Source organism: Nonomuraea sp. NPDC050202, assembly GCF_040656115.1.
Lineage (GTDB): Bacteria > Actinomycetota > Actinomycetes > Streptosporangiales > Streptosporangiaceae > Nonomuraea.
Genome location: NZ_JBFALF010000048.1, coordinates 1 through 81,087, shown reverse-complemented (window position 1 = coordinate 81,087; position 81,087 = coordinate 1). Strand labels below are relative to the sequence as shown.

At 69.4% G+C, this 81,087-nt stretch carries 88 protein-coding genes, 1 tRNA gene and 1 pseudogene; 58 read left to right on the top strand and 32 right to left on the bottom strand.

Features of this window, described 5'->3' with window-relative positions:
- Window positions 1-459 precede the first annotated feature (459 nt).
- A complete protein-coding gene (locus AB0I79_RS56220; RefSeq protein WP_357893025.1) occupies window positions 460-786 on the top strand; it encodes a hypothetical protein in 327 nt (108 codons plus the stop codon).
- 148 nt (window positions 787-934) lie between these two features.
- Here the strand turns inward: AB0I79_RS56220 and AB0I79_RS56215 are convergent, their stop codons facing one another.
- The gene (locus tag AB0I79_RS56215) at window positions 935-1,663 is read right to left on the bottom strand and encodes an SDR family oxidoreductase (protein ID WP_357893024.1); all 729 of its coding nucleotides are present in this window, start codon (window positions 1,661-1,663) and stop codon (window positions 935-937) included.
- Between the two features lie 82 nt (window positions 1,664-1,745).
- Here AB0I79_RS56215 and AB0I79_RS56210 point away from each other — a divergent pair, with 82 nt between their 5' ends.
- A complete protein-coding gene (locus AB0I79_RS56210) occupies window positions 1,746-2,027 on the top strand; it encodes a hypothetical protein (protein ID WP_357893022.1) in 282 nt (93 codons plus the stop codon).
- 8 nt (window positions 2,028-2,035) lie between these two features.
- Here the strand turns inward: AB0I79_RS56210 and AB0I79_RS56205 are convergent, their stop codons facing one another.
- On the bottom strand, window positions 2,036-2,503 hold the full coding sequence (locus AB0I79_RS56205; RefSeq protein WP_357893020.1) for a MarR family transcriptional regulator: 468 nt from the start codon (window positions 2,501-2,503) through the stop codon (window positions 2,036-2,038).
- 62 nt (window positions 2,504-2,565) lie between these two features.
- Between AB0I79_RS56205 and AB0I79_RS56200 the strand changes: the two genes are divergently transcribed.
- A complete protein-coding gene (locus AB0I79_RS56200) occupies window positions 2,566-2,952 on the top strand; it encodes a tautomerase family protein (protein WP_357893018.1) in 387 nt (128 codons plus the stop codon).
- 23 nt (window positions 2,953-2,975) lie between these two features.
- On the opposite strand, the gene AB0I79_RS56195 is transcribed toward AB0I79_RS56200, so the two are convergent.
- The gene (locus tag AB0I79_RS56195) at window positions 2,976-3,188 is read right to left on the bottom strand and encodes a hypothetical protein (RefSeq protein ID WP_357893017.1); all 213 of its coding nucleotides are present in this window, start codon (window positions 3,186-3,188) and stop codon (window positions 2,976-2,978) included.
- Window positions 3,189-3,226: 38 nt separating this feature from the next.
- Between AB0I79_RS56195 and AB0I79_RS56190 the strand changes: the two genes are divergently transcribed.
- From AB0I79_RS56190 to AB0I79_RS56175, 4 genes are all read left to right on the top strand, one after another.
- Window positions 3,227-3,676, top strand: coding sequence for a hypothetical protein (locus tag AB0I79_RS56190; RefSeq protein ID WP_357893016.1), 450 nt, complete (start codon window positions 3,227-3,229; stop codon window positions 3,674-3,676).
- Between the two features lie 193 nt (window positions 3,677-3,869).
- Window positions 3,870-4,310: a hypothetical protein gene (locus AB0I79_RS56185; RefSeq protein ID WP_357893015.1), complete on the top strand. Its 441-nt coding sequence runs from the start codon at window positions 3,870-3,872 to the stop codon at window positions 4,308-4,310.
- A gap of 173 nt (window positions 4,311-4,483) precedes the next feature.
- Window positions 4,484-4,882, top strand: coding sequence for a hypothetical protein (locus AB0I79_RS56180; RefSeq protein ID WP_357893014.1), 399 nt, complete (start codon window positions 4,484-4,486; stop codon window positions 4,880-4,882).
- Window positions 4,883-5,033: 151 nt separating this feature from the next.
- Window positions 5,034-7,757, top strand: coding sequence for an ABC transporter substrate-binding protein (locus tag AB0I79_RS56175; protein ID WP_357893012.1), 2,724 nt, complete (start codon window positions 5,034-5,036; stop codon window positions 7,755-7,757).
- A gap of 15 nt (window positions 7,758-7,772) precedes the next feature.
- On the opposite strand, the gene AB0I79_RS56170 is transcribed toward AB0I79_RS56175, so the two are convergent.
- The 3 genes from AB0I79_RS56170 to AB0I79_RS56160 form a co-directional block, all read right to left on the bottom strand.
- On the bottom strand, window positions 7,773-8,240 hold the full coding sequence (locus AB0I79_RS56170) for an NAD(P)H-dependent oxidoreductase (RefSeq protein ID WP_357893010.1): 468 nt from the start codon (window positions 8,238-8,240) through the stop codon (window positions 7,773-7,775).
- A gap of 77 nt (window positions 8,241-8,317) precedes the next feature.
- Window positions 8,318-9,130 (bottom strand): isocitrate lyase/phosphoenolpyruvate mutase family protein, encoded by an 813-nt coding sequence (locus AB0I79_RS56165; protein WP_357893008.1) that lies wholly within the window; start codon window positions 9,128-9,130, stop codon window positions 8,318-8,320.
- Between the two features lie 254 nt (window positions 9,131-9,384).
- Window positions 9,385-10,299, bottom strand: coding sequence for an SDR family oxidoreductase (locus tag AB0I79_RS56160; protein WP_357893006.1), 915 nt, complete (start codon window positions 10,297-10,299; stop codon window positions 9,385-9,387).
- A 104-nt stretch (window positions 10,300-10,403) separates the two neighbouring features.
- On the opposite strand from AB0I79_RS56160, the gene AB0I79_RS56155 reads away from it, so the two are divergent.
- Both AB0I79_RS56155 and AB0I79_RS56150 read left to right on the top strand, forming a co-directional pair.
- On the top strand, window positions 10,404-11,618 hold the full coding sequence (locus tag AB0I79_RS56155) for a cytochrome P450 (RefSeq protein ID WP_357893004.1): 1,215 nt from the start codon (window positions 10,404-10,406) through the stop codon (window positions 11,616-11,618).
- Between the two features lie 168 nt (window positions 11,619-11,786).
- On the top strand, window positions 11,787-12,764 hold the full coding sequence (locus tag AB0I79_RS56150; RefSeq protein WP_357893002.1) for a DUF418 domain-containing protein: 978 nt from the start codon (window positions 11,787-11,789) through the stop codon (window positions 12,762-12,764).
- Here AB0I79_RS56150 and AB0I79_RS56145 read toward each other — a convergent pair.
- Together AB0I79_RS56145 and AB0I79_RS56140 are read right to left on the bottom strand one after the other, a co-directional pair.
- Window positions 12,725-13,003 (bottom strand): hypothetical protein, encoded by a 279-nt coding sequence (locus AB0I79_RS56145; RefSeq protein ID WP_357893000.1) that lies wholly within the window; start codon window positions 13,001-13,003, stop codon window positions 12,725-12,727. The two genes, AB0I79_RS56150 and AB0I79_RS56145, sit on opposite strands and share 40 nt — an antisense overlap.
- A gap of 63 nt (window positions 13,004-13,066) precedes the next feature.
- Entirely contained in the window at window positions 13,067-13,825 is a 759-nt protein-coding gene (locus tag AB0I79_RS56140; protein ID WP_357892998.1) for a class I SAM-dependent methyltransferase, read from the bottom strand.
- 71 nt (window positions 13,826-13,896) lie between these two features.
- Here AB0I79_RS56140 and AB0I79_RS56135 point away from each other — a divergent pair, with 71 nt between their 5' ends.
- Window positions 13,897-14,466, top strand: a complete 570-nt coding sequence (locus tag AB0I79_RS56135) for a CGNR zinc finger domain-containing protein (RefSeq protein ID WP_357892996.1) — start codon at window positions 13,897-13,899, stop codon at window positions 14,464-14,466.
- Between the two features lie 106 nt (window positions 14,467-14,572).
- Here AB0I79_RS56135 and AB0I79_RS56130 read toward each other — a convergent pair whose 3' ends face one another.
- From AB0I79_RS56130 to AB0I79_RS56120, 3 genes and pseudogenes are all read right to left on the bottom strand, one after another.
- The gene (locus tag AB0I79_RS56130) at window positions 14,573-15,520 is read right to left on the bottom strand and encodes a D-2-hydroxyacid dehydrogenase family protein (protein WP_357892994.1); all 948 of its coding nucleotides are present in this window, start codon (window positions 15,518-15,520) and stop codon (window positions 14,573-14,575) included.
- Window positions 15,521-15,977: 457 nt separating this feature from the next.
- Window positions 15,978-16,142 (bottom strand): annotated as a pseudogene (locus tag AB0I79_RS56125) (ClpX C4-type zinc finger protein); the annotation flags it as partial.
- Window positions 16,143-16,160: 18 nt separating this feature from the next.
- Entirely contained in the window at window positions 16,161-16,520 is a 360-nt protein-coding gene (locus tag AB0I79_RS56120) for a hypothetical protein (RefSeq protein WP_357892992.1), read from the bottom strand.
- A 291-nt stretch (window positions 16,521-16,811) separates the two neighbouring features.
- On the opposite strand from AB0I79_RS56120, the gene AB0I79_RS56115 reads away from it, so the two are divergent.
- The 10 genes from AB0I79_RS56115 to AB0I79_RS56070 all read left to right on the top strand — a co-directional run bounded on the left by AB0I79_RS56115 (window position 16,812) and on the right by AB0I79_RS56070 (window position 26,365).
- On the top strand, window positions 16,812-18,653 hold the full coding sequence (locus AB0I79_RS56115; RefSeq protein ID WP_357892990.1) for a glycosyltransferase family 2 protein: 1,842 nt from the start codon (window positions 16,812-16,814) through the stop codon (window positions 18,651-18,653).
- 87 nt (window positions 18,654-18,740) lie between these two features.
- Window positions 18,741-19,742, top strand: coding sequence for an energy-coupling factor ABC transporter permease (locus AB0I79_RS56110; RefSeq protein ID WP_357892988.1), 1,002 nt, complete (start codon window positions 18,741-18,743; stop codon window positions 19,740-19,742).
- Between the two features lie 3 nt (window positions 19,743-19,745).
- Complete coding sequence (gene cbiQ / locus AB0I79_RS56105; RefSeq protein ID WP_357892986.1) at window positions 19,746-20,501, top strand: cobalt ECF transporter T component CbiQ; 756 nt, start codon at window positions 19,746-19,748, stop codon at window positions 20,499-20,501.
- Complete coding sequence (locus tag AB0I79_RS56100; protein WP_357892984.1) at window positions 20,498-21,232, top strand: ABC transporter ATP-binding protein; 735 nt, start codon at window positions 20,498-20,500, stop codon at window positions 21,230-21,232. Before cbiQ ends, AB0I79_RS56100 begins: the two co-directional genes overlap by 4 nt.
- Before the next feature lie 185 nt (window positions 21,233-21,417).
- The gene (locus tag AB0I79_RS56095; RefSeq protein ID WP_080043295.1) at window positions 21,418-21,756 is read left to right on the top strand and encodes an STAS domain-containing protein; all 339 of its coding nucleotides are present in this window, start codon (window positions 21,418-21,420) and stop codon (window positions 21,754-21,756) included.
- A 47-nt stretch (window positions 21,757-21,803) separates the two neighbouring features.
- The gene (locus tag AB0I79_RS56090) at window positions 21,804-22,577 is read left to right on the top strand and encodes an SDR family NAD(P)-dependent oxidoreductase (RefSeq protein WP_357892982.1); all 774 of its coding nucleotides are present in this window, start codon (window positions 21,804-21,806) and stop codon (window positions 22,575-22,577) included.
- A 10-nt stretch (window positions 22,578-22,587) separates the two neighbouring features.
- On the top strand, window positions 22,588-23,352 hold the full coding sequence (locus AB0I79_RS56085) for a crotonase/enoyl-CoA hydratase family protein (RefSeq protein ID WP_357892980.1): 765 nt from the start codon (window positions 22,588-22,590) through the stop codon (window positions 23,350-23,352).
- Between the two features lie 108 nt (window positions 23,353-23,460).
- Window positions 23,461-24,102, top strand: a complete 642-nt coding sequence (locus AB0I79_RS56080; RefSeq protein WP_357892978.1) for a rhomboid family intramembrane serine protease — start codon at window positions 23,461-23,463, stop codon at window positions 24,100-24,102.
- Between the two features lie 93 nt (window positions 24,103-24,195).
- Entirely contained in the window at window positions 24,196-24,792 is a 597-nt protein-coding gene (locus AB0I79_RS56075; RefSeq protein ID WP_357892976.1) for a hypothetical protein, read from the top strand.
- The gene (locus tag AB0I79_RS56070; RefSeq protein WP_357892974.1) at window positions 24,785-26,365 is read left to right on the top strand and encodes an SRPBCC family protein; all 1,581 of its coding nucleotides are present in this window, start codon (window positions 24,785-24,787) and stop codon (window positions 26,363-26,365) included. The genes AB0I79_RS56075 and AB0I79_RS56070 overlap by 8 nt, the downstream gene beginning before the upstream one ends.
- Here the strand turns inward: AB0I79_RS56070 and AB0I79_RS56065 are convergent.
- The 4 genes from AB0I79_RS56065 to AB0I79_RS56050 form a co-directional block, all read right to left on the bottom strand.
- Window positions 26,362-26,946 carry a TIGR00645 family protein gene (locus AB0I79_RS56065; protein ID WP_357892972.1) on the bottom strand — a complete coding sequence of 195 codons (585 nt, stop codon included), beginning with the start codon at window positions 26,944-26,946 and terminating at the stop codon, window positions 26,362-26,364. The genes AB0I79_RS56070 and AB0I79_RS56065 overlap by 4 nt on opposite strands.
- Window positions 26,947-27,150: 204 nt before the next feature.
- On the bottom strand, window positions 27,151-28,260 hold the full coding sequence (serC, locus tag AB0I79_RS56060; protein WP_357892970.1) for a phosphoserine transaminase: 1,110 nt from the start codon (window positions 28,258-28,260) through the stop codon (window positions 27,151-27,153).
- A gap of 68 nt (window positions 28,261-28,328) precedes the next feature.
- Window positions 28,329-28,493, bottom strand: a complete 165-nt coding sequence (locus tag AB0I79_RS56055) for a hypothetical protein (protein ID WP_357892968.1) — start codon at window positions 28,491-28,493, stop codon at window positions 28,329-28,331.
- 204 nt (window positions 28,494-28,697) lie between these two features.
- Window positions 28,698-29,804 carry a citrate synthase 2 gene (locus AB0I79_RS56050; RefSeq protein ID WP_185110363.1) on the bottom strand — a complete coding sequence of 369 codons (1,107 nt, stop codon included), beginning with the start codon at window positions 29,802-29,804 and terminating at the stop codon, window positions 28,698-28,700.
- 182 nt (window positions 29,805-29,986) lie between these two features.
- On the opposite strand from AB0I79_RS56050, the gene pdxH reads away from it, so the two are divergent.
- Entirely contained in the window at window positions 29,987-30,640 is a 654-nt protein-coding gene (gene pdxH / locus AB0I79_RS56045; protein ID WP_357892966.1) for a pyridoxamine 5'-phosphate oxidase, read from the top strand.
- Window positions 30,641-30,650: 10 nt separating this feature from the next.
- Entirely contained in the window at window positions 30,651-31,952 is a 1,302-nt protein-coding gene (locus AB0I79_RS56040; RefSeq protein WP_357892964.1) for an MFS transporter, read from the top strand.
- 3 nt (window positions 31,953-31,955) lie between these two features.
- On the opposite strand, the gene AB0I79_RS56035 is transcribed toward AB0I79_RS56040, so the two are convergent.
- Window positions 31,956-32,573 (bottom strand): UdgX family uracil-DNA binding protein, encoded by a 618-nt coding sequence (locus tag AB0I79_RS56035; RefSeq protein ID WP_357892962.1) that lies wholly within the window; start codon window positions 32,571-32,573, stop codon window positions 31,956-31,958.
- A 100-nt stretch (window positions 32,574-32,673) separates the two neighbouring features.
- Between AB0I79_RS56035 and AB0I79_RS56030 the strand changes: the two genes are divergently transcribed.
- The 4 genes from AB0I79_RS56030 to AB0I79_RS56015 all read left to right on the top strand — a co-directional run bounded on the left by AB0I79_RS56030 (window position 32,674) and on the right by AB0I79_RS56015 (window position 38,298).
- Complete coding sequence (locus AB0I79_RS56030) at window positions 32,674-33,378, top strand: metal-dependent transcriptional regulator (protein WP_357892961.1); 705 nt, start codon at window positions 32,674-32,676, stop codon at window positions 33,376-33,378.
- A 123-nt stretch (window positions 33,379-33,501) separates the two neighbouring features.
- Window positions 33,502-35,724 carry a SpoIIE family protein phosphatase gene (locus AB0I79_RS56025; protein WP_357892959.1) on the top strand — a complete coding sequence of 741 codons (2,223 nt, stop codon included), beginning with the start codon at window positions 33,502-33,504 and terminating at the stop codon, window positions 35,722-35,724.
- Window positions 35,721-36,500 carry an alpha/beta fold hydrolase gene (locus tag AB0I79_RS56020; protein ID WP_357892957.1) on the top strand — a complete coding sequence of 260 codons (780 nt, stop codon included), beginning with the start codon at window positions 35,721-35,723 and terminating at the stop codon, window positions 36,498-36,500. The genes AB0I79_RS56025 and AB0I79_RS56020 overlap by 4 nt, the downstream gene beginning before the upstream one ends.
- Before the next feature lie 91 nt (window positions 36,501-36,591).
- Entirely contained in the window at window positions 36,592-38,298 is a 1,707-nt protein-coding gene (locus tag AB0I79_RS56015; protein WP_357892955.1) for a protein kinase, read from the top strand.
- A gap of 100 nt (window positions 38,299-38,398) precedes the next feature.
- On the opposite strand, the gene AB0I79_RS56010 is transcribed toward AB0I79_RS56015, so the two are convergent.
- Window positions 38,399-39,277, bottom strand: a complete 879-nt coding sequence (locus AB0I79_RS56010) for an NAD(P)-binding domain-containing protein (protein ID WP_357892953.1) — start codon at window positions 39,275-39,277, stop codon at window positions 38,399-38,401.
- Between the two features lie 49 nt (window positions 39,278-39,326).
- Here AB0I79_RS56010 and AB0I79_RS56005 point away from each other — a divergent pair, with 49 nt between their 5' ends.
- Window positions 39,327-39,734, top strand: coding sequence for a MerR family transcriptional regulator (locus tag AB0I79_RS56005; protein ID WP_357892951.1), 408 nt, complete (start codon window positions 39,327-39,329; stop codon window positions 39,732-39,734).
- A 29-nt stretch (window positions 39,735-39,763) separates the two neighbouring features.
- On the opposite strand, the gene AB0I79_RS56000 is transcribed toward AB0I79_RS56005, so the two are convergent.
- From AB0I79_RS56000 to AB0I79_RS55980, 5 genes are all read right to left on the bottom strand, one after another.
- A complete protein-coding gene (locus AB0I79_RS56000) occupies window positions 39,764-40,306 on the bottom strand; it encodes a GNAT family protein (RefSeq protein ID WP_357892949.1) in 543 nt (180 codons plus the stop codon).
- 155 nt (window positions 40,307-40,461) lie between these two features.
- Window positions 40,462-40,929: an NUDIX domain-containing protein gene (locus AB0I79_RS55995; RefSeq protein WP_357892947.1), complete on the bottom strand. Its 468-nt coding sequence runs from the start codon at window positions 40,927-40,929 to the stop codon at window positions 40,462-40,464.
- A 10-nt stretch (window positions 40,930-40,939) separates the two neighbouring features.
- On the bottom strand, window positions 40,940-41,695 hold the full coding sequence (locus AB0I79_RS55990) for a helix-turn-helix transcriptional regulator (RefSeq protein ID WP_357892945.1): 756 nt from the start codon (window positions 41,693-41,695) through the stop codon (window positions 40,940-40,942).
- Between the two features lie 806 nt (window positions 41,696-42,501).
- On the bottom strand, window positions 42,502-42,663 hold the full coding sequence (locus tag AB0I79_RS55985; RefSeq protein ID WP_357892943.1) for a hypothetical protein: 162 nt from the start codon (window positions 42,661-42,663) through the stop codon (window positions 42,502-42,504).
- A 55-nt stretch (window positions 42,664-42,718) separates the two neighbouring features.
- Window positions 42,719-43,864 (bottom strand): acyl-CoA dehydrogenase family protein, encoded by a 1,146-nt coding sequence (locus tag AB0I79_RS55980; protein WP_357892941.1) that lies wholly within the window; start codon window positions 43,862-43,864, stop codon window positions 42,719-42,721.
- Between the two features lie 239 nt (window positions 43,865-44,103).
- Here AB0I79_RS55980 and AB0I79_RS55975 point away from each other — a divergent pair, with 239 nt between their 5' ends.
- The 6 genes from AB0I79_RS55975 to AB0I79_RS55950 all read left to right on the top strand — a co-directional run bounded on the left by AB0I79_RS55975 (window position 44,104) and on the right by AB0I79_RS55950 (window position 50,364).
- The gene (locus AB0I79_RS55975; protein ID WP_357892939.1) at window positions 44,104-45,417 is read left to right on the top strand and encodes a hypothetical protein; all 1,314 of its coding nucleotides are present in this window, start codon (window positions 44,104-44,106) and stop codon (window positions 45,415-45,417) included.
- Window positions 45,417-46,214: a class F sortase gene (locus AB0I79_RS55970; protein ID WP_357892937.1), complete on the top strand. Its 798-nt coding sequence runs from the start codon at window positions 45,417-45,419 to the stop codon at window positions 46,212-46,214. The genes AB0I79_RS55975 and AB0I79_RS55970 overlap by 1 nt, the downstream gene beginning before the upstream one ends.
- A gap of 191 nt (window positions 46,215-46,405) precedes the next feature.
- Window positions 46,406-47,650, top strand: coding sequence for a hypothetical protein (locus tag AB0I79_RS55965; protein WP_357892935.1), 1,245 nt, complete (start codon window positions 46,406-46,408; stop codon window positions 47,648-47,650).
- Window positions 47,651-47,656: 6 nt separating this feature from the next.
- Window positions 47,657-48,421 (top strand): class F sortase, encoded by a 765-nt coding sequence (locus tag AB0I79_RS55960; protein ID WP_357892933.1) that lies wholly within the window; start codon window positions 47,657-47,659, stop codon window positions 48,419-48,421.
- 23 nt (window positions 48,422-48,444) lie between these two features.
- A complete protein-coding gene (locus AB0I79_RS55955) occupies window positions 48,445-49,161 on the top strand; it encodes a hypothetical protein (RefSeq protein ID WP_357892931.1) in 717 nt (238 codons plus the stop codon).
- 57 nt (window positions 49,162-49,218) lie between these two features.
- Complete coding sequence (locus tag AB0I79_RS55950; RefSeq protein WP_357892929.1) at window positions 49,219-50,364, top strand: acetyl-CoA C-acetyltransferase; 1,146 nt, start codon at window positions 49,219-49,221, stop codon at window positions 50,362-50,364.
- A gap of 428 nt (window positions 50,365-50,792) precedes the next feature.
- On the opposite strand, the gene AB0I79_RS55945 is transcribed toward AB0I79_RS55950, so the two are convergent.
- Both AB0I79_RS55945 and AB0I79_RS55940 read right to left on the bottom strand, forming a co-directional pair.
- Window positions 50,793-51,197, bottom strand: a complete 405-nt coding sequence (locus AB0I79_RS55945) for a hypothetical protein (RefSeq protein ID WP_357892928.1) — start codon at window positions 51,195-51,197, stop codon at window positions 50,793-50,795.
- An 85-nt stretch (window positions 51,198-51,282) separates the two neighbouring features.
- A complete protein-coding gene (locus tag AB0I79_RS55940) occupies window positions 51,283-51,498 on the bottom strand; it encodes a DUF397 domain-containing protein (RefSeq protein WP_357892926.1) in 216 nt (71 codons plus the stop codon).
- Window positions 51,499-51,636: 138 nt separating this feature from the next.
- On the opposite strand from AB0I79_RS55940, the gene AB0I79_RS55935 reads away from it, so the two are divergent.
- Complete coding sequence (locus AB0I79_RS55935; protein ID WP_357892924.1) at window positions 51,637-52,179, top strand: UTRA domain-containing protein; 543 nt, start codon at window positions 51,637-51,639, stop codon at window positions 52,177-52,179.
- A gap of 2 nt (window positions 52,180-52,181) precedes the next feature.
- Window positions 52,182-52,904: a GntR family transcriptional regulator gene (locus tag AB0I79_RS55930; RefSeq protein WP_357892922.1), complete on the top strand. Its 723-nt coding sequence runs from the start codon at window positions 52,182-52,184 to the stop codon at window positions 52,902-52,904.
- A 55-nt stretch (window positions 52,905-52,959) separates the two neighbouring features.
- Here AB0I79_RS55930 and AB0I79_RS55925 read toward each other — a convergent pair whose 3' ends face one another.
- Window positions 52,960-53,313 carry a MerR family transcriptional regulator gene (locus AB0I79_RS55925; protein ID WP_357892920.1) on the bottom strand — a complete coding sequence of 118 codons (354 nt, stop codon included), beginning with the start codon at window positions 53,311-53,313 and terminating at the stop codon, window positions 52,960-52,962.
- Between the two features lie 53 nt (window positions 53,314-53,366).
- Between AB0I79_RS55925 and AB0I79_RS55920 the strand changes: the two genes are divergently transcribed.
- Window positions 53,367-54,530, top strand: coding sequence for an MFS transporter (locus AB0I79_RS55920; RefSeq protein ID WP_357892918.1), 1,164 nt, complete (start codon window positions 53,367-53,369; stop codon window positions 54,528-54,530).
- 67 nt (window positions 54,531-54,597) lie between these two features.
- On the opposite strand, the gene AB0I79_RS55915 is transcribed toward AB0I79_RS55920, so the two are convergent.
- The 4 genes from AB0I79_RS55915 to AB0I79_RS55900 all read right to left on the bottom strand — a co-directional run bounded on the left by AB0I79_RS55915 (window position 54,598) and on the right by AB0I79_RS55900 (window position 57,686).
- Window positions 54,598-55,158: a hypothetical protein gene (locus AB0I79_RS55915; protein WP_357892916.1), complete on the bottom strand. Its 561-nt coding sequence runs from the start codon at window positions 55,156-55,158 to the stop codon at window positions 54,598-54,600.
- Window positions 55,155-55,706 (bottom strand): RNA polymerase sigma factor, encoded by a 552-nt coding sequence (locus AB0I79_RS55910; RefSeq protein WP_357892914.1) that lies wholly within the window; start codon window positions 55,704-55,706, stop codon window positions 55,155-55,157. The genes AB0I79_RS55915 and AB0I79_RS55910 overlap by 4 nt, the downstream gene beginning before the upstream one ends.
- Window positions 55,707-55,762: 56 nt before the next feature.
- Complete coding sequence (locus AB0I79_RS55905; RefSeq protein WP_357892913.1) at window positions 55,763-57,154, bottom strand: serine hydrolase domain-containing protein; 1,392 nt, start codon at window positions 57,152-57,154, stop codon at window positions 55,763-55,765.
- A 70-nt stretch (window positions 57,155-57,224) separates the two neighbouring features.
- Entirely contained in the window at window positions 57,225-57,686 is a 462-nt protein-coding gene (locus tag AB0I79_RS55900; protein ID WP_357892911.1) for an Lrp/AsnC family transcriptional regulator, read from the bottom strand.
- 81 nt (window positions 57,687-57,767) lie between these two features.
- Here AB0I79_RS55900 and AB0I79_RS55895 point away from each other — a divergent pair, with 81 nt between their 5' ends.
- The 5 genes from AB0I79_RS55895 (at window position 57,768) to AB0I79_RS55875 (ending at window position 64,282) form a co-directional block, all read left to right on the top strand.
- Complete coding sequence (locus AB0I79_RS55895; protein ID WP_357892909.1) at window positions 57,768-58,991, top strand: amino acid permease; 1,224 nt, start codon at window positions 57,768-57,770, stop codon at window positions 58,989-58,991.
- Between the two features lie 68 nt (window positions 58,992-59,059).
- A complete protein-coding gene (locus tag AB0I79_RS55890) occupies window positions 59,060-60,931 on the top strand; it encodes an acyl-CoA dehydrogenase family protein (protein WP_357892907.1) in 1,872 nt (623 codons plus the stop codon).
- A 204-nt stretch (window positions 60,932-61,135) separates the two neighbouring features.
- Window positions 61,136-62,407 carry an extracellular solute-binding protein gene (locus AB0I79_RS55885; RefSeq protein ID WP_357892905.1) on the top strand — a complete coding sequence of 424 codons (1,272 nt, stop codon included), beginning with the start codon at window positions 61,136-61,138 and terminating at the stop codon, window positions 62,405-62,407.
- 61 nt (window positions 62,408-62,468) lie between these two features.
- Window positions 62,469-63,389 carry a sugar ABC transporter permease gene (locus AB0I79_RS55880; RefSeq protein ID WP_357892903.1) on the top strand — a complete coding sequence of 307 codons (921 nt, stop codon included), beginning with the start codon at window positions 62,469-62,471 and terminating at the stop codon, window positions 63,387-63,389.
- Complete coding sequence (locus AB0I79_RS55875) at window positions 63,389-64,282, top strand: carbohydrate ABC transporter permease (protein WP_357892901.1); 894 nt, start codon at window positions 63,389-63,391, stop codon at window positions 64,280-64,282. Before AB0I79_RS55880 ends, AB0I79_RS55875 begins: the two co-directional genes overlap by 1 nt.
- Before the next feature lie 129 nt (window positions 64,283-64,411).
- Here the strand turns inward: AB0I79_RS55875 and AB0I79_RS55870 are convergent, their stop codons facing one another.
- Window positions 64,412-65,152 carry a methyltransferase domain-containing protein gene (locus tag AB0I79_RS55870; protein WP_357892899.1) on the bottom strand — a complete coding sequence of 247 codons (741 nt, stop codon included), beginning with the start codon at window positions 65,150-65,152 and terminating at the stop codon, window positions 64,412-64,414.
- A gap of 124 nt (window positions 65,153-65,276) precedes the next feature.
- Here AB0I79_RS55870 and AB0I79_RS55865 point away from each other — a divergent pair, with 124 nt between their 5' ends.
- Together AB0I79_RS55865 and AB0I79_RS55860 are read left to right on the top strand one after the other, a co-directional pair.
- On the top strand, window positions 65,277-65,816 hold the full coding sequence (locus AB0I79_RS55865; RefSeq protein ID WP_357892897.1) for an RNA polymerase sigma factor: 540 nt from the start codon (window positions 65,277-65,279) through the stop codon (window positions 65,814-65,816).
- Window positions 65,803-66,888, top strand: a complete 1,086-nt coding sequence (locus AB0I79_RS55860; RefSeq protein WP_357892895.1) for a hypothetical protein — start codon at window positions 65,803-65,805, stop codon at window positions 66,886-66,888. The genes AB0I79_RS55865 and AB0I79_RS55860 overlap by 14 nt, the downstream gene beginning before the upstream one ends.
- Here the strand turns inward: AB0I79_RS55860 and AB0I79_RS55855 are convergent.
- Entirely contained in the window at window positions 66,877-67,905 is a 1,029-nt protein-coding gene (locus AB0I79_RS55855) for an adenosine deaminase (RefSeq protein WP_357892893.1), read from the bottom strand. The two genes, AB0I79_RS55860 and AB0I79_RS55855, sit on opposite strands and share 12 nt — an antisense overlap.
- Before the next feature lie 144 nt (window positions 67,906-68,049).
- On the opposite strand from AB0I79_RS55855, the gene AB0I79_RS55850 reads away from it, so the two are divergent.
- Together AB0I79_RS55850 and AB0I79_RS55845 are read left to right on the top strand one after the other, a co-directional pair.
- Entirely contained in the window at window positions 68,050-68,709 is a 660-nt protein-coding gene (locus tag AB0I79_RS55850; RefSeq protein ID WP_357892891.1) for a hypothetical protein, read from the top strand.
- 40 nt (window positions 68,710-68,749) lie between these two features.
- A complete protein-coding gene (locus tag AB0I79_RS55845) occupies window positions 68,750-69,280 on the top strand; it encodes a hypothetical protein (RefSeq protein ID WP_357892889.1) in 531 nt (176 codons plus the stop codon).
- A gap of 30 nt (window positions 69,281-69,310) precedes the next feature.
- Here the strand turns inward: AB0I79_RS55845 and AB0I79_RS55840 are convergent, their stop codons facing one another.
- The gene (locus AB0I79_RS55840) at window positions 69,311-70,519 is read right to left on the bottom strand and encodes a pyridoxal phosphate-dependent aminotransferase (protein WP_357892887.1); all 1,209 of its coding nucleotides are present in this window, start codon (window positions 70,517-70,519) and stop codon (window positions 69,311-69,313) included.
- A 157-nt stretch (window positions 70,520-70,676) separates the two neighbouring features.
- Here AB0I79_RS55840 and AB0I79_RS55835 point away from each other — a divergent pair.
- From AB0I79_RS55835 to AB0I79_RS55775, 13 genes are all read left to right on the top strand, one after another.
- A tRNA-Trp gene (locus AB0I79_RS55835) sits at window positions 70,677-70,749 on the top strand.
- 77 nt (window positions 70,750-70,826) lie between these two features.
- The gene (gene secE / locus AB0I79_RS55830; protein WP_253752860.1) at window positions 70,827-71,072 is read left to right on the top strand and encodes a preprotein translocase subunit SecE; all 246 of its coding nucleotides are present in this window, start codon (window positions 70,827-70,829) and stop codon (window positions 71,070-71,072) included.
- A 68-nt stretch (window positions 71,073-71,140) separates the two neighbouring features.
- The gene (nusG, locus tag AB0I79_RS55825) at window positions 71,141-71,917 is read left to right on the top strand and encodes a transcription termination/antitermination protein NusG (protein ID WP_357892885.1); all 777 of its coding nucleotides are present in this window, start codon (window positions 71,141-71,143) and stop codon (window positions 71,915-71,917) included.
- A gap of 120 nt (window positions 71,918-72,037) precedes the next feature.
- Window positions 72,038-72,469 carry a 50S ribosomal protein L11 gene (rplK, locus tag AB0I79_RS55820; RefSeq protein ID WP_148442008.1) on the top strand — a complete coding sequence of 144 codons (432 nt, stop codon included), beginning with the start codon at window positions 72,038-72,040 and terminating at the stop codon, window positions 72,467-72,469.
- A 66-nt stretch (window positions 72,470-72,535) separates the two neighbouring features.
- A complete protein-coding gene (rplA, locus tag AB0I79_RS55815) occupies window positions 72,536-73,255 on the top strand; it encodes a 50S ribosomal protein L1 (RefSeq protein ID WP_357892883.1) in 720 nt (239 codons plus the stop codon).
- Between the two features lie 403 nt (window positions 73,256-73,658).
- Window positions 73,659-74,480, top strand: coding sequence for a DUF1396 domain-containing protein (locus AB0I79_RS55810; protein ID WP_357892881.1), 822 nt, complete (start codon window positions 73,659-73,661; stop codon window positions 74,478-74,480).
- 237 nt (window positions 74,481-74,717) lie between these two features.
- On the top strand, window positions 74,718-75,242 hold the full coding sequence (rplJ, locus tag AB0I79_RS55805; protein ID WP_357892879.1) for a 50S ribosomal protein L10: 525 nt from the start codon (window positions 74,718-74,720) through the stop codon (window positions 75,240-75,242).
- Between the two features lie 70 nt (window positions 75,243-75,312).
- Window positions 75,313-75,705, top strand: a complete 393-nt coding sequence (gene rplL, locus AB0I79_RS55800) for a 50S ribosomal protein L7/L12 (protein WP_357892877.1) — start codon at window positions 75,313-75,315, stop codon at window positions 75,703-75,705.
- Between the two features lie 368 nt (window positions 75,706-76,073).
- Window positions 76,074-76,283, top strand: a complete 210-nt coding sequence (locus AB0I79_RS55795; protein WP_357892876.1) for a hypothetical protein — start codon at window positions 76,074-76,076, stop codon at window positions 76,281-76,283.
- A 105-nt stretch (window positions 76,284-76,388) separates the two neighbouring features.
- The gene (locus tag AB0I79_RS55790) at window positions 76,389-77,390 is read left to right on the top strand and encodes an ABC transporter ATP-binding protein (RefSeq protein ID WP_357892874.1); all 1,002 of its coding nucleotides are present in this window, start codon (window positions 76,389-76,391) and stop codon (window positions 77,388-77,390) included.
- Between the two features lie 304 nt (window positions 77,391-77,694).
- Window positions 77,695-78,195, top strand: coding sequence for a hypothetical protein (locus AB0I79_RS55785; protein ID WP_357892872.1), 501 nt, complete (start codon window positions 77,695-77,697; stop codon window positions 78,193-78,195).
- Window positions 78,192-78,689 carry a hypothetical protein gene (locus AB0I79_RS55780; RefSeq protein WP_357892870.1) on the top strand — a complete coding sequence of 166 codons (498 nt, stop codon included), beginning with the start codon at window positions 78,192-78,194 and terminating at the stop codon, window positions 78,687-78,689. The genes AB0I79_RS55785 and AB0I79_RS55780 overlap by 4 nt, the downstream gene beginning before the upstream one ends.
- 446 nt (window positions 78,690-79,135) lie before the next feature.
- A partial coding sequence (locus tag AB0I79_RS55775) for a DNA-directed RNA polymerase subunit beta (RefSeq protein ID WP_357892868.1) occupies window positions 79,136-81,087 on the top strand: 1,952 nt, incomplete at its 3' end.

The following is an 81,087-nucleotide window of genomic DNA, read 5'->3' as shown; positions in this document are numbered from 1 at the left end:
AGCTCAGAACCCGCTCCCGCAGACACTTACCGCTTAACCTGCAGAAACAGGATCACGCGAAGATCGATTCATACACCACGTCCGTGGACGTGACCCCTCGGCGCGAGTAAGCGAGCTTGAGCAACGTCTGCACTCGTTGGATCTCCTGCTCGTCGTTCGGCACATCGAGGTGGCATCAGGTCTGCGATAGCTCGAAGCGACGAGAGGCCGAACCCCGCGGTTGAGGCGGTGGCGTTCGGCCGGCGAATCGTCAGACGACGCCGACGTTCCCACGTGCTGCTGGTGAGGCCGAGCCGAGGCGCGATATCGATTTCGCCTGTTTCCTCGGCCCGTCTTCCGAACTGGAAGTGGGACTTTCACCGCACCTGGCTCCCCAGTGATCCCGTTGCGGGGGTGGTTCGTCATGCCGTGAGCGGCCAGGGGGAGGAGATCGCGCCTTCCCGACAGCGGTAGCGGGCCGTGCCGCCCCTGGTCGTGGTGTTGGTCGGCTCATTGGTCTACGTCGGTGCGCCGGTCAGGATGCGTTTCGAGTTGTCACGCGGCAGTCTCGACCACTTTGCGCAGACGGTGTCAGAGGGGACAGCGCCGGGGAAGCGGAATTGGATCGGCCTGTATCCCGTCGAGCACCTTGAAAAAGCCCGCCGGGCCTTCGGCTTCATGATCGAGGACACGGGCTTCTTCGGAAGTTACGGCTTCGCCTGGAGTGCCAATGGCGAGCCGGACATCGACGCGCCAGGCTACTACCGCCACTTCGACGGCCAATGGTACATCTGGATCGACGATTGATGGACGACGTTCGATTCCCCTCGTCGGCTCTGCAACCCGAAGGCCCCTGAACAGGCGTTACGCCGTCAGGGGCCTTCTGGTTTCGATCTTCAGCCTGTTTCCCAGGTGGGCCGCCGTTGCCACGCGCCGGCTTCGAGACGCCGAGCGCTCAGACCTGTTCGAAGTGGAACGATTTGATGAAGCAGTCACGGGGCTGAGCGACTGCGAAGAGGATGCACTCCACGAGCGACTGTGAGGTGAGGGCGTCCTTGGCTTCCCGCGGCGTGGACTTCCACTCCTCAGAGAGGGGATCGGTGTTGTCGAAGTCGGGCGGGTAGAGCGATATCACGCGGACTCCCTGGGGCCGCAGGCGCTTGGAGAGAATCTCGGTGAAACCGGCTTGAGCGCTCTTGGCCGCATAGAAGGCGTCGTGCGCGTCCGAGCGGTGATGGCCGGCCGTTCCGCAGGCGGAGACCATCGTCACCACATCCGGCTTGTTCGAGTTGAGCAGGAGCGGCAGGAAGCTCTTCACGGTCAGGACTGTGCCCGTTGCGCCGGATGCGATGGTGTCGACGACATCGGCGTCGGAGGCTGACTGGAGGTCCGGCCCTTCGAGGTAACGCGAGCCGTTGTTGATCAGGATGTCGACGCGGTCGGTGTGCTGGGTGACGGCGGATGCGAAGTCGCGGATCGAGGCGGGATCCGTCAGGTCGCAGGCATGGGCGTGGACCTGCCGATGGCCTCGGGCGCGGATCTCGTCGCGGACACGCTCAGCGGCGGCGAGGCTGCGTGCGGACAGGAAGACCTCTGCGCCGAGGTCTGCGAGCCGGATGGCCAGGGTTCGCCCGAAGTCGCGGCCGGCAGCCGTGATGACAACGCGATGGTCGTCGAATCGCATGGTTCGCTCCTTGTTCGTGGACCGGTTGAAGCGCGTCGGCAGACTTCGGCGGCGTAGTCGGCCCCGTCGCCTGGGAGAGTCTTTGCCAGGCAATGTCGGTGTGGATGCCCAGGGTATGGGCGAGCGCATGGCAGGCGTGGACGCGCGGTGGGTGCTCGGTGATGTGGACGCCGAGGTGGTGACCGTGGCGTGCGGCTTCTTCTCGCCTGACCTGGTCCGTAATGCGTGGGACACGGCACGGGGCACGGTTCCGCTCAGAAACATCGTCGAGGCGGACGTGGAGGAGTGCACGCGCTGGGCGCGCACCACATACCGAGATCTCCCGCAGCTTGACCAGCTAGCCCCGTTTTCCGCACATGCGTGATCTTCAGTTCAGCCGTGCATCCGCTTGCCCAAGGCGGTCTCGTAGGCACGCATCGTCCGCACGATCGTGGCGCGTTCGGCCGGCGTGAGGTCGGCCAGGACCTCCGTCCACGCCAGCGCGCTGCCCGCCAGCCACTCGCGGATCGGCTCGACATACTGCGGTGCGATCGCGACGACCCGCCGTCGCCGGTCGGCATCGTCCTCTTCCCGCGTCAGGACACCGCGGCGAGACAGGTCACCCACCATGAGGCTGACGGTCGTCGGAGCGATCTCCAGCCGCTCCGCCAGCTGGCTCACCGTGAGAGAACCGTCGTACTGCAGGTAGGCCAGCAGTGACAGGTGGCGGGGCGCGAGATCGAGCGTCCGCAGCGCCTCCGGGACGGGTAGCCGCTTGGCTCGCCCGACGATCCTGGGCATCAGCAGCAGCATGGACCGCACCGCCTGGTCGGTGGTCATGCCGTCCGCGTTGTTGACCATCTGGCACCTCGCCAATTATCTTTGATATCAAAGCTAATTTGATAGTAAACAGGAGGTCTACCATGCCACATCTGACGGTCCGAGTCCTGGAGCCACAGCTCCAGGGCAACGAATCGGCCCTCATCGCCGCGCTGACCGACGCGGTGGTCGACGTATACGGCGAGTGGGCGCGCGACGTCGCGGTCATCCACCTCGACGGCGTGCCCACCGGACGGTGGGGCCTGCGGGGCAAGCCGGCCGAGGAGGCTCCACCCGCGATCATGTTCGGCATCCGCGAGGCGGCTTTCACCCGTCCCGACAGCCGCGAGCTCGTTGCCAAGCTCGTGCGAACCGTCACCGACGCCGTCGCCGACGTCCTCGGAGCGCACTTGCGCGACACCATCACGGTCGAGCTCGTCGCCACCCCAGCCGGCCGCACTGCGATCGGAGGTGTGATCGTCGACAGCTGACCGTTTCCCGTACATGAGTGATCTCAGCGGAGATCTCGTGGATCGATCAGGCACGAGATGAGCAGGGCCAGGCAGATCGCGGTGATCAGAGCGTTGATGCGGCGGTTGCTCTTCAGATACAGGTTGGTGACGGCCAGCGGCCCTTTGAAGGCTTGGTAGCGGCGTTCGCAGCCGGCGGCTTCGGAAACCGGGGTGCAGGCGGAAGGGCCTGGTGATGAGCCGGAACGCAGGTGCACCTGTGGAAGGCCGGCTGCCTTTCAGGGAGGATGACCGCATGGATCCCGCGGAGATCGTCGTCGGCCGGGGAAGGGACTCCGACCATGTACTCATCCAGGTTCGCAGCCGTATGCATCCTGGCTCTACCGATTTCTGGGATGGAAATTGGCTGACCTCTCCCATCCATGTGAAGGTTGGCGGGTTCACGGCCAGAATCAACGCGGGGCTTCGGATCGATGAGCTCCACGACTTCCGAGTGGCTTTGGAAGGCGTCTACGCGGGGACCAAGGGCAGCGCCACCTTGTCCTCCATGGAGGACTGGATCGAGCTGACCATCGAATGCCGTCCCACAGGCTCTCTGTCGATCTCCGGGGCTTTGGCTGATGAGCCTGGGATGGGGAACACCCTTCACTTCGTGATGGAAGGCTTGGACCAGACAGACATCCCGCCGCTCGTGGACGCTCTTGTTGCTGTTGAGGAGCGATTTCCCGTTCTGGGCTGCCAATGACAGCCTCGTGGGAGCTGCCTTTGTCACGGAGATCCGCGAGTACGGCAGGATCGCAGGGCCGCGAATGGATGGACGTCGAGGGCAGCTGGCGGGGCGGTCCCGTCCGGCTACCTCGCCGCACCATCGAAGGGGCAGAACTGATGTGAAGAATGCGCTCTGTCGCCCCATCGGCCCTGTCCATCAGAATGGGGCTGTGACGAACACCGTCAAGGCACACCGGATGCCGGGCACCCTCAAGGCGGTTCAGTTCATCATCACGCTGGAAGTGGCTTTCGGCCTGGTAGCCCTGGCGATCACGCTGGCAGGCTTCTTTTCCACCTTCGACGCGGGCATCCTGCCCGCGCTGGTCTACGTCGCGGGCACGGTCGCACTTCTCGGGTGGCTGCTGGGCCGCTGGCAGAGCCGCCAAAAGTACATACGCTGGGCGATCATCAGCGTGCATCTGCTGCAGATCGGCGTCACCATTCTCGATCTGGTTCTCTACTCCACCGTCACCTGGGATGCGGTGCTGAGCTCTCGCCTGCTCACGTTGGTCGTCATCGTCCCGCTCCTTCTGCCCTCGGCTGGGCGCTGGTTCAGCGAGTCCAGGCGGGTGACGTCTGCGGGTTCAGCCGACGCTCTCACCGAGGCATGAACAGCGACCGGGCCGGGGTCGCGACGATCGTTCGCTTCCGTACTCGCCGTTGATGGGTGGGGCGGTCACCGCCGCGAACCGATCGTCGGCGGCGACGAAGACCGCCACCACGTCTCCGCCCCTCCCGGGGCGAACAGGAGGTCAGGGGGCCGGTGGAGTGGCATACTCGCCGGATGCCATCCCGAGTCTCTCGCGAGAATGCGATCCACCTCAACGGTCCCGTGCCGGCGCTGGCCCTCGTCTCGGCCGCGTCCGTCGAGCAGCTTCCCGTGTTCGAGCTCCGGTCGGGCGAGCCGTCGGTGTGCGTTGGCTGGCGGCTTCTCACGGGTCTTGCCGTCTCAGTTGTGGACGGGCCGGGTGATGCCGGGTTCCTCGTCGACGGGCTCGTCTCTCCGGATGAGGTTGAAGAGCGTTTTGCCTGGTTGAGGGCGGTGGATCGGGCCGGCGGTGCCGTTGTGGTGGCTGTGGGCTCGCATGAGCAGGCGCATGACTGGGGCACGGTGGCCGGGAGGGGAGGGGCGCGTGGGGGATTCGTGCCTTTGGCGGAGCACGCCGAGGCGGCGGAGCAGTAGAGGGGCGGTTGAGGGGGTCTGACGTGGGACGGCGTCTCCTCGCGCGGTTCTTGACAGCATCTTGACTCGGACGTGGGAACCGCCGGACGCGGGTGCAGATCTTGAGAAAGGATGAGTCGCCCCAAGAGCACCTCGGAAAGTGAGGTTTCGGGTGAGCGACCTGCGCAGCGTTGTGGAGCAGCTGATTCGCCGGCCTGCGTTCTGGCGTGCCGATCCGCCGCTTCCCCTCGTGTGCGTCACGGGCGGCTCGTACGCGTCCGTCGCCGTCGAAGCGTTGGCTGGAGCGTTCCAGAACGGGGTGCCGTTCGCCCGCGCGGAGGATGCGGGCAACGGCGAGGGCGCGGAGGACGACCCGCATCGGGAGCTGCTGAAGCTGGTCGAGGCGCTGGCCGCGGAGATGGGCAAGCCGGTGAACGGGTCGCTGCTGCCGCCGCCGCGCTTTCCGCTGGCCCAGTTCGTGATCTGGGCGCGGGAGCAGTGCCACGGCCGGCCGGAGGGGTTCGAAGGGGACTGGCCGCCGCGCTTCCGGACGAATGCCGGATACGGGGAGTTCAAGCACCAGTTCAGGCGCTGGCAGCGCAGCAAGTACGGCAGCGAGCACCGCACCAGGACCTCGGCCGACTTCGCGGCGCGGGCGGCGGTGGCGTGGGTGCCCGTCGGCACGCTGGCGATCTGGCTGGCCGGTACGAAGACCGAGCTCATCCCGTGGGACAACCTCGTGGCCCTCGTGCCCTGGGCGGTAGGCCTCGCGGTGATGCTGATCGGCACCGTGTTCCAGGGCCTGATGTCGATCACCGGCTCGCTCTTCTACCGCTCCTTCCGCAGGCAGCCGTACCTCACCCGGAGGCGTTTCGAACGGTTGCCGCACTACGCGTTGCGCGTGGCGAACGCAGAGGCCGCCGAGGTCGAGCGGCTGCTGGTGCACGCGCTGTTGCGGGATCTGCGCGAGGCCTACAAGAAGCGCCTCCTGCCCTGGCCGAACTGGGGACGCGAATGTTACGGACTGCTCGTCCTGAAGATCACCGACCCTCGCGGCGTGCGCGCCAGGTTCCTGCGGCTCATGGAGGAGACCACCGGGGAGACGGGGTTGCTGCCTCCCCTGGTCGTGGTGGCGAGCGTGCCCGAGGTCGCTCCCCGGCCTCCGCGTGCTCCGATGAGCCTCGGCCGGGTCTCCGAGGCGGTGAGGCAGTGGCGGACCGAGGCCGGGCGGCGGGTGCCTGATCTCCGCCTGCGCATCGAGGTCCCGGGACCGCCGGAGCTCACCGCGTTCCAGCCCCGGCGTCCTCGGCGCTCGCGCGCCGTGGGCTACTGGTCGGTGGTCATGGCGGTCCTGCTGGTGCTTCCCGGGTGGGGCGGTTTCGCGTGGTGGGACGGCTGCGGTGGCCGGGACTGGGCGCAGATGAAGGGAGGGGAGTGCGTCGGCGTCCTCAACTGGGAGCGGCTCAACTACGGGCGGCTCTTCAACCGCGACGTCCGGGCATGGCTCACAAAGATCGACAAGAAGAACGAGCAGGCCGAGAAGTCGGGGAACTACGTCGACGTGGTGCTGTTCGGCGAGTACTCGCCGTGGAACGTCGATCCGGACGACCCTCGCATCGTGAGCGGGCTGTCGGAGCTGGCGGCGGCCGAGTACGTGCAGAGCAACATCCACAGCTCGCCGCGGCTGCGCATCCTGGTCGCCAACGGAGGCGACGACTTCAGCCGGGCACGCGAGGCGGCGGAACAGATCGCCGCCATGGCCGAGGACAATCGCAAGCTCATGGGGGTGGTCGGCCTCCCGCGCAGTCTTCGCGGCATCAGCGAGGCGATCCAGGTGCTGCACAAGGCCAAGATCCCGATGGTGTCGAGCACCGCGACCGCGGACGGGATGGGGACGATCGCCTCGTCCGGCAACCCCTCCCAGTACTACTTCCACGTGGGGCCGACCAGTCATCGCGAGGCCCGGCTGGGCGTGAGCTTCGCCAAGTGGCTGTTCAGGGACGGCAAGCGGGTCGCCACGTCCGACAACGGTAAGAAGATCGATGCCGTCATCGTCAAGGACAGAACGAGCAAGGATCACTACACCGGCAACCTGGCCGACGGCTTCAAGGCCGCGCTGGACGAGGAGCACACGGTCTTCCGCGTCGTGGACGAACTGCCGTACTCCGCGCACGGCGGGCTGCCTCCGGCCGCCGCCGGGGCCTGCGGCCGGAGACCCGACGTGATCTTCTACGCCGGCCGGGCGGTGGACTTCGTCGATTTCCTCACAGCCGTCGAGGGCAGGAGATGCGGCCGGGTGAAGGTGATCGCGGCCGACGACGTGGCCAGGGTGATGCCGAACCACGGCGCGGCGATAGCCGCGATGAAGCAGGTCGAGGTCTACTATCTGGGGCTGGCAGGCCGCTGGTTGTGGGAGTTCGGCAGGGGGTCCGGCAAGCAGCCGCCTCGTACGAACTTCGCGAATCACCTGCTGGGCGGCCGGCTCACCGACATGTCGGATGACAATCTCATCCTGACCTACGATGCGATCAGCCTGGTGTACCAGGCGATCAGCGACGCCTTCGAGCCGGAGACGGCCGAGGAGGTACGCGAGGACGAGTTGCCCAGCCGGGGTGAGATCAAGCAGCGGCTGGAGGGCACCAGCCTCCGCGGCGCGTGGGAGGGGACGAGCGGGCTGATCGACTTCCGTGGTGCGCGTCACGAGCCGCACGACAAGGTGATCGCCGTCATGAGACCAGGTCGCCAAGGCATCCCGGTGCTCTACTGCGGGATTCTCGACGACGACCACGCCCCCGAGAAGCAGGCCGAGGTGTGCGGGAGCGTGCCCAAGTCCGCCTCGCCGTACACGGACGAGGACGATCCAGACAGGGACGACGGCGCGGTCAGCCGGGGCTGATCGGCGCCGCGACGGTCAGTCAGGGCTGATCGTCGCGGCGATCGTGGCGCCGAGTTCCCAGCAGGCCGCCAGGTCGTCCTTGCCCGGCGTGCCCGTCACTGTCACCGGCGGGTGGGCGCGCTGCCAGCCGAGGCCGGTGGTGATCGACTCCACCGCGCGGACCGCGCCGGTCGTGTCGCTGTTGCCGTGCACGTACAGCGCGTACGGCAGGCGCCGGGTCTCCTCGAGGCAGGGGTAGTAGATGGTGTCGAAGAAGTGCTTGAGCGCTCCGCTCATGTAGCCGATGTTGACCGGCGTGCCGAGGATGACGCCGTCGGCCTCGAACACGTCGACGGCGGTGGCGCGCAGCGCGGCACGGGCGATCACCTCGACGCCTTCGACCTCGTCCGTGGTGGCGCCCTGCCGTACCGACTCGAAGAGCTCCTGCAGCGTCGGGGAGGCGGTGTGATGCACGATCAGCAGGCGGCGGACGGGTCCTGACACGGTGCGATCCTCTCATGGACGGACGCGCCGGCGCCTCCGCTTGCTGCGGTGGTGCGTGTGGCAGGGGGCGGCGGTGATCAGGGTCGGTTCCGCGCCACCAGCAGCCCGTTGAGCTCGCCGTAGTCGAAGGTGCCGTCCAGGGAGTCCAGGGTGCCCTTGCCGAGGAGTTCGAGGGTGACCTGCCGGGCCGTGGTGTAGGCGGCCTGGGCGACGGCCGAGCCGAGGCTGATCCTGCGGACGCCGGCCCCGGTGAGGGCGGCCACGTCGGGGCCGCCGGCCATGGCCATGGCGTTGACCGGGATGGGAGAGGCGTCGCAGAGGGTGCGTAGCGCGGCCAGGTCGAGCAGGCCGGGGACGAAGATGCTGTCGGCGCCGGCCTCCGCGTAGGCGAGCGTGCGGGCGATGGCCTGGTCCAGGTCGCCGAGGCCGAACAGGATGACGTCGGTTCGGGCGTTGAGGACCAATCCGGGCAGGCCCGCCTGGGTGGCGGCGGTGCGCGCCTGCCGGATGCGGGCCGACTGCTCCTCGATCGTGTAAAGCGGGCCGCCGGCGGCCTGGGAGTCCTCCAGGTTGACGCCGACCGCGCCGGCGGCGACCACGCCGGTGATGGTGGCCGTCAGGTCGTCGTAGCCGCCCTCGATGTCGGCGGTGACCGGGACGTCGACCGCGGCCGCGATGCGGGCGACGGCGTCGATCGCGTCGGCGCGGCTGAGCGCCTGGCCGTCCGGACGCCCCAGGCTCCAGGACAGGCCGGCGCTGGTGGTGGCGATCGCGGGGGCTCCGGCTGCGGCGATCACCGCGGCGCTGGCGGCGTCCCAGGCGTTGGGCAGGAGCAGCACCGAATCGGTCTGCAGCGAGCGGAGCAGGTCGGCCTTGGCGGTGGCGGTCATGGAAAGGGGTCTCCTCGGTGGGGTGGGCGTCGCCTTTCTACCAGATATAGTGCCGGGTCGGTCGCGATCTACAGCGGAATTCGGACATCACCATTCCCGCCGCCACGAAGCCCGCGCAAGTCCGTCCAGCGGTACGTGGAGCTTGTGCGGCGGGAAAGGCGCCAGGATTCCCCCTCCGGAAGTGGTGGCCGGCCGCTTTCGCGGGTCTGGGTGAGGTCAGCGGCGGCCGGCCGCTTTCGCGGGTCTGGGTGAGGTCAGCGGTAGCCGGTCGCGTCCGCGGGCCTGCCCGGGTCCTGGACCTCCACCAGGTAACGCCAGCAGTCGGGCTGTGAGCCGTCCACGTCCGTGAAGCCGTACTCGCGAGCGAGCTGTCCGCTGGACAGCGACTGCCCGCTCCAGCGCATCACGTCCGCGTCCGTGGCCAGGGCGGCGACCGCGCGGCCGACGTAACGGGGCGTCTCGGAGATCACGAAGTGCGGCTCGCGGGTGGTGGCGTCGCGCCAGTTCGCCTCGGTCACCCCGAAGTGCTCCAGCATCAGCTCGGATCTGAGCCAGCCGGGCGTCAGCGTCACGGCCGTGCACCCGTACTGCCGCAGCTCGCGCGCCTGGGCGAAGCCGAGCCTGATCACGGCGCTCTTGGCGTGGTCGTAGAAGAACGAGACGCGGTAGTTGTCGTCGTTGTACTCCTTGGTCCCGTCGGTCATCTCCACCACGAGGCCGCCCGGGCGCTTGATCAGCAGGGGCAGCGCGTAGTGGCTGGTGATGATGTGCGTGTCGATGGCGAGCCGGAGCAGGCGCAGCCCGGCGTCGAGGTCGTGCTCCCACAGCGGCGTCTCCCACTGGGCCAGCAGTTCCCCGCCCCAGATGTCGTTGACGAGCACGTCCAATCGGCCGTGGTCGCGCGCGATGCGGTCCACCAGGGCCTTGACCTGGTCCCGTTCCAGATGGTCGACCTGGACGGGGATGCCTTCGCCGCCCGCCTCGTCCACCAGCGCGGCCGTCTCCTCGATGGTCTCGGGACGGTTGTACTCGGATCTGCTCTCGCCGCTGGTGCGGCCGGTCACGTACACGGTGGCCCCGGCGGCGCCGAGTTCGACGGCGATGCCGCGGCCGGCGCCCCGCGTGCCCCCGGCCACCAGGGCGACCTTGCCCTTCAAGTCGTTGCTCATGCCGAAGACGCTAGAGCGAAAAGCCGACAGCATGTGTCATGTTTTCCTGGAGCCGCCTTGACCGGCCCATGGCCCTTGCGTACGTTCCGGAGGAGGAGGCGGCCATGACTGAGCAGCCCAGCAGCAAGGGGGCCTGGCCCGATCTGCCCCCGGGCCCGTACGGCACCCCCTCGCCCGACCTGGCCCGACGGCTCGCCGAGGCGCCGATGGAGCCGGCCACGATGCCGAGCGGCGACCGCATCTCCATGATCGTCCGGTACGCGGACGTACGCGGCCTGCTGGCCTCCCCCGCAGGCAGCCGGAACCTGCGCGAGCCCGGCCTGCCCAGGATGGTCAGCGGCAGGGCGCTGGACGACGACCCTGCGGCGCTGAACAACCAGGACCCGCCGGAGCACACCCGCTACCGCCGCATCATGCACGGCGCGTTCACCCCTAGACAGGCCGAGCGCTGGCGGCCGCGCGTCGCCGCCATCGCCGGCGAGTTGCTCGACGCGGCAGGCGAGGAGTTCGACCTGGCGGCGGACTTCGCGCTGCTGCTGCCCGCGCGGGTGATCTGTGAGCTGCTCGGCGTGCCGATGGACCGCTTCGACCAGGTACGCGGGTGGACCGACATGTTCCTGTCCACCTCGGACACGAGCGCCGAGGCCAGGGCCGAGGGGTACGCCGCGTTCATGGCCTACGCCGCCGAGCTGATCGCCCAGCATCGGGCCGAGCCGGGCGACGACCTGATCGACCTGCTCATCGCGGCGCGGGACGAGGGCGACAGGCTCAGCGAGGCCGAGCTGACCAACATGGTCTCCACGTTGATCCTGGCCGGGTACGAGACCACGGCCATGATGATCATCCGGGGAACCTTTCGGCTGCTGTGCCATCCCGACCAGTACGCCGAGCTCGTGGCGCACCCGGAGCTGGTGGAGCCGGCGGTCGAGGAGATCCTGCGGCACGAGGGGCCCGGCGCGCCCGGCATGCTGCGCAGGATCACCGAGAACGTCGAGGTCTCCGGCGGCGCCATCCCGGCGGGCACGGTCGTGCTGCCCAACCTGTCGGCCGCCAACCACGACCCGTCGGTGTTCGCGGACCCGATGCGGTTCGACGTGCGCAGGTTCGCCCGTGACGTGCCCAGTTCGCACCTGACCTTCGGCCACGGGCCGCATTTCTGCATCGGCGCGAACCTGGCCAGGATGGAGCTGCAGGAGGCGTTCCGCGCGCTGGTGACCCGGGTGCCGGGGCTGCGCGCGCGGGAGGACCTGGCGGCGGTGCGGTGGAACGACGACGCGTTCGCCTACCGGCCGTGGCGGCTGCTGGTCAAGGCGGGGTGAGCGGGCGGCGCTCATGCCAGTGGAGGCCGCCCGCGCGGTCCACGAGGCCCGGACGCCGTGAAGGCACGCCCCGTATCCCGGTGGTCAGCGGCTGAATCAGCCGAAAGTACTGCCGCAACCCTGCTCGCGGCTCATCCCGGCTGTGCGGCGGGTCCCAAGGATGGGTCCATGTCCCATCGACCCCGCATCGCCGCCCTCGACGTCCTGCGCGGCTTCGCGCTCTGCGGCATCCTCGTGGCCAACGTCAGACCGATCGCCAACGTGAACGCCGGGGTGCTGAACACCGCCGTGGGAGCCGACTGGCCGGGCTACCTGGTGGACCAGCGCTTCTTCCCGATCTTCTCGCTGCTCTTCGGCGTCGGCTTCTCCCTCATGCTGGAGACCACCGCGAACCGTACCGGCCGCCCCCGCGTGGTGCTGCTGCGCCGCCTCCTGGCGCTGCTGGCCATCGGCCTGCTGCACATGTTCCTCCTCTGGCGCGGCGACATCCTGACGATCTACGCCGTCGTCGGCCTGGTGGTGCTGCTGCCGTCCACGTGGTTGCCCCGCTGGGCGGTGGCCGTGTCGGCGGGGATCCTCCTGTCGGCGCCGCTGGTGCTCGGCAGCAACGGGGTCGTGCTGGTGCCCGGGCTGTTCCTGGTGGGCTCCCTGCTGACCAGGTACGGGGTGACGGAGCGGATGGAGCGGATCACCTGGTGGCCGGCGCTGCTGGTGTTCGCGGTGCTGGCGGTGCCGGCGGCGTGGGCGCAGAGCAACCAGGTGCACAGCGCGTTCGCCGTCGCGGGGCTGCTCACCGCGGGAGCGTACGTCTGCGGGATGCTGGCCCTGCTCAGGACGCCGCTCCGCCCCGTGCTGGAGGCGGTCTTCGCGCCCCTGGGCAGGATGGCGCTGACCAACTACCTGAGCGCGACCGTGCTCGTGCTGCTGGTCAGCCCGTTGCTCGGCGGCGCGCCCGCCACGTGGTCCGAGGCGACGGTGCTGCTGGTCGCCACGGGTATTCTCGCCGCCCAGCGCGTGCTGTCCGGCCTGTGGCTGCGGCGCTTCCGGTTCGGGCCGGTCGAGTGGCTGTGGCGCTACGCCACCTGGTTGCGGCGCCCGCCGAACACCTACAGCTCGCCCAGCTCGCCGAGGGGCTTGGTCCAGTAGTCGCGGTCGAAGGGCCTGCCCTCCGCGAGGGCGTCGGTGTCGGAGATGGCGCGGTGGGGGTTGGCGGCGATGTGCACGATGTCGTTGAAGGTCTTGAACGCCTGCTCGTCGCCGGGCTGCATCGCACAGGTGTGGATGCGGTCGTACCAGTACTTCTGCTCCTCCTCGATGCGTGGCAGGAGCTCGGCGCGGGTGAGGGTTCTGGCCTCCGCGATCGTCAGCCGTTCGAAGCTCGGCATGGAGCCATTCTGCCGCCCGCCGCCGGTGAGGTGAAGGGCGGAGCCAGAACCCCCTGCGGGGGCTCAGCCCCGTACGGCGCACAGCAGGCGGTTGTTGCCCCGCTGCCAGAGCGTGCCGATCTCGGTGAAGCCGGCCTCCCGCAGCGCCTCCACGTGGTGCGAGAGCAGGTGGGACTCCGAGCCGCGGTGGGCGGAGCCGGCCGTCGTCCTGGCCGCGTTGAGGGCGGCGAGGTCGGGGTCGGCCTCGATCGCGTCCCACCAGGAACGCCAGTCCTCCGGCGGGTTCTGGCCGAACACCCGCTCGGTCTCGAGCCGGTGCACCTCGTGCTCCAGGCGCGAGAGGGCGGGCGTGGTGTCCTCGGTGTCCATGTGGTCGCCGTTGAGCAGCAGCCCGCCGGGGCGCAGCACGGTGGCCAGCTCCGCGTACACGCCCTTCAGCTCGGGGCCCGAGATCCAGTGCAGCGCCGTCGTGCTGACGGCCGCGTCGACCGGCCGGCCGTCCAGGCCGAGCAGGCCGGTCCACCGGCTCGTCCGCAGGTCCGCCGAGACGAACGTGAGCTGCGGGTAGGCCGCCCGCCCCAGGCCCAGCAGCAGCGGGTCGGCGTCCACCGCGACCACCGTGGCTCCGGGCAGCCGCTCCAGCAGCCGCGCGGACAACGACCCGGGGCCGCAACCCAGGTCGACCACCACGGGATCGGGCCGTCCCAGCGCCTCCACCGCGTCGATCAGGGCCGTGAAGCGAGCCTCCCGGTCGGGCAGGTAACCCTCCTGCTGGCGGTCCCAGCGCGCGATCCACCCCTGCGCGGCATCGTGAGTAAGCATGAACGCCCCCTGTAACTGTCATCTAAGATTTGGACAGTCACAACGTAGAACATGAAGGTGTAACCGGTCAATTGGACTACAACAGTCACACGGACACCGTGGTCAGGGTGGCGGTGTCACTCGTCAACGAGCTGACCCCGGGTGAGCGGCGCGGGCGGCCCTTTCCCGAGCCGGTGGACGCCGGCGCCGCCGCCACCGCCGGCCTGCGTGCCGTCTACACCTCCTACCGCGAGGTGACCGAGGCCGAGGGGGCCGAGCTGGCGCGGGTCGCCGCCCGCCTGCGTACGGTCTTCGCCGCGGTCGCGGATGGCGACGTCGACAGCGCGGCGGCGGAGGTGAACGCGCTGCTGGAGGAGACGCACGCCAGGCCGCTGCTCGAACGGCACGACGGCGAGCCCTGGCACCTGCACTTCCACGGCCGCGGCGGCACCATGGCGGGCGACTGGGCGGCGAGTTGCGCCACGGGGCTGGCGATCGTGCTGGGCAGCGAGTTCAACGATCGCCTGGGGGTCTGCACGGCGCCGCACTGCGACCGCGTCTACGTGGACGTCTCGCGCAACGGCACCCGCCGGTTCTGCTCCACGGCCTGCCAGGGCCGGGTGAAGACGGCCGCGTTCCGGGCCAGGACCCGGTCGGAGTGAACAGGCCGAAGGGGCCAGGTCGCGGTGAACAGGCCGAAGGGCGCCGGGTCGCGGTGAAGAGGGCGAAGGGCGCCGGGTCGCGGTGAAGAGGGCGAAGGGCGCCGGGTCAGGGTGACAGGACGCGGATCGGGGTGCCGTCGATGAAGGCGTCGATGTCCTCGACGGCCTCGCGGAAGTACGTGCCGTAGTTCAGCTCCGTCACGTACCCGAGGTGCGGAGTGGCCAGCACGTTCGGCAGCGTACGGAACTCGTGCCCCTCGGGCAGCGGCTCCGGGTCGAACACGTCCAGCCCGGCCCCCGCGATCCGCCTCGCCCGCAGCGCCGCGGCCAGCGCGTCCTGGTCGACGATCGCCGCCCGCGCCGTGTTGATCAGGTAGGCCGTGGGCTTCATCAGCGCCAGCTCCCGCTTGCCGATGAGCCCCCGCGTCCGGTCGCCGAGCACGACGTGGATCGAGACGATGTCGGAGCCGGACAGCAGCGCGTCGAGGTCGGGGGCCAGGCGCGCGCCGCCGCCGGCGGCCCGCTCCTCGGTGAGGTTCGCGCTCCACGCCACGACGTCCATGCCGAACGCCCGCCCGACCGCCGCCACCCGCTCGCCGATCTTGCCCAGTCCGACGAGCCCGAGCGTGCGGCCGTGCAGGTCCGTGCCGATCGTGTGCTGCCAGGGCCCGCCGGCGCGCATGGCAGCCGACTCGGGCACCAGGTGGCGGATCAGGCCGAGGATGAGCGCCCAGGTCAGCTCGACCGGCGGCGTGGCGATGCTGCCCGTGCCGCAGACCGTGACGCCGTGCTCCCGCGCCGCCGCCAGGTCGATGGAGGCGTTGCGCATGCCGGTGGTGACGAGCAGGCGCAGGTTGGGCAGCCGGTCGAACAGCTCGGCGGGGAACGGCGTGCGCTCCCGCATGGCGACGACGATCTCGCAGTCGCGGATCGCGGCCACGAGGTCATCCTGGCGGCTGAAGTGCTCGCGGAAGCTCTCCACCCGCACCCGGGACCAGTCGGCCAGGGCGAGGGCCACGTCCTGATAGTCGTCCAGCACGGCGCATCGCAGCATGACTTCGGATCTTACGCTCAGCCTCGCGGGCGACTCGGCGTGAGGTGGCCCCCTGCTCCAGCTCCCCGGTGTGCACCGGGGAGCTGGAGCCCGTTCAGTCGGCGGCCAGCCGCTCCGCCTCTTCGTGCAGCGCCTGGATCAGGAGCAGCTCCAGCCGGAGCCGTTCGAGATCGGGCGCGACATCGTCCAGGACGTGCATGATCGGGCCTCCCTGAAAGTCTAGGACGCCCCAGGTGCCCCATAGGTTCACAACGTCTCAGGTCTCGCTCCTGAAACGCTCCCACGCGGACTGCCTCGTCATGCCGAGGGCGGCGCCGACCCGTTCCCAGCTGACGTCCCGGGAGCGGAGGTGCGCCACCCAGTCGCGCAGGTTGTCGTCCACCTGTGCCTGTACGGCGGCGATTTTCGGGAGATGTTCGAGTATTTGCTCGACGGTCATGGTTTCCCATGCGGGAAGTCGCGGTTCGGTAGAAGTGGCGAGCCGCTCCTGTTCGAGGATTTCCGTGCACAGCCCGACACATTCGTCACAAATGTGTACGCCCGGCCCGGCAATCAGTTTGTTCACGTCACCGCTCTTCTTATGACAGAAGGAACAATGGAGGTTCTCTTTCCAGTCGGGCATGACCTGACGGTAGCGCCGTCAGGCGACTCCTGACAACCCCTGGAGCCGATCCCGGTCCATCTGCGCCCGCAGGATCTCCTGCCGCTCCTCGTTGATCCTGCGGGACAACAACAGGTACGCGTTCAGCACCTGCCCGTACCTCTCGCGTGCCTGTTCGAGCTGGCTGCGCAGCAGGTACGTGCGCGCGCTGTCGCCGCGTCGTTCGGCCTCGGCCAGCAGCGTGCGAGCCTCGTCCACGATCTCTTCGGCCCGTGCCCTCGTGCGGCGCAGCACTGCGGAGCACTCGTGCAGCTCCGTCAGGCGCGCCGAGGAGACGATGAACTCAGCAGTGTGCACGGCCGAGCCGTCGGCCGTTTCGCTGCGGAGATCAGATCCCATTTCCCGCCACCTCCCGGTCAAGGTTGCCTAACTGTAGACGCGCAACTCTCGCCCCGGGATCACCGGAGGCTCGCGGTGGTGACGTAATGAACCCGGCGGAGATAAATCCTCTCCCGGGGAGGAAATCCTCCTCCCTGAAACTCATTCGGTGCCGGTTGAATGAGGTATTTGGCGGAGATCCCGCAGCTTATCGGTGGAATGCCGTGAATCTCCAATGGCGGCAAAGCAGTGAGAAGAAGACGTCGCGATCGGCCCCCACGGGCACCCGCACTCGTCACATACTGAGACGGGATGACGACGCGACGTGACTGTGGAGTGGTGGAGATGCACGGGGCAGGCGACGATGACGACGCGGTCGACGTCAGCGTCGTGATCCCCGTCCACAACTGCCGGGACTTCCTCGACCGATGCCTCACCTCCGCGCTCGTCCAGCGGGTGAAGAAGGAGATCGTCGTCGTGGACGACGGCTCCACCGACGGCAGCGGCGAGCTCCTCGACCTCTACGCCGCCTACCACCCGGGCACCGTCAAGGTCGTGCACATCGAGGCCAGCGGCGGCGCGGGCCGGCCGCGCAACGTCGGCATCGAGCACGCCACCGGCCGGTACGTCTTCTTCTGCGACGCCGACGACTACCTCGGCCCCGAGGCGCTCGAACGCATGGTCGCCGTGGCCGACCGCAACGACACCGACATCGTCCTCGGCAAGATCGTGGGCCACGGCAGGCGAGCGCCCGTGTCAATGTTCGCGCGCAGCGCCGACCGGGTGGGGCTCGGCGACAGCAACGTCTACAACAGCCTGAGCTGCTTCAAGCTGTTCAGGAGGGAACTGCTCGTCCGCCACCGCATCAGGTTCGGCGAGGGCATGCTGGTCGGGGAGGACATCCTCTTCACCGTGCACGCCTACTGCCACGCCCGGGCGGTCTCCGTGGTGGCCGACCACGACTGCTACCACCTCGTCTCCAGGCCCGACGGCAGCAGCATCATGCAGCAGCCCGGCAGCAGGGACCCGCTGGCCTGGCTGGCCATGATCCGCGAGCCCATCCGGCTGATGGCCCGGCACGTCGAGCCCGGCCCGCTCCGCGACCACCTGCTGCGCAGGCACTTCAGGCTGGACGTGTTCACCCAGCTCGGGGCCGTGTTCCTGGACAGCGACGATGTGCGGCGCAAGGACATCGCGCGCGAGGTCGCCGCCCTGTGTGAGGAGTGGTACACCCCTGGCGTCCACGAGCGGCTCAACACCGTGGACCGGCAGCGGGCCGGCGCCCTGGACGACCTCGACCGCCTCATGCGCCTGGCCCGCATCGAGAGCGCCACCGTACGGCGCCGGCTGACCGGGCTGCGCTGGGACGGCGAGCACCTGGTGGTGACGGGCGCCGCCAGGCTCGCCGGGATCACCAGGGACGACGGCCTGACCGTGGTGCTGCGCGCCAGGCACGACCCGGACAAGGAACTCGTGGTGCCGGCCGACAGGAAGGGCGGCGAGTTCACCGCCAGGGTGGACGTCGGCACGCTCGGCTCCGGCATCTGGGACCTGCGGATCGCGGTCGAGATCGAGGGCGTGATCCGGCTCGGCAGGCTCGGGGCCGACCGCGACAGCGGCATCGGCAGGCCGCAGCCCCGGATGGTCGGCGGCGTCGTGGCCCTGCCCTACTTCACCAGGGACAACGGGAACCTCAGCATCGACGTGGGCGGTCACGTGGTCGCGGTGCCCGGCACGGCGCGGCTGATCAGGATGCGCTGGTCGCTCGCGCACCGGCTGCTGATGGACGGCGAGGTCACCGTGGCCGGCACCACCCCGCCCACCTCGGCGGTCAAGCGGCTCGTGTGGCGGGAGAGGCGCACCGGGCGCGAGCGCGCCGAGCGCGTGATGGCGCTGCCCGGCGGCGGGTTCGCGGCCAGGCCGGCGGTGGGGAAGCTGGCGCCCGGCACCTGGGACGCCTACCTGGAGCTCGATCTGGGCGGGCCGCCCGCGCGGTTCAGGATCGAGACCGATACGGTGGCCGGGCCGCGCCGCGGGTGGGGGGCGGCCCTGTTCAGGAGCGTGCGGCCGTACGCGACCTCGGGGAAGGGGCGGCTGAGCGCGGTGGTGCGGCGGTTGACGGCGAAGAGCGTGGTCAAAAGAATTCTGCGGTAATTGCCATCTATGTGCAGGTGCAAGACGATGTCCTAAAGTAGGACCGTTTGTCCGTCCTCTTCTCGGATCCTCTTCCTGGAGGCAGCCGTGCACGTACCCGATGGCTTCTTCAACGCGGTGACATCCATCTCGGCCGGCGTCGTCGCGGCCGCCGGCGTCGCGGTCTGCCTGCGCGGGGCCCGGCGCGAGCTCGACGACCGCACCGCGCCCATGGCCGGGCTCGTCGCGGCGTTCATCTTCGCCGTGCAGATGCTCAACTTCCCCGTCGCCGCCGGCACCAGCGGCCACCTGCTGGGCGGCGCGCTGGCCGCGATACTCGTCGGGCCGTACACAGGGGTGCTGTGCATGGCCGTGGTCCTGCTGGTGCAGGGCGTGTTCTTCGCCGACGGCGGGCTGACGGCGCTCGGCGTCAACATCACGATCATGGGCCTCGTCACGGTGCTCGTCGGCTGGGGCGTCTTCCGGCTGGTCACGACCATGGCCAGGGGGAAGGTCGTGGTGGCGGCGTTCCTGGCCGCGCTGATCTCGGTGCCGGCCTCCGCACTGGTGTTCACGCTGCTGTTCTGGATCGGTGGCACCGCGCCGATCGAGGTCGGCACGGTGGCGGCCGCGATGGGCGGGGTGCACCTGCTGATCGGCATCGGCGAGGGCCTGATCACCGCGGTGACCGTCGGCGCCGTGCTGGCCGTGCGGCCCGACCTGGTGCACGGCGCCCGCGGCCTGGCCAGGCCGCTGGAGCTGCGCGGCGCCGGTGGCACGACCACCGTCGTGGACGAGGAGCGGCCGGTGGCCACCGGCGGCGGGCTCAAGCCGTTCCTGCTCGGTGGCGTCGGCGTGACGCTGGTGCTGGCCGGGGTCGTCTCCTTCTTCGCCTCCTCCTCGCCCGACGGGCTGGAGGCGGTGGCCGAGGACAAGGGCTTCATCGACCAGGCGGCCGACCACCTGTTCGGCGGGTGGGCGCTGGCCGACTACGGTGAGGTGGGCGGGATCCCCGTCGGCGTGGCCGGGATCGTCGGCGTCGGTCTGGTGTTGCTCATCACCGGGGCCGTGGCCTGGGCCGCGCGCGGCCGTAACAAGATCAAGGTGTGATTCGTGGGCGCTGGGCACCACCACCGGCTCTACCTGCCGGGCGAGTCGGTCGTGCACCGGCTGCCGCCGCAGTGCAAGCTGCTGGCGGTCTTCGCGTTCGCGCTCGTGGTGGTGGCCACGCGGCGCGAGCGGTTCTGGGCGTTCGCCGCGTACGCCGTCCTGCTGGGCGCGGTCGCGGTGGCAGCTCGGGTGCCGGGGACGTACGTGCTGCGGCGCATGGTGATCGAGGTGCCGTTCGTGCTGTTCGCGTTCCTCATCCCGGTCGTCGGGCTGGGGGAGCGGACCGAGGTCCTGGGGCTCTCGCTGAGCGTGCCCGGCCTCTGGGCGGCCTGGAACATCCTGGCCAAGGCCTCGCTGGGGGTGGTGGCGTCCATCCTGCTGGCGGCCACCACGGAGCCGCGGGCCATCCTGCTGGGGGCGCAGCGGCTGCGGCTGCCGAGCCTGCTGGTGCAGATCGCCATGTTCATGCTCAGGTACCTGGACGTGATCGTGGACGAGATGCGGCGGATGCGGGTGGCCAGGGAGTCGCGCGGGTTCGAAGCACGAAATCTCCGGCACGTTCCGGTGATCGCGCGGTCGGCCGGGGCGCTGTTCATCCGCTCGTACGAGCGGGGTGAACGCGTGCACCTCGCCATGCTCAGCCGCGGCTACTCGGGCCAGATGCCGGTCATCCAGGACCTGCCGGCGTCCGTCACGCACTGGGGTACCGCCCTCGCCCTGCCCGCCGTCGCCCTCGCCATCTGGGGACTAACGTGGTGAACTCTCTCGAAGTCCGGCAGCTCGCCTACGCCTATCCGGACGGCACCCAGGCGCTGTTCGGGGTGGACCTGACGATCGGCCGCGGCGAGCGCGTGGCCCTGCTCGGCCCGAACGGCGCCGGCAAGACGACGCTCGTGATGCATCTCAACGGCATTCTCACCGCCGGGCACGGCAGTGTCACCGTGGCCGGCACGCCGGTGCGCAAGGACACGCTCAAGGAGGTCAGGCAGCGCGTCGGCCTGGTCTTCCAGGACCCTGACGACCAGCTCTTCATGCCCACGGTCCGCGACGACGTGGCCTTCGGCCCCGCCAACGCGGGCCTGCGCGGCGAGGAGCTGGACCGGGTGGTCAAGGACGCGCTGGACCGGGTGGGCATGCTGGACGCCGCCGACCGGCCGCCGCACCACCTGTCGTTCGGGCAGCGGCGCCGGGTGGCGGTGGCGACGGTGCTGGCCATGGCGCCCGAGATCCTGGTGCTCGACGAGCCCTCCTCCAACCTCGACCCGGCCGCCCGCAGGGAGCTGGCCGAGATCCTGCGCTCCCTCGACGTGACGGTGCTCATGGTCACGCACGACCTGCCGTACGCGCTGGAGCTGTGCGAGCGCTCGCTCATCCTCTCCGGCGGCGTGATCGCCGCCGACGGGCCCACCCGCGAGCTGCTCGCCGACGCCGACCTGCTGGCCCGGCACCGCCTGGAGCTCCCGTACGGCTTCGCGATCCCCGCCGTTTGAGGCAACCTGGCCTCCCAGGTAAGGGCATCGGCGGCGAGATGGGTAGAAACCCGGAGCATGGTTCTTGACGGGGCATTTGGTACGCGTTTACGCCCGCCTTGTTCTCCTGCATCCGACTTTTCGTAGTTTGTGCATGCCCGGTATCCGGGGATGTCGAAGTACAGTGGCTCATCGAGGAGGGGCCCATGAAGCTGCGGCTTGCGCGACACGCCCTGGGCGACGCCGTGGTGGTGGCCGTCGAGGGAGAGCTTGACCTGTTCACCGCGCCGTTCCTGCGTGACGAGGTGCGTGACGCCATCAAGCAGGACAGCGCGCGGCTCGTGCTCGATCTGCAGCAACTGTCGTTCATGGACTCCAGCGGCCTGTCGGTGCTGATCGAGGCCTGGCGGCTGGCGACGGGGGAGGGCGGTGGCGTCTCCCTGGCGGCGCCGCAGGCGCCGGTGGCGCGCATCCTCCGCACGACCGGGCTGGACCGGCGGATCAAGGTGTACTCCGACGTGGACACCGCCGTGGGCGAGTTTTAACCGCCCCCGAGTAGAACTTCATTCGGTCTGCGGGTTAGGGTCCGGCTATGGACGTGAACGGATCTGCAGCAATCATCTCCGGCGGCGCCAGCGGCCTCGGTGAGGCCACCGCCCGCGAGCTGGCCCGCGCCGGCGCCACCGTGGTCGTCGCCGACCTCAACGAGGAGCGCGGCAAGGCTGTCGCCGACGAGATCGGCGGCGTCTTCGCCAAGACGGACGTCTCCGACGACCAGCAGGTGCAGGCGGCCGTGGACGCCGCCGTGGCCACCGGGAAGCCGCTGCGCGTGGTGGTCAACAGCGCCGGCATCGGCTGGGCCGAGCGCACGGTCAACCGTGACGGCAACCCGCACAACCCGGCCTCCTACCGCAAGGTCATCGAGGTCAACCTGATCGGCACGTTCAACCTCATGCGCATCGCCGCGGCCGCCATCGCCAAGACCGAGCCGGCCGACGCCGACGGGCAGCGCGGCGTGGTGATCAACACCGCGTCCGTGGCCGCGCTGGAGGGGCAGACGGGCCAGCTCGCCTACTCGGCCTCCAAGGGCGGCATCGTGGGCATGACCGTGCCCGCCGCCCGCGACCTGGCCGCCATCGGCGTACGGGTGAACACGATCTGCCCCGGCATCATCGACACCCCCATCTACGGCTTCTCGCCCAACTCCGAGGAGTTCAAGGCCAAGCTGGTGGCGCCGGTGGTCTTCCCCAAGCGCATGGGCCGGGCCGACGAGTTCGCCCACCTGGTCAGGTCGCTCGTCGAGAACGACTACATGAACGCCGAGGTCATCCGCTTCGACGGCGGCATCCGCTTCCAGCCCAAGTAAGGCAGGTCCCGTGTCTGACGAAGTGCTCGTCGAAGAGTCCGGCAATGTGGCGATCCTCACCATCAACCGTCCCAAGGCGCGCAACGCCATCAACGGGGCGGTGGCGAGGGGCGTCGCCGAGGCGCTGGACACGCTGGACGCCCGTCCCGACATTTCCGCTTACGTGCTGACCGGCGCCGGCGGCACGTTCTCCGCGGGCATGGACCTCAAGGGGTTCCTGTCCGGGGACTTCCCGGTGGTCAAGGGCCGCGGGTTCGGCGGGCTGACCGAGGCGCCGCCGAAGAAGCCGCTGGTGGCCGCCGTCGAGGGGTACGCCCTGGCGGGCGGGTTCGAGCTGGCGCTGGCCTGCGACGTCATCGTGGCCTCCTCGGAGTCGAAGTTCGGCCTGCCGGAGCCCAAGCGCGGGCTGGTGGCCGGCGCGGGCGGGATCATGCGGCTGCCGCGGCGGATCCCGTACCACGTGGCCATGGAGATGGCCCTGACCGGTGACCACTACGAGGCCGCCCGCCTGTACGAGCTCGGCCTGGTCAACCGGATCACCGAGCCCGGCGCGGCCCTGGAGGGCGCCCTGGAGCTGGCCAGGAAGATCGCCGCCAACGCCCCGCTGGCGCTCGCCGCGACCAAGAAGGTGGTCATCGAGTCGCAGGACTGGTCGCTGGAGGAGATGTTCGAGAAGCAGGGCGCGATCATCAACCCGGTCTTCGGCTCGAAGGACGCCATGGAGGGCGCCGCCGCTTTCGCCGAGAAGCGCGCGCCCCGGTGGAAGGGCGAATGACCGTCCCCCTCCCGTCCTCCTCAAGGAACGGGAGGGGTCTCCTTTAGCGCGCGCATAGCTCTGCCTGGATACGGTAAAGAGAGAGGAGACAAGTTACCGGGAGAGCGCATGAGCGACTATTCGGGTTCCAGGTTCGGGTCGGCCAGGCGCGGTGCCGGAGCGCTCCTCTCCGGCGCTCTCAGCGCGCTGATCATCGTGGTCGGCATGGTCGCGGTCATGTGGGTGGTCGAGGGCGTCGACTTCTTCGTCGGCGGTGCGCTCGACTACCAGTTCGGCATCGTCGGCTGGGATCCTGACGGCCTGGTGGGCATCCTCTTCGCGCCCTTCCTGCACGGCGGCTTCGGCCATCTGATGGCCAACTCCGTGCCGCTGCTGGTGCTGGGTTTCCTGGCCGGGCTGCGTGACGTGCGCAAGTTCCTCTGGGCCACCGTGCTGATCATCTTCATCGGTGGCCTGGGCACCTGGGTGACCAGCCCCGCCGTCCTCACGATCGGCGCGAGCGGGCTGGTTTTCGGCTACTTCGGTTACATCCTGGCGCGCGGCCTGTTCAACCGCAGCCTGCTCGACATCGTCATCGGCGTCGGCGTGGGCATCGCGTACTGGGGGATCCTGGCGGGCCTGCTGCCGAACCAGCAGGGCATCTCGTGGCAGGGGCACCTGTTCGGGCTCATCGGCGGCGTGGTGGCCGCCTGGGTGCTGCGCCGCAGGCCGCGGCGCGAGGTCGCGCCGGCCAACCCGTACTCGTTCTGATAAGAAATGTCCATCTTTCCCCCTACCTCGGGTCCTTAGCCCGAACGCGGGCAGGCGACGGTCAGAGCTGCTGAAGGAACGGGAGCGCTGACCATGTCGAACAAATGCCGCATTGCCCTTGCCCTGCTCGCCGGGTACTTCCTCGGCCGGCGACGTAAGCTGCGCATGGCCGCGGCGCTGGCCGCGGCGGGGCTGGCCGGTCGAGCACGCGGAGGCAAGGGCGGAGGCGGGGGCGGGGGCGCCGGTGGCCTGCTCGCGCAGGGGATCAAGGGCCTCACCTCCTCCGCGGACGTGGCGCCGATCGTCGACCGCCTGCGTGGCGATCTCCTGGAGGTCGGCAAGGCGGCGGCGGTGGCCGCGGCCGGCAGGCAGATCGACTCCCTGAGCGACAAGCTGCACGAGCGCGCCGAGACTCTGCGGTCGCAGGGGAAGAAGCCCGGCGATGAGGCGGATCAGGCGGATCAGGCGGAGAAGCCTCAGGAAGGGCCTCGGGAAGGGCCTGAGGAAAGGTCTGAGGAAGGGCCCAAGGACACCGCCGAGGACACCGCCGAGGACACCGCCGAGGACGAGGACGCCCGCGCGGAGCCGGAATCAGCGGCTCAGGAATCGGGGGAGCCCGAAAGGACCCAGCGGCGGCCCCGCATGCTGCGGCGGACCCGCCGGTCGGTGAGGGGGAACAGCCATGGCTGAGGCAGAGACGGGGCGAGCCAGGAGAGTGGCCCAGGCGGCGGGCCGGGCCGGGACGGGAGTGGTCAGGAAGGCCACCGGCGCAGGCAGGCGCCCGGCCGAGGCGGCGAAGGGCACGGCCGAGCAGACCACCCCCGCGGCGAACAGCACGGAGGAACCGGCGGCCCCTGAGGCGAAGGGCGCCGGCGGAGACGCGATCGGCGCGGTGAAGGGCGCCGGGGAAGGCGCGATCGGCACGGTGAAGGGCGCCGGCGAAGGCGCGATCGGCGGGGCGAAGGAGGCCGGTGGAGGCGCGGCCGGCGTGGCGACGGGAGCTGCTGGAGGGCTGGCCAGCGCCGCGAAGGGAACTACGCGAGCGGTGGCCGGCGCCGCGAAGGAGGCCGGGCAGGAGATCGTCAAGAACCTGCCCACGGACCGGCTCAAGCAGGAGGCGCAGAACCTGCTGCACGCCGCGGCCGGGCGGGCGCTCGCCCGCGCCGAGGACAAGCTCGAAGGGCTGACCGGCCGCCTGTCCGACTACGCCGGGGGCAAGGGGTCGAGCCTCCTCGGCGCGGTGACCGGCTCTGGTGGCGACGACCAGGGCGGGGGTGGCGGTCTGGTCGGCGGAGCCATCAAGGGCGGGCTCAAGGGCGGCCTCGCAGGCGGCCTGAAGGGCGGGCTCAAAGGCGGCCTCAAGAGCATCATGCAGAAGATCACCGGCAAGGGCGACAAGGGAAACCGGAAGATCACCAACATCATCGAGACGATCGATGTCGGTGCTCCCCGCCGCCTGGTCTACAACCAGTGGACCCAGTTCGAGGACTTCCCGTCGTTCATGAAGAAGGTCGAGAACGTCAAGCGGGAGTCGGACCAGGACTCGATGTGGAAGGCCCAGGTCTTCTGGTCCCACAGGCACTGGAAGGCGCGCATCATCGAGCAGATCCCCGACCAGCGGATCATCTGGAGGTCCGAGGGCCCGAAGGGGTTCGTCAACGGCGCGGTGACCTTCCACGAAGTCACCGACGACCTCACCCGCATCCTGGTGGTGCTGGAGTACCACCCGCAGGGGCTGTTCGAGCGTACCGGCAATCTGTGGCGTGCCCAGGGACGTCGTGCACGGCTGGAGCTCAAGCACTTCAGGCGGCATGTGATGGCGCACCTCCTCCTGCATCCCGACGACGTGGGCGACGGCTGGCGCGGCGAGATCCGCGACGGCGAGGTCGTCAAGGATCACGAGACGGCGATGGAGGAGGAGCGCGCCGCCGCGGAGGAGCCCGAGGAGGAAGAGGGCTTCGAGGAGGAAGAGCCCGAAGAGGAAGAGGAGCCCGAAGAGGGCGAAGAGGAAGAGGAGGAGGGCCAGGAGCCCGGAGAAGAGGAGGGCGAGTACGAGGAAGAGGGCGAGGAGCCCGAAGAGGAGGAGCCGGAGGAAGAAGGCGAGTACGAGGAAGAGGGCGAGGAGCCGGAGGAAGAGGGCGAGTACGAGGAAGAGGGCGAGGAGCCCGAAGAGGAGGAGCCGGAGGAAGAGGGCGAGTACGAGGAAGAGGAAGAGGAGGAGCCCGTCCCCGCTCGTGGCGGCCCCCGCCCCCGGACTCGTTAGAGGTGGGAGCGCGTGTGCTCGGCCGGTGACGTGGCCAGCAACCGGTCGATGTAGGCGAGGCCCACGGCCGACGCCACGAACGCCAGATGGATCAACGTCTGCCACATGATCTTGTCGTTGGGCGTGCTCTGCGCCCGGATGAACGTCTGCAGCAGGTGCACCGACGAGATCCCGATGATGGCCGTGGCCAGCTTGACCTTCAGCACGTTCGCGTTGACGTGGGAGAGCCACTCCGGCTCGTCGGGGTGGTCGTTGAGGTCGATGCGCGAGACGAACGTCTCGTAACCCCCGATGATCACCATGATCAGCAGGTTCGAGATCATCACCACGTCGATGAGGGCCAGCACCGTGAGCATGACCACGACCTCGGGCGAGGGTGCCCCGGTGACCGGGGCGTCACCGTGCAGGAACACGGTCTCGATGAGGTGCCACAGCTCCAGCGCGAACTGGTAGACGTACACGGCCTGGGCCACGATGAGCCCCAGGTAGAGCGGAACCTGGAGCCAGCGGCTGGCGAACATCAGGTAACCGAGGCTCTTCGGCCGGGCGGTTCCCTGGCCGAATGCGGGCTTAGCGGGCAAGAAGGTTCCTACTCGTCGAGCCGGAGGGGGTTGTGAGGGGGGCGACCCGGGATCCCCGGGACCGGCGAAGCGACGACGGCCGGCACCGACAGGCTGCCGGTACCGGCCAGGTTCGTGCGGAGCGTCGAGGAGGCGGACACGCCCGTCTCCCGGACGCGCCCGCCTCCTCGACGAGCCGGCCCGCAGGACGGGCCGCAGGACTGACTAGAGGCGCTCGACCACGTAGTCGACGCAGGTCGTCAGCGCCTCGATGTCGGCCGGGTCGATGGCCGGGAACATCGCGATGCGCAGCTGGTTGCGGCCCAGCTTGCGGTAGGGCTCGGTGTCGACGATGCCGTTGGCGCGCAGCACCTTGGCCACGGCGGCGGCGTCGACGGAGTCGGCGAAGTCGATGGTGCCGACCACCTGGGAGCGGAACTCGGGAGCGGCGAACGGCGTGGCGTAGGCCGACTTCTCCGCCCAGGTGTAGAGGCGCTGGCTGGACTCGCCGGTGCGGGCGGTGGTCCAGGCCAGGCCGCCGTTGCCGTTCATCCAGTCGAGCTGGTCGGCCAGCAGGAACAGCGTGGCCACCGCCGGGGTGTTGTAGGTCTGGTCCTTGGCGGAGTTGTCGATCGCGACTGGCAGGCTGAAGAACTCGGGCACGTACCGGCCGCTCGCGGCGATCTCCTCGACCCTGGCCAGGGCGCGCGGCGACATGATCGCGATCCACAGGCCGCCGTCGGAGGCGAAGCTCTTCTGCGGCGCGAAGTAGTAGACGTCGGTCTCGGCGAGGTCGACGGGCAGGCCGCCGGCGCCGGAGGTGGCGTCGACGAGCACCAGCGAGTCGTCGGAGCCGACGCGCTTGATCGGCATGGCCACGCCGGTCGAGGTCTCGTTGTGGGTGAGCGCGTAGGCGTCGACACCGTCCTCGGCGACGGGCTCGGGGTAGGTGCCCACCTCGGCCTTGATCACGCTCGGCTCGGCCAGCCAGGGCGCCTTCTTGGCGACCGTGGCGAACTTCGAGGAGAACTCGCCGAAGGACAGGTGCTGGGACTTCTCGCGGATCAGCCCGAAGGCGGCGATGTCCCAGAACGCGGTGGTGCCGCCGTTGCCCAGCACCACCTGGTAGCCCTCCGGCAGCGAGAACAGGTCGGCGAGACCGGAACGCACGCGGCCGACCAGGCCCTTGACCGGCTTCTGACGGTGCGAGGTGCCCATGAGGCTCGCGCCGGAGGCGGCGAGCGCGGCCAGTTGGTCGGTGCGAACCTTCGAGGGCCCGCAGCCGAAGCGGCCGTCAGCGGGCTTGATGTCAGCGGGAATAACGATGTCAGCCACGTAACGGAGCCTACCGACCTGCGTCGGATGGCTTGAACCCGGTCCGGGGTATGAGATCGGTGAAAGTTTCACCTTGCGCGCCAGGTCAGCGGCGCGCGCTGGTCGTCCTGCACGCCAGGTGCCGGATCGCCGCCGAGGTGGTGACGCAGGCGGTGATCGGCGCGGGGGCGGGCGCCGGCGGCCGTGCGCGGGCCTGTGACGTACGACGAGGAGATCCGGGGCATCCGGCTCACGGCGGTGCTCGTGGACCCCGCACCGGCGGACTGGGCGCTTCCCTGGCGCCTCGGGGCACGCGCGGTCGCCGTGCCGTCGGTCCCGCCCTCGAACCAGCCGCCGCTCCTGGGCCTCCAGCAGGAGACGTTCAAGGCTTTCGTCCCCGGGAACGCGAAACGGCTACCGCGGCGGCGACGGGGCCGCGCGGTAGCCGCAACACGGGATCAGTACTTGCCGACGACCTCGTCGGCGCCCTCGAGCTCGCTGAGTGGGCGCGAGGTGGGACCGGTGTAGGTGGCGCTCGGGCGGACCAGCCTGCCCGTGCGCTTCTGCTCCAGGATGTGCGCGGCCCAACCGGCCGTGCGGGCGCAGGTGAACATCGAGGTGAACATGTGGGAGGGCACCTCGGCGAAGTCCAGCACCACGGCGGCCCAGTACTCGACGTTCGTGGCCAGCACGCGGTCCGGCTTGCGGGCGTGCAGCTCCTCCAGCGCGGCCTGCTCCAGCGCCGCCGCGACCTCGTAGCGGGGCGCGTCGAGCTCCTTGGCCGTACGGCGCAGCACGCGGGCGCGCGGGTCCTCGGCGCGGTAGACGCGGTGGCCGAAGCCCATGAGACGGTTGCCCTTGTCGAGCTCGCTCTGGACGTACTTCTTGGCGTCGCCGAGCTGCTCGACACCCTCGATCATGTGCAGGACACGCGCCGGCGCGCCGCCGTGCAGCGGGCCGGACATGGCGCCGACGGCGCCGGAGAGCGCGGCGGCCACGTCGGCGCCGGTGGAGGCGATGACGCGGGCGGTGAACGTCGAGGCGTTCATGCCGTGCTCGGCCGCCGAGGTCCAGTAAGCGTCGATGGCCTTGACGTGCTTGGGATCAGGCTCACCGCGCCAGCGGATCATGAAGCGCTCAACGATGGTCTTGGCCTCGTCGACCTTGCTCTGCGGCACCATCGGCAGGCCGAGCCCGCGCGCGGACTGCGCCACGAACGACAGGGCCATGACGGAGGCGCGGGCGAGCTGGTCGCGGGCCTCCTCGTCGCTGATGTCGAGCAGGGGCTTGAAGCCGTAGGCAGGGGCCAGCATCGCCAGCGCGCTCTGCACGTCTACACGGATGTCACCGGAGTGGACAGGAATGGGGTACGGCTCCGCCGGGGGCAGGCCCGGCTGGAACTGATTGTCGACCAGCAGGCCCCAAACGTGCCCGAACGGGACACGGCCGACCAGCTCTTCGATGTCGACGCCCCGGTATCGAAGGGCGCCCCCTTCTTTGTCCGGTTCCGCGATCTCGGTCTCGAAAGCTACGACGCCTTCGAGCCCGGGTTTGAAGTCGGACATACTCGGCCGCCTCCCTTTCTTGCCATGTTTCGGCAACGCGATGCCTTGATGTCGAGATACCGGCGGGTCAATTTAACCCCCTCCCAGCTCATGCTCGGTCTCGGGACCCGCCGTTCAGGCAAACCCGCTGGTCGGGAGCGGTGCATGGGATCTACCACGCAAGCGCGCAAGAATATCGTCTCGTGGATGCCACCCCGCGCCCGCCCACGCTGGCGGGGCTTCGCCGTACGTACGAGGGCGAGCCGTTGCTCGAATCAGACCTCGCGTCCGACCCCATCGCGCAGTTCACCACCTGGTTCCAGGACGCGCTCGACGCCGGCCTGCCGGAACCCAACGCCATGATCCTGGCCACCGCCTCCGCCGGCGGCCGCCCGAGCGCCAGGACGGTCCTGCTCAAGGGCTACGACGAACGCGGATTCGTCTTCTACACCAACTACGAGTCGCGCAAGGGCCGCGACCTGGCCGAGAACCCGCGCGCCTCCCTGCTGTTCCCCTGGCACCCGGTACGCCGCCAGGTCCGCATCGAGGGCACTGTGACGAGGATCTCCCACGCGGAGTCGGCCGAGTACTTCGACTCGCGCCCGTACGGCTCGCGCATCGGCGCCTGGGCCTCGCGGCAGTCGGCGGTCGTGCGTTCCAGGGAGGAGCTGGACGCCCGGTACGAGGAGCTGGCGGCCCGCTGGCCGGAGGATCCGCCGGTGCCCGACTTCTGGGGCGGTTTCCGGGTCGCCCCGATCGAGATGGAGTTCTGGCAGGGACAGCTCGACCGGATGCACGATCGGCTCCGCTACCGGCGGACGCGACCCGGGTGGGTTCTGGAGAGACTTGCCCCTTAATGTTCGTTAAGTGGCATTCGGGGAGCTGGTCAAGCGTCATCTCGTAGACACCCGGCCGCTGGGCGTCCCCGCGTACCGGCGGATCTGGCTGGGCCAGGCCGTGTCACACGTCGGCGTCGGCGTGACCGTCGTCGCGGTCGGGCAGCAGGTCTACGAGATCACGCAGTCGTCGTTCTACGTCGGCCTGATCGGCATCGCCAACCTGATCCCGCTGATCGTCTTCGGCCTGTGGGGCGGCGCGGTCGCCGACGCCGTCGACCGGCGCAAGCTGCTCGTCGTCGGCTCGGTGGTCGCCTGGGCCGCCACGCTGTTCATCCTCGTCCAGGCGCTGCTCGGGCTGAACAACGTCTACCTGATCTTCCTCGCGGTCGCGCTGAACTCCACCGGCTTCGCCATCACCGGGCCGACCCGGGGCGCGATCATCCCCAGGATCCTCGACGCGGAGCTGGTGCCGGCGGCGAACGCGCTCAACTCGCTGGTGTACAGCATGGGCGCCGTCCTCGGGCCGATGATCGGCGGGGTCGCGATGACGTACGGCGACTACGCGTGGGCGTACGCGGTGGACGCCGTCCTGTTCACCGCCAACCTCTACGCGGCGCTCAGACTGCCCTCACTGCCTCCGCTGGGCGAGGTGACACGTCCGGGAGCCAGGGCCGTCCTGGACGGGCTCAGCTTCATCGTCAGGAGCCCGGTGCTGATGATGTCGTTCGTCGTGGACATCATCGCGATGGTGTTCGCCATGCCCCGGGCGCTCTTCCCGGAGCTGACCGCCGAGCGCTTCGGCGGGGACCTGCTCGCGCTGGGCTGGATGAACTCCGCCATGGCCATCGGCTCCGTGACCGGCGCGCTGTTCTCCGGGTGGGTGGGGCGCGTCAAGCGGCAGGGGGTGGCGCTGACGGTCGTCATCGCCGTCTGGGGGCTGGCCGTCGCCGCCGCCGGGCTCGTCCACGACCTGTGGCTGCTCGTGCTGTTCATGGCCGTCGGCGGGGTGGCGGACGTGATCTCCTCGGTGTGGCGGCAGTCGATCCTGCAGCTCTACGCGCCGGACGAGATGCGGGGGCGGTTGCAGGGGGCGTTCATGGTGGTCGTGGCGGGCGGGCCGCGCCTGGGCGACCTGCGGGCCGGCGCCACGGCCACCGCCTTCGGGCTGACGGGGGCGTGGGTCGGCGGCGGCCTCGCCTGCGCCGTCACCGTGCTGATCGTGGGGCTGTCGGTGGCCGGGTTCCGCAACTACCGGGCCGGCGCGCCCGCCGTGGTCCGGCCACGTCGATCGGCGGGGCCCGGCCCGTTGAGTGAGGAGCCCGCGGACTGACCCTCAGGCGGCCCGCGCCGCCGCCTGGAGGTCGGCCAGGAAGCCCGCGTAGGCCGCGTCCCTGTCGGGCGCGCGCAGCACGGCCGACGGGTGGATGGTCGCCACCGCGAGCGACTCGCCGAGCGGCACCGGCTCGCCGCGGTGCTGCGTCACCTTGAACGCGCGTCCCAGCAGCGACCGCGCGGCCGTCGCGCCGAGCACCACGACCACCTCCGGCCGCACCACGGCCAGCTCGGCGTTGAGCCACGGCTGGCAGGCGTCGATCTCGGCGGCTGTGGGCTTTTGATGAATCCGCCTTTTACCCCGTGGCGTGAAAGAGAAGTGCTTGACGGCGTTGGTGAGGTAGACGTCGTCCCGCTCGATCCCCGCCTCCTGCAACCCTTTGTCCAGAATGCGCCCCGCCGGGCCCACGAAAGGGTGCCCCTGCCGGTCCTCCTGGTCTCCCGGCTGCTCGCCGACCAGCATGAACCGCGCCTGCCGCGGCCCCTCGCCGAACACCGTCTGCGTGGCGTTCCTGTACAGGCCGCAGCCCTCGCAGCAGGCAGCGGCACTCCGGAGCGAATCAAGATCGAGACGGTCGGGAAGGAACTCGGCCGCCCCATTGTTGCCGTCCTTAACCATCGTCGGTCGTTCTCCCCATAGGGTTCCCTGTGACTCCTGTGCCCGCAGCGGACGGGCTCAGTCCCACGATCGGCGAAGTACCATTCACTTGGGAGGAGCCTTGACCGCACACGGCTTGATCGACACCACGGAGATGTATCTCCGTACCATCTACGAGCTCGAAGAAGAGGGCATCGTCCCGCTGCGGGCCCGCATCGCGGAGCGTCTTCAGCAGAGCGGCCCCACCGTCAGCCAGACTGTCGCGCGCATGGAACGTGACGGGCTCGTCCGCGTCGAGGGTGACCGCCACCTGTCGATGACGGAGCTGGGCCGCACGCTCGCCACGCGGGTGATGCGCAAGCACCGCCTCGCCGAGTGCCTGCTCACCCAGGTGATCGGCCTTCCCTGGGAAGAAGTGCACATCGAGGCGTGCCGCTGGGAGCACGTCATGTCGGAGTCGGTCGAGTCACGCCTGGTGACGCTGCTCGACAACCCGACGGTGTGCCCGCACGGCAACCCGATCCCCGGTCTGGCCGAGCTGGGCGCCAGGGAGCCGGTCGACAGCGGTGACGACGTGCTGACGACGATGTGCGACCTCGCCGGCACACGCGACACAGCGGTAGTCGTGCGTCGAATTAGCGAACAAGTGCAAAGCGATCCCGCTGTGATGCTTAAACTCAAGCAAGTTGGGATACAACCCGGACGCGAGGTGACGCTCGCGGCGAGCGACGACGGTGTACGGGTGACAGGTGACGGTGACGCGAAGGATACTCCCGCGGAGCTTCCGCGCGATGTGGCCGCGCACGTTTTTGTCTCCAAGCGCTGACGCGCGCCCAGCTACTTGGTTGAATCCCTCCTGGGAGGCCCTCCACTCTCCCCTGGCCAAGACTGTTGCAGGAGCGCCCGTGGTCCGCTTTGCATACACGCCACCCCGAGGAGTGGTCTCCGGATGAAGCGATGGGGGGATCTGTCACAAGAAGCGGCTGATCACCTTGCTGCCGGGTCCGTGCTCGACCACGCCGAAATGGCAGTGGTCGTCACCGACCGTTTCAGCAATCTCCTCTATTGGAATCCGTTCGCCGAGAAACTTTTCGGCCGGCAGGGTAAGGCGCCTTCGCGTGACTCGTCCGTCCTGTCCCTCGGGATCATGGAGAAGGACCACCCGATGGCGATCGAGCTCGCCAAGCACGTGCTCAAGGGCGGCGTGTGGGAGGGCACGTTCGACGTCAGGCGCGGCGACGGGACCATCGTCTACGTCCGCGCGCAGGCCGTGCCCCTGCGTCCCTCGTCGGGCGGGGTGACGGGGATCGTCATCATGGCCCGCGAGGCGCTGCGCAGCAACGAGCGGGAGAAGGACCGCTTCGGGCTGCTGGAGCGCATCGGCGAGCGGCTGGCGGGCTCCCTGTACGTCGAGGAGACGCTCAAGCGGGTCGCGGAGATGCTCGTCCCCCAGTTCGCCGACCACTGCTTCATCGAGCTGATGGAGGGCGACCGGCTCGTCCGCAGGGTCTCGCAGCACGTACAGGGGTGGACGCCACCGTCGGGAACATGGAAGCCGGTGGGCGCGGAGATCCGCTACCCCTCCGGCCACTACGCTGACACCGCCCTCCGCCGCCAGGAGACCATCCTGGTCGAGGACTTCGCCACCAACCGCAGCCCCGTCCCCCACGAGGGCAGCGCGCGCCTGTGCGGCGAGATCGGCATGACCTCCGCCATCGTGGCGCCGCTGCTGGTGCGGGGGGAGACGCTGGGGCTGATGTACCTCGGCCTGTCCAACCTCACCGACCGCCGCAGCCCCCACTACGACGCCTTCGACCGCGACTTCGTGGGTGCCATCGCCACCCGGGTCGCGCTGGCGATCGACAACGCGCTGCTGTTCGAGGAGGAGCGCCACACGGCGGAGTCGTTCCAGAAGTACCTGCTGCCCCGGGCGCTGCCGCAGCTCGACGGCCTGCAGATCGCCGTGCGCTACTACCCGGCCGCCCCGCTGGCCTCCCACGGGCAGGGCATCCAGACCCAGGTCGGCGGCGACTGGTACGACGTCATCCCGCTGTCCGCCGGCCGCGTCGGCATCGTGATCGGCGACGTCGAGGGCAGGGGTGCCAAGGCGGCGGCCATCATGGGCCAGCTCAGGGCGGCGCTGCGGGCCTTCGCCCAGGACGACAAGTCCCCGGCCGACATCCTGGCCAGGCTCGACGAGTGGACCCGCATCATCGCCACCCCCGAGCAGGACGACAACGGCGCCGACGTCAGCATCCCGCCCATCGTCACCTGCCAGTACCTCGTCTACGACGCCTGGTCCCGCCAGCTCTCCTTCGCCAACGCCGGGCACGCCCCGCCGCTGCTGCTGGTCGACGGGCAGTGCGTCGAGCTCGACATCGAGGAGGTCGGCCAGCCGCTCGGCGTGCGCGCCAAGGGCCTGCACGCCGACCTGGTCTACAAGGAGGAGACCCGTACGCTGCCGCCGGGCGCGGCGCTGCTCCTCTACACCGACGGCCTGGTCGACCGCCGCCCCGGCCGCGACGGCCGGATGCCGAGCGAGGCCGAGACGCTGGGCGTGCTCTGCGAGAAGCTCGCCAAGATGTCCGACGCCGAGGTCGAGCGCATCGCCGACGCCGCCACGGTCGCGGTGCCCGGCGAGATCGACGACGACATGGCCATCCTCGTGGTCCGCTCCAGCGACGTGGACCTCGACGTGGAGTCCCGCACGTTCCCCGCCCAGCCCATCATGGTCGGTGAGGCGCGCCGGATGGCCGCCGAGGCCTTCGCGAGCTGGAACGTGCCCGAGGAACGCGCCGAGCTGGCCTGCCTGCTCGTCTCCGAGGTCGTCACCAACGTGGTGCTGCACGCCGCCACCGCCGGGGTGCCGCGCAGGGAACTGGTCGTGGAAGGGCCGCCGCTGCCGTTCGAGGAGTCCTGGGACACGCCGGGCTTCGAGGACGAGGTGGTCGGTGACAAGGAGTTCACGCTGCGGCTGCGCAGGGGCGAGGAGGCGGTCTGGGTCGAGGTGTTCGACCAGGACCTGCGGCTGCCCCGCATCCGCAGCGCGGGCGAGAACGACGAGGGCGGGCGCGGCCTCTACCTCGTCGACCAGCTTGCCCGGCGTTGGGGGTCACGGCCCACCAGGGAAGGCAAAGCCGTCTGGTTCGAGATTCCCACGCGTGGTAGGTGAGTGATTCACTGGCGGCCATGGAGCTGGCCTTCGAACGCCGGGGCACCGGCGCGCCGCTGATCCTCGTCCACGGCATCGGCCACCACTGGCAGGGCTGGCTGCCGGTGCTCGACCGGCTCGCCGCCGCCCGCACGGTGTTCGCGGTGGACCTGCCCGGCTTCGGGGTCTCGCCCGAGCTGCCGCCGCGGATCCCGTACACCGCCGAGTCGCTGGCCGACGCGGTCGAGTCGTTCTGCGCCCGGCTCGGCATCCGCGAACCCGCCGTGGCGGGCAACTCCCTGGGTGGTTACATCGCGCTGGAGCTGGCCTCGCGCGGTGTCGTACGCTCGGCCGTCGCGATCTCCCCGGTCGGCTTCTGGTCCCGCGCGGAGCTGCTCTACTGCCAGGCGATGCTGCGCGCCATGCGCGCCTCGGCCCGCACCCTGACCCTGGAGCAGCTGGAGAACCGCCACCTGCGTACGGTGGCCGCCGGGCTGCTCGTCGCCCACCCCGCCAGGCTCGACCCGGCCGCCCTGATGGCCGCCACGCAGGCGCTGAGCAGCGCGCCCGGCTTCGACGAGACGCTGGAGTCGTTCGGCGGGCTGATGCCGCCCGCGCCGCCGAAGTCGCCGATCACGATCGCGTGGGGCGAGCAGGACCGGCTGCTGCCGCGCCGCCAGGCCGTACGCGCGGCGCGGTGGTCGGGGCAGCGGGTCAAGCTGCTGAAGGGGTGCGGTCACGTGCCGATGAGCGACGATCCGGAGCTGGTGGCCCGCGTCATCCTGGAGCCGGCGTGAGGGTCCCGCCATCGTACGCGGCACGTCCGGATCGCGCGGGGCTGGCGAGGATGAGAAGATCGTGACCCTCATACAGGTGAGGGGACCGCGAGTGCCTTCTGATCGGTACGTGCTCCTGGACAAGCTCGGCAGCGGGGGCATGGGCACCGTCTGGCGGGCCACCGATCAGCTCCTCGGCCGGACGGTCGCCGTCAAGGAGATGCATGTCCAGGCGACGGGCAAGGTCCGCGCGGACCGGGTCGCCCGCGCGCACAGGGAGGCGCACGCCCTCGCCCGGATCTCCCATCCGAACATCGTCAACGTCCACGACCTCGTGATCCAGGACGAGCGGCTGTGGCTGGTGATGGAGTACGTGGACGGGCCCTCGCTGAAGGACCATGTCGCCGCCACCGGCCCCATGAGCCCGTCCGACGTGGCCGGGATCGGCCTGCAACTGCTGTCCGCCCTGGAGGCCGTGCACGCGGCCGGCGCGCTGCACCGGGACGTCAAGCCGGCCAACGTCCTGCTGCGGCGCGACGGCAGGGTGGTCCTGTGCGACTTCGGCATCGCGGCGCTGACCGGAGCCGACTCGCTCACCGAGACCGACGCGGTCGTGGGATCGTTCGAGTACGTCGCCCCCGAGCGGCTGAACGGCGGGCCCGTGGGGCCGCCCAGCGACCTGTTCTCGCTCGGCGTCACCCTGTGCGTGCTGCTGTCCGGCCGTTCCCCGTTCGCCCGGCCGGAGGCCGTCGGCGTGCTGCACGCCATCGCCCAGGGGGAGCCGGAGCTGCCGCCCGCCGCGGGGCCGCTGCGTCCCGTGCTCGAAGCGCTGCTGCGCAAGGAGCCGGCCGCTCGCCCGTCCATCGCGGAGACGAGCGCGATGTTACGGCCTCTCACCGCGACGGCTCCGACCGCCTACGACCTCCCGAAGCGCCCGCCGGCTCCGCGCCGCCGCCTCGTCGGCCTGGTGGGGGCCGCGGCCGCCGTCCTGCTCGGCGTCGCGGCCACCACGGCCGTGCTGATGAACCGTCCGACGGACGGCGCCGGCGCCGCCGCCACCACCGCGACGGCGAGCTCCACGTCCCCGAGCTCCGTGACTCCCACGCGCCCGACCCGCATCGACGCCGTGATGCCGCTCCCGGACGACCCGGAGCCGAACGCGCCGAGCCACTACTGGATGTTCTCCGGCGACCGCTACATCCGGGTCAGCCTCTCGGCGTCGGGTTACCCGGTGAGCCGGCTCCTGCTGGCTTCCTCGCCGATCGGGACGTGGGGCGACACCTTCGGGAAGCTGCAGGGCTTCCAGAACGGCGTGGACGCGACGCTACGTGTCCCCGGCTCTCCCGACGAGTACTGGGTCTTCTCCGGCACCCAGTACATCCGCGTCCGGCTCACCGGCGCCGAGCAGGGGTACGACGACACGCTGGTGGCCGGCCCGCGGCCGCTCAGCGACTGGGCGGACGCCTTCGGCGAGCTCGCCGAGGACGGCATCGACGCCGTGGTGCGCACCCCGGACGACCCGAAGCAGTACTGGGTGTTCGCCGGCGACCGGTACGTGCGGACCACGCTCGACGGCGAAGGCCCTCGCGGCCAGGTCAGCTACGGCCCGGCACGGCTCGACGAATGGCCCGGCACCTTCGACAAGGTCGCCGCGTTCAGGCAGGGCATCGACGCGGTGATGCCCGTGCCGGGCGAGCGGAACGACTACTGGGTGTTCTCCGGCACGCAGTACATGAAGATCCGCATCACGGACGTCGCCTACGAGGACACGGTGCTCGAAGGGCCGGACACCCTCCGGAACTGGTCCGCCCTCCGCTGACCGAGCCGGCCGGGCGGCCAAGCGGCTGGGCGGGCGGGCAGTCACGTGGCCGGGTGGCCGGGCGGTCACGTGGCCGGGTGGCGGCCGGGCAGGTCAGCCGTCACCGGGGGGTGACGAACTCCTCGATCAGGACGGGGTACTGCTCTCCACCGTGCCCCGCCGCGATCGCGCGATCGGCTATCGCCTTGATCAGCTTCGGCAGTTCGGCGTTGACCCCGGCCGCCTCGCTCTCCTCGACCAGGTGCGCCATCGCCCGCACGTCCGTCTCCAGAGCCGACACCTCGGCGGGGAAGGAGCCGCTGTCGACCTGCTCGGCATATCCGGGCAGCCATCCGGCCACGCCGGTGGCGAGCTCCCGCGCGAACGGCGCGAAGGTCGCCGCGTCGATCCCCGCCGTCCTGAGCAGCGCGGTGCCCTGCAGCCAGGCGTTCAGGATGCTCCACATCATGGTCAGCCCGGCCGCGTCGTACAGGGACGCCAGCCCCGGGTCCGCGCCGAGGTAGGTGAGGGTGCCGAGCACTTGCAGCGTCTGCTCGTGCGCCTCGAAGTCCTCGCGCGGCCCGCTGTGCAGGATCACCGCCTCGGCGGTCCCGATCGCAGGCGGGACGGCCATGATGGCGCCGTCGAGGTAACGGGCACCGCGCCGGGCGGCCCACTGGGCGGCCTGCCTGGCCTGGGCCGAGGTGCCGGAGGTCAGGTTGATCAGCGTCGTGCCCTCCAGTGGGCTCTCGCCTTCTCCAAGAAGCTCGCGCACGGCCTCGTAGTCGGTGACACAGATGATCGTCAAGGGGCTCGCCTGGAGCGCGTCGCCGACCGTCGGCGCCAGTCGCGCGCCCCCGGCCACCAACTGGTCGGCCTTGGAGGCCGTACGGTTCCAGACGGTCGTGGGACGCCCCGCCTTCAGGAAGGCGCCGGCGAGGGCCTGGCCCATCAGCCCGAGCCCGATGACCGTCACGGGTGCAGCGGTTCTGTTGTTCATGGCAGCATCGTCAACGTTGAGACCGGTATGAAGGTCAAGTGGGGGTTCGATGCGAATCGGGGAACTGAGCCGTCGGACGGGCGTCCATGCCCACCAGTTGCGCTACTACGAGGCCCAGGGCCTGCTGGAGGCGGAGCGCGGCGCGAACGGCTACCGCGAGTACGACGAGAGCGCGGTGCTGCGGGTGAAGCAGATCCGGCACCTGCTCGGTGCCGGCCTGTCGTCGGAGGACATCGCGTACCTGCTGCCCTGCGCGGTCGGCGAGGCCCCGGAGCTGTTCGGATGTCCCGAACTGCTGGCGGCGATGCGATCACGGCTGCGGCGGCTCGACGATCAGATGGTGCGGCTCGCCCAGTCCCGCAGCGCTCTGGCCGACTACATCGACGCGGCCGAGCGTACGGGCCGCGAGAGCTACCCGCCCTTCGACCACGCCGACCTGGAGCCCGTCCCCGGCTGAGCGACCGGGGCGGACAGTCCGGCGGCGTCCTAGCCCTTCGAGTCCGGCTCGTAGTCCTGGACGAGCAGCCCGAGCAGCACCTCGTCCAGGAACTCGCCCATCACCCACGCCGAGGAGCGCAGCACGCCCTCGCGCACGAACCCGTTCCTCTCGGCGGAGCGCAGCATCGCGGTGTTGTCCGCCAGCGTCTCGATCTGCAGCCGGTGCAGGCCGCGCACGACGAAACCGTAGTGGCACATCACCGCCACCACGTCGGTGCCGTAACCCCTGCCGCGGGCGGACGGCCGCAGCCCCAGCCCGATGTGCGCCGACCGGTTGTGGGTGTCGATGCCCCACAGCGTCGCGGTGCCGACCAGCGTGCCGCCGTCCAGCTCCACCACGGAGAAGACGACGTGCCCCTGCTCCTTGTCGTCCACCACCACCAGCGATTCCTTGGAGCCGGGCGTGATCGGGCGCCATGGGCTGGCCTGGGCCCGCGAGTGGGTGACCACGTCGTCGTAGAGCTCGGCCTGCAGGATCGGGATGTCGTCCTCGTGCCGGGCCCTGAGCCCGACCTTGCTGCCCTTCAGCATGCGAGATTCCTAGCCGACTGGGCCGACCGTCGGCAAACCCATATACTCAGCCGCTGATCCATGTCCTCGGCGTCGGAGGGGCCACCCTCTGCTCCTGGGCGTCACTGGAGCGTGCCGGAAGAGGGAGATGTCGAGATGCCGGCCATGATCCCAGGTCAGTCGACGTGGGAGTGCCGTCCCTCGAGGTAGTCGTTGAGCTGCCGCCACTGCGTGGGATGAATGTCGAGAGAGTGCAGCTCGCCCGGCTCGACCCACCGCACGTCGCTCGCCTCGTCGTTCGCCTCAGGACGACCGCCGACCGGACGAGCGATCAGCATGACCTCGTACTCCTGGCGGATCTCCCCGTCCGTGTAGGCCACGATGTGGCCGGGGTCGGAGTAGATCCCGAGGATAGCCACCGGCTCGACCCGGATGCCGGTCTCTTCCTCGGTCTCCCGCACGGCGCACTGAGACGGCGTCTCGCCGATCTCCATCTTGCCCATCGGCAGAGCCCACTGGCCGGTGTCACGTCGGAGCTGCATGAGGATGCGACCGGCGTCGTCCACGGTGACCGTCCCGCAGGCCGGCACCAGGCTGTTCGCCTTCGGGGCTTCCGGATCGTTCCAGTACTCGACTCGTCCCATGAGGTGCCTCTCAGATCTCCGCGCCGGACCACGGAACGGCGCCGGCCCAGACACGTTCGAACGACGACATGTAGTGCTCGGCCATCGTCCCGCCATCGAGGCGGCGAAAGTGGAAGGTCGGGTTGGCCGAGGCCGGCTCGCCGTACGCGTGCGGGTTGACCAGGATGTCATCGTCGTAGCGGAACAGCGAGGCGTACAACGTCGTCGCGTGCAGCCGCATCTCACAGCCGTCCAGCTCGGGCAGCGTCCGGTAGTAGGTCAGGGATGAGCGGATCTTGGCGGCCAGCGTGCCGCCGAGGCCCTCTTCACGGTCGCGCGTCTCGACGGACTGAGCGGTGGGATCACCGAAGCACAGCCTGATCGTGACACCGCGCCCCGCCGTCTTGGTCAGCAACTGGGCGATCTTGGGCTGTGTCTGAGCGAAGAACGTCCCCGAGAAGACCAGTACGTCCACGCTGGCTTGCGCGTCACTGAGGAGCCGCAGCCACAGCTCGCGAGGAACGCTGGCGCGGTCGGGGAAGACCTCCACCAGCTCGGACCGGTTCGCCCGGCCACGGCGCGACTGGCTGGCTTCCAGAACGTCAGGCCACAGATGCGTCTCGTCGGCGGTCAGCAGTTTCGCCGCCGCCCACCGGTGCCGACGATGCGGCACCCGTCCGGTATTGATCCACCGTTCGACAGTTTTGGGCTCGACACCGCACGTCTCGGCCAGGTCCTCCAGGGACAGGCCGTGGCGGAGCATCGCTGTGCGTAGGCGCTCGTTCACACTCCCAGTGGACGTGAACGTCCCAGGACGTTTCAAGGCCGTGGCGGGACGTTTCTCAGTGACTTGACACGTCCCAACGACGGGCTGCCGCGCAGTTCAAAGGTCCCCGCCTACCTGGCTTCACTTGGACTCATCGGAGTCGCAACGTCTGAGAGGTGGGTGGATGAGTCCCTGCCAAGCATTGCCCGGCCCTGTACTCGGGGTGCCGTCGCTCGATGCGGCTGAGCAACTGAAACGAGAGCTACACCTCTTCGGCATCCCCAGCGACGTCCATGACGGGTACGGGCTCGCGCTGGTGTCCGTGTGCGTCGGCCTCGTCGTGTGGTGCGACTGTGAGAGATTCTGGTGGCGTACGGGCTGGGACGTCCTCCGGAAGCGGGCCATCTACGCCTGGCATCCCATCCAGGAGCCTGCGAGAGCCGCTGGCCGGCTTTCCCGCCGTTACGTGGACGTGCGCGCGTCCCATCCGGTCGCCGGAGTATGGCGGTGCGAGTGACCGCGGCACAGGTGATCAGCGCGTTTCCGGGGTGGCAGATCTACGACCTGGCAGGTGGTTGGGCGGCCATCCGCACGAACTTGTTGCCCAGGACCAGCGGACTCTCCAACGTACGCTGCGGAGAGACCTTGGAAGAGCTCGTCAGGCATCTCGAATCCGAGACCCGGCAGCGAGCCTAGCCGGGCACGTTCCTCGCGGCGCGGACGCCCTTCACACCACCGGCCCGGCCGAGGGACCCGGGAACAGCCTGGACGAGACCGGCGAGCGTGAGCACGGACGTCGGGGCATCCATGGGCGAGGCTCCACGGTGCTAGATCTTGGTCTGGCCCCAGAGCAGCAGCATGACCAGGACGAACACGATCACCACACCGGCATAGCCGATCGGCCCCAGGCGGATCGCCCGGCGCACGCGGTTGAGCAGCCAGGCGAACAGCAAGGCCAGGAAAATCAGGAGGATCAGGCCGCCGTCCATATCGTCCAGTATGCGGCCCGATCCGGCCTGCCGCGTGGTGACGATTCAGAACCCGTCAGAAACCGAACGACCTGCCGATGATCTCCTTCATGATCTCGGTGGTGCCGCCGTAGATCGTCTGGACCCGGCTGTCGAGCCACGCCTTGGCCACGGGGTACTCGGTCATGTAGCCGTACCCGCCGTGGAGCTGCAGGCAGCGGTCGATCACCTTGGTCTGCAGCTCGGTCGTCCACCACTTCGCCTTGGCCGCGTCCACGGCGGTGAGCCGGCCGGCGTTGAGGGCGAGGATGCACTTGTCGACGTAGTGGCGGGCGATGTCGGTCTCGGTGGACAGCTCCGCGAGGACGAAGCGGGTGTTCTGGAACGAGCCGATGTTGCGGCCGAAGGCCTGGCGGGTCTTGCAGTACTCGATGGTCTGCTCCAGCACCGCCTCCGCCGCGGCCACCGCCGCCACGGCGATCGACAGGCGCTCCTGCGGCAGGTTGTGCATGAGCTGGAAGAAGCCCTCGCCGTCCTTGGGGCCGAGGCGGTTGGCGACGGGCACGCGTACGTTGTCGAAGAACAGCTCGGCCGTGTCCTGCGCCTTCATGCCGACCTTGTCCAGGTTCCGCCCGCGGACGAAGCCTTCCATGCCGCGCTCCACCATGACCAGCGTCGTGCCCCTGGCGCCCGCCTCCGGGTCGGTCTTGGCCACGACGACCACGAGGTCGGCGTTGATGCCGTTCGTGATGAAGGTCTTCTGGCCGTTGACGACATAGTGGTCGCCTTCGAGGGTCGCGGTGGTCCTGATGCCCTGCAGGTCGCTCCCGGCGCCGGGCTCGCTCATGGCGATCGCCGTGATCAGCTCGCCGGACGCGAAGCCGGGCAGCCAGCGTTGCTTCTGCTCGTCGTTGGTGAGGTCCACGACGTACGGGGCCATGACGTCGTTGTGCAGCGAGAAGCCGAGGCCGGTGGCGCCGTTCCTGATGAGCTCCTCGACGATCACGGCGTTGAAGCGGAAGTCCTTGACGCCCGCGCCGCCGTACTCCTCGGGCACCGAGAAACCGAACATGCCCAGCTCGCCGGCCTTCTTCCAGACCTCGCGCGGGACGATTCCGTCCTTCTCCCACTGGGGGTGGTGCGGGACGACCTCGCGGGCCATGAAGTCGCGCACGGTCTCCTGGAAGAGGAGGTGCTCGTCGTCGAAGAGGTCTCGCTGCATCAGTCGCCTCCGCCTGCAGAATAGGATTCTGTTACCGGAAGGTATACCCGGCGCGGGGGGCTGGGGACACGGGTTCATCACAAGTGCCGGAAGAAGCGTTTTTCGGCATGTGTTGCCGGTGTTTCGACCCTAAGATCTACCCTCGGTCTGGTATGTGGGGGATCGGAGTCTCCGTGAGACGGTGGCACAAGGCGTTATTCGCTGCATCCTTGGGCGTGGCGGCATCTGCTGGGTTGGTCGTGACAGCGCCGACCCCCAGCCAGGCGGTCGAAACCTCGCTGCTGGCGTACTACCACTGCACGGGCGGAATCGCGGATGCGGGCGTGGACCTGAAGGTCCGTATCACGCCTCAGGTCACCACCGCCGGCACTCTGAACGTCCGGTGGGACATGTGGTACGAGGGGCAGGCGCGCCTCGGGTCGCCGGGCTACTTCGCCGCCGGCTCCAGGCTGGACCTCGACGGTGCTGTGGACATCAGGGGCGACTGGGGGAACCAGCTCCAGATCGTCGGCGGCAAGGACCAGCCCAAGCTGGAGCCGGGCAACTACCTGGAGCTTCCCACGGGCCTCTCCCGTGGCGCGACCATCGAAGAGCCAGGGACGATCGAGCTCAAGCCGGGCGCCTTGAAGATCAGGTTCACGCCGGCCGCCGGTGAGTGGATGGTCAACGACGGCAACCCGGCTGTTCAATACACCGGGTCCTGGACTCCGGAGCAGTCCCCTGAGGAGCTGGACGACTACCGCCACGACGTGCACAAGGCCACGACCAAGGATGCGATCGCGAGGCTGACCTTCAAGGGCACGAAGGTGGCCTACGTCGGCAGGCGCGCGCCCGGGCTCGGGCCGGTTCGCGTCCTTCTTGACGGCAAGGTCGTCACCACGTTGCCCGCTCAGCCGGGCACCGACCCCGACACGACGTTGCCTCCGACCGGGACCGAGACTCAAGTGGTCCTCTGGGAGTCTCCTGCCGACCTCAAGTACGAGCCGCACACCGTCGAAATCGTCAACGTCGAGGACAAGCCCGCTTATCTCGACGCGTTCAAGGTGACCATCGGCAGCATCGCCGAGCCGCCGGTCCACGACGAGGCTACCTGCAGCCTGACGAAGGACCCGGGAGTCGTCGAGGTCAACATCCCCGGCATCAGCCAGACCCCGACCGACGACCCCGACACCGACCCGCCCACCGACGACCCGAACGACCCGGACCCGAACGACCCCGACGACCCGAACGACCCGGACCCGGACCCGAACGGCAACGAGCACGACTCCGACGCCACCATCGGCGGTGACTTCGTCCAGGTGGTCACGCCGACCGGCACCAGCACCACCACGGCAACCGTCACGCCGAAGAGCACCGGCCCCACCGCGACCAAGTACTACCGCGCCCAGGTCGCCAACACCCCGAGCGGCGGCGTGGACACCGGAGTGGCCCCCGATGAGGAGAGGCCCCCGCTCGGGCTCATGGCCGGCGGCATGGCTCTGGTGATGGGAACCGCCGGCGGCGGGCTGCTGCTGCGACGGCGTAGGGCCGAGCACGCGGGAGGAGCGCTCTGATGGAGGAGCAGCAGCAGAAGAAGCCGATGCAGCGGGCGCTGCCCGGGCTGCTCATCGCCGGCTCGCTCGGCGGCATCGGCCTGGTCATGGTGAGCCTGCTCTCGCTGGCACCCCCGGTGGACGACGGCTCGGGCTCAGGTGAGCCGCTCGCCGCGCCCCAGGGCGCGCCGTCCACGGTCGAGATGTCGAACGCGGGCGCGTTCATCCTCCCGCCGACGGTCGGCCCTGGCGGCAAGAACGTCCCCCTGACCCCGGCTCGCCTGGACGCGCCGCCCCCGCTGGCGGCAGCCCCCGTGGTGCCGGCGATCCCCAAGGCCAAGCCCAAGGTCGGCAAGGCCGCACCCAAGCCGATCCGTATCAAGATCCCCAAGATCAAGGTGAACGCGCCGATCGGCTCGGTCTCGGTGAACAAGAAGGGCGTGCTCGGCACGCCCCCGCTGAGCAAGCCCAACCAGACGGGCTGGTACAAGGGCTCGCCGGTGCCCGGGGAGACCGGCCCGGCCATCATCAACGGCCACGTGAGCACCCGCTCGGGGCCCGCCGTCTTCGATCGGCTGCGGGAGCTGGCCAAGGGCGACCAGATCTACGTGTATCGGTCGGACGGGAAGGTCACCCGGTTCACGGTGAGCGGGATCGAGCAGGCGAGCAAGAACTCGTTCCCGACCAAGCGGGTGTACGGCAACACCAGCAACTCCCAGCTCAGGCTCATCACTTGCGGTGGGGTCTATAACAAGGCGACCCATCACTACACGGACAACATCGTTGTGTACGCAACGTTGTCGAAGAAGAAGGGATGAGGGGGAAAGTTGGGGTGGATTTGGCGGTTTACGGGAAGTTGACAGGGACAGTTCGTAGGATCTCTACCTAACCGTGACCAACGGCTGGAAGTCTGGCACGACTGTTGACAACGCTTTGAAACGGAGAAGGACCCGTGCTTATGTCCCAGGTGAGGCGACGCCTCGCCCAAACGACATCCGCGTTGGGATTGATGAGCGCGCTCGTCATCTCCGTCTGCTCCGTCTTCATCATGGCGACGCCGACGCCGGCGTCCGCCGCAGTGACGAAGTCATATACGTACACGTGTAGTGGCGGACCCTTCACGAATACGTCGATCACCGTGGGGCTCAGCGCTCCTGACACTGTGACGGCGGGTCAGTCCTTCACCTTGACCGTCAACATTCCGGCGCTGACGCTGCAGACCGCCCCGACCGCAACTACCACCGTGCAGGCGAATCTGTCGCTGACGCCGACCGGCGGCACCATTTCCGACACCACTGCGAAATCTGGAGCGGCGGTCACCGCCAACCAGACCGCGGTACCGGCCGGAAACGTGACCTATCAGGTCGCGGTGGCCGCTGCCACGACGACCAGCGTCATCGTTAGGCCTGCTGCGCTGACGTTGGCTCTCACCAGCGCGCCGACCCCGACCACGTCGTGCACCACGACCTCCACCGATGTTCTGACCGTCCCGATCGGCACGGGCGGTGGCAACGGAAGTGGCACCGACATCGTCCAGTACGAGTGCATCGGCCCCGCGGCCACCGACATCCAGGACGTCGAGATCAAGGTCGAGCTGACCATGCCTGCCAACGCCAAGGTAGGCGAGCAGTTCACTATCAAGTGGAAGGGCACCTACACCCAGGGCAAGGAGCTGAAGGCGCCCGCCACAGGGCAGATGATCGCAGCGAAGGTCTTCGCTTATGCGTCCCTCACAGGCATCACCGGACTGACGTCCGCGACGGGTGAAGGCACCACCGGTACCGTCACGGCCGGTCAGATCATCACGCTTCCGACCACACAGATCGATCTCAAGACCACCACGCAGACAGCGGGCACGGCCACAGTGAAGCCGGCGGCCGTCAACTTCGGCTCGAACGCCACGACAGGCAACGACCCGTCGATCGAGTGTGAGGTCGTGAACGCGACCTCGCTCAAGTCGTACACCCTGACGGTGGGTTCCGCCTCGACCAGCTCCAGCCCAAGCCCCACCACGACCAGCCCCACCCCCACGAACACCAGCCCCCGCCCCACCACCACCCGCACCTCCACGGTGACGATCACCCCCAGCAGCAGCACCACCAGGAAGTCCCAGACCCCCAAGGCGGGCGCGGACACGGGTGCGGGTGGGACGATGGGCCCTGACGGCCGGCTGTTCATTCTGACCGGCACAGCCCTGGTAGGAGCAGCCGCGGTCGGCGGGCTGATCATGCGACGCCGTTCGATCAGGGGCTGACGAGACGTGTCGGGCTACTATCCGTACGGCGGCGGCCAAACCCCCACGCCTCCGCCACCCCAGGACAAGGGCAGCACCGCCCTCAGAGCGGTCCTGATCACGGCCGCGATCGCCGGGGTGGTGACGGTCGTGGCAGGCCTGCTGATCGTGCTCAGGTCCCCCGAGGAGTACGGCCTCCAGAGCAGCAGGGACACCCTGAACCTCCAGGCCCAGCCGAAGCAGACCGCCCAGCCCGAGCAGGCGTGGTTCCAGGCTCCGGCGAACGTGCCGCCGCCGCTGCCGCAGATCACCCCGGCGCCCGCCATGCTGCCCTCCACCCCGATCAGGCTCGTGATCAAGCGTCTGGGCATCAACGCCCCGATCCAGTCGGTCGGTCTGAAGAGGGACGGCACGATCCAGGTGCCCCCGTCGGAGAACCACAACCTGGTCGGCTGGTACCGGAACATGTCCACCCCGGGCGAGGTGGGCCCCGCCGTGCTGCTCGGCCACAAGGACACCCGGACGCGTCCCGCCGTCTTCGCCCGCTTGCCGGAGCTCAAGAACGGCGACACCATCGAGGTCAAGCGCCAGGACAAGACGACCGCGGTGTTCACCGTCGGCGGGGTGGAGCAGGCGGACAAGAAGACCTTCCCGACCCAGCGCGTGTACGGGGAGCAGCAGAACGCCCAACTGCACCTCATCACCTGCGGTGGCACCTACGATCGGACCACCGGGCACTACACGGACAACGTCATCGTGTACGCCACGATGACGAGCTCTTACAGAAGCTGAGCGCGGAGGCGGGCATGGGCTGGATGGCGAAGCGGAGACTGCGTACTGGCCCCACGGCGGCACTGCCCGCCAGACCGGACCCCGGCGAGCTGCTGCGTCTCGTCCAGCTCGCCGATCCGAACGCCAGGCGCGACGGCGACGACATCATGGCGGTGGACGTCCGCGTGCACGCCCCGGTCGAGGCGGACAAGGACCTGACCGGCGGCGAGCTGGAGCAGGCGTGGGCCGTCAGGGTGGCCGCCGAAGGGCCGCTGCCGCTGGACTTCTTCGACCGCTACCTGGCCGAGGGCCTGGCGTTCCGGCTGGGCGGGCTCGCGGTGTGCCGGGGCGAGGTGAGCGATCCGGCCGACGACAGCGCCGAGAGCGGTCCTGCGGTGATCCTCCCGGTACGTCCCACCGCCGAGGAGCTGGCGCCCCTGCTGCAGCAGGACGAGGACGACGCGTTCATGTTCACGGCCGGCGAGGTCAAGGCCGCGCTGGTGCCGCAGAAGGGGCAGCCTCCGGCCGTACAGGAGCTGCTGCCCTTCGCCACCGAGCTGACCGCGATCGAGCTGCGCGGCGACGACCCGGTGAAGCTGGGCGCGCTCGCTCTGGAGCTGTCGGAGGCGCTGAACGGCATCCCCGTGGACCGCTGGCGCTTCCGGATCGACGCGCCGGAGGACCTCGCACCCGCCGCGCAGGACGCACCGGAAGACGCGCCGGAGGACGCCGTACCCCCCACGGCCCCTGCATCCGAATGACGTTCTGTTGTACCCTGCCCCTAGTAACCGAATAATGCTCGGTTTCCAGGAGGCACTGTGGCAGAGGCGTACATCGTCGGGGCGGTCCGCACCCCGGTCGGCAAGAAGAAGGGCGGCCTTTCCACCGTCCACCCCACTGACCTGGCCGCTCACACGCTGAAGGCGCTGATCGACCGCACCGGCGTCGACCCCGAGGCGGTCGAGGACGTCATCATGGGGTGCGTCATGCAGTTCGGCCCCCAGAGCATGGACATCGCGAGAAATGCCTGGTTGTCGGCCGGTCTGCCCGAGACCACGGCCGGCGTCACGATCGACCGGCAGTGCGGCTCCTCGCAGCAGTCGATCCACTTCGCCGCCCAGGGCGTCCTGTCCGGCACGCAGGACCTCGTGGTCGCCGCCGGCGTCGAGTCGATGAGCATCGTGCCCATGGGCTCCTCGATCACGGCCGCCCTGGAGAAGGGCATGCCCTTCCCGTTCGGCGAGAAGTGGGTGGAGCGGTACGGCAAGCAGGAGATCTCGCAGTTCCGCGGCGCGGAGCTGATGTGCGAGAAGTGGGGCTACACGCGGGAGGTGCTGGAGCAGTTCGCGTTCGAGTCCCACCAGCGCGCCGCCAAGGCCATCGCGAACGGCTACTTCAAGGACCAGATCGAGCCCATCAACGGCGTCGAGGACGACGAGGGCCCCCGGGCCGACACGACGCTGGAGAAGATGGCCGGCCTGAAGACCCTGAAGGAGGGCGGCCAGATCACCGCCGCCACCTCCTCGCAGATCTCCGACGGCTCCGGCGCCGTGCTGATCGCCTCGGAGCAGGCCGTACGCGACCACGGCCTGACCCCGCGGGCCCGCATCCACCAGCTCGCGCTGATGGGCGACGACCCCGTCTACATGCTGACCGCGCCGATCCCCGCCACGCAGCGGGCGCTGAAGAAGGCCGGCATGTCGATCGGCGACATCGACGTGGTCGAGATCAACGAGGCGTTCGCGCCGGTGCCGCTGGCCTGGATGCACGAGCTGGGCGCCGACCCGGCCAAGGTCAACCCGAACGGCGGCGCCATCGCCCTCGGCCACCCGCTGGGCGGCACGGGCGCGATCCTGATGACCAAGCTGCTGCACGAGCTGGAGCGCACCGGCGGCCGGTACGGCCTGCAGACGATGTGCGAGGGCGGCGGCCAGGCCAACGTCACCATCATCGAGAGGCTGTAGGAAAGGCGCGAGCGCCGCCCCGGGCGTAACGAGGGGGGCGGCGCTCGCCTAACTACCATCCCGGTAGTTGCTTCATCTGCCCTTGGAAGGGATGCGGCGCGGCGGCGCGATGGGCCGCTGCGGCATCTTGGGCATCGGCCGCACGACCGGCAGGGCGGGGCGGCTCTTCTTGTTGCTTGCACGGATGAACATACAAAGCTCCTCTACGTAATTCGGGGACGCGGCTGCCTACGAAAGGGCCGCTCTGCGAGCTCAGCTGCGTGCCGCGTCACATGGCTGGACGGGGGACAGGGCTTGCGTGCGAATTACAGGTAAAGGCGCATGTCCAAGAGGCTAGGGGGGCGCCGGGTGCCCGTGCAACCGAATTAACGACCGGCCCCGCCGCCACGGCTGGTGCGGCGACCAGCCGGGTCCACGCCTGCCGGTCGTCATCTGGAGGGGTGGCGGATCGGGCAAGGATGCGAGACGTGCCGGTTGGGGCAGCAGATCACGCCGATCGTGATGAATCGCCCGCCCTGCAGCCATTCGCCCCACTGCACGTCCACGCCCCGAGCCAGCAGATCGACGGCGGTCTCCGAGCGCTCCTCCAGCGGCAGCAGCTCGGGCAGCAACAGCGCGCCGTGCACCTTGGCGTACTCGGCGGCCATCCACCCGGCCGCCTGGCCGGGCTCGTCGAAGGTACGGGCGATCCGCGCCGGCGGCTTGGCCAGCCAGTCCCCGGTTCGCATCGGAGGCACCGGCGACGAGGAGAAGTCGGGTGAGGCCGGTCGGCGTTCGGCCTCGTTGCCGCGGTCGGCTCCGGCGCCGGTCCACTGGTAGGCGTGCCAATGCATGCTCGGGCGCTCCCGTAGAGTGCGAGGGGACGGCGGGCCCTGCTTGCTGTGATCAGGCAGGGACCGCCGTCCTTCGGGGTGACGCTCAGATGGTGGCGAGTCCGGCGGCGCGAAGCTCGTCACCGGTGAAGCGGAGGGTCCCGGCGTCCGGGTTCTTCGAGTCACGCAGGGCGTAGGCGTCCTCCACGCCGGGGATCGGGGCGATCAGGACACAACTCTCCCCGTCCTCGTTCTGCTGGTTGCCGCCACACAGCCTGGTGAACGGCACCTCGCCGAGGCTGTTGCCGTACAGGTCCGTCATTCTGTTCCTCCTTGTACGTTGCGAACGCTTCCAACCGTACTGCCATATTGAAATCGCAGCAAGGTATACGGGATCTCGGACCTTACTGGCGTACTAGTAAGGTGATGAAGTAGGACGAGTCGTCTGAGGGGATGGGACGTGCGACCGTCAGGTTGGAGCAACACCTCGGCTCCCTATATCCGGCCTCGCCGCGATGGGGAGCCCGACGCGTGGACCGAGGAAGCCGCCCAGCGGGGACATGCAGGGACGAACGAACTGCGCGAGGTCGGCGAGATCCCAGCTCCGCCGGACATCGCCCGTGACCTGGACCTCCAGGGTGAGCAGAACGTCGTGGTCCGGCGACGCATCGTGCTGCTCGACGGCGCGCCGATCGAACTCGCCGACTCCTACTACCCGGCCTCCATCGCACGCGACACGCCCCTCGCACATCCGGGCAAGATCCGTGGTGGCGCGGTGAGGCTGCTCGCCGAGCTGGGCCATCGCGCGCGCAAAGTTGAGGAGACGGTGAGCGCCCGGCCGGCCACTGCGACCGAGCGGGGCCTGCTCAAGCTCGATGCGACCGACTGGGTCCTGGTGCTTCGCCGCGTCACCCGGGACAGCGCCGGAACTCCCTTCGAGAGCACGGTGATGACGATGGTCGCCAGCGGCCGTGAGCTGCGATACGAACACGAGGAAGGCTGAACATGGCAAGACGGGTCGACAGCCGGCCTCGGCATCAGCAGGTGGCCGCGGACCTGCGGGCCCAGATCATGTCCGGGGCTCTTCCCGCAGGTGCGCAACTGCCGTCCACACCCCAACTCGCGCAGCAGTACGGGTGCGCGCCCGCCACCATCCAGGGGGCGATGAAACTCCTGAAAGACGAGCGCTTCCTGGAGGGACAACCCGGCAAGGGCGTCTTCGTACGGCAGCGGCAGCCCTTCACCGTCACTGCTACGGCCTACAAGACCCCCGCATCGGGCGGCTACGGCTACGACCTCCTGCACGTGCACGAGGTGGAGCCGCCGGCCGACATCGCGCAGGCGCTCGATCTCGACGAAGGCGAGCGCTGCGTGGAGCGGCACCGCATCCTGCTGCACGCCGGAGATCCCATCGAACTCTCGTGGTCGTACTACCCGCTCGCCATCGTTGCGGGATCAGCTCTCGCCGGGCGAGCGAAGATCAAGGGTGGAGCTCCCAAAGCGCTTGCTGACCTGGGCTTTCCTCAGCGGACGTTCGAAGATCGGATCTCGGTGCGGCAGCCGCGCACGGAAGAGGTCGTGCTGCTCGACCTGCCGGCGGACGTACCGGTCATCCGGCAGTTCCGGGTGATCCGCAGTGATGACGAGCGGCCCGTCGAAGCTTCGATTCTGATCAAGGGCGGCCACTTGTTCGAGGTGCTGTACCAACAGCCGGCTCAGCCTCAGTGACGACCGCCAACTGTGTGAGTGGCTGGTGGGGAAGGCCCGGTGACCTGTTCCCGGCTCACCCGCGTGCGGCCGAGATGACCAGGTCCAGGGCCTGGCGTGACTCCCGGAGGTCGCGCATCGCCTGGTCGATGCGGTCGCGTTCCGCGCGCAGCTGCCCCACCACGTCCGGGCACGTGGGCGCCAGGCGCTCGCCACGAGCCTCCAGGCACGGCAGCACGGTGGCGATGGTCGAGGTGCTCAGGCCGGCCGCGAGCAGGCAGCGGATGCGGCGCACGGTCTCCACGTGGGCCTCGGTGTACTCGCGGTAGCCGCTGGGCAGGCGCGACGGGTTCAGCAGGCCCTGCTCCTCGTAGTAGCGCAGGAGCCGCTCGCTGACGCCGGTGCGCCGGACGAGCTCGCCGATCCGCATCCCCACCTCCACGACTTGACTCTCACATACATGTGAGACTTTAGCGTGCCCGCATGAAGAAGAGTCTGCTGGTGCCGGCCGTGCTCATGGTGAGCGTGTTCGTGGTCGGCACGTCCGAGTATCTGATCGCGGGGCTGCTGCCTCAGGTGGCCGCCGACCTCGACGTTTCGGTGTCCACGGCAGGGCAGGCCGTGACGGCGTACGCGCTGGGGGTGGTGGTCGGCGGGCCGCTGGTGACGATCGCGACGGTGCGGCTGCCGCGCAAGGGGCTGGCGCTGGGGTTGCTGCTGCTGTTCGCCGCCGGGAACGCGGTGTGCGCGGCGGCCGGGTCGTACGAGGTGCTGATCGCCGGCAGGGTGGTCGCCTCGCTGAGCCACGCGGCCTTCCTGACCCTGGCGCTGATGGTGACGACGCGGGTGGTGGAGCCGCAGCGGGTCGGGACGGCCATCGCCGCCGTCGGGTCGGGCTTCTCGGTGGCGACGCTGCTGGGCGTGCCCCTGGGGGTGTTGCTGGGGGAGGACGCGGGGTGGCGGACGCCGTTCGCCGTGCTGGCGGTGCTGGCGCTGGCCGTGACCGGGTTGCTGGCCGCCGTGCTGCCCCGCCAGGACGCCCCGGCCACCAGCGTGCGGGACGAGATCGCCACCGTGCTGGGCCGGCGGGTGCTGGTGGTGATCGCGACGACGGCCGTCGGGCTGGCGGCGACCTCGACCGTGTTCACCTACCTCGCGCCGGCGCTCACCGAGATCACCGGGTTCGGGGCGGCGGCGGTGTCGACGCTGCTGCTCGTGTACGGGGCCGGCAGCCTGGCCGGAGGGCTGGTGGCGGGGCGGCTGGCGGACCGGTCGCTGGGTGCCACCGTGCGCGGCACGTTCATCGGGCTGAGCGTGGTGATGGCCGTCTTCCCGTTCGCGGTGCCGTGGGCCGGCTCCGCCGTGGTGGCGGTGCTGGTGCTGGGGCTGCTGACCTCGGCCACCACGCCGGCGCTGCAGAGCCTGGTGCTGCGGCACGCCGGGCGGGCGCCCACGCTGGCGGTGTCGGTGAACGTGTGCGCGTTCAACATCGGCATCGCGGCCGGGTCGGCGCTCGGCGGCGGGCTGGTGGCGGTGGACGGGCTGCGGTGGCTCGGGCTGGCCGCCGCCGTGCTGAGCCTGGCCGCCCTCGCCGTCAGCTACGCCGCCATCCCGCGCCGGGAACCGTTGACGAGTTCCGCGGCCTGAAATCATCCGTCCGGGGCCGGTGACGTGCCCCGGACGGATGACCGTCACAGGGGGATCACGCCGCCCGTCAGCCGAGCTGCGTCGGGTCGTGCTCCGGGACGCACGGCTTGACGGAGCCCTCGATCACCATCGCATTGAGCTGGGACTTGACCGGCCCCTCCGGGTTCTCGGTGAACTCCAGCACCACCGTCTGCCCCTTCCCGACCTGGCGGGGATCGATGACGAACCCCTTCGCCCCCGGCCTGGCGACCTTGTAGTGCACGGACTCGCGCCACTCCTCCGGAGTGTCGTACCCGCCGCCGACGAGCGCGCCCCGGTCGTTCTGGCACTTGGTGTAGGGCTTGAGGTACGTGACGTCGGCGGGCACGCCAAGCTTCCCGAGGTCCTGCTCCAGCTGGTCGGCGTCCCTGAACTCCTTGAGCTCCACCGTGATGGTGCCGTTGGCGTTCTTGCTCACCGCGTACGCCGGCTCGGGCCCGGTCAGCAGCGGCACCGCCACCGCCGCCACGGCCGCCAGCCCGGCCACCGCCGCCCCCGCGAGCAGGCGGCGGCCGACACGGCGGCTACGTTCGTTCCGCGCGGTCATCTCGGTCTTGAGGTCCATCAGCAACTGCTCCTCGAATCTCATCGTGGATTTCCTTCCATGACGAAGGGCAGGTCGCGAAGTGCCTTGCGGGCGCGGTGCAGCCGCACCATGGCGGTCCCCGGCCGGATACCCAGTGCCATCGCCGCCTCCGACGGCGTGAGCTGCTCCAGAACCACCAGCTCCAGGACGGCGCGCTCCCCGTCGGGTAATCCGGCCATGGCCTCGAAGGCCGCCCTGGCGGGCCGTTCCGCGTCTATCTGCTCCTCCAGCCGGGACACGTCGTCGCCGTCGAGCGGACGTCGCCCGCTCACGCGGTTCGTGAGCTGGGACTCCCGCAGCGCCCGCCGCCGCTCGGACGACAGCGTGTTGCGCGCGACGCCGTACAGCCACGCGATCTCGCTGCCCTTGCCCGGGCGGTACGTGTGCGCCGAGTCGAGCACCGCGAGGAACACGTCGGCCGCCAGGTCGGCGACCGTGTGCGGGTCGTCGACCCGGCGTGACAGGAAACGCGTGACAGCGTCGATGTGCCGCCGGTAGAAGGCTTCGAACGCCACGGGGTCGGTGGCGAGCTTCCCCCGTTTGAGACGCACCGGCCTTGCTCCCTTCGTCGATCTACACCAGTACTTGGTGAGAACCGGCTGGAGGCTTACAAAGCAGAAGAGCGGTTATACAGTGCACGAATCCGGCTGGCCGTCACCGCCAGGCCCGCGAGCGCCGTGACCAGCACCATCACCGACAAGGGCGCGGGGAAGTAGGTGAGCTGCGCCCAGGTGACCGTCCGCCCGTTCACCAGGACGGACACGAGGTCCGGATACGCGGCCAGCACCGCCACCGGGACGAGCGCGGGCACCAGCCGCAGCCCGATCCGCCACCACGGCCGTCCCGACCTGCGAGCGGCCCAGCGCCCCGCCCGCGCCACGCCCAGCACACCCAGCCCGGCCGCGACCAGCGCGAACGCCCCCAGCACCGCCTCGAAGAGCTGCCGGTCGTTGCCCGGCCCTTCCGGCGCCCTGCCCTCGCTCATCGCCGTGAGCCCGAGCATGATGTCGTACGTCGGGTCGTACAGCGTCGCGTTGTTGGTCATCACCGCGAACCCGTAGCCGGTCTTGGGCGAGACGGCCTCGACGGCGTTGTAGGTGAACAGGTTCCCCGAGTGCACGAGCTGCCCGTTGTCCTCGATGCCCCACCCCATCCCGTACGGGCGCAGCTTCGTGGGCCGGTGCATGGCCTCCAGGCTCTGCCGCTTGACCAGCGGGCGGCCGTCGCCCGCCTGCGCGATCAGCCACTTTCCCATGTCGGCGGCGGTGGTGATGACCCCGCCCGCCCCGCTGTCGTCGTGGAACCCGGCCAGCTCCGGCCGGGGCAGCCAGAGGCCGAAGAGGGAGTTGTAGCCGTCCGCGACCGGCACGACCTTGTCGGAGACCGCGCTGGACGCCATGCCCAGCGGCCCGAACACCCGATCGCGCAGGTAGTCGCCGAACCGCCGCCCGCTCGCCACCTCCACCAGCCGCGCGGCCAGGTCGTAGTTGACGTTGCAGTACTCGTAGCGGGTGCCGGGGTCGGCGGCGAGCCGGGAGCCGGCCAGGCGGGCGGTGTAGTCGGCCAGCGAGGTGGCCTCCTCCGTGGCGGCGATGTCCACGGTGCGGTCCGAGAGGCCGGAGGTCTGGTTGAGGAGCTGCCGTACGGTGATCCGCGCCGCCCGGGGGTCGGCCATCGTGAAGCCGGGCAGTTGCGCGGCCACCGGCTCGTCCAGCTTGATCTTCCCGCGCTCCACGAGCGTCATGACGGCCATGGCGGTGAACGACTTGCTCACCGAGGCCACCCGCATCGGCGTGCCGGCGCTCATCGGCCGCCCATCGGAGTCGTGCCCGTACCCGGCCGCGTGCACGACCTCGTCGCCGTGTGTCACGACCACGGACAGGCCCGGCACCCCGGTGGACTCCATCGCCTCCTGGAGGTAGGCGTCGATGGCGGCGGGCGTCAGCTCCGGTGCGGGGGCCGGGGTGAGGGTCAGGGCGAGGGCCAGAAGGAGTTTCACGGGGAAGAACCTAGGAACGCGGGGCACCCTCCCGTATCCGCCGACCGTCCAGAACCACCCTTGACGAAAGTCAGGTGTCCTCCAGCCGCGTCGGCACCGCCTTCTGCACCTGCTGGAACACCACCGACGTGCGGAACCCGACGATCTCCTTGCGCTTGCTCAGCCGGTCGAGCAGGAACCCGTGCAGGTGGTCGAGGTCCCGCACCCCCACGTGCAGCAGGAAGTCGTCCCCGCCGGCCAGCACGAACACGCTCAGCACCTCCGGCATCTCGGCCGCCGACGCCTTGAACGCGTTGATCACCGCCCGGCTCAGCGGCCGCACCTGCACGGAGATCATCGCCTGCACGCCGCGGTTGAGCGCGGCCGGGTCGATGTCGGCGTGGTAGCCGCGGATCACGCCGCGCCGGGTCAGCGACCTGACCCGCTCCAGGCAGGTGGAGGGCGCGATGCCGAGCTGCCTGGCCAGCTCGCGGTTGGACTGCCGAGCATCCGTTTGCAGCAGCCGTATGATCGCCGAATCAAGTTCGTCCATGCGGTCAGGTTCCCATGCCATTTCGGCCGAACGTTCGCCTAGCACGGAATCAGGCCGAATGTTCGGACTACTTTCAGCGACATGAATGGACATATGGGGGCATGGCACGGCACGGCGCTTCTGGTGGGCGCGGTGCTGGGGCCCGGCATGCTGGTGCTGCCGCACCTGGCCGCCGCCGCAGCCGGGCCCGCGTCGGTGCTGGCCTGGGCGGGGATGCTCGCGCTGAGCGTGCCCGTCGCGCTGACCTTCGCCGCGCTCGGCGCGCGCTACCCCGGTGGCGGGGGCGTGGCCGCCGTCGTCGGCCTCGCGTTCGGCCGCCACGCCGCCGCGGTGACCGGCTGGTGGTTCTACGGCGCCGTGCCGATCGGGACGGTCGCCGGCGCGCTGGTCGGCGGCCAGTACGTCGAGGCGTGCCTGGGCCTGGACGCCACCCTGGCCGCGTGCCTCATCCTGGCCGCCGCGTTCGCCGCCAACGCCGCCGGGCTGCGCACGTCGGGACGGTTGCAGATCGGCTTCGTCGCCCTCCTCGTCGCGCTGCTGGCCGCGGCCGTGATCACCGCGGCCCCGCACGCCGACCCGGCCAACTTCACCCCCTTCGCCCCGTACGGCCTGGCGGGCGTGGCCGGCGCGGCCGGGGTGCTCATGTTCGCCTTCGTGGGCTGGGAGGCGGCCAGCCACCTGTCGGGCGAGTTCGCCCGCAAGGAGGGTCTGGTGCGCGCCACCGTGGTCACGCTCGTCGTGATCGGCCTGCTGTACGCGGGCGTCTCCGTCACCTCCGTCGGCGTGCTCGGCGCGGACATGTCGGCCGTGCCGCTCACCGGGATGCTGGAGCTCGGCCTCGGCCCCGTCGCCCGCCCGGTGACCGGGGTGGTGGCGGTGCTGCTGACGTTCGGCGCGGTCAACACCTACCTCGCCGGGGCGGCCAGGCTCGGCGCGGCGCTGGCGGCGGACGGGGCGCTGCCGCGCTGGTTCGCCAGGGGCGGGGCGCCGGGGCAGACGCCGTACCGCAGTCTCGGGCTGGTGCTGGTGCTCAGCGTGCCCGTCCTGGTGTGGGCGGTGGACCTGGACATGCTGATGCGGGCCACCTCGGCGTGCCTGGCCGCGGTCACGTCCGCGGGGGTGGCGGCGGCGGTGCGGATGTTGCCGCGAGGCCGGCACCGCATCGTGGCGATCGTGGGGACCGGGATGTCGCTGCTGGGGCTGGCGTTCTGCGGGGCGTACCTGCTGGTGCCGGCCGTGCTGGGCGCGGTGGCGTTCGCCGCGCTGAGCATCAACCCTCGCCGTTCCTACAAAATCGGGCTATAAACGGGCGACAGGGCGCCGTCAGGCGGGCAGTACACATGAGCATCAGACGGCGCACGTCGGGAGGTGCCATGACCCAGCACGCCAAGTACGCGGAGTCCAGGCAGGTGGGCGAGCAGGCGCGGGAGAAGGAGTGGGCGCGCCCGAGCTTCGCCAAGCAGCTCTTCCTCGGTGACTTCCGGATGGACCTGGTGCATCCGGCACCCACGCCGCCCGACGAGGCGACCAAGAAGGGGGAGGAGTTCGTCAGGGCGGTGCGCCGCTTCCTCGACGCGCGCGTCGATCCGGCGCTCGTCGAGCGGACCGCCCAGGTGCCCGACGACGTGGTGAAGGGGCTGGCGGAGCTCGGCGCGTTCGGGATCACGATCAAGGAGGAGTACGGCGGGCTGGGCCTGCCGTACCTGTACTACTGCCGCGCCCTCACGCTCGTCGGCTCCTACTGCCCGGCGCTGGCCACGCTGCTGTCGGCGCACCAGTCGATCGGGGTGCCGCAGCCGCTCAAGCTGTTCGGCACCGAGGAGCAGAAGCGCGAGTTCCTGCCCCGGTGCGCGGCGGGGGAGATCTCGGCGTTCCTGCTGACCGAGCCCGACGTCGGCTCCGACCCCGCGCGGCTGGCCACCACCGCCGTGCGCGACGGCGACGACTACGTGCTCGACGGCGTCAAGCTGTGGACCACGAACGGCGTCATCGCCGACCTGCTGGTGGTCATGGCCAGGACCGGCAAGAAGATCAGCGCGTTCGTGGTCGAGGCCGACACGCCCGGCATCACGGTCAAGCGACGCAACACGTTCATGGGACTGCGCGGCATCGAGAACGGCGTGACCGAGTTCTCCCAGGTCAGGGTGCCCGCCCGGAACCTCATCGGCAAGGAGGGCGAAGGGCTGCGGATCGCGCTCACCACGCTCAACACCGGCCGCCTGTCGCTGCCCGCCACCTGCGCCGGGAACGCCAAGTGGGCCGTCAAGATCGCCCGCGAGTGGGGCAACGAGCGCGTGCAGTGGGGGCGCAAGATCGGCCTGCACGAGGCCGTGGCCACCAAGGTCGCCTTCATCGTGGCCACCGCGTACGCCGTCGAGGCCGTCTGCGAGCTGACCGCCCGCCTGGCCGACGACAGGCGCAACGACATCAGGATCGAGGCCGCGCTGGCCAAGCTCTTCGCCTCGGAGCTGTCGTACCAGGTGCTGGACGAGCTGGTCCAGATACGCGGCGGGCGCGGCTACGAGACCGCCGAGTCGCTGGCCGCCAGGGGCGAGCGCGGGGTGCCCGCCGAGCAGATGCTGCGCGACTCCCGCATCAACCGCATCTTCGAGGGCTCCTCCGAGATCATGCGCCTGGCGATCACCCGGGAGGCGGTGGACGCGCACCTGTCCGCCGCCGGTGAGCTGATCAACCCCGAGGCCGGCCGCCAGGAGCGGGCCCAGGCCCTGCGCCGGGCCAGCCGCTTCTACGCCAAGTGGCTGCCCACGCTGGTGGCCGGCACCGGCAACCTGCCCACCGCCTACGCCGGCTTCGGCCCGCTGGCCGCGCACCTGCGCTTCGTGGAGCGGATCAGCAGGAAACTGGCCAGGTCCACCTTCTACGGCATGTCCCGCTGGCAGGGCAGGCTGGAGCACAAGCAGTCGTTCCTGGGCAGGATCGTGGACATCGGCGCCGAGCTGTACGCGATGACCGCCGTCTGCCTCAAGGCCGAGGAGGACGCCAAGGACCTCGGGCGCCGGCCGTACGAGCTGGCCGACACCTTCTGCCGGCAGTCCAGGCTCCGGGTGGACGCGCTGTTCGACCGCCTGTGGGACAACAGCGACAGCCACGACGTACGCGTGGCCGGCTACGTGCTCGACGGCCGCTACACCTTCGTCGAGGAAGGCATCCTCGACCCGTCGATCGAGGGCCCGTGGATCGGCGCCCCCGAGGGCGGGGAGAACGTCCGCCGCAAGATCCTCTGACATCCGGTCTAGACCAGAGGTGCGCTCATGGCCGCCTGAGTGTTGCCAAACCGAGACAGGCCGGTATAGACCGGCTGCTTAACTCCGGCTTACGCTTGCGCAAACGCGGCCACGCGCGCTGGCTCGCGTGCTCATCCCCCTGGGCGGGTTCGACTGTCTGGTACGGACCAGTAGGGCCCGTCTGACGAGAAGGCGGTATCTCCAGTGAACATCAAGCTTGTGGGCGGCGCCGCTCTCGGCCTTGCCACCATGCTGGTCCTGTCCAGTTGCGGATCCGGGGGCTCGGGCGGCGGGGGTGACACCCAGGCGTCCAGCGGCGGCCAGGTCACGCTGAAGATGGTCGCCGCCGACTACGGCGACGGCCCCGGCAAGCCCAACTCCGGCGAGACGTTCTGGAAGGGCGTCACCGACGAGTTCACCAAGGCCAACCCGAACATCAAGGTCGAGGTCCAGGTCATCAACTGGAACGACATCGACAAGCAAGTCGCCACCATGGTGCAGAACGGGCAGATCCCCGACATCCTGCAGACCGGCGACTACTCCGGCTTCGTCGAGGACGGCCTGCTGTACAAGGTGGACGAGGTCCTGTCCCCGAACGTCTCCGGCGACATGCTGCAGAAGTTCGCCGAGTTCGGCAAGGTCGACGGCGCCGCGTACGGCATCCCGTTCGTCTCCTCCGCCCGCGCCCTGTTCTACAACAAGGACCTGTTCGAGCAGGCCGGCATCGCCGAGCCGCCGAAGACGTGGGACGAGCTCAAGGCCGCCGCCGAGAAGCTGAAGGCCAAGGGCGTGACCCAGCCGTTCGGCCTGCCGCTCGGCCAGGAGGAGGCCCAGGCCGAGTCGTTCCTGTGGATGCTCGGCAACGGCGGCGGCTACAAGGACGCCTCCGGCAAGTGGGCGATCAACTCGCCGCAGAACGTCGAGACCTTCACGTACATGAAGGGCCTGGTCGACGCCGGCCTGACCACCCCGAACCCGGGCACCAAGGACCGCAAGACGGTCTGGGAGGACTTCGGCGCGGGCAAGGTCGGCATGGTCAACGGCGGCCCCATGTCCATCCCGATCTTCGACGCGGCCGGGCTGAAGAACTACGGCGTCGCGCCCATTCCCGGCAAGGCCGGCCCGCTCGACACCACGCTCGGCGTCATGGACTGGATCATGGCGTTCAACAAGAACGGCCACGCCGCCGAGATCAAGAAGTTCTTCGACTTCTTCTACACCGGCACCGCCGCCCAGAAGATCTCCGACACCTACAAGCTGCTGCCCGTCACCAACGGCGGCATCCAGAAACTGTCCGGCGACGAGAAGCTCAAGCCGTTCCTCGACGCCCTGCCCAACGCCAGCTTCTACCCCTTCCAGGACCCCAAGTGGGCCACCCTGAACCCGGCGATCAAGCAGACCATCGGCGGGGCCGTCAAGGACGACCCGGCCAAGGTCCTCGGCGAGCTGCAGAAGACCGCGGAAGCGGCCGGCTGATCCAGCAGGACCACGGTACGGCCGGCTCGCCGGCCGTACCGTCCTTGCGAAAGGTGCTTGAGTGACAACGCTGGACGTGAAGAAGCCGCGCGCGGCACGGCGGGGCCTGCGCGCCCTCGAACCCCTGGCCTGGGTCGGGCCCGCCATCGTGCTGATCGCCCTGGTCGTGCTCTGGCCGGTGGTCGAGATGATCAGGTCGTCGTTCCTGGAGATCAGCCGGCTGGGCGTGGTGCGCGGGTCGGCCGGGTTCGCGAACTACGAGAAGCTCTTCGCCGAGAAGGACTTCGCCGACGTCATGGTCCGCAGCGTGATCTGGGTGGTCGCGGTCGTCGTGCTCACCGTGCTGGTCTCGCTGGCCCTGGCCCAGCTCTTCAACCAGCGCTTCCCACTGCGCAAGCTGGCCCGCTGGGCGCTCATCGCGCCGTGGGCCGCGTCGGTGCTGATGACGGCGATCATCTTCAAGTGGATGCTCGACCCCGAGGTCGGCGTGATCAACCAGATCCGCCTCAAGCTCGGGCTGATCGACGCGATGGGCGGCGCCGCCGCCGACCAGCTCGGTGACGCCTCCACCGCCATGCCGTGGCTGGTGTTCGTCGCGGTGTTCGTGTCGGTGCCGTTCACCACGTACGCGCTGCTCGCCGGGCTCGCCACGATCCCCGCCGACGTGTACGAGGCCGCCAGGATGGACGGAGCCGGACGCCTGCGGACGTACTGGTCGATCACGCTGCCGCTGCTGCGCCCCGCGCTCACCGTGGCGGCCCTGATCAACGTCATGAACGTCTTCAACAGCTTCCCCATCATCTGGGCCATGACGCACGGGCAGCCGGGCTACTCGACGGCCACCTCGACCATCCTCATGTACATCCTCAAGGGCTCCGACATCGGCGAATCGGCCGCCATGTCCGTCGTCAACTTCGGCATGGTGATCGTGCTCACGGTGATCTTCCTCAGGGTGTCGCGGTGGAACAAGGAGGTGGCCTGATGGCCGTCAAGACCATGCCTGCGCAGGCCCAGCCCCATCACCACCACGCGCGCACCGGCCGGAGCGCCGCGCGCCGCGCGATGCCCAAGCTCAAGACCGTGCTCATCGCCGCCACCGCGTACGTCGTGGCGTTCCTGTTCCTGTTCCCGTACGTGGTCATGCTGCTGACCTCGCTGCGCTCGCAGGAATCGCTGCGCGACGTGACGTTCTGGCCCGAGGAGTGGGTGTGGTCCAACCTCACCGACTTCTGGAGCAGCGGCCTGGCCGGGAACCTGTGGGTGACGATCAAGGTGGCGGCCGGCTCGACCCTGCTCGTGCTGCTGGTCGCGCTGCCCGCCGCGTACTACTCGGCCCGGCACAACTTCCGCGGCCGCACCGCGTTCCTGATCCTCGTGCTGATCACACAGATGTTCCAGCCCACCGCCATGGTGGTCGGCATCTACCGCGAGTTCTTCCAGTTCGGGCTGGTGGACTCGATCTGGGCGCTGATCCTCGTCAACGGCGGCTTCAACCTGGCCTTCGCCGTGTGGATCCTGAACGCGTACTTCTCCTCCATCCCGCGCGAGCTGGAGGAGGCCGCCTTCATCGACGGGAACGGGCGCTTCGGCGCGCTGTTCAGGATCACGCTGCCGCTGGCCATGCCCGGCGTCATCACCGCGCTGATCTTCACGTTCATCGCCGCGTGGAACGAGTTCGTGGTCGCGCTGACCCTCACCACGACGACCGAGAACCAGCCGCTCCCCGTGGCGCTCAACTCGTTCATCGGGCAGTACCAGGTGGACTGGCAGAACCTGTTCGCCGGCTCGGTGATCGCCACCATCCCGGTGATCATCCTGTTCGCCCTGATCGAGCGGAAGGTGGTCGGCGGTCTGACCGCCGGCTCCATCAAGTAGCCCGTCCGGCCGCGCCCCTGAGATCCTCGGGCGCGGCCGGGCGCGTTACCGCCCCGGGGCGTTGCCGCTCCCGGGGCCTTGTCGCCTCTGAGGCGTTGTCGCTTCTGCGGTGTTACCGCTTCTGGGGTGTTATCGCTTCTGGGGGACGCGCGCCACGCAGAACACGGTCTGGCCGAACGGCGGCGTGACGAACCGCTCGATGAGCCTGGTCAGCGGCACCACCGTACGGTCGTAGATCTTGACCAGGCGCGGGTCCGGGTAACCCACGCCGCCCCGGCGCACGGCCGCCCACCAGGCGATGCCGCCCAGGAAGTTGATCGGCTTGAGCACCTCGATGTCGAGCCCCGCCCTGGCGACCGTCGTGCTCAGCGTCTTCGGCGTGTACCGCTGGACGTGCCCCACCTTGCGGTCGAAGTCCCCGTAGAGCTGCATGTAGCCGGGCACCCAGATGATGATCCGCCCGCCCGGCAGCGTCACCCGCGCCAGCGAGCGCAGCGCCTCCGCGTCGTCCTCGATGTGCTCCAGCACGTTCATCATGACGACCGTGTCGACCTTGTCCTCGAGCGGGATGTCGGTCGGCAGCCCGAACTGCAGGACGCTGATGTCGTCGCGGTCGGCGAAGCGCTTCTCCAGCTGCTCGACGCAGTAGGGGTCGAAGTCGCTCACCACGAGCCGGTCGAGGCGAGGCAGGAACTGCTCGGCGAAGTGACCCAGCCCCGAGCCGATCTCCAGCATCGAGCGGCCGACATGCGGGGCGACCATGTCGAACTCGTACTGCCGATAGTTCTTGGCCTCGTCCCCACCCAGGTGGTTCTCCAGGGCCTCGTCACCGGCCGCCGGTTGCACTACACGGTCATACCCAGAAGACATAATCCCGTTCCTTCGAGGGGCTCATGGATTGCCCGAGTCTAATGCCCTGGACAGTCACCAGGATGACACGATCTGCGGATCGCCCTTCCGCCCGTGACCTGTTTGCGGTGGAATCTGACTCGCCATGGACGACGACGAGGCGATCGCCCGCTCGCTCGAAGGTGATCTGGCGGCCTACGAGGTGCTGGTCGCCCGCTACAGCGCGCTCGCCCACCGTACCGCCTTCATGCTCGGCGCCGGTGACGAGGCGGAGGACGTGGTGCAGGAGGCGTTCGTCAAGGCGTTCCGCCACCTGTCCGGCTTCCGCGCGGACGCGCCCTTCCGGCCGTGGCTGCTGCGCATCGTCGCCAACGAGACCCACAACCTGACCCGCTCGCGCGGGCGCCGCTCCTCGCTCGAACTGCGGCTGGCGGGCAACGCCGACACGCGGGTGCCCGACGACCCGGAGGGCGCCGCCGTCGCCACCGACCGGCGTTCGCGGCTGCTGGCCGCCGTACGGGGGCTGCCCGAGCGGGAACGTCAGGCGGTCGTGTGCCGGTACTTCTTACAACTGAGCGAGGCGGAGACCGCTCAGGTGCTCGGCTGGCCCGTCGGCACCGTCAAGTCCAGCACTCATCGGGGGTTGGCCCGGCTGAGGGGGGAGGTGGGGGATGAACTCGCATGAGCCTTTCGAGGAGCCTGTCGACGAGCCTTTGGACGGGACTTCGGACGGGCCTTTGGACGGGCCCTTCGACGAGCTCGAGGCCGAGCTGACGGCACTCGGCAACCTCCTCGACGTCCCCGGCCCGCCGCCCCCGTCCGACATGGCCGCCGCCGTCCGCGCCCGCCTCGAACAAGTCACCCCACCCCACGACGCCCGCCCCACCACACGCGACACCCACGTACCGGGCACCTCCGCGCCCGACACCTCCGCGCCCGATGCCGAGGCGCCCCGGACTTCCGCGCCTGGCACCTCCGCGCCTGGCACCTCCGCGCCTGGCACCTCCGCGCCCGACGCCGAGGCGCCCGGCGTCGAGGCGCCCGGTGGCTCGGGCGCCGGCGGGCCCGATCCGGCGCACGGGCCGATCACCGGCCCCGTGCGGCCGCACACCCGCAGGGACTCCCGGGCGCCAGGCCGGCGGGACGGTGGGCGGCGGAGTCCGGCGCGACGTGGCCGGCGGGCGAGGTGGGCGATCGTGGCCGCCGTGGTCGTCGCCGTGATCACCGTCACGGCCGCCACCCCCCAGGGCCGCGCCGCCGTGACGCAGATCCTGCGCTTCGCCGGCATCGAGATCGAGATCGGCGAGACGACACCCCCACCCGTCACCACCACGGCCACCCTCCCGGGCGAGCACCAGGTCCCCCGTACGGACGTCCCCGGCCAGGCCAGGTTCCAGGTGAGAACCCCGGCGGCGCTCGGCGACCCGCAACGCGTCACGGTGGCCGACGACGGCAGGATGGTGTCGATGTTCTGGCCCGGCGGCCTCAGGCTCGACCAGTTCGACGGCACCGTGTCCCCGTTCTTCTTCAAGAAGCTGGGCCCGCCCGCCCCCGAGTACACCAGGGTGAACGGCCGCGAAGCCTGGTGGATCCCCGGCGAGCACCCCCTCGGCTACATCCTTCGCCAGGACGGCACCCAGGTCCCGCTCCGCCAGGCCGCCGCCACGCTCATCTGGCAGCAGGACAGCCTCAACTTCCGGCTGGAGGGAGCGAAGAGCAAGGCGGAGGCCGTCCGCATCGCGTCGTCACTCGGGTGAGAGCGACTGGGTGAGCCAGTCGTCCACACCCTTCAGCAGCTCCTTGCGCACCGACTCGGGCGCGGTGGACGACCGTACGGACTGCCGCGCCAGCTCCGCCACCTCCGCGTCGCTGAACCCGTACACGTCCCTGGCCAGCTCGTACTGCCGCAACAGCCGCGCACCGAACAACAACGGGTCATCGGACCCGAGCGCGATCGGCACCCCGGCGTCGAACAGGCGCCGCACCGGCACGTCCGCCGGCTCCTCGGCCACCCCCAGGCCCACGTTCGAGGTGGGGCAGACCTCGCAGCAGATCTGCCGGTCGGCCAGCCGCTGCATCAGCCAGTCGTCCTCGGCCGCCCGCACCCCGTGCCCGACCCGGTCGGCGTGCAGGTCGTCCACGCACTGCGCCACGCTGCGCGGACCCAGCAGCTCGCCCCCGTGCGGCACCGCCAGCAGCCCGCCCCGCTTGGCGATCCTGAACGCCCGCTCGAAGTCCCTGGCCGCGCCGCGCCGCTCGTCGTTGGACAGGCCGAAGCCGACCACCCCCTTGCCGACGTACTGGGTGGCCAGCCGGGCCAGGGTGTTCGCGTCGAGCGGGTGGCGGGTGCGGTTGGCCGCGACGATCACCGCCATCCCGACGCCCGCGTGCCGCGCGGCCTGCTCCACCGCGTCCAGCATCAGCTCCAGCGTGGCCGTCAGGCCGCCGAAGCGCTGCGCGTACCCCGACGGGTCCACCTGGATCTCCAGCCACCGGGATCCGGCCGCCACCTCGTCCTCCGCGGTCTCCCGCATCAGCCGGTAGACGTATTCCGGACGGGTCAGCACGGACCGGGCGATGTCGTACAGCCGCTGGAACCTGAACCAGCCCCGCTCGTCCGTCGCCCGCAGCTTGGGCGGCCAGTCCTGCTCCAGCGCGTCAGGGAGGGTGAGCCCCTGCTCCCTGGCCAGCTCGATCAGCGTCGAGTGCCGCATGGAGCCGGTGAAGTGCAGGTGGAGATGGGCCTTGGGAAGCGCGTGCAGGGGCCGGAGCATCTGCATATCTTGCCACTCAACCTTCGGCCGGGTTCGCGCGTTGGGGAGGGCGAAAGGGGACCCTCGCTGATGCTCGCGAGAGGCGTCCGCGAGGCCGGCTGAAACGCACGGTACGGACGGGACCCGGAGGGGGATCAAGACAGCATGATCCCGGAGGGGCACCAGATCGGCCAGGGATGGCGCGCGGCCCTCGCGGCGCTGGCGTTCGCGGTCACGGCCCTCGTCATCTACGCCCTGTTCTCCTCGGGCTTCGGACGCCTGCCACGCGCCGCCGCACCGACCCCCGAGCCCGCCCCCCGCCAGGTCGAGCCCGCACCCCGTCAGACGGAGCCCGCACCTCGCCAGGTCGAGCCCGCGCCTCGCGCGCAGCCCGATCGGCCGGCCGCCGCCGTGGCCGCGCGGCCCAGCCCCGTCCGTGCCTCGGGTCGCGATGCGCTCTGGGTCGTCTCCGACGGCTTCTGGCTCACGTACCTGCCGGAAGGGCTCGCGCGCAGCGGCGGCAAGGTCACCGCGTCGGCCGCCCGCGCCACGTTCGGCTCGGCGGGCAGGGTCGTCGAGGTCCAGGTGGAGCACGGTACGGTAGCCACCGACTGGGGCGCCTACCGCAAGCGGATCACCGTGCTGGACGCCCGCGCCACCACCGTGCGCGGCAAGCCCGCCGTGGCCGGCAGGCACCCGGGCGGCGGCCGCGTGATCGCCTGGCTCGAACGCCCGGGAACCGGCGCGTGGATCCGCGTCAGCGACTCCCTGAGCAGCGAACTCGCCGCTATTGCCGCCTCGGTCAAGGCTCCTGTAGGAGACTAGGAGCCTTTTCCCTGGTTCCACTCACTCTCATGGGGGGTCGATGCGGCGGTTGGCGGCGGTTCTCCTCATGCTCACGCTCGCGGCGTGCGGCGCGGGCGGCGCGGGCGGCAGCGGGCGCGGCGGTGGCGACGAGGCGCAGGAGCCCTGGAGCACCCCGCCGCAGCCCAAGCCGGCCATCACCGGCAGCGGCACGATCGCGCTGTCCTGCGACGACACCGGCGTGCGGGTGCCGGCCTCGCCCGCGGGCCTCACCCCGGCCGGCACGTTCGCCCGCCTGGATTCGCTCGCCCGCCCGCTCAAGGTCGAGGGCCGCATCTGGAGCGAGAACGACGAGCGCATGTACGTCGGCGTGGTGTGCGGGGTACGGACGGCCGAGCAGTTCGCCACGCTGGTCGCCAGGTCGACGCTGACGGTCTACCAGGGCAAGCCCGCGCTGCGCTGGACCACCCGGACGGGCGTGCGGAGCTTCATGTGGCTGGAGCGGCCGGGCACCGCCGTCTACATCGGGGCGACGCCCGGCCTCGCCGACGACATCAAGCCGATCGCCGCCGACATCACCTTCACCGCCTAGCTGTTCTGTCCTGCGAGGTTGGGTACGCGGCTAGCGTGCCTCTGCGAGCAGCTTGCCCATCCGGCTGACGCCCTCGGCCAGATCGTCGTCACCCAGGGCGTAGGACAGCCTGAAGTAGCCAGGGGTCCCGAAGGCCTCGCCCGGCACCACGGCGACCTCGGCCTCCTCCAGGATCAGCTCCGCCAGCTCGCTGGACGACTGCGGCCGCCTGCCCCGCAGCTCCTTGCCGATCAGCCCCTTGACCGACGGGTACGCGTAGAACGCCCCCTTCGGTTCCGGGCAGAAGACGCCGGGGATCTCGTTGAGCATCCGGACCATCGCCTGCCGGCGCCGGTCGAAGGCGGTCCGCATCTCCGCCACCGCCGACAGGTCGCCCGACACCGCGGCCAGCGCCGCCATCTGGGCGACGTTGGAGACGTTGGAGGTGGCGTGCGACTGCAGGTTCGTCGCGGCCTTGACCACGTCGGACGGGCCGATCAGCCAGCCCACGCGCCAGCCCGTCATCGCGTACGTCTTGGCCACGCCGTTGAGGATGACGACCCGGTCGCCCAGCTCGGGGACGGCCGTGGCGATGCTGGTGAACTCGGCGCCGCCGTACACGAGGTGCTCGTAGATCTCGTCGGTGACGACCCACAGGCCGTGCTCGGCCGCCCAGCGGCCGATCGCCACCGTCTCCTCGCGCGAGTGGACGGCGCCCGTCGGGTTGGACGGCGAGACGAACAGCAGCACCTTCGTCCGCTCGGTGCGCGCGGCCTCGAGCCGGTCCACGCTCGCGAGGTAGCCGGTTGACTCGTCGGTCACGACGTCCACCTGCACGCCCCCGGCCAGCTTGATCGCCTCGGGGTAGGTCGTCCAGTACGGGGCGACGACCAGCACCTCGTCGCCCGGGTCGAGCAGCGTCGCGAACGCCTCGTACACCGCCTGCTTGCCGCCGTTGGTGACCAGCACCTGCGAGGCCTCGGCGGCGTAGCCGGAGTCGCGCAGGGTCTTGGCGGCGATCGCCTTCTTCAGCTCCGGGAGGCCACCCGCGGGGGTGTACTTGTGGAAGCGCGGGTCGCGGGCCGCCTCGATCGCCGCCTCGACGATGTACCCGGGCGTCGGGAAGTCGGGCTCGCCCGCGCCGAAGCCGATGACGGGGCGCCCTGCCGCCTTCATCGCCTTCGCCTTGGCGTCCACGGCGAGCGTGGCGGACTCGGAAATCGCGGAAATTCTCGCGGAGATGCGGGATCGGGTGGACATGCCTCCATGCTCCCATGGGCTCGTGACCTGGGCGATCAGGTTTTGGTTCGACGTGGCGGGCAATCACCCGTATGCTTTCGCCTGGTCCTTCCGCCGCATGTCGGCGAGCGGTTCGGTCCAGGCAGTGAGTCGATCAGGGTAGTGTGGTTGACGACATAGGGCACTGGCGCAATTGGTAGCGCACCGGTCTCCAAAACCGGCGGTTGGGGGTTCGAGTCCCTCGTGCCCTGCGAGTGCGGTCCGCGCAACAATAGGCGTGTAAGCGCGCCGCAAAACTGCGTTGGATACGACGGATCAGGTGAGGACTGTGGCGATCGACACGCGCGGCGAGACCGCAGACAAGCCTAGTGGCGAGAAGAAGACCCGCACTTCTCCTGCCCTCTTCTACCGGCAGGTCGTCAACGAGCTTCGTAAGGTCATCTGGCCGACACGCAAGGATCTCATCACCTACACCACGGTCGTTCTGATATTCGTTCTGATCATGGTTGCGATCGTGTACGGGCTCGACAGCGCCCTGGGATGGGCGGTCCTCCGCATCTTCGGCGGATCCTGACCGAGACACCGCCGGGTGGGTCGCCTGACGGAGTCGCCATTCGAAACCACGAAAGAGGAAGAGTCACCGTGTCCGAGTCTTCATTTCCGGCGGACGAGTCCCGCGACGAGTGGGGCGACGAGCTGGAAGAGGCCACTGAGGAGTCCGCCGAGGCGGCTCTGGAAGAGGCTGAGGCCGAGTCCGAGCTCGAGGAGAGCGACGAGGCTGCCGAGGACGAGGCGGCCACCGTCGAGGACGATTCGGTGCTTCCTGACGTCGACCCCGTCGAGGAGTTCAAGAGCTCGCTGCGCGGCCTTCCCGGCGAGTGGTACGTCATCCACTCCTACGCCGGTTACGAGAACCGCGTGAAGTCCAACATCGAGAGCCGCAACGTGTCGCTCAACATGGAGGACTACATCTACCAGGTCGAGGTGCCGACGCACACCGTCCAGGAGTTCAAGAGCGGCAAGAAGGTGCCGGTCAAGGAGCGCGTGCTGCCCGGCTACGTGCTGGTGCGCATGGAGCTGACCGACGAGTCCTGGGCCGCCGTGCGTAACACGCCCGGCGTGACCGGCTTCGTGGGCCTGTCCAACAAGCCGAGCCCGCTCAGCCTCGACGAGGTCGCCAAGCTGCTGGCGCCCGAGCCGACCGAAGAGGCCAAGAAGACCACGACGAAGGCCGCCAGCGGTCCTACGGTCGAGTTCGAGATCGGCGAGTCGGTCACGGTCATGGACGGCCCGTTCGCCACGCTGCCCGCCTCGGTGAGCGAGATCAGCCCCGAGTCGCAGAAGCTCAAGGTGCTCGTGTCGATCTTCGGTCGGGAGACCCCGGTTGAGCTCTCGTTCAACCAGGTCTCGAAGATCTAGGACGATCACATACACTTAGACGTTCGGCTGGCCGCCTCATCGCGAGGGCGGCCTCCGACATGTCCGGGCCCGTAATCCTACGGGCCGGGCGCAACGCAATCAGGACCCGGAGAAGGACAAATGCCTCCGAAGAAGAAAATTGCCGCACTCGTCAAGGTGCAGCTCCCGGCCGGCCAGGCCACGCCGGCTCCGCCGGTGGGTACCGCCCTCGGTCCCCATGGCGTCAACATCATGGACTTCGTCAAGCAGTACAACGCTGCGACGGAGGCCCAGCGGGGCAACATCATCCCCGTTGAGATCACCATTTTCGAAGACCGCAGCTTCACCTTCGTCACGAAGACGCCGCCGGCGCCTGAGCTGATCAAGAAGGCCCTGGGTCTCGACAAGGGCAGCGCGGTCCCGCACCGCGACAAGGTGGGCAAGCTCAGCCGCGAGCAGCTGCGCAGCATCGCCGAGACGAAGATGCCCGACCTCAACGCCAACGACATCGAGGCGGCCGAGAAGATCATCGCCGGCACCGCCCGGTCGATGGGCATCACCGTCGCCGAGTAAGACCTTTCCCAGCAGTTCGTGGGAGGGCCGCCCCAGACGCGGCCCGGACACCACTAGGAGTCAAGAATGCAGCGCAGCAAGGCGCACAAAGACGCGACCGCCAAGGTCGACCGCGACAAGCTCTACTCGCCGGTAGAGGCCGCGAAGCTGGCCAAGGAGACGTCGACCACCAAGTTCGACGCGACCGTGGAGGTCGCCCTCCGGCTGGGCGTCGACCCTCGCAAGGCCGACCAGATCGTGCGCGGCACGGTCAACCTCCCGCACGGCACCGGCAAGACCGCCCGGGTCCTGGTCTTCGCGACCGGTGACCGTGCCGAGGCGGCCCGCGAGGCGGGCGCCGACATCGTCGGCGCCGACGAGCTGATCGACGAGATCGCCAAGGGCAACCGGCTCAACGAGTTCGACGCCGTCGTGGCCACGCCCGACCTCATGGGCAAGGTCGGCCGCCTGGGCCGCGTGCTCGGTCCGCGCGGTCTCATGCCCAACCCGAAGACCGGCACGGTGACGCCCGACGTCGCCAAGGCCGTGACGGAGATCAAGGGCGGCAAGATCGAGTTCCGTACCGACCGGCAGGCGAACCTGCACTTCATCATCGGCAAGACGTCGTTCGACGAGCGCCAGCTCATCGAGAACTACGCCGCCGCGCTGGACGAGGTGCTGCGTCTCAAGCCGTCGGCGGCCAAGGGCCGTTACCTGAAGAAGGTCACCTTCTCGACGACGATGGGGCCGGGCGTTCCGGTCGACCCCAACCTCACGCGTGGGCTGACGGCCGAGCTGGAGGCCTGAGCCTCAGGCTTGGCGGTTCTTCACGCCCCTGCCCGATTCGTTCGGGCGGGGGCGTTTTCGCGTTCAGGGGTGCGTCTGTGCCCGCGTCGGGAGGCGTCCCGTGTGCCTGTGCGCGCGTCGGGACGCGTCCCGTACGCCTGCGCCCGCGATGTGGCCGGCGTGGCATCGACCGCGCACTGAGAGAGCACAGGCGCACCGTTCAAGGCCTGGCCGGGCGCCGGGGCCCGGCACGGGTGCGGGGCGGCGCAGGGCCGTGCACAGCGCGTCGCTCAAGGCGCGGGCGCGGGCGCACGAGCGGATTGTGTGGGAGATGTGCAGAGAGGGTGAGGGTTAACCCTGGGTTTTCCCCGAATTGTGCGGGGAAGGCGCCATGACCCGGAAACTTAAACGTAGGGTAAAAAGCATGCTGAAGCGCACGATAAGTATGACCGCGGCTGGCGCCGCGCTAGTCGTGGCCGCGGTCGCCGGTTGTGGATCGAACGCCCAGCCCATCCAGGTCAACCTGGCCGCTTCGGAGGTGCTCGCGCAGGCCGCGCAGAAGACCGCCGAGGTCACCAGCTACACGGTCGATGCCGTGGTGAACGTCTCGCACCCCCAGGAAGGCACCGGCAAGGTGCAGGGCCGCATGCTCTACCAGAGCAAGCCGCAGCTCGCCGCCGACCTGACCCTCGACACCGTCGACATGGGGGGCCGCAGCGTTCCCGGCGGGGTGCGGGCGGTGCTCCAGGGCGACACCGTCTACGTGAAGGTCCAGGCGCTCAACGACTTCCTGGGCAACGCCAAGCCGTGGATCAAGGTCTCGCTGAACGAGACGGGTCACGCCGGTGAGGTGAACCAGTACCTCGGCCAGATCCAGCAGTTCGACCTCGCCAACATGACGAAGCTGGTCACGGCGTCGCAGGACGTGAAGTCGGTCGGGACCGAGAGCGTCAACGGCGAGGACGCCACGCACTACAGCGGCACCTTCCCGGTGGAGGTCGCCGTGCAGCAGCTGCCCGCCGACAAGCAGGAGCAGGCCCGGAAGGGTCTGGCCGAGCTGAAGGACGTGAAGTTCGACATGTGGGTGGCGGCCGACGGCCTGCCGCGCAAGCTCGCGCTGAACGGCGCCAAGGAGGGCGCCACGCTCGACGCGACCCTGTTCTTCAAGGGCTACAACGAGACCGTCAGCATCCAGGCCCCGCCCGCCGACCAGGTCGGCGAGCTGCCCAAGGGCACGACCAACTGAGAACGATTTGGAAACTCGGCGGCCAGCACGTACTCTGGTCGTTGCCGAAGACCGCCGGTCGTCGTCGGGTGCTCTGAGCCTGACGACCGAAGGATCCACGTCATGTGGGCGACCTGCGCAGGTGTGATGCGAGTTTCCCACATGGTTGATTCCGTGTGCGTGAGCCCCGTGCGCCCTGCGCCGGGGCTGTTCTCATTTCTAGGGCCTTCTCCGGCGGCACATTCTGGAAGGAGGCCCATGGCGAGGGCGGATAAGGCGACAGCGGTTGCCGAGCTCAAGAGTGAGTTCGAAGGCAGCCAGGCCGCCGTTCTGACCGAGTACCGCGGTCTCACCGTCGCGCAGCTCAAGCAGCTGCGCATCTCTCTCGGTGAGAATGCGAAGTTCGCCGTGGCGAAGAACACCCTGACCAAGATCGCGGCCAACGAGGCCGGTCTGACGGGCCTCGACGGCCTGCTCACCGGTCCGACCGCGATCGCCTTCGTCAACGGTGACGTTGTCGAGGCGGCCAAGGGTCTGCGTGACTTCGCCAAGGCCAATCCCCTTCTGGTGATCAAGGGCGGCGTCCTCGACGGCAAGACGCTCGACGCTACCGAGATCACCAAGCTCGCCGACCTCGAGTCCCGCGAGGTCCTCCTCGCGAAGCTTGCCGGTGCCCTCAAGGCCAAGCAGAGCGCCGCGGCCGCGATGTTCGCCGCTCTGCCCACGCAGATGGCCCAGCTTGCTGAGGCCCTGCGCGCCAAGCGCGACGAGGCTGGCGAGTAACACGGGGGTTGCCGCACGTACCGCGGTCCCGTTCCAAGTTTTCAGCAAGACCTAACGTAAGGAATCAATCATGGCGAAGCTCAGCACCGACGAGCTGCTCGACGCGTTCAAGGAGATGACCCTCCTCGAGCTCTCCGAGTTCGTGAAGGTCTTCGAGGAGACCTTCGACGTCAAGGCCGCCGCCCCCGTCGCGGTTGCCGCCGCCCCCGCCGCCACCGGTGGTGGCGAGGCCGCCGCCGTCGAGGAGCAGGACGAGTTCGACGTCATCCTCGAGGCCGCCGGCGACAAGAAGATCCAGGTCATCAAGGAGATCCGCGCCCTGACGTCCCTGGGCCTCAAGGAGGCCAAGGACCTGGTCGACGGCGCTCCGAAGGCGGTCTTCGACGGCAAGGTCAACAAGGAGCAGGCGGAGAAGGCCAAGGCTGCCCTCGAGGGCGCCGGCGCCACCGTCACCGTGAAGTAACTTCCCCTTCGCTTCACGCAAGAGCTCTTCGGAAAGAGGCGGATACACCCTGGTGCCGGGTGTGCCCGCCTCTTTTCGTATTTCCGGCCTCGCGCCCGCCCCGCTGCCGCGCCGGTCCCGTGCCGGCTCAGGAGATTCTCATGCACGTCTCATCGCCCGGGCCAACCGGCTCGTGACCGGGCTGATCTTCAGCCTGATGCAGGGGATCCTCCGCGCCTACTACAGCGTGGCGCTGGCACCGGCCGTCGCCGCGCTGGTCGGTATGAGCACGGCGGTGCTGTGGGAGCGCGGCGCACGCCGGGTGCTCGCCGTGGTGGCGGCGCTCAGGGACGTGGCGGCATGGGACGCATGGGCGGTGGCGGCCTGCGGTGGGCGGGTTCAACGGCACGGATCCGGCGTCGACGCTGGAGCAGTTCAAGCGGTACGGCGCCGAGAAGAAGATCCACTACTTCATCGGCGCCGGCATGGGCGGCAGCGACGACGCGGCGCGGATCGCGGAGTGGGTCGGGAGACATTCACCGCGCACGATCGAGCCTGCCCGCGCTTACTGGACGAGAAGTCTCATAACTGCCCGGTAACAAGCTGCGAGATCCGGTTCCCGCTCGCCCGAACGCGGTTACGGTGAGGGCATCGACCGAGCAAGGTGTGCGTCTGGCTACTCCCTGAGATCCGGGAAGGTGACCGTGGGCGTGGAAGTCGTGATCGACGGGTTGACCAAGTCGTTCGGCCGGCAGGTCATCTGGGAGGACGTCTCGCTCACGCTGCCCGCCGGCGAGATCTCGGTGCTGCTCGGCCCCTCGGGCACCGGCAAGTCGGTCTTCCTCAAGACCATGGTCGGCCTGCTGCGGCCCGACAGGGGGCACATCTGGATCGACGGCTTCGACCTGGCCGACTGCGCCGAGGCGAAGCTGTACGAGCTGCGCCGCCTGTTCGGCGTGCTGTTCCAGGACGGCGCCCTGTTCGGCTCGCTCAACCTCTACGACAACATCGCCTTCCCGCTGCGCGAGCACACCAGGAAGAGCGAGGCCCAGGTCCGCCAGATCGTCATGGAGAAGGTGGAGCTGGTCGGCCTGCTGGGCGCCGAGACCAAGCTGCCGGGGGAGATCTCCGGCGGCATGCGCAAGCGGGCCGGGCTGGCCAGGGCGCTGGTGCTGGATCCGGAGATCATCCTGTTCGACGAGCCCGACTCGGGGCTCGACCCGGTCCGCACCGCGATACTCAACCAGCTCATCGTGGACATCAACGCCGAGATCGAGGCCACGTTCCTGATCGTGACGCACGACATCAACACCGCCCGCACGGTGCCCGACAACATCGGGTTGATGTTCCGGCGGGAGCTGGTGATGTTCGGCTCGCGGGAGATGTTGCTGTCGAGCGACGAGCCGGTGGTGCGGCAGTTCCTGAACGCCAGGAAGCACGGCCCCATCGGCATGTCCGAGGAGAAGGACCTGTCGGAGCTGGAGGCCGAGGCGCAGATGGGGCACGACCCCGGGCCGCTGCCGCCGATCCCGCCGCAGCTCATGCCGTCCGGCAACAAGATCCGCCGCACCCAGCGGCCGCCCGGCACCTGGCTGGCGGCCAACGGGGTGATCCCGCCGCAGGGGTCGTTCGTGGACGAGCGCGGGCGGAACTGGCTGGAGGAGTACCCTCGGCTGATCAACGCCCACCTGCACGGGATCGCCTGAGGCTGCTCGCCGGGCCCGAGGGCGCGCTCCCGAGACCGTCGCGGCTCTGAGCATGTCCTTGGAGGGGAAGGCCGTGCTGGGCGCTCAGCGGGCCTCTGAGGGCCATCTGAGGGCATTTGCGGAGATCTTTCGCCTCTGACCGATTCCCGTGGCGAGATCTCTCGTGCGCGCGCCCCTTCCGGACCCGGAGCACGAGGGACGCCCCCCGCGCCACCCGCCCAACCGGCTGCGTTGGTCAGCGGGCTTCCGGAGTGGATGTCGCGTTATGATCCGGCAGCGGCCGGCCGGAAAGGGGTGAGCAGACGTGGCGGGACTTGCTGTTCGGCCCGCTCGCATCCTGATCGCGGCCCTCAGCGGAGTGCTGGCGGTGCTCGTCGGCGGCGGCGTGTGGATCGCGGCCCAGGCGCGCGACGAACAGGGCAGGGCAGGCGACAAGCAGGCCGCGCTCCAGGCCGCGGGCACCCATGCCAAGAACCTCGTCTCGCTCGACTACAAGAGCGTGGACACCGACATGCGGCGCATCCTCGACACCTCCACCGGCACCGCCAGGGCGGAGTACGAGGCCAACGCCGGCAAGCTCAGGTCCACCACGGTCGAGAACAAGGTCGTCCAGCACGGCGTGCTGCGCGCGACCGGCCTGGTCTCGATCACCGGCACCACGGCCAGGGTGCTGGTCGTGGCCGACGTGGAGATCCGCTGGGACGGCTCCGACAGCCCGCCGCAGGAGCGCTTCTACCGCTGGCAGATGGACCTGAGCAAGGTCGGCGGGGTCTGGCTGGCCTCGAAGGTGGTGCAGGTCCGGTGAGGATCTTCATGATCGTGCTGCTCGGCGCCCTCGTGGCCGTGGGCGGGGTGCTGGTACCGACCATGTGGTTCGACCTGCGTGAGCTGCGCGACAGCGACGCGGCGGGAGCGGAGGCCGTGGCCGCGGCCAGGAAGGTCGCGCCCGATCTGCTCTCCTACGACTACCGGACGGTGGAGGAGGACCTGGCCCGGGCGGGCACGTTCACCACGGGCGAGCTGGCCGGGCACTACAAGGAGCTGGCAAAGACCCTGGTGCCCAAGGCCAAGGAGCAGAAGATCGTCCAGAACGTGGCCGTGGCGGGCGCCGGGGTGGAGCGGGCGGAGCCCGACCGGGTAGAGGTTCTGCTCTTCGTGAACACTGGTACGGTCAAGGAGATCCCCGGTAAAGAAGGGGTCCAGCAAGAGTTCACCCAGAACCGCGCCAGGTTCGTCATGGTGCGGCAAGACTCTCGCTGGCTGGTGGCGGGCCTGTCCACCCTCCTGGGGACGGCCTGAGGCTCCAGGTGATCGCGGGCGCGTCGCTTCCTTCAATTGTTACCAAAAAACTGGTTTAGCGCAGCCTTTGATAGGGGTACCCCAGTCACTGCAACACCGGTTGTCGGCATGGGTTCGGCCCCCGGTGTGACGGAGCGTTAACCGCCCCCGTTCGCGGGTATCGTCTTGGGCCTGGCGGTAGGCGATCAGTCACACAGGGGAGAAAACCCAGCGTCCAGGCCCTGAGTCGGCTAAAAGTCGCGCTCCCGGGCTTGACGTTTCCGCCTGAACGGGCGATGCTGCGACCAACGTGGAGCATGCAGCGAGGGCGAAGTGGACAGGCGTGTGCCGTTCGGCTACACTGCCCCTTTGCGCTGCCCTTTGACGACCCGCGATGCTTGCTCACGTTGCGAGGTTGTCTGGCGTGCGTGTAGTCAGTCCGCCGCGAGCCCTCGGAAGGACATCTGTTGGCAGCCTCGCGCAACGCCTCCGCCGTACCCGCTGGTCCCCGTCGCGTCTCTTTCGCGCGTATCCAGGAGCCTCTCGAAGTTCCTGACCTTCTCGCTCTGCAGACCGAGTCGTTCGACTGGCTGCTCGGAAACGAGAAGTGGAAGGGCCGGGTCGAGGCGGCTCGCCAGGCCGGGCGCAGGGACGTCCCGACCCAGTCGGGCCTCGAAGAGATCTTCGAAGAGATCAGTCCGATCGAGGACTTCTCGGGGACCATGTCCCTGTCGTTCCGCGACCACCGGTTCGAGCCGCCGAAGTACTCCGTAGATGAGTGCAAAGAGAAGGACATGACCTTCTCCGCCCCGATGTTCGTCACGGCGGAGTTCATCAATAACACCACCGGTGAGATCAAGAGCCAGACGGTGTTCATGGGCGACTTCCCGCTCATGACGCCGAAGGGCACTTTCATCATCAACGGCACCGAACGTGTCGTGGTCTCCCAGCTGGTCCGATCGCCCGGCGTCTACTTCGAACGCAATGTCGACAAGACGTCCGACAAGGATCTGTACGGCTGCAAGGTCATCCCGTCGAGGGGTGCCTGGCTGGAGTTCGAGATCGACAAGCGCGACAGCGTCGGTGTGCGCATCGACCGCAAGCGCAAGCAGGCCGTCACCGTGCTTCTCAAGGCACTGGGGTGGACCAGCGAGCAGATCCTCGAGCGTTTCGGCCAGTACGAGTCGATGCGGGCCACCCTGGAGAAGGACCACACCGCCGGCCAGGATGACGCCCTGCTCGACATCTACCGCAAGCTGCGGCCGGGTGAGCCGCCGACCAAGGAGTCGGCGCAGACCCTGCTGGAGAACCTCTACTTCAACTCCAAGCGCTACGACCTCGCCAAGGTGGGTCGCTACAAGATCAACAAGAAGCTGGGCGTCGACGCGGAGATCACCCAGGGCACCCTCACCGAAGAGGACATCGTCGCCACCATCGAGTACATCGTCCGCCTGCACGCGGGCGAGGAGTCGATGCCGGGCGCCAATGACCGTGAGGTCATCGTCGAGATCGACGACATCGACCACTTCGGCAACCGCCGCCTGCGCAGCGTCGGCGAGCTCATCCAGAACCAGGTCCGCCTGGGCCTGGCCCGTATGGAGCGCGTCGTGCGCGAGCGCATGACCACGCAGGACGTCGAGGCGATCACGCCGCAGACCCTGATCAACATCCGCCCGGTCGTGGCGTCGATCAAGGAGTTCTTCGGCACCTCGCAGCTGTCGCAGTTCATGGACCAGACCAACCCGCTGGCCGGCCTGACGCACAAGCGTCGTCTGTCCGCGCTGGGTCCCGGTGGTCTGTCCCGTGAGCGGGCCGGCTTCGAGGTTCGAGACGTGCACCCGTCCCACTATGGCCGGATGTGCCCGATCGAGACCCCTGAAGGCCCGAACATCGGTCTGATCGGTTCGCTGGCCTCCTACGGCCGGATCAACGCCTTCGGCTTCGTCGAGACGCCGTACCGCAAGGTCGTCGACGGCAAGGTGACCGACCAGATCGACTACCTGACCGCCGACGAGGAAGACCGCTACGTCAAGGCGCAGGCCAACACGGCGCTCAACCCCGACGGCTCGTTCGCCGAGGCCCGCGTCCTGGTCCGCACCAAGGGCGGTGAGACCGAGCTCGCCCGTGCCGAGGAGGTCGACTACATCGACGTGTCGCCGCGCCAGATGGTGTCGGTGGCCACCGCGATGATCCCCTTCCTGGAGCACGACGACGCCAACCGCGCGCTCATGGGCTCCAACATGCAGAGGCAGTCCGTGCCGCTGCTGAAGAGCGAGGCGCCGCTGGTCGGCACCGGCATGGAGTACCGTGCCGCGACCGACGCCGGCGACGTGATCAGCGCCGAGAAGGCCGGTGTGGTGGAGGAGGTCTCGGCCGACTACATCACGGTCATGAACGACGACGGCACCCGGACGACGTA

What these genes read in the sequence shown, in the direction of transcription:
- AB0I79_RS56160 (WP_357893006.1), bottom strand. Translation starts at nt 10,299, where the DNA reads ATGAGCAACGACTTGAAGGGCAAGGTCGCCCTGGTGGCCGGGGGCACG.
- AB0I79_RS56190 (WP_357893016.1), top strand. Translation starts at nt 3,227, where the DNA reads ATGGATCCCGCGGAGATCGTCGTCGGCCGGGGAAGGGACTCCGACCAT.
- AB0I79_RS56215 (WP_357893024.1), bottom strand. Translation starts at nt 1,663, where the DNA reads ATGCGATTCGACGACCATCGCGTTGTCATCACGGCTGCCGGCCGCGAC.
- AB0I79_RS56150 (WP_357893002.1), top strand. Translation starts at nt 11,787, where the DNA reads ATGTCCCATCGACCCCGCATCGCCGCCCTCGACGTCCTGCGCGGCTTC.
- AB0I79_RS56140 (WP_357892998.1), bottom strand. Translation starts at nt 13,825, where the DNA reads ATGCTTACTCACGATGCCGCGCAGGGGTGGATCGCGCGCTGGGACCGC.
- AB0I79_RS55890 (WP_357892907.1), top strand. Translation starts at nt 59,060, where the DNA reads ATGACCCAGCACGCCAAGTACGCGGAGTCCAGGCAGGTGGGCGAGCAG.
- AB0I79_RS55925 (WP_357892920.1), bottom strand. Translation starts at nt 53,313, where the DNA reads ATGCGGATCGGCGAGCTCGTCCGGCGCACCGGCGTCAGCGAGCGGCTC.
- AB0I79_RS56005 (WP_357892951.1), top strand. Translation starts at nt 39,327, where the DNA reads ATGCGAATCGGGGAACTGAGCCGTCGGACGGGCGTCCATGCCCACCAG.
- AB0I79_RS55865 (WP_357892897.1), top strand. Translation starts at nt 65,277, where the DNA reads ATGGACGACGACGAGGCGATCGCCCGCTCGCTCGAAGGTGATCTGGCG.
- AB0I79_RS56155 (WP_357893004.1), top strand. Translation starts at nt 10,404, where the DNA reads ATGACTGAGCAGCCCAGCAGCAAGGGGGCCTGGCCCGATCTGCCCCCG.
- AB0I79_RS56165 (WP_357893008.1), bottom strand. Translation starts at nt 9,130, where the DNA reads ATGACCGCCACCGCCAAGGCCGACCTGCTCCGCTCGCTGCAGACCGAT.
- AB0I79_RS56070 (WP_357892974.1), top strand. Translation starts at nt 24,785, where the DNA reads ATGGCTGAGGCAGAGACGGGGCGAGCCAGGAGAGTGGCCCAGGCGGCG.
- AB0I79_RS55955 (WP_357892931.1), top strand. Translation starts at nt 48,445, where the DNA reads ATGGCGAAGCGGAGACTGCGTACTGGCCCCACGGCGGCACTGCCCGCC.
- AB0I79_RS55895 (WP_357892909.1), top strand. Translation starts at nt 57,768, where the DNA reads ATGAATGGACATATGGGGGCATGGCACGGCACGGCGCTTCTGGTGGGC.
- AB0I79_RS56080 (WP_357892978.1), top strand. Translation starts at nt 23,461, where the DNA reads ATGAGCGACTATTCGGGTTCCAGGTTCGGGTCGGCCAGGCGCGGTGCC.
- AB0I79_RS56120 (WP_357892992.1), bottom strand. Translation starts at nt 16,520, where the DNA reads ATGGGATCTGATCTCCGCAGCGAAACGGCCGACGGCTCGGCCGTGCAC.
- AB0I79_RS55985 (WP_357892943.1), bottom strand. Translation starts at nt 42,663, where the DNA reads ATGGACGGCGGCCTGATCCTCCTGATTTTCCTGGCCTTGCTGTTCGCC.
- AB0I79_RS55995 (WP_357892947.1), bottom strand. Translation starts at nt 40,929, where the DNA reads ATGGGACGAGTCGAGTACTGGAACGATCCGGAAGCCCCGAAGGCGAAC.
- AB0I79_RS55870 (WP_357892899.1), bottom strand. Translation starts at nt 65,152, where the DNA reads ATGTCTTCTGGGTATGACCGTGTAGTGCAACCGGCGGCCGGTGACGAG.
- AB0I79_RS55930 (WP_357892922.1), top strand. Translation starts at nt 52,182, where the DNA reads ATGGCAAGACGGGTCGACAGCCGGCCTCGGCATCAGCAGGTGGCCGCG.
- AB0I79_RS56180 (WP_357893014.1), top strand. Translation starts at nt 4,484, where the DNA reads ATGCCATCCCGAGTCTCTCGCGAGAATGCGATCCACCTCAACGGTCCC.
- AB0I79_RS56115 (WP_357892990.1), top strand. Translation starts at nt 16,812, where the DNA reads ATGACGACGCGACGTGACTGTGGAGTGGTGGAGATGCACGGGGCAGGC.
- AB0I79_RS55850 (WP_357892891.1), top strand. Translation starts at nt 68,050, where the DNA reads ATGATCCCGGAGGGGCACCAGATCGGCCAGGGATGGCGCGCGGCCCTC.
- AB0I79_RS55965 (WP_357892935.1), top strand. Translation starts at nt 46,406, where the DNA reads ATGAGCGCGCTCGTCATCTCCGTCTGCTCCGTCTTCATCATGGCGACG.
- AB0I79_RS55970 (WP_357892937.1), top strand. Translation starts at nt 45,417, where the DNA reads ATGGAGGAGCAGCAGCAGAAGAAGCCGATGCAGCGGGCGCTGCCCGGG.
- AB0I79_RS55810 (WP_357892881.1), top strand. Translation starts at nt 73,659, where the DNA reads ATGCTGAAGCGCACGATAAGTATGACCGCGGCTGGCGCCGCGCTAGTC.
- AB0I79_RS55875 (WP_357892901.1), top strand. Translation starts at nt 63,389, where the DNA reads ATGGCCGTCAAGACCATGCCTGCGCAGGCCCAGCCCCATCACCACCAC.
- AB0I79_RS56010 (WP_357892953.1), bottom strand. Translation starts at nt 39,277, where the DNA reads ATGAACAACAGAACCGCTGCACCCGTGACGGTCATCGGGCTCGGGCTG.
- AB0I79_RS56145 (WP_357893000.1), bottom strand. Translation starts at nt 13,003, where the DNA reads ATGCCGAGCTTCGAACGGCTGACGATCGCGGAGGCCAGAACCCTCACC.
- AB0I79_RS56205 (WP_357893020.1), bottom strand. Translation starts at nt 2,503, where the DNA reads ATGGTCAACAACGCGGACGGCATGACCACCGACCAGGCGGTGCGGTCC.
- AB0I79_RS55860 (WP_357892895.1), top strand. Translation starts at nt 65,803, where the DNA reads ATGAACTCGCATGAGCCTTTCGAGGAGCCTGTCGACGAGCCTTTGGAC.
- AB0I79_RS55945 (WP_357892928.1), bottom strand. Translation starts at nt 51,197, where the DNA reads ATGCATTGGCACGCCTACCAGTGGACCGGCGCCGGAGCCGACCGCGGC.
- AB0I79_RS55840 (WP_357892887.1), bottom strand. Translation starts at nt 70,519, where the DNA reads ATGTCCACCCGATCCCGCATCTCCGCGAGAATTTCCGCGATTTCCGAG.
- AB0I79_RS55920 (WP_357892918.1), top strand. Translation starts at nt 53,367, where the DNA reads ATGAAGAAGAGTCTGCTGGTGCCGGCCGTGCTCATGGTGAGCGTGTTC.
- AB0I79_RS56200 (WP_357893018.1), top strand. Translation starts at nt 2,566, where the DNA reads ATGCCACATCTGACGGTCCGAGTCCTGGAGCCACAGCTCCAGGGCAAC.
- AB0I79_RS56095 (WP_080043295.1), top strand. Translation starts at nt 21,418, where the DNA reads ATGAAGCTGCGGCTTGCGCGACACGCCCTGGGCGACGCCGTGGTGGTG.
- AB0I79_RS55900 (WP_357892911.1), bottom strand. Translation starts at nt 57,686, where the DNA reads ATGGACGAACTTGATTCGGCGATCATACGGCTGCTGCAAACGGATGCT.
- rplJ (WP_357892879.1), top strand. Translation starts at nt 74,718, where the DNA reads ATGGCGAGGGCGGATAAGGCGACAGCGGTTGCCGAGCTCAAGAGTGAG.
- AB0I79_RS55855 (WP_357892893.1), bottom strand. Translation starts at nt 67,905, where the DNA reads ATGCTCCGGCCCCTGCACGCGCTTCCCAAGGCCCATCTCCACCTGCAC.
- AB0I79_RS55940 (WP_357892926.1), bottom strand. Translation starts at nt 51,498, where the DNA reads ATGACGGACCTGTACGGCAACAGCCTCGGCGAGGTGCCGTTCACCAGG.
- AB0I79_RS56000 (WP_357892949.1), bottom strand. Translation starts at nt 40,306, where the DNA reads ATGCTGAAGGGCAGCAAGGTCGGGCTCAGGGCCCGGCACGAGGACGAC.
- AB0I79_RS56090 (WP_357892982.1), top strand. Translation starts at nt 21,804, where the DNA reads ATGGACGTGAACGGATCTGCAGCAATCATCTCCGGCGGCGCCAGCGGC.
- AB0I79_RS56075 (WP_357892976.1), top strand. Translation starts at nt 24,196, where the DNA reads ATGTCGAACAAATGCCGCATTGCCCTTGCCCTGCTCGCCGGGTACTTC.
- AB0I79_RS56050 (WP_185110363.1), bottom strand. Translation starts at nt 29,804, where the DNA reads ATGTCCGACTTCAAACCCGGGCTCGAAGGCGTCGTAGCTTTCGAGACC.
- AB0I79_RS55845 (WP_357892889.1), top strand. Translation starts at nt 68,750, where the DNA reads ATGCGGCGGTTGGCGGCGGTTCTCCTCATGCTCACGCTCGCGGCGTGC.
- AB0I79_RS56035 (WP_357892962.1), bottom strand. Translation starts at nt 32,573, where the DNA reads ATGGTTAAGGACGGCAACAATGGGGCGGCCGAGTTCCTTCCCGACCGT.
- AB0I79_RS56130 (WP_357892994.1), bottom strand. Translation starts at nt 15,520, where the DNA reads ATGCTGCGATGCGCCGTGCTGGACGACTATCAGGACGTGGCCCTCGCC.
- AB0I79_RS55915 (WP_357892916.1), bottom strand. Translation starts at nt 55,158, where the DNA reads ATGAGATTCGAGGAGCAGTTGCTGATGGACCTCAAGACCGAGATGACC.
- rplL (WP_357892877.1), top strand. Translation starts at nt 75,313, where the DNA reads ATGGCGAAGCTCAGCACCGACGAGCTGCTCGACGCGTTCAAGGAGATG.
- AB0I79_RS55980 (WP_357892941.1), bottom strand. Translation starts at nt 43,864, where the DNA reads ATGCAGCGAGACCTCTTCGACGACGAGCACCTCCTCTTCCAGGAGACC.
- rplA (WP_357892883.1), top strand. Translation starts at nt 72,536, where the DNA reads ATGCAGCGCAGCAAGGCGCACAAAGACGCGACCGCCAAGGTCGACCGC.
- rplK (WP_148442008.1), top strand. Translation starts at nt 72,038, where the DNA reads ATGCCTCCGAAGAAGAAAATTGCCGCACTCGTCAAGGTGCAGCTCCCG.
- AB0I79_RS56025 (WP_357892959.1), top strand. Translation starts at nt 33,502, where the DNA reads ATGAAGCGATGGGGGGATCTGTCACAAGAAGCGGCTGATCACCTTGCT.